This is a genomic window from Tissierella carlieri (assembly GCF_018917285.1).
GTDB classification, from domain to species: Bacteria; Bacillota; Clostridia; order Tissierellales; family Tissierellaceae; genus Tissierella; species Tissierella carlieri.
Genome location: NZ_JAHLOH010000053.1, coordinates 115,344 through 199,268 on the forward strand (window position 1 = coordinate 115,344; position 83,925 = coordinate 199,268).

90 protein-coding genes (1 of these 90 cut by a window edge) are annotated in these 83,925 nt (G+C 29.6%); 72 read left to right on the forward strand and 18 right to left on the reverse strand.

Features of this window, described 5'->3' with window-relative positions; all coding sequences use genetic code 11:
• The 71 genes from fliI to KQI38_RS19930 all read left to right on the forward strand — a co-directional run.
• Positions 1-371 carry the 3' portion of a flagellar protein export ATPase FliI gene (gene fliI, locus KQI38_RS19580; protein ID WP_216562477.1) on the forward strand. The gene continues 967 nt to the left of window position 1, outside the view, so only the last 371 of its 1,338 coding nucleotides appear in the window; the start codon falls outside the window, past its left edge; its stop codon occupies positions 369-371.
• Between the two features lie 25 nt (positions 372-396).
• On the forward strand, positions 397-834 hold the full coding sequence (gene fliJ, locus KQI38_RS19585; RefSeq protein WP_246565943.1) for a flagellar export protein FliJ: 438 nt from the start codon (positions 397-399) through the stop codon (positions 832-834).
• 11 nt (positions 835-845) lie between these two features.
• Entirely contained in the window at positions 846-2,087 is a 1,242-nt protein-coding gene (locus tag KQI38_RS19590; RefSeq protein WP_216562481.1) for a MotE family protein, read from the forward strand.
• A 13-nt stretch (positions 2,088-2,100) separates the two neighbouring features.
• A complete protein-coding gene (locus KQI38_RS22680) occupies positions 2,101-3,420 on the forward strand; it encodes a flagellar hook-length control protein FliK (RefSeq protein WP_216562483.1) in 1,320 nt (439 codons plus the stop codon).
• 14 nt (positions 3,421-3,434) lie between these two features.
• Positions 3,435-3,881 (forward strand): flagellar hook assembly protein FlgD, encoded by a 447-nt coding sequence (locus KQI38_RS19600; RefSeq protein ID WP_216562485.1) that lies wholly within the window; start codon positions 3,435-3,437, stop codon positions 3,879-3,881.
• A 15-nt stretch (positions 3,882-3,896) separates the two neighbouring features.
• Positions 3,897-4,277 carry a TIGR02530 family flagellar biosynthesis protein gene (locus KQI38_RS19605; protein WP_216562487.1) on the forward strand — a complete coding sequence of 127 codons (381 nt, stop codon included), beginning with the start codon at positions 3,897-3,899 and terminating at the stop codon, positions 4,275-4,277.
• A 76-nt stretch (positions 4,278-4,353) separates the two neighbouring features.
• Positions 4,354-5,730, forward strand: coding sequence for a flagellar hook protein FlgE (locus KQI38_RS19610; protein ID WP_216562488.1), 1,377 nt, complete (start codon positions 4,354-4,356; stop codon positions 5,728-5,730).
• A 5-nt stretch (positions 5,731-5,735) separates the two neighbouring features.
• Positions 5,736-5,999, forward strand: a complete 264-nt coding sequence (locus KQI38_RS19615; RefSeq protein ID WP_246565933.1) for a flagellar FlbD family protein — start codon at positions 5,736-5,738, stop codon at positions 5,997-5,999.
• 3 nt (positions 6,000-6,002) lie between these two features.
• A complete protein-coding gene (locus tag KQI38_RS19620) occupies positions 6,003-6,791 on the forward strand; it encodes a motility protein A (RefSeq protein ID WP_216562490.1) in 789 nt (262 codons plus the stop codon).
• Positions 6,791-7,507 carry an OmpA/MotB family protein gene (locus KQI38_RS19625; RefSeq protein ID WP_216562492.1) on the forward strand — a complete coding sequence of 239 codons (717 nt, stop codon included), beginning with the start codon at positions 6,791-6,793 and terminating at the stop codon, positions 7,505-7,507. The genes KQI38_RS19620 and KQI38_RS19625 overlap by 1 nt, the downstream gene beginning before the upstream one ends.
• A gap of 22 nt (positions 7,508-7,529) precedes the next feature.
• Positions 7,530-7,946 carry a flagellar basal body-associated FliL family protein gene (locus KQI38_RS19630; protein WP_216562494.1) on the forward strand — a complete coding sequence of 139 codons (417 nt, stop codon included), beginning with the start codon at positions 7,530-7,532 and terminating at the stop codon, positions 7,944-7,946.
• A 13-nt stretch (positions 7,947-7,959) separates the two neighbouring features.
• Positions 7,960-8,958: a flagellar motor switch protein FliM gene (gene fliM, locus KQI38_RS19635; RefSeq protein ID WP_246565934.1), complete on the forward strand. Its 999-nt coding sequence runs from the start codon at positions 7,960-7,962 to the stop codon at positions 8,956-8,958.
• Entirely contained in the window at positions 8,948-10,138 is a 1,191-nt protein-coding gene (fliY, locus tag KQI38_RS19640; RefSeq protein ID WP_216562496.1) for a flagellar motor switch phosphatase FliY, read from the forward strand. The genes fliM and fliY overlap by 11 nt, the downstream gene beginning before the upstream one ends.
• A gap of 24 nt (positions 10,139-10,162) precedes the next feature.
• Positions 10,163-10,525, forward strand: a complete 363-nt coding sequence (locus KQI38_RS19645) for a response regulator (RefSeq protein ID WP_094900090.1) — start codon at positions 10,163-10,165, stop codon at positions 10,523-10,525.
• Between the two features lie 3 nt (positions 10,526-10,528).
• The gene (locus KQI38_RS19650; RefSeq protein WP_216562498.1) at positions 10,529-11,035 is read left to right on the forward strand and encodes a flagellar biosynthetic protein FliO; all 507 of its coding nucleotides are present in this window, start codon (positions 10,529-10,531) and stop codon (positions 11,033-11,035) included.
• On the forward strand, positions 11,019-11,777 hold the full coding sequence (gene fliP, locus KQI38_RS19655; protein ID WP_216562500.1) for a flagellar type III secretion system pore protein FliP: 759 nt from the start codon (positions 11,019-11,021) through the stop codon (positions 11,775-11,777). The genes KQI38_RS19650 and fliP overlap by 17 nt, the downstream gene beginning before the upstream one ends.
• Positions 11,778-11,787: 10 nt before the next feature.
• Positions 11,788-12,057 (forward strand): flagellar biosynthesis protein FliQ, encoded by a 270-nt coding sequence (fliQ, locus tag KQI38_RS19660; protein ID WP_094900092.1) that lies wholly within the window; start codon positions 11,788-11,790, stop codon positions 12,055-12,057.
• An 11-nt stretch (positions 12,058-12,068) separates the two neighbouring features.
• A complete protein-coding gene (gene fliR, locus KQI38_RS19665) occupies positions 12,069-12,836 on the forward strand; it encodes a flagellar biosynthetic protein FliR (protein ID WP_216562502.1) in 768 nt (255 codons plus the stop codon).
• Positions 12,837-12,851: 15 nt separating this feature from the next.
• Positions 12,852-13,934 (forward strand): flagellar biosynthesis protein FlhB, encoded by a 1,083-nt coding sequence (flhB, locus tag KQI38_RS19670; RefSeq protein ID WP_216562505.1) that lies wholly within the window; start codon positions 12,852-12,854, stop codon positions 13,932-13,934.
• 11 nt (positions 13,935-13,945) lie between these two features.
• Positions 13,946-15,973, forward strand: coding sequence for a flagellar biosynthesis protein FlhA (gene flhA, locus KQI38_RS19675; RefSeq protein WP_216562507.1), 2,028 nt, complete (start codon positions 13,946-13,948; stop codon positions 15,971-15,973).
• On the forward strand, positions 15,973-17,058 hold the full coding sequence (locus tag KQI38_RS19680) for a flagellar biosynthesis protein FlhF (RefSeq protein ID WP_246565935.1): 1,086 nt from the start codon (positions 15,973-15,975) through the stop codon (positions 17,056-17,058). The genes flhA and KQI38_RS19680 overlap by 1 nt, the downstream gene beginning before the upstream one ends.
• Positions 17,051-17,944, forward strand: coding sequence for a MinD/ParA family protein (locus tag KQI38_RS19685; RefSeq protein ID WP_216562509.1), 894 nt, complete (start codon positions 17,051-17,053; stop codon positions 17,942-17,944). The genes KQI38_RS19680 and KQI38_RS19685 overlap by 8 nt, the downstream gene beginning before the upstream one ends.
• Positions 17,945-18,610 (forward strand): flagellar brake protein, encoded by a 666-nt coding sequence (locus KQI38_RS19690; protein WP_216562511.1) that lies wholly within the window; start codon positions 17,945-17,947, stop codon positions 18,608-18,610.
• Positions 18,611-19,651 carry a protein-glutamate methylesterase/protein-glutamine glutaminase gene (locus KQI38_RS19695; RefSeq protein ID WP_216562513.1) on the forward strand — a complete coding sequence of 347 codons (1,041 nt, stop codon included), beginning with the start codon at positions 18,611-18,613 and terminating at the stop codon, positions 19,649-19,651.
• Positions 19,652-19,653: 2 nt separating this feature from the next.
• Entirely contained in the window at positions 19,654-21,651 is a 1,998-nt protein-coding gene (locus KQI38_RS19700; protein ID WP_216562515.1) for a chemotaxis protein CheA, read from the forward strand.
• Positions 21,652-21,663: 12 nt separating this feature from the next.
• Positions 21,664-22,095 carry a chemotaxis protein CheW gene (locus KQI38_RS19705; protein ID WP_216562517.1) on the forward strand — a complete coding sequence of 144 codons (432 nt, stop codon included), beginning with the start codon at positions 21,664-21,666 and terminating at the stop codon, positions 22,093-22,095.
• A gap of 12 nt (positions 22,096-22,107) precedes the next feature.
• The gene (locus KQI38_RS19710; protein WP_216562519.1) at positions 22,108-22,722 is read left to right on the forward strand and encodes a chemotaxis protein CheC; all 615 of its coding nucleotides are present in this window, start codon (positions 22,108-22,110) and stop codon (positions 22,720-22,722) included.
• A gap of 1 nt (position 22,723) precedes the next feature.
• A complete protein-coding gene (locus KQI38_RS19715) occupies positions 22,724-23,212 on the forward strand; it encodes a chemotaxis protein CheD (RefSeq protein WP_216562520.1) in 489 nt (162 codons plus the stop codon).
• Between the two features lie 20 nt (positions 23,213-23,232).
• Positions 23,233-23,982, forward strand: coding sequence for a sigma-70 family RNA polymerase sigma factor (locus KQI38_RS19720; protein WP_216562522.1), 750 nt, complete (start codon positions 23,233-23,235; stop codon positions 23,980-23,982).
• A 10-nt stretch (positions 23,983-23,992) separates the two neighbouring features.
• A complete protein-coding gene (locus KQI38_RS19725; RefSeq protein ID WP_216562525.1) occupies positions 23,993-25,378 on the forward strand; it encodes a DUF342 domain-containing protein in 1,386 nt (461 codons plus the stop codon).
• 11 nt (positions 25,379-25,389) lie between these two features.
• The gene (locus tag KQI38_RS19730; RefSeq protein ID WP_216562527.1) at positions 25,390-25,701 is read left to right on the forward strand and encodes a hypothetical protein; all 312 of its coding nucleotides are present in this window, start codon (positions 25,390-25,392) and stop codon (positions 25,699-25,701) included.
• Between the two features lie 12 nt (positions 25,702-25,713).
• The gene (locus KQI38_RS19735) at positions 25,714-26,157 is read left to right on the forward strand and encodes a DUF6115 domain-containing protein (RefSeq protein WP_216562529.1); all 444 of its coding nucleotides are present in this window, start codon (positions 25,714-25,716) and stop codon (positions 26,155-26,157) included.
• Between the two features lie 221 nt (positions 26,158-26,378).
• Entirely contained in the window at positions 26,379-27,086 is a 708-nt protein-coding gene (gene rpsB, locus KQI38_RS19740) for a 30S ribosomal protein S2 (RefSeq protein WP_094900107.1), read from the forward strand.
• A gap of 72 nt (positions 27,087-27,158) precedes the next feature.
• Entirely contained in the window at positions 27,159-27,806 is a 648-nt protein-coding gene (tsf, locus tag KQI38_RS19745) for a translation elongation factor Ts (RefSeq protein ID WP_216562531.1), read from the forward strand.
• Between the two features lie 67 nt (positions 27,807-27,873).
• On the forward strand, positions 27,874-28,587 hold the full coding sequence (gene pyrH, locus KQI38_RS19750; protein ID WP_216562533.1) for a UMP kinase: 714 nt from the start codon (positions 27,874-27,876) through the stop codon (positions 28,585-28,587).
• Between the two features lie 2 nt (positions 28,588-28,589).
• Positions 28,590-29,147: a ribosome recycling factor gene (frr, locus tag KQI38_RS19755; RefSeq protein ID WP_094900110.1), complete on the forward strand. Its 558-nt coding sequence runs from the start codon at positions 28,590-28,592 to the stop codon at positions 29,145-29,147.
• 51 nt (positions 29,148-29,198) lie between these two features.
• Complete coding sequence (locus KQI38_RS19760; RefSeq protein WP_256310224.1) at positions 29,199-29,948, forward strand: isoprenyl transferase; 750 nt, start codon at positions 29,199-29,201, stop codon at positions 29,946-29,948.
• On the forward strand, positions 29,949-30,725 hold the full coding sequence (locus KQI38_RS19765; protein ID WP_216562535.1) for a phosphatidate cytidylyltransferase: 777 nt from the start codon (positions 29,949-29,951) through the stop codon (positions 30,723-30,725).
• Between the two features lie 18 nt (positions 30,726-30,743).
• Positions 30,744-31,751 (forward strand): RIP metalloprotease RseP, encoded by a 1,008-nt coding sequence (gene rseP / locus KQI38_RS19770; protein WP_216562537.1) that lies wholly within the window; start codon positions 30,744-30,746, stop codon positions 31,749-31,751.
• A gap of 12 nt (positions 31,752-31,763) precedes the next feature.
• Complete coding sequence (gene ispG / locus KQI38_RS19775; protein WP_216562539.1) at positions 31,764-32,813, forward strand: flavodoxin-dependent (E)-4-hydroxy-3-methylbut-2-enyl-diphosphate synthase; 1,050 nt, start codon at positions 31,764-31,766, stop codon at positions 32,811-32,813.
• Positions 32,814-32,853: 40 nt separating this feature from the next.
• Positions 32,854-37,128 carry a PolC-type DNA polymerase III gene (locus KQI38_RS19780; protein WP_216562541.1) on the forward strand — a complete coding sequence of 1,425 codons (4,275 nt, stop codon included), beginning with the start codon at positions 32,854-32,856 and terminating at the stop codon, positions 37,126-37,128.
• Positions 37,129-37,264: 136 nt separating this feature from the next.
• The gene (gene rimP, locus KQI38_RS19785) at positions 37,265-37,729 is read left to right on the forward strand and encodes a ribosome maturation factor RimP (protein WP_216562543.1); all 465 of its coding nucleotides are present in this window, start codon (positions 37,265-37,267) and stop codon (positions 37,727-37,729) included.
• A gap of 13 nt (positions 37,730-37,742) precedes the next feature.
• Positions 37,743-38,789, forward strand: coding sequence for a transcription termination factor NusA (gene nusA / locus KQI38_RS19790; RefSeq protein ID WP_216562545.1), 1,047 nt, complete (start codon positions 37,743-37,745; stop codon positions 38,787-38,789).
• An 11-nt stretch (positions 38,790-38,800) separates the two neighbouring features.
• Entirely contained in the window at positions 38,801-39,076 is a 276-nt protein-coding gene (gene rnpM, locus KQI38_RS19795; RefSeq protein WP_094900117.1) for an RNase P modulator RnpM, read from the forward strand.
• Positions 39,077-39,114: 38 nt separating this feature from the next.
• Positions 39,115-41,262 carry a translation initiation factor IF-2 gene (infB, locus tag KQI38_RS19800; protein WP_216562547.1) on the forward strand — a complete coding sequence of 716 codons (2,148 nt, stop codon included), beginning with the start codon at positions 39,115-39,117 and terminating at the stop codon, positions 41,260-41,262.
• A gap of 10 nt (positions 41,263-41,272) precedes the next feature.
• Positions 41,273-41,653, forward strand: coding sequence for a 30S ribosome-binding factor RbfA (rbfA, locus tag KQI38_RS19805; RefSeq protein ID WP_216562549.1), 381 nt, complete (start codon positions 41,273-41,275; stop codon positions 41,651-41,653).
• Complete coding sequence (locus KQI38_RS19810) at positions 41,646-42,614, forward strand: DHH family phosphoesterase (protein ID WP_246565936.1); 969 nt, start codon at positions 41,646-41,648, stop codon at positions 42,612-42,614. Before rbfA ends, KQI38_RS19810 begins: the two co-directional genes overlap by 8 nt.
• A gap of 8 nt (positions 42,615-42,622) precedes the next feature.
• Positions 42,623-43,513, forward strand: a complete 891-nt coding sequence (gene truB, locus KQI38_RS19815; RefSeq protein ID WP_216562553.1) for a tRNA pseudouridine(55) synthase TruB — start codon at positions 42,623-42,625, stop codon at positions 43,511-43,513.
• A gap of 10 nt (positions 43,514-43,523) precedes the next feature.
• Positions 43,524-44,438 (forward strand): bifunctional riboflavin kinase/FAD synthetase, encoded by a 915-nt coding sequence (locus KQI38_RS19820; protein WP_216562555.1) that lies wholly within the window; start codon positions 43,524-43,526, stop codon positions 44,436-44,438.
• Between the two features lie 124 nt (positions 44,439-44,562).
• The gene (rpsO, locus tag KQI38_RS19825; protein ID WP_072972299.1) at positions 44,563-44,829 is read left to right on the forward strand and encodes a 30S ribosomal protein S15; all 267 of its coding nucleotides are present in this window, start codon (positions 44,563-44,565) and stop codon (positions 44,827-44,829) included.
• 244 nt (positions 44,830-45,073) lie between these two features.
• On the forward strand, positions 45,074-47,170 hold the full coding sequence (locus tag KQI38_RS19830; protein ID WP_216562557.1) for a polyribonucleotide nucleotidyltransferase: 2,097 nt from the start codon (positions 45,074-45,076) through the stop codon (positions 47,168-47,170).
• Positions 47,171-47,273: 103 nt separating this feature from the next.
• A complete protein-coding gene (locus KQI38_RS19835; protein WP_216562559.1) occupies positions 47,274-47,990 on the forward strand; it encodes a polysaccharide deacetylase family protein in 717 nt (238 codons plus the stop codon).
• Positions 47,991-48,128: 138 nt separating this feature from the next.
• On the forward strand, positions 48,129-49,400 hold the full coding sequence (locus KQI38_RS19840) for a M16 family metallopeptidase (protein ID WP_216562561.1): 1,272 nt from the start codon (positions 48,129-48,131) through the stop codon (positions 49,398-49,400).
• A 15-nt stretch (positions 49,401-49,415) separates the two neighbouring features.
• A complete protein-coding gene (gene dut / locus KQI38_RS19845) occupies positions 49,416-49,847 on the forward strand; it encodes a dUTP diphosphatase (protein ID WP_216562563.1) in 432 nt (143 codons plus the stop codon).
• A gap of 87 nt (positions 49,848-49,934) precedes the next feature.
• Positions 49,935-50,174 carry a YlmC/YmxH family sporulation protein gene (locus KQI38_RS19850; protein WP_216562565.1) on the forward strand — a complete coding sequence of 80 codons (240 nt, stop codon included), beginning with the start codon at positions 49,935-49,937 and terminating at the stop codon, positions 50,172-50,174.
• 421 nt (positions 50,175-50,595) lie between these two features.
• Positions 50,596-51,288 carry a ClpP family protease gene (locus KQI38_RS19855; protein WP_216562567.1) on the forward strand — a complete coding sequence of 231 codons (693 nt, stop codon included), beginning with the start codon at positions 50,596-50,598 and terminating at the stop codon, positions 51,286-51,288.
• A gap of 216 nt (positions 51,289-51,504) precedes the next feature.
• A complete protein-coding gene (locus KQI38_RS19860) occupies positions 51,505-53,637 on the forward strand; it encodes a DNA translocase FtsK (protein ID WP_216562648.1) in 2,133 nt (710 codons plus the stop codon).
• 11 nt (positions 53,638-53,648) lie between these two features.
• Entirely contained in the window at positions 53,649-54,974 is a 1,326-nt protein-coding gene (rimO, locus tag KQI38_RS19865) for a 30S ribosomal protein S12 methylthiotransferase RimO (RefSeq protein WP_216562569.1), read from the forward strand.
• The gene (pgsA, locus tag KQI38_RS19870) at positions 54,974-55,519 is read left to right on the forward strand and encodes a CDP-diacylglycerol--glycerol-3-phosphate 3-phosphatidyltransferase (protein WP_216562571.1); all 546 of its coding nucleotides are present in this window, start codon (positions 54,974-54,976) and stop codon (positions 55,517-55,519) included. The genes rimO and pgsA overlap by 1 nt, the downstream gene beginning before the upstream one ends.
• Before the next feature lie 14 nt (positions 55,520-55,533).
• The gene (locus KQI38_RS19875; RefSeq protein ID WP_216562573.1) at positions 55,534-56,763 is read left to right on the forward strand and encodes a competence/damage-inducible protein A; all 1,230 of its coding nucleotides are present in this window, start codon (positions 55,534-55,536) and stop codon (positions 56,761-56,763) included.
• An 88-nt stretch (positions 56,764-56,851) separates the two neighbouring features.
• Positions 56,852-57,895, forward strand: a complete 1,044-nt coding sequence (gene recA, locus KQI38_RS19880; protein WP_216562575.1) for a recombinase RecA — start codon at positions 56,852-56,854, stop codon at positions 57,893-57,895.
• A gap of 40 nt (positions 57,896-57,935) precedes the next feature.
• Positions 57,936-58,934 carry a metallophosphoesterase family protein gene (locus KQI38_RS19885; protein WP_338114491.1) on the forward strand — a complete coding sequence of 333 codons (999 nt, stop codon included), beginning with the start codon at positions 57,936-57,938 and terminating at the stop codon, positions 58,932-58,934.
• Position 58,935: 1 nt separating this feature from the next.
• Complete coding sequence (locus KQI38_RS19890) at positions 58,936-60,378, forward strand: AAA family ATPase (RefSeq protein ID WP_216562577.1); 1,443 nt, start codon at positions 58,936-58,938, stop codon at positions 60,376-60,378.
• An 11-nt stretch (positions 60,379-60,389) separates the two neighbouring features.
• The gene (locus KQI38_RS19895) at positions 60,390-60,638 is read left to right on the forward strand and encodes a hypothetical protein (RefSeq protein ID WP_216562579.1); all 249 of its coding nucleotides are present in this window, start codon (positions 60,390-60,392) and stop codon (positions 60,636-60,638) included.
• A 4-nt stretch (positions 60,639-60,642) separates the two neighbouring features.
• On the forward strand, positions 60,643-61,296 hold the full coding sequence (locus tag KQI38_RS19900) for a DNA repair protein RecN (protein WP_216562581.1): 654 nt from the start codon (positions 60,643-60,645) through the stop codon (positions 61,294-61,296).
• Positions 61,297-61,389: 93 nt separating this feature from the next.
• A complete protein-coding gene (gene rny / locus KQI38_RS19905) occupies positions 61,390-62,991 on the forward strand; it encodes a ribonuclease Y (protein ID WP_216562583.1) in 1,602 nt (533 codons plus the stop codon).
• Between the two features lie 76 nt (positions 62,992-63,067).
• Positions 63,068-63,328: a stage V sporulation protein S gene (locus tag KQI38_RS19910; protein ID WP_094900137.1), complete on the forward strand. Its 261-nt coding sequence runs from the start codon at positions 63,068-63,070 to the stop codon at positions 63,326-63,328.
• Between the two features lie 148 nt (positions 63,329-63,476).
• Positions 63,477-64,292, forward strand: a complete 816-nt coding sequence (locus KQI38_RS19915; RefSeq protein WP_216562585.1) for a PHP domain-containing protein — start codon at positions 63,477-63,479, stop codon at positions 64,290-64,292.
• A complete protein-coding gene (locus tag KQI38_RS19920; RefSeq protein ID WP_216562587.1) occupies positions 64,293-64,676 on the forward strand; it encodes a PadR family transcriptional regulator in 384 nt (127 codons plus the stop codon).
• A gap of 40 nt (positions 64,677-64,716) precedes the next feature.
• A complete protein-coding gene (locus KQI38_RS19925; protein ID WP_216562589.1) occupies positions 64,717-65,910 on the forward strand; it encodes a pyridoxal phosphate-dependent aminotransferase in 1,194 nt (397 codons plus the stop codon).
• A gap of 611 nt (positions 65,911-66,521) precedes the next feature.
• Positions 66,522-67,496 carry a tyrosine recombinase XerC gene (locus tag KQI38_RS19930; protein ID WP_216562591.1) on the forward strand — a complete coding sequence of 325 codons (975 nt, stop codon included), beginning with the start codon at positions 66,522-66,524 and terminating at the stop codon, positions 67,494-67,496.
• A 76-nt stretch (positions 67,497-67,572) separates the two neighbouring features.
• Here the strand turns inward: KQI38_RS19930 and yneA are convergent, their stop codons facing one another.
• Positions 67,573-67,881 carry a cell division suppressor protein YneA gene (yneA, locus tag KQI38_RS19935; RefSeq protein ID WP_216562593.1) on the reverse strand — a complete coding sequence of 103 codons (309 nt, stop codon included), beginning with the start codon at positions 67,879-67,881 and terminating at the stop codon, positions 67,573-67,575.
• Positions 67,882-68,062: 181 nt separating this feature from the next.
• Between yneA and lexA the strand changes: the two genes are divergently transcribed.
• Positions 68,063-68,680 carry a transcriptional repressor LexA gene (lexA, locus tag KQI38_RS19940; protein ID WP_094900143.1) on the forward strand — a complete coding sequence of 206 codons (618 nt, stop codon included), beginning with the start codon at positions 68,063-68,065 and terminating at the stop codon, positions 68,678-68,680.
• Positions 68,681-68,819: 139 nt separating this feature from the next.
• Here lexA and KQI38_RS19945 read toward each other — a convergent pair whose 3' ends face one another.
• The 17 genes from KQI38_RS19945 to KQI38_RS20025 form a co-directional block, all read right to left on the reverse strand.
• Positions 68,820-70,121, reverse strand: coding sequence for a methionine gamma-lyase family protein (locus tag KQI38_RS19945; RefSeq protein WP_216562595.1), 1,302 nt, complete (start codon positions 70,119-70,121; stop codon positions 68,820-68,822).
• Positions 70,122-70,330: 209 nt separating this feature from the next.
• Complete coding sequence (gene hfq, locus KQI38_RS19950; RefSeq protein WP_216562597.1) at positions 70,331-70,552, reverse strand: RNA chaperone Hfq; 222 nt, start codon at positions 70,550-70,552, stop codon at positions 70,331-70,333.
• A 13-nt stretch (positions 70,553-70,565) separates the two neighbouring features.
• Positions 70,566-71,519: a tRNA (adenosine(37)-N6)-dimethylallyltransferase MiaA gene (gene miaA, locus KQI38_RS19955; protein ID WP_216562599.1), complete on the reverse strand. Its 954-nt coding sequence runs from the start codon at positions 71,517-71,519 to the stop codon at positions 70,566-70,568.
• A gap of 12 nt (positions 71,520-71,531) precedes the next feature.
• Positions 71,532-73,376, reverse strand: coding sequence for a DNA mismatch repair endonuclease MutL (mutL, locus tag KQI38_RS19960; protein ID WP_216562601.1), 1,845 nt, complete (start codon positions 73,374-73,376; stop codon positions 71,532-71,534).
• On the reverse strand, positions 73,369-75,990 hold the full coding sequence (gene mutS / locus KQI38_RS19965) for a DNA mismatch repair protein MutS (RefSeq protein WP_216562603.1): 2,622 nt from the start codon (positions 75,988-75,990) through the stop codon (positions 73,369-73,371). The genes mutL and mutS overlap by 8 nt, the downstream gene beginning before the upstream one ends.
• Positions 75,991-76,020: 30 nt before the next feature.
• On the reverse strand, positions 76,021-77,355 hold the full coding sequence (gene miaB, locus KQI38_RS19970) for a tRNA (N6-isopentenyl adenosine(37)-C2)-methylthiotransferase MiaB (RefSeq protein WP_216562605.1): 1,335 nt from the start codon (positions 77,353-77,355) through the stop codon (positions 76,021-76,023).
• Between the two features lie 90 nt (positions 77,356-77,445).
• Positions 77,446-77,814, reverse strand: a complete 369-nt coding sequence (locus KQI38_RS19975) for a hypothetical protein (RefSeq protein ID WP_216562607.1) — start codon at positions 77,812-77,814, stop codon at positions 77,446-77,448.
• A 145-nt stretch (positions 77,815-77,959) separates the two neighbouring features.
• Positions 77,960-78,253, reverse strand: a complete 294-nt coding sequence (locus KQI38_RS19980) for a hypothetical protein (protein WP_216562609.1) — start codon at positions 78,251-78,253, stop codon at positions 77,960-77,962.
• A gap of 90 nt (positions 78,254-78,343) precedes the next feature.
• Entirely contained in the window at positions 78,344-78,586 is a 243-nt protein-coding gene (locus KQI38_RS19985) for a PepSY domain-containing protein (protein ID WP_216562611.1), read from the reverse strand.
• A gap of 532 nt (positions 78,587-79,118) precedes the next feature.
• Entirely contained in the window at positions 79,119-79,319 is a 201-nt protein-coding gene (locus KQI38_RS19990; protein ID WP_216562613.1) for a helix-turn-helix transcriptional regulator, read from the reverse strand.
• 1 nt (position 79,320) lies between these two features.
• Positions 79,321-79,671 carry a DUF3796 domain-containing protein gene (locus KQI38_RS19995; RefSeq protein WP_216562615.1) on the reverse strand — a complete coding sequence of 117 codons (351 nt, stop codon included), beginning with the start codon at positions 79,669-79,671 and terminating at the stop codon, positions 79,321-79,323.
• Positions 79,672-79,874: 203 nt separating this feature from the next.
• On the reverse strand, positions 79,875-80,387 hold the full coding sequence (locus tag KQI38_RS20000) for an NUDIX domain-containing protein (protein WP_216562617.1): 513 nt from the start codon (positions 80,385-80,387) through the stop codon (positions 79,875-79,877).
• A 691-nt stretch (positions 80,388-81,078) separates the two neighbouring features.
• Positions 81,079-81,234 carry a hypothetical protein gene (locus KQI38_RS20005; RefSeq protein ID WP_216562619.1) on the reverse strand — a complete coding sequence of 52 codons (156 nt, stop codon included), beginning with the start codon at positions 81,232-81,234 and terminating at the stop codon, positions 81,079-81,081.
• 104 nt (positions 81,235-81,338) lie between these two features.
• Positions 81,339-81,998 carry a hypothetical protein gene (locus tag KQI38_RS20010; RefSeq protein ID WP_216562620.1) on the reverse strand — a complete coding sequence of 220 codons (660 nt, stop codon included), beginning with the start codon at positions 81,996-81,998 and terminating at the stop codon, positions 81,339-81,341.
• 515 nt (positions 81,999-82,513) lie between these two features.
• A complete protein-coding gene (locus KQI38_RS20015) occupies positions 82,514-82,786 on the reverse strand; it encodes a hypothetical protein (protein WP_216562622.1) in 273 nt (90 codons plus the stop codon).
• Positions 82,779-83,225: a hypothetical protein gene (locus tag KQI38_RS20020; RefSeq protein ID WP_216562624.1), complete on the reverse strand. Its 447-nt coding sequence runs from the start codon at positions 83,223-83,225 to the stop codon at positions 82,779-82,781. The genes KQI38_RS20015 and KQI38_RS20020 overlap by 8 nt, the downstream gene beginning before the upstream one ends.
• A gap of 54 nt (positions 83,226-83,279) precedes the next feature.
• Positions 83,280-83,465, reverse strand: a complete 186-nt coding sequence (locus KQI38_RS20025) for a hypothetical protein (RefSeq protein ID WP_216562626.1) — start codon at positions 83,463-83,465, stop codon at positions 83,280-83,282.
• Positions 83,466-83,925: the final 460 nt, after the last annotated feature.

Genomic DNA, 83,925 nt, shown 5'->3' on the forward strand with positions numbered 1-83,925 from the left:
TAACTGAGCCTGTAACTGACACTGCAAGGGGAATCTTAGATGGACATATTGTTTTGTCTAGAAAGCTTGCAAATGCTACTCATTATCCTGCCATAGATGTTCTTGCTAGTATCAGTAGGGTAATGCCGAATATATCAAGTAGAGAACATATTAAAATAGCCAATTCTATAAAGGATATTATGGCGGTATATCAAGAAGCTGAAGATTTAATAAATATTGGAGCATATAAAAGAGGGTCAAATAAAAAAATCGACACAGCAATTGACTTGATGGAGGATATAGAAAATTTCTTAAAACAGGAAACTTATAAAACTTCAACTTTTCAGGAGACATTAGAGGCGATGGAGAATATTATCAATAAAATGAACTAGATAGCAATGGGGGTAAATTCAATTGATGGGTTATAGTTTTAGATTAGAAAAGGTTCTGGGCTATAAAGAAAACATAGAGAACCTGAAGAAAGCTCAGTATGGAGATGTTAATAGAAGGCTTAATGATGAAGAAGAGAAACTACTGAATTACAATATTCATAAAGAAAATTTGCTGACTAAAAAAAATGAATCCACTAAAAATACTAGTGTTGGTAATTTAAAACTATATAATAATTATTTACAAGATATATCTTCTAATATAAAGAAACAAGAGAGTGTAATTGCTGATATAAAAGAAGAACTTGAGAAAACAAAAGAAGAATTACTAGTTGCAGTGAAGGAAAAAAAGGTATTTGAGAAATTAAAGGAAAATGACTATAATGAATTTCTTTCAGAAATTAAAAAGAATGAAGAAAAAATTGTTGATGGAATAGTTACATTTAATAGTACTACCCAAAAATAGGGGGCAGATCTATGGAAATAGCCAATACAGAAAAAAATAAAAAGGACAATAAATTATCTAAGATAGTAATTATATTACTTATTAGTCTAATAGCTATTCCTTTAGCTATTGTTGGCCTTATTTATAATACTAATAAAAACTTTAAAAATGATGTAAACAATCTACTATCAAAAATGCCTGGAAGTGTGGGTGAGCATTTTAGAAATTATCCAACAGAAGTAGAAAAAAGTGAGAAGGTAGATTATTTATCTAGTTATTTTATAAATCTAGACCCAAATACAGCTGCTGATAAAATGTATATAATAAAAAAAGATGATGAAAAGCTTTATATTGATATTCTTAGAGGGATGAATTCTATTTCGATACCTAAAACAGAAGAAATAGTACTTAAGATACGAAATATGGAGCTAAGAAAAGATTTATTATTTTCACTTTATGATGATGCACAAAAAGAAGAAAAAGAAAGATTTTTATCAGAAGTATCTAGATTTGAGAAGCAAGACATTATGACTTCGCTATTGGAGACAGAAAAAAGATTTTCAGACAGAGAATTTTTAAAGATTTTAGCTGAAATCAAAACAGATAAATTAGGTGAGGTACTTTACTATATAGACTCTGATATAAGAAATTATATATTAGATACCTTTAAAGAAGACAAGAAGATGTTAGTGGAAGCTATTATTTATGAAAAGACAAACGAGGTAAATACTTTAATAGATATAGCTAAAGTATATGAAACAAAACCAACAGATGTTGCGATAGATGCAATAGGTAATACCAATAACTATTCATTATATAAGCTTGGAATTATTTATAAAAATTTGTCAGTGCTAAAGTCAGCTGAACTATTATCTAATATAAAAGATGAAAAATTCATAGAAGACCTGTTTGCATCAATAATGCGTGAAGAAAAATTGACAAATTCAGATACTAATATTACAGGTGATATAAGTAAAGCTATGGAGTTTTTAAATGAATATGGTAATAAAGTAAAAGATCTAGTCGCTATTTATGAAAAAATGTCACCTGATAAAGTAGCTAAGATTGTGGAACAGATGATTAAAAATAATGATACTATAACATCTTTTGAATTGAGTTCTGAAGAGGTTTATGAATTGTCTGATAGTATTATTATTATTGATGTATTGTCACAAATGAAAAATCAAACCTTATCAAAGGTTTTAGATTTTATGGAGCCAGATAAGGCTTCACAAATTACAAGGCTTTTAGCTAAGCCGAAAAATAACAATTGAAGGAGGTGAATAAGTGGAAACTATAGTTGTTGATTTTAAAAGACCTATTAAATTAAACGCTGAATTGAGCAGCAAAAGTGATTTGCTGAAAAGCAAAGATTTTTCATCTACATTTGAATCTCTAAATAAAAAGATTAATGGTAAAGATTCTTCTCAAAATACTTTAAAATCCAATGAAGATAATAAAAATACCATATCTAAAAAGGATGAGGTTCTGAATGAAAATAAGGATATTGATTCGGAGCCAATAGAAGATAATGATGAGAAAAATGATTATTCCTTAGTATATGGAAATATGATGTATTTTTTTAATAATATATCTGATGTAAAAGATGATTCTAAAGGTAGTGAAGAAGTGGAGTTAGATGCTACTGATAGCTCTGAAACTCTAATCCTAGAGCAAAATTTAGGATATATTCTAGAAACAGAGGATGAAACAGAGGAAATCCTTTTAGAAGGCGAAAATATTGATTCAACGATAAAAAAAGATGAAAGCAATAAAGAGATTAATATTAAGGAATCTAATTTAGCTTATGTAACTAAAGATATAAATGAAAATGTAGGAGAAAGCAAATTAGATAATAAAGAATTTAATTTAAATTCTAAAGTTTTACAGAACAAAACTGATGAAGAAAAAAATGATAAAATATCTGTAACTAATGAAAAAAATTCATCTTATATTGAATCTTTGGATAAGAAAATGGAGTTTAGCTCAGAACAAAAGAATAATTCCAAAACATCTTTGTTTGAACATAATTTAGATACTAATGAAGTGGAAAAGACAGATACAGATATAGAAGTTAATGATGAATTTTTTATTTCCATGGATAAAAATGGTATTAAGTTTATAAAAGATAACACTGTGGAATTAGATAAGCCTGATACAATAAATCACAAAGAAGTAATAGAACAAATAGTTGAAAAGGTTAAAATTGATTTATCTAATACTAAAAATGAAATAAGGGTTAGATTGAAACCAGAAGTGCTGGGTGAAATGACTATGAATATTGAAGTGGTTAAAGGTGCAGTTACAGCTAAGATTATGGTTGACAATCAAAGAACTAAGGAAATTATTGAAGGAAACTTAATGCAGCTTAAAGAAGGAATAAAAGATACAGGATTGGAGATTAAGACAGTTGAAGTTTTTGTAGGAAACAATAGCGATTTTGACAAACATAACTCTGGACAATTTAGTTTTAAACAAAATAACAAAAAAATAAAGATTAAATCTCAAGAAAATAAGACTATAAAGCTATATGGTGAACAGCCTATAGAGAATGGAATTAATACTAATGAAGCATATTTAGAGAACAACTTAAATTTATTCGCTTAGAGAGGAGGAAAAAAATGGAGGTAAATAAGAATTATACAGAGTATATTTATAAATTTAAAGATCAAGAAAATAAAAAAATAGAAGATAAACGAAATAATGACTTAGATAAAGATGCTTTTTTAAGATTATTGACTACACAGTTAGCTAATCAGGACCCTCTTAATCCAATGGAGGATAGAGAATTTATTGCACAGCTAGCACAATTCAGTTCATTAGAACAGATGCAGAATTTAAATAAGACTTTTAGTGATAATTTTAAAGAAACGCATGAAATGTTAAAATTAATGAATAAGAATCAAGTAGAGGCAGATATTGCGATATTAAAGGAAATTCTAAATATAAAAAAAGCAATGGAAGCTTATATGGGTAAAGAGCCAGAAATAAAGGATCCAGAGGAAAAAGATCCAGTAGATGACGGTGATGGAAAGAATCCAGAAGGAGATAACACAATAGAAGATTAATATGGAGTTGTTTTTATGAGTAAAATAGATATTAGGCAACTTGAAAACCGGTTGATTAATTCATCAAAATCAATTGAAAAAAAACAATTTAACTCAAATAAAGACTTTGGGCAAATATTAGAAAAAATTCAAAACAAAGATGAAGAAATTAAGTTTTCAAAACACGCAACTGAAAGATTAAACAGTAGGGATGTAAGTTTAAGTTTAGATGAAATGAATAGATTAAAATCAGCATTTCATAAAGCTGAAAATAGAGGAGTAAAAGATGCTTTAATCTTAATGGATGATAAGGCTTTTATAGCTAATGTCCAGAATAAAATAATAATTACGACAGTTAACAAAGAACAATTAAAAGATAATATATTTACGAATATTGACGGAGCAGTAATAATATAGCTGGACCTTATAGGAAGCTACATAGACCGGACTGACAGATGGTCTATAACTGCTCGATAAAATGGAGGAATGAAATATGATGAGGTCAATGTACTCAGCCGTATCAGGCTTGAGAATACATCAAGGTAAGATGGATACAATTGGTAATAACATAGCAAATGTTAATACCGTAGGATTTAAAAAGGGACAAGTTACATTTCAAGAAGTGTTTAGTCAAGTTGTAAGAGGCGCTAGTGCTCCAACTGGTGGCAAGGGTGGTACAAATCCTCAACAAATAGGTATGGGTGCAGCGCTAGGTTCGATTAGTACTATTCATACCAAGGGACCAGGTCAAAGAACAGATAATCCCACCGATCTAATGATAGATGGGGAAGGTTTCTTTGTAGTATCTGATGATGTAAACTTCAACAATAGATATTATACAAGAGCGGGAAACTTTACTTTGGATAGAGATGGTAACTTGGTAACAGCAGATGGATTCAAGGTATTAGGATATGGTGCAGATTCAGATGGAAATATATTAACAGATGTAACTAATATTAGGATTAATAGATCTGCAACGAAAGCGCCTACTGCAACAGAGTTGATTTGCTTTGAAGGTAATTTAAATTCTAATACTGAATTAATTGACCCAGCTGATCCAAATAAAAAGGGACATCTTATAGACACTGAGATAAAAGATTCACTTGGAAATTCCTATAAAATAACCTTTGAATTAAAAAAAGTAACAGAAAGTCAGGCAGATGGTAATGGATGGGAAATGGTAGTTAAGAGAATAACAGATCAAGGTACAAAGAATTATGTGGAATATCCAGATAATGTACTTGATGCTCTTTCTTTGAAATTTAATAGTGATGGAAAGTTGACTACAGTTGGTGATGCTGATGGTGAGATAGCAAACGTGAAGCTGGATTTAAGTGGTATTGCTTTTACACATAATAAAGATGATGTTGAACTTCCTACAGCAGTTACTCCCTCTGGTACATTTAAAGAAATAAAATTATTCGATCCAGATAATGATAGCACTTTTAAGGACTTGACTCAATATGCAAATGAAATGGATGTTAAACCTAAAGCAAAAAATGGTAATACATCTGGTACTCTAGAAGGATTCTTTATAGATGATAAAGGAATAATTACGGGTACATTTACTAATGGTGAAAGAAAAGCATTAGGTCAAATTATGCTTGCTAAGTTTGACAATCCTATGGGACTTCAAAAGTTAGGAAGTAACTTCTTTGGAGATACAAGAAACTCTGGTGAACCACAATTCGGTGGTGCAGGTGTTAGTGGCTTTGGAGCAATAAGCCCAGGAAATCTTGAGATGTCTAATGTAGATATATCTCTTGAGTTTACTGAAATGATAACTACACAAAGGGGATTCCAAGCAAATTCAAGAATTATAACAACTTCAGATGAAATGCTGCAAGAACTAGTTAACATGAAGAGATAATCTAATTGAATAGGGTAGATTTTTTCTACCCTATTCAAAAAAAAGGTGGGATAATTATGATAAAAGTAAAACGATTAAATGACAAAGAATTTGTAGTAAATAGTGAACTTATACTTTACATAGAAGCCACTCCAGACACTGTTATTACACTTACAAATGGTCATAAGATTGTAGTTTCTGACTCTGTTGATGAAATAGTAGATAAAGTAATTAAATATAAGGCAAGGATACATGCATTCGAAAGAAGACATGATGGAAACGAGGTGTAGGGATTGGATATTGCAACAATAGTAGGTTTGCTTTTAGGGATTGGATTTACAGTTTGGGGAATTTTAGAGTCAGGAAGTTTGTGGGATTATTATGATTTTGCTTCAATTGTAATTACACTGGGTGGTACTGTAGCCGCTACTTTTCTGGCATATCCATTGAAAGATATAGTTAAAATAGGAAAAGTTTTTCAAAAAGCATTTTTATATAAAGCTACATCAGCAAATGAGATAATTGAAGATATAATTAAGCTGGCTAATATTGCTAGGAAAGAAGGCTTACTTTCTCTAGAAGAATATGGTTCTAAACTAGATGATGAGTTTTTAAAAAAAGGAATTATGTTGATTGTAGATGGAACTGATCCAGATCTTGTTAGAAATATACTTGAAACTGAGCTTATGTTTTTGGAAGAAAGACATGGACAAGGACAAGGAACTTTAGAGGCTATGGGTTCATTCGCTCCTGCGTTTGGTATGCTAGGTACTCTAATAGGATTGATAAACATGCTTCAAAAGATGGATGATCCAAAAGCAATAGGGCCAAATATGTCTGTAGCATTGATAACTACTTTTTATGGTTCCTTTTTAGCAAATGTTATATTTTTGCCACTAGCTAAAAAACTAAATGTGAGAAGTAAGTCAGAAGTATTAATTAAGGAATTGATGATAGAGGGATTACTATCAATTCAAGCAGGAGAAAATCCTAGAATAATTGAAGAAAAGCTAAAGACTTTTATTCCACCTGAAATGAGAAGTTCTATTAAAAAGGAACAACTTGGGAAGGAGGAAGCATAGTGGCTAGACGAAGGAGACAAGAGGAATCAAGTGGAGGAGCACCTGAATGGCTAACTACTTATAGTGATTTGGTTACATTATTATTGTGTTTCTTTATTCTTCTATATTCTTTTTCTAACGTAGATGCCGAAAAATTTCGAAGTATAATGGCAAGCTTTCAAGGTGGTTCAGGTGTTTTAGATGGAGGAACTACATTAGAGTTCCCAATAGAATCTTTTGAAGATGATTTAGATGAAGAACTTCTTAGCCTTTTGAAAGATCTGGAAGAATATACGGAAACATTAGGATTAGAAGAAAAAATTATTATCAAGCCAGAAGAAAGAGGTTTGGTTGTTAGATTTTTGGAAAATATACTTTTTGATTCTGGAAGTGCAGATATAAAGCAGGAATCTATAGAAATTTTAAAATCTGTTGCGGAAATATTGAATAGAGATGAATTTTCAAAGAGACAAATTAAAGTTGAGGGACATACCGACTCAGACCCAATTCTGAGATCATCTAAGTTTCCCACGAATTGGGAATTGTCATCTGCTAGAGCAACAAATGTATTGAGGTACTTAGTTGAAGTTGAAAATATAGAGGGAAATAGAGTATCTTCTTCTGGGTATAGTTACTATAGATCAATTGCACCAAATGATACACCTGAAAATAAAGCTAAAAATAGAAGAGTAGATATTGTTATATTAAGGGATTCTTATGAAGAATTAGAACCATAGTAAAATAAAATGGGGTGATAATATGTCTAAAAATACAATTTTAATAGTAATTATTGTTTTGTTGTTGTCATTAATCGCTGGTATAGCTGTAGGCATATTTTTCTTTTCAAATAACTCTGGAGAAAAAAAGGTAAAAAAAGTTGAGACTTATTCCATAACATTAGAAGATCTTTATTGTAATATTAAAGATAGTAAGAGAATTTTAAAAATAAAAATTACTTTGGAAACTATTAATGAAGACACTCTTACGACTCTAACTGAAAAACAATTTCTTATTAGGGATGATGTCAATAAAATAATAACTAATCTAACAGAGGAAGAATTGCGAGGAAAAGAAGGACAAATTAACTTACAAAATCAAATAAAAACTAATATGGTAGAATTATTTAACGATGAAAGTATAATTAATGTGTATTTTAATGATTTTATAATTCAGTAGAGGAGGGATTCTATTGTCTGAAGTAATGTCACAATCTGAAATTGATGCCCTTCTCAATGCACTTAGCTCCGGTGAGGTGGATGTTGAGGAAATTCAAGAAGTTGATAACTCTAAGAAAACGAGGAAGTATGATTTTAGAAATCCTCAAAAAATTTCTAAAGATCAATTAAGAACATTAGAAGTTATTCATGAAAATTTTGCAAGACATATGCAAACCTTCTTAACTGGTTATCTTAGAGCACCAGTTAAGATAAATATATTAACTGTAGATCAATTTGCATATAGTGAGTTTAGCAATGCTTTATCTAATCCAGCATTCTTAACTATTATAGATTTCAAACCTCTAGATGGGCAAATATTAATAGATATTTCTACTAATATTATTTATACAGTAATTGATAGACTCTTAGGAGGAGATGGCATTGGAAAGCAGGAAATGAGAAGTTTCACAGAAATTGAGCTATCTCTTTTAAGAACCATGATGCATAAGATAGTGGGTGATATCAAAGAAGCCTGGAGCAACGTCATAGAATTAAAGCCGATATTAGAGAAAATTGAAACTAATCCACAATTTGCCCAAATAGTTCCACCTAATGAAACTATTGCATTAGTAACTATGAGCATAGAAGTTGGATCTATAGAAGGAATGATGAACGTCTGTATTCCATATATATTATTGGAGCCTGTACTGGATAAATTGAATACAAAATTTTGGTTTACGACTTCTACAAAAGAACATTCTAAAGAAGAATTAAAGGCAATTAGAGATAGGATATTGCAAACTAGAATTCCAATGGTTGCAGAATTAGGAACTACCAAAATTGCAGTAAGAGATATATTAAACTTACTTCCTGGTGATGTTATTAAACTAGAAAATAATGAAGATAATAAAATTCCAATTAAAATTGGATCTAATGTGAAATTTAAGGGCGAAATAGGTGTAATTAATAGAAAAATGGCTATAAAGATAGTTGAAGTTCTAAAGGAAGGTGAAATGATAAATGGCAAGTGATATGTTATCTCAAGAAGAAATAGATGCTCTATTGAGAGGTGGAGCAGATGATGAGAATATGGTTGAATTTTATGAGGATGATCATGAAGAATTGTTATCAGATATAGAAATAGATGCTTTAGGGGAAATCGGAAATATTAGTATGGGGACAGCAGCAACAACTTTATCTACCTTATTAAACAGAAAGGTAAACATAACTACTCCTAAAGTAACTATAACGACTGCTGATGAATTAGCAGATGATTATAAATTACCTTTTGTGGCCATAGATGTTAGTTATAAAGCTGGTTTAGAGGGTTCAAATATTTTAATACTTAATACTGATGATACTAAAATAATTACAGATCTTATGATGGGTAAAGATAGTTTTGATACAGGGAGAGAATTAACAGAGCTTGATTTAAGTGCTGTTAGTGAAGCTATGAATCAAATGATGGGGTCTGCTTCAACTTCACTGTCTGAAATGTTTATGAGAAAAATAGATATAGAACCACCTAAATCTATAGAAATAACTTTTGCTGAAGGAAAAAATACAATTGACTTATTAAATTCATCTTTACCTATTATTAAGATATCATTTAAAATGGTCATAGGTGACTTAATTGATAGTAATATAATGCAGCTAATTCCAATCGAATTTGGGAAGTCTATGGTTGAAAAATTAATGGGGTCTTCTCACAATACTAACGAGTTGACAATGGAGGAACAAACCCCTGCTCAGTCAATGAATTATGCTGAAGATCATATCGAAGTTCCAACAAAATCAATAAGTCAAGAGTCATATAATGTTTCTCAAACTCCAGCAAGGGATGTTGCGAGAACTGAGAATATCAATTATAATAATGTTAGCAAGATTAATGAAGAAAAAGTTATAGTTAAAAAACCTGAATTCCAAAGTTTTGATACCTCTTTCAACTTATCTCATAATAATGAGTCTATTGATTTAGTAGGAGATATTCCTGTTGAAATAACAGTAGAACTAGGTAGGACACACAAGAAAATTAGCGAAATATTAGAATTTGGACAGGGAACTGTTGTAGAACTGGACAAGCTGGTTGGAGAATCCTTGAATATTTACGCTAATGGTAAGTATATTGCTAAGGGAGAAGTTGTAGTTATTGATGATAATTTTGGAGTTAGGGTAACAGAGATTGAAAATTCAAATAGAAAAATCATTTAATAGTCAAAACAGGAGGTTTTTTAAATGTCAAATGGAATTTTAGTAGTAGATGATGCATCTTTCATGAGAATGATGATAAAAGATATTTTATCAAAAAATGGTTTCACGATATTAGGAGAAGCTGAAAATGGAGTAAAGGCTATAGAAAAATATAAAGAGTTAAATCCAGACCTAGTTATAATGGATATTACTATGCCTGAAATGGATGGAATTCAAGCAGTAAAGGAGATTAAAAAAATAAATGGTAATGCAAAAATTGTAATGTGTTCTGCGATGGGTCAGCAAGCTATGGTAATAGAAGCAATACAAGCAGGGGCAAAAGACTTTATTGTTAAACCATTCCAAGCTGATAGGGTTGTAGAAGCTGTAAAAAAGGTTTTGAGCTAAAATATGAACAAAATAAAAAGAATCAATTTGTTATTTATATTTATCTTCGTAACTTTATACGGGTTACCGGCTTATGCTGTGGGATATGAGGAAATTAGTCCAACTAAGATAATTTTTCAGTTGATCTTTTATATTGTGATATTTATATTAGTTATATTTCTTACTTTATACGGAACGAAACTTATTGCAAAAAATTTCAAAGGAATTACATCTAGTAAATATATCTCTTTATTAGATGTAATAAATATTCCAGGTGGTGCTAAAATTATCATAGCTAAAATTAATGATAAAATATATATTTTATCGGTAGCTGATAACAACACAAATGTTATTGATACAATTGAAGCGGATAATTTTCCCACTCATGAAGAAAATTTTGATAATTATTTAAGTAAGTATCTAAAGGGAAACAATAATGATCATAAAATAAATAAGAAATTAGAAAACTTATTTGATAAGTTTAATATCAAAAAGGATAAGGAAGACAGAAATGATGAAAAAAAATATTAAAATAATTATTCTTTCTATTGTTTTAGTAATTATATTTACAAACATTGCTTCCGCTGAACCATCTATATCCTTATTTGGAAAAAGTGTTAGTTTAGAAGATAATAATAATCCGCAAAATTATGTATTTTCTCTTCAACTGCTTTTTCTTCTAACAATTCTTACTTTAGCACCATCTTTATTAATAATGATGACTGGTTTTACTAGAATACTTATTGTTTTATCCTTTATAAGGAACGCATTAGGTCTTCAGCAAACTCCTCCTAATCAGGTAATTATTGGATTAGCTTTGTTTTTAACATTTTTCATTATGACACCTATTGCTACAGAAATAAACAATGAAGCTATTCAACCATTTGTTAGAGAGGAAATCACTCAAGACGTAGCAATTGAAAGAGCTATGAAACCAGTTCGTGACTTTATGTTTAAACAGACGAGAGATAAGGATTTGGGACTATTTATGAGTATGAAGGGAACAGATAACGTAAGTAACTTAGATGAAATACCTACTCACGTAATAATTCCTGCTTTTATAATATCTGAATTAAAAACTGCATTTCAAATAGGTTTTATTATATACATTCCTTTTTTAGTTATAGATATGGTAGTTGCGAGTACTTTAATGGCAATGGGAATGATGATGTTACCGCCAGTAATAATATCCTTACCTTTTAAGATATTATTATTTATACTTGTTGATGGATGGAACTTGATTGTAAAATCATTAGTACTTGGATTTAAATAGGGGTGATATTATGAATAATGTAGATATGCTAAAACTTGCTCAAGATGCTATACGAACAGTGCTTTTTGTCTCAGCCCCTATGTTGATAATTAGTTTAGTTGTTGGATTGATTGTTAGTGTAATTCAGGCTGTTACGCAAATACAGGAGGCTACTCTTGCATTTGTACCTAAAATTGTTGCAGTATTCTTATCATTACTTTTATTTGGCCCTTGGATAATAAAACTGGTAACTCAATTTACATCAGAATTACTTACAAATATTAATATGTATATTTATTAAGGGTGGCTACTATGGATGCAGTTATGGAATTAATTTTTAGTAAGTATCAATTATTTTTATTAGTCATGGTAAGAACATCAGGAATTTTTATTTTTTCACCTTTTTTTAGCTCTCAGAACATACCAAATATAATGAAAATAGGATTATCTTTTTCAGTATCTTTATTAATAACATCAACTTTATCAATTTCTCCTGATTTTAGTAATGAGATATTGATATTACTTATATTAAAGGAGTTGATGGTAGGAGTAATTATTGGATTTATATCCTATGCTTTCTTTTCAGCTTTTTATGTAATGGGACAAATTGTTGATATGAAAATTGGATTTGGGATGGCCAATGTAATAGATCCCCAAAACAGAATACAAGTTCCATTGATGGGAAACTTTTATTATATTCTATCATTTCTTTTATTAATGAGCTTTAATGGTCATCATTTAATTATATCGGCTTTGGTAGATAGCTATAAATTTTTACCTATTGGTGGTTTTAAATATACAGGAGATACAATGAATCTCCTTATAAATTCTTTATCTAAATCTTTTGAAATTGGATTTAAGCTAAGTACGCCAATAGTAGCAATAATATTTCTTACTGACGTAGTTTTAGGCATTATATCAAAGACCATTCCTCAAATGAATGTTTTTGTCGTTGGAATGCCTCTCAAGGTACTAATTGGATTATTAATTATTTTAATCAGTATGCCTATTTTTTTTACTGTCATAAATGGTATTTTTGATCTAATAGTTAATGATATATACAAATTTATTAAGACTTAATATAAGGTTGATATTATGATAATAAAAATTAATTTGCAACTATTCTCTGAAAAAACTGAAAAGCCTACCCCTAAGAAAAGAAGAGATGCTCGGGAAGAAGGACAAATACTCCAAAGTAAAGAAGTTAACACAGTTGTAATTCTCTTTAGCTGTTTTTTAGGGTTAAAGTTATTTGGGGGATTTATGAGTGAGCAATTAAAAAAATTTATGGTTGATATTTTTACTGAAATCAGTAATGTAGAAGTTTTTTTAAATCCCAATAACTTAATGATTAATTTTCTAAATATCTCAACGATTTTTATAATAATAAGCTCACCTATTCTAATAGTTGCTTTTTTATCTTCTTTGATTATCAACTATTTTCAAGTAGGTTTTTTATTTACTACTAAGACGTTAAAAATAAAATTTAATAGGCTAAATCCTATTGAAGGTTTTAAAAAGATATTTTCAAAACGTGCTTTAGTAGAACTTGTAAAATCTATTTTGAAGGTTACTCTAGTTGGGTATATTGCTGTAAAATATGCAAATAGTCAAGTGACTAGAGTGATTAAATATTCTAGTATGGAACCTTTTGAGTCATTTATAAACTTTTCCAATTTGATGTATGGTTTTGTTATAAGAATTTTAGGAATTTTATTAGCCTTAGCAATTATGGATTATTTTTTTCAGTGGAGAGAACATGAAAAGAACCTTATGATGAGCAAACAGGAAATAAAAGAAGAATATAAACAAACTGAAGGAGATCCATTCATTAAAGGAAAAATAAAAGAAAAGCAAAGAAAAATAGCCATGAGTAGGATGATGCAAGATATACCAAAAGCAGATGTCATAATCACTAACCCTACTCATTATGCAGTTGCTATAAAATATGATAAAGATAAATTTGATGCTCCTTATATTATTGGGAAAGGAGTAGATATAATAGCTGAAAATATAAAAAAAGTAGCCAAGGAAAATATGATTCCAATAATAGAAAATAAGCCATTGGCTAGAGCTATATATGATTCAATTGAAATTGGTGATATTATCACAGAAGATTTATATGAAGCAGTTGCTGAAGTATTGGCATATGTTTATAGTTTAAAAGACGAATTCTAGGAGGATAGAAAATGAAGTTAGGAGATATATTGGTAGCTTTAGCTGTAATTGGAATAATACTTATAATAATAATACCCATAAATACAGGTGTCTTAGATTTTTTACTAAGTTTAAATATTTCTCTATCCTTATTAATTCTATTATTATCTATGTACGCCGAAGATGCTTTACAGATAACTATTTTTCCATCTTTATTATTACTTACTACATTATTTAGACTTGCCCTTAATATTTCAACTACAAGGGGTATTCTTTTAGAGGCAGATGCTGGTAAGGTTATAGAAGCTTTTGGAAACTTTGTAATTGGGGGAAATTATGTTGTTGGATTTATAATATTCTTCATTATTGTTATTATAAATTTCCTAGTAATCACTAAAGGTGCTGAGCGTGTTTCAGAAGTAGCTGCTAGATTTACTTTAGATGCAATGCCTGGTAAACAAATGGCTATAGATGCTGATTTAAACTCTGGTCTAATTACTGAAGAAGAGGCGAAGAAAAGAAGGAAAGATGTGCAAAAATATGCTGATTTTTACGGCGCTATGGATGGAGCCAGTAAGTTTGTAAAAGGAGATGCTATTGCAGGTATTATTATTACAATTATAAACATTGGTGCAGGCTTTCTTATTGGGATTATTGGAAAAGGTATGCCTTTGAGTCAAGCACTTCAGAGATATACATTATTAACAGTTGGAGATGGATTAGTAGGGCAAATTCCTGCATTACTTATTTCAACTGCTACAGGTTTAGTAGTTACTAGGGCAGCTTCTGAATCTAATCTTGGACAAGATTTAATTAAACAGTTATTCTCTAATAATCCAATTATTTTATATATAATTGGTGGAGTTATGATTATACTTGGAGTATTTACTCCTTTGCCGAACTTCGCCAATATCTTGTTGGGAATTATATTTATTATTGCTGGATTAAAAACAAAGAGTGCTGTTAAGGAAGAAATAAGTGAGCATATAGATGAAATTACAGAGGCAGATGAATTAAGGAAACCAGAAAATGTATTAAACTTATTGAAAGTTGATGATATTGAACTTGAATTTGGATATGGTCTTATACCATTAGCAGATATTGATCAAGGCGGAGACTTATTAGATAGGATTATAATGATTAGACGCCAAATTGCTATGGAATTGGGATTAGTAGTTCCAATAGTTAGATTAAGGGATAATATTCAATTGAATCCAAATGAGTATATAATCAAGATAAAAGGAGTTAAAGTTTCAAAGGGAGAAGTTTATTTTGATCACTATTTAGCAATGGATCCAGGAATTGGAGAAGGTAATATAGAAGGTATAGACACTATAGAGCCTGCTTTTGGTTTGCCTGCTAAATGGATTACAGAAAAGGAAAGAGAAAAGGCAGAGATATTTGGATATACTGTAGTCGATCCGCCGTCTGTAATAGCTACTCATTTGACAGAAGTAATAAAAGAAAAGGCTTATGAACTAATTGGGAGACAGGATGTAAAAACTTTAATTGAGAATGTAAGGGAAGAATTTCCTGCTGTTGTTGAGGAAGTTGTACCTAAAGTGTTATCTCTTGGTGAAGTACAAAAAGTTTTATCTAATTTACTTAGAGAGCAAATTAGTATAAGAGATATGGTTACTATACTAGAAACATTAGCGGATTATGGAAACATTACTAGCGATACTGATTTACTTACAGAGTATGTTAGGCAAAAAATGTCTGGGTATATTACTAATAAATATGTTGAAAATAATAATCTAAGTGTAGTAACATTGGATAATCAGGTAGAGGAGCTTATTATGAACTCAATTAATAAAACAGAAACTGGTTCATATCTATCAATAGAACCTAATAAGGCACAGACAATTTTAAATAATACTTTTAAAACTATACAAAAACTTACTTCTATTGGTGAACAACCCATAGTGCTTACAGCACCAATTGTTAGACTGTATTTTAAGAAATTAACTGAGCAAATGACTCGAGACGTGGTAGTCATATCATATAATGAACTAGAATCCTCCGTAGAAGTTCAATCAGTTGGGGTGGTAGGTATATAATGAAAATTAAGAAATATGTTGGTCAAACAGCCCATGAGGCTATGTTAAAATTAAAAATGGAATTAGGGCCTGATGCAGTTGTATTAAACACAAAAACTATTAGGCCTAAGGGCTTATTTAAATATTTTAAGAAACCTTTAGTTGAGATTACGGCAGCATTTGAAGATAAAGATCTATTAAATAAAAATACTATTAGTAAATATGAAAACAAACTAAATAGTATCAATGAAGAGCTAGTTGAGTTGAGAAATCTTGTAATGAATATTTCTGTAAATAAGAATGAAGATGAATTTTTTTCACCTATCTTAAAAAAGTTTTATAACACAATAGTAAATAATGGTGTAGATCCTGAGATCGCAATTGAATTATTTAAAAAAATGAATAGTAAGATAAACTTAGAAGAAAAAGACAATGATACTATCGAGAGAATAGTAAGATTTAATTTAGCTGAAGGCTTAGGAAGTCCTGGATCTATTATAGTAAATGAAGATCAAAAAGTTGTTTTCTTTATTGGACCAACAGGTGTAGGTAAAACAACTACTCTAGCTAAAATAGCTGCAAATTTTGTTCTAAAGAACAAATATGACATTGGTTTAATTACCTCAGATACATATAGGATTGCTGCAGTAGAGCAATTAAAAATTTATAGTGATATTTTGCAATTGCCATTAGAAATAGCTTATAATAAAGAAGAGATGATTAAGGCAATTGATCATTTTCGAAATAAAGATATTATTTTAGTAGATACTGCTGGAAGAAATCATAACGACTTAGGACAAGTAGAAGAGTTAAAAGATATGCTGAATACGGTTAAAAAAAAGGAAGTATTTTTATTAGTTAGTGCAACTACTGACTATAAGGTATTGGAATCAGTAATAGATAAATATAATTTTTTAGATGACTACAAATTAATTATTACTAAAATTGATGAAGCTGAAAACTACGGGAATATTTTAAATATTAAACATATTGCGAATAAAGAGCTTTCATATTTTACGACAGGTCAGAATGTTCCAGACGACATTCAAATCATTGATGTTGAAAATATTGTTAAAAAACTCATTGAGGAGAATAACAATGATTGATCAGGCAGAAAAACTAAGAAAAATTATGCAATCAAGAGATATAAGAAACGAAAGAGAATCACTAATTGAAAATAAAGCAAAGGTTATTGCTATATCTAGTGGTAAAGGTGGGGTGGGTAAGACCAATTTCGCTATAAATTTTTCTATATCTCTTAGAAGATTAGGTTATGAGGTCGTAGTGATTGATGCTGACATTGGATTAAGTAATATTGAAATACTAGCTGGTCTCAATGTTAACAATACCATATCAGATATAATATTTTCAGATAAAAATATATTTGAAATAATGACTGATGGTCCAGAAGGTATTAAGATTATTTCTGGCGGTTCTGGATTGAAAGAGCTGAAATTACTTAAAGATGATAATTTTCCAAAGTTAATTCAAGAAATAGAAAAGTTACAAACGGCTACAGATTATATTATAATTGATACAGGAGCTGGAATTTCTAATTCTGTGACTGATTTTATTATGACTTCTAATGAGCTAATTGTTATTTGCACTCCAGATCCAACTTCACTTATGGACTCTTATACACTGATAAAATCAATAATTTATTCTGGATTTACAGGCAAAATAAATGTTGTTTGTAATTTAGTTAATAATAGAAATGAGGGCAAGGAAATTTTTAGTAAATTAAGTAATGCAGCAAATAACTTTCTAAGAGTTCAAATTAATTATTTAGGGTATATAGAAAAAAATGACCTAGTCAATTTTGCCGTAAGAAATCAAATACCGTTTATAATTTCACATCCAAATAGTCCCATTTCTAAGAGAATAAATATAATGGCTATGGGGTTTTTAGGTAATGAATCTTTAAAAACTGAAAGCGATAAGACAAGCTTTGCCAAAAGAATATTAGATGTTTTTTTCAAGAGAGGTGATTAAGTGAGTTTCACATTTGATTCTTTAAATATAGGTGCGAAGATTGAAATTATAAAAATAAATGATAAAGAAGAAATCTCATATCCATCACAGGTTTTAGATATAATTAAACCTAAAGAATTAATAATTAGCGGTCCAATTAAGCAAAATAATTTAGTTTTTATACACAAGGATGAGCATATAAGAGTTTCATATAATGTTGAAAATAAAGGAAATTATTATTTTACTGCTAAGGTTTTATCTAGAAATTATTCTTCTATATATACTTTACACATAAAAAAAATATCTGAAATTAATAAAATTCAATTAAGAAACCATTATAGGCTTTTAACTACGTTAAGTGTATATAAAGAATATTTAACAGTTGAAGGCGATAATATTGAAACACTAATTGAAACCTGTGATACTAAAGATATTTCAGGCGGCGGAATGAAACTTTATTGTAATTACGAAAATAAAGTAGGAGACGAGATAATTTGTTCATTTAAAATAGGTGATCATTTAATAAAATCTAAAGCCTTAGTTGTAAGAACAGAAGAAATCAATAGTTTTAATTATAAATTTAGTATTGGGGTTTCATTTTTAGAGATGAGAGAAGAGGATAGAGAAGTAATCATAAAATATATTTTTGAAAAACAAAGAATCTTAAGATTAAAAGGGCTGATATAGATGATAAAAGTTTTAATAGTAGATGATTCTGCTTTAATTAGAAAAATATTAACAGACATACTTAGCTCAGATACTGAGATATCTGTTGTAGGTACTGCTAGAAATGGACAAGAGGCCTTAGATAAGATAGAAATTTTAAAACCCGATATAGTAACTTTAGATATTGAGATGCCTTTAATGGATGGCTTAACAACTTTAAGACATATTGTATCTAAGTATAAACTACCTGTTATAATGATTAGTTCTCTAACTTCTGAAGGGGCAGAGCTTACATTAAAAGCATTGGATGAAGGTGCAGTTGATTTTTTACCTAAACCTACAAATATTTTTAGTTTAAGCCAAGCAGATATAAAAAGAGAAATTGTAGAAAAAATCAAAGCTGGCGCAAAGTCAAAATTTTATATTAAGGAAACTGTTAAAAAAACAAATACAGTAAAAGTGGATAGGTTAAATATAACTTATGCAGGGTTTCAAAATATTATAGCTATCGGGACTTCAACAGGTGGGCCAAGAGCTTTACAATCTTTGATTTCAGAGTTACCTAGTGATATTAATGCTTCTATCCTCATAGTACAACATATGCCACCTAAATTTACTAAGTCTTTAGCTGATAGATTAAATTCCATTTCTAATATTAAAATTAAAGAAGCTGAAGATGGAGATGTATTATCAAGAGGATGTGGTTATATCGCACCAGGAGATTATCACATGACAGTGGTTAAAGAGTCTAATGACCTTGTAATAAGATTAAATCAAGATCCGCAGGTTATGGGGTTAAGACCAACTGTTGATAAGATGATGGAATCAGTGGCTAAAATCAGTGGATACTCAAAAATAGGTGTTATTTTGACAGGTATGGGATCTGATGGAACAAACGGGATAATAAAAATGAGACAATCTGGTAGCTATACTATAGCCCAAGATGAAGCAACCTCAGTTGTATATGGTATGCCTAAGTCGGCTATCGCTACAAATTGTATAGATATAATATTGCCTCTAGACAAAATTGCAAATAAAATAATAAATAAAGTGGGGGTGTAGTCATGGATTTAGATATTAGTCAATATATAAATATATTTGTTGAAGAAGCAAAAGAACACTTACAAAATATGAATGATGTTTTATTAGAATTAGAAAAGAATCCTTCTCACTTGGGACATATAAATGAGATTTTTAGGGTAGCTCATACAATTAAAGGTATGTCTGGGACTATGGGATTTCATAATATGGCTAATTTAACTCATGAGATGGAAAATGTTTTGCAAGCTGCAAGAAATAATGATATAGAGCTTTCAGAAAATATAATTGATATTTTATTTGAATGCTTTGATGCGTTAGATTCTTCAGTAAGTCATATTATAGATTTCGGAACAGAAGAAGATGACAATAACCAGATAATAATAAATAAATTAACAAATCTATTAAATGAAGAAAAAAATGGAAAACATGAAAATATCCCTGTTGATGACTTGAAGATTGATAATTTTGTTTTAGAAGCCATAAATAAAGCGAAAAAAGAAGGTTTGAATATATACAGAATAGATTTTGTTTTAAGTGAATCATGTATGTTAAAATCTGCAAGAGCTTTTATTATATTTAATACTTTAGAAACCTTTGGAGAAATTATTTATTCTAATCCGTCTGTTGAAGATATTGAAGATGAGAAATTTGATTTGAAGTTTTCTGTTCTTTTAGTAAGCGATAATGATAAATCAATTATATTAAGTGAATTAAATCAGATATCGGAAATAGAAAACATTACTTTAACAGATTCTGAGGATAATAATTCTAATAAGATAATTGAGTCAAAAGAATCTGAAGTACCTACTGATTCAAATATTGTAATGGATGAAGTTAATGTTAAAAGTGAGAAGACAACTCAAACTCACTCTGGTAAAGTTGGAAAGACTGTTAGAGTTGATATCGACCGATTAGATAATCTAATGAACCTAGTCAGTGAACTAATAATAATCAAGACTAGGATGGATGATTTAAGTGAAAAGACAACTGGCGAAAATATGACAGAAGCTATTGAATATTTAGAACGAATAACCACTAATTTACACGATGCGGTTATGAAAGTTAGAATGGTGCCGATAGAAAGAGTTTTTAATAGATTCCCAAGGTTAGTGAGAGATTTATCTAAAGAACTAGGAAAAGAAATAGATTTACAAATGAGTGGAGAAGAAACTGAAGTAGATAGAACAGTTATTGATGAAATTGGCGATCCTTTAATTCATATGATTAGAAATTCAATAGATCATGGGATTGAGTTACCAGCAGATAGAATTAAGATTGGGAAGCCTGAAGTGGGAACCGTTGTACTTAAGTCCTATCCAGATGGAAACAATGTAGTAATCGAGGTAGAAGACGATGGAAGAGGCATGGATCATAATTTAATTAAGAAAAAAGCAGTTGAAAAAGGAATATTAGATGAAAGAGAAGCTGAAAATTTATCAATAGAGGATAGTATTAATTTACTATTTGAACCTGGATTTAGTACAGCCGAGACCATCTCAGATGTTTCAGGCAGAGGAGTTGGACTTGATGTTGTTAAATCTAAAATCGAATCAATAAATGGAAATATAGAAATTGAGAGTGTAAAGGATAAGGGTACTAAGTTTATAATTAGAATTCCATTGACATTGGCTATAATTCAGGCATTACTAATAAAATTAAATGATGAAATATACGCGATTCCTTTGAGTTCTATTACGGAAATTATTAATATTTCTAATGATCAAATAAGAGATGTGCAAGGACAAGAGATTGTATTATATAGAGGTATGACTTTACCAATTATAAGATTAAAAGACATACTAGGCATAGATGATAATAGAGAGAGTGAAGATTTAGTAGTTGTCGTAGTAAAAAAGGGAGATAAACAGGCAGGTTTAATTGTAGATAACCTAATAGGTCAGCAAGAAATTGTTATTAAAGGATTAGGAAAATATTTAGGAGGAGTAAAATATTTATCTGGTGCTACAATCCTTGGTAATGGTAATATTTCATTAATTCTAGACATTAATTCACTAATATAAGGGGGAATCAACATGTCTGAGGTAATAGACAATAAATATGTAGTATTTAAACTAGACAAAGAATATTATGGAATTCCTATTAACAAAGTGATTTCTATAGAGAAAATGCAAGAAACAACAAGAATACCTAATGGTCCTATACATGTTAAAGGAGTTATTAATTTAAGGGGTGAGGTTATTTGTCTAATTGATTTAAGGTTAAAACTTGATATGGAACCTAAAGAAATAGATAATAACTCTCGGATAATAATTGTTTCAAATGATGAGATAGTAGCAGGTTTAATTGTAGATTCATCTTCTGAGGTAATGGAAATAGCCAGAGAAAACATTGATAATCCACCTACTTCTTCTGAAAATGAAAATTTATCTTATATACAAGGAATCGGTAAGGTTAAGGATAGATTGATAATATTACTTGAATTATCAAAAGTCCTTGAGTATTAGAGGTGCAATGATATGACAATCAATGTTGATAATTTAAATAATTTTATGATAGATGTACTTAAAGAATTAGGAAATATTGGTGCTGGGAATGCAGCTACTGCTCTAGCAAATATGATATCTAAGAAAATCGATATGAAGGTTCCTAATGTTCGTATAATGGAATTTAGAGACGTAGCTGAGATATTAGGAGGAGAAGAAAACCTAGTAATTGGAATTTACTTTGAATTAATGGAAGATATCGTTGGTAATATGATGTTTGCCTTAGATATAAATTCTGCTATAAATTTGACTAATATGTTATATAATCGTGAAAAAGAAGATAAGGAACTTGATGAAATGGATATATCTGCATTATCTGAGGTAGGAAATATTATCGCTTCTTCATATGCAAATTCACTATCCTCACTTACTGGATTAAAAATGTATATATCTGTTCCATCAATTTCAATTGATATGGCAGGTGCTATCCTTAGTGTGCCAGCTATACAATATGGACATGTATCAGATCATGCTTTGATGATAGAAACAATTTTCGAAGAAGAACAGAATCTTGTTGCTGGAAATTTATTTTTCCTTCCAGACTTATCTTCTTTCGATAAAATATTATTAGCGTTAGGGGTAAAATAGGATGAATGTTAAAACTATAAAAGTTGGAATGGCCGATCTCAACGCAACAAAATCACCTAACTTTTTAACTACTTTAGGCTTAGGATCTTGTGTAGGGATCACATTATATGATAGAGTCAATAAAATTGCTGGCTTAGCTCATATTATGTTACCTTCTAGTAAAGAAATAAAAAACAATGAAAATAAAGCAAAGTTTGCAGATACTGGAATTGAAGAGTTAGTAGAAGTCATGATAAAGATAGGTGGAGATAGAAATAATTTTGTGGCTAAAATAGCCGGAGGCTCCCAAATGTTTAACTTTAATTCTAGCAATGATATTTTAAAAATTGGTGAAAGAAATGTAATTGCTACTAAAACAAAGCTTAAGGAGTTAAATATAAAAATTATTTCTGAAGATACTGGAGGAAATTTCGGTAGAACAATAATATTAAATGCTAATGATGGTTTATTACAAGTCAGGACTATTGGCCATGGAGAAAAAACAATATAATTTCCATGGGGGGAAATCAAATGAATATTGAGAACTTATGGATAAAATATACTGATACTAAAGATAAAGAATTAAAAAAAGAATTAATAGAATATTATATAGGTTTAGTTAAAATTGTTGCAGGAAGAATGTATAATTTTTATGGAAGCAAAATTGAATATGATGATTTATTAGGGTATGGTGTACTAGGTTTAATAGACAGTATTGATAAATTTGACATAACCAAAAATATTAAATTTGAAACTTATGCTCAAATAAGAATAAAAGGAGCTATAATTGATAATATTAGAAAATTAGATTGGATACCTAGGTCATTGCGAAAAAAGTCGAAGGATGTTCAAAACTCCATATCTTTTCTCGAAAACAAACTTGGAAGAAGCCCCAAAAATGAAGAAATTGCAAAACACTTAAAAATTTCACTAAGTGAGTTAGAAATATTATTATCTGATATATCAACTTTTAATATTTCTTCATTAGAAGAAGTCCTGTTAACAAAAGGGGATTATTCTTCTGAAATTCAACAAGATATAGGAACACCAGAAGATATTTATGAAGGAAAAGAAATAAAGGAGATTTTATCAACTTCAATTGATGCCTTAAATAAAAATGAAAGACTAGTAATTTCCTTATATTATTATGAAGAATTAACTTATAAAGAAATAGGACATGTTATGGAACTATCAGAATCCAGAATTTCACAAATACATAGCAAAGCTATTTTAAAAATTAAAATTTTTTTGGAAAAAGAAGGAATAGTTAAAGGATCTTAGGGGGTGGAGTATGTATAATATCGGTAATGACATAGTACTTGAAATTAGTAGAGATGGGTTATATGGCTATATTACTATATTAAAATATGAAAGTGAAGATCAAGATTATATTCAGATTGATAATAAGGATTTATTAAATGAGATAAAAAAACATATAAAATATGGCTTAAAAGAAAGTCTATTACAGAATCTTTTAGATAATAGAATCACTGGAGAGAAGTTTTGCATAGCTGAAGGGAAAGTACCAATACCAGGAAAGGATGGAAGTATCAAATATCATTTTGATATGGAAAAACCTTTATTACCTAAATTAAATGATGATGGAACAGTGGACTATAGAGAACTAGATTCTATTAATACAGTTAATAAAGAAGATGTCTTAGCTGAGATTATACCTCCAACCGATGGAGAAGAAGGAAAAAAAGTTAATGGAGATACAATACCATATGCTAAAGGCAGAGTGCCAAAATTTAAATATGGAAAAAATGTTAAAGTATCGTTAGATGGTATATTTTTGATTTCAGAACGTAACGGATTAGTTGAATTAAAGAATGGTAAGGTAAGTGTTTCTGAAGTACTGTCAGTGGAAAATATTGATAATAGTACAGGTAATATAAATTTTGATGGAAATGTAATTGTGAATAAAGACATTCTCAATGGTTTTACCTTAAGGACAGGAGGTTCTGTTGAAGTAAAGGGTGCAGTAGAGGGAGGACTAATTGAGTCTAATGGAGATGTTTTAATACGACAAGGAATTCAAGGATACAATAGATTAACAATTAATACTACGGGAAACTTGTCTACTAAGTTTATTGAAAATTCTGTTGTCAATGCCGGATCTAATATAACAGCAGAAGCTATTATGCATAGTAATGTGTCTTCTAAGTCTAACATTCTTGTTCTTGGAAAAAAAGGATTAATTGTTGGTGGTGTTTGTAAAGCTAAGTATGAAATCAGAGCTAGAATCATTGGTTCTACAATGGCAACGACAACAGTATTGGAAGTAGGTATTGATCCAGATGTCAAGCAAAGACATGATGAATTAGACGAAAAATTTAAAACATCTAAAGAGAATCTTGAAAAAATAGATCAGTCTTTAAAAGTATTGGAGGTATTAAAGAGATCAAATAAACTTGATATAAGGAAAGAAGAGTTATACAATGAACTCAGCAAGGCCCAATTAACATTAAGTTTAGAAATTAGTAAAGTAGAAAGAGAATTAATTGAAGTAAAAAATCAAATGAATACTTTATCTAGGGGACAGATAAAAGTTGCTGATACTATTTATCCCGGTGTTAAAATTATTATAGGAAATAGTTTTTTGTATATAAGAGATGAAATGAAAAGATGCACATTCTATAAAGAAGATGGAGATATAAGGATTGGACCATATTAAGAGGTGATAATATGTCTATTAAACCTATTGATTATAATGTTATGCTTCCCAAAACTCAAGAAGTATCAAGTACAAAGTATATAGAAAATATTAAAAACAAAAATATTGTAGAAAGTGGATTTATTCAACAGGAAAAAATCATAAACAAAAACAAGAAAAAAGTCATGGATACAGATAAGGGTAACAAATCGAGAATTGTTGATGATAATAGATCAAATAAACAAGGATATTCACGGAAAAAGGACAATAAAAAATCTGAAAAATCTACTAATAAGAAAATAAATACTAAAAATATAGGAAATAATATCGATATACGTATATAATAGAGGTGTAAGATGATAACTATCATTTTAAATATAATTGGATTAATTTTAATTATTTATTCAATTTATATTATAAGAAAGGATTTGACAAATCATAATACTGCAGTTAATGATTTAAATCAAATTGAAGAAAGAGTAAAGGAATATTATAATCTTACTGAGGAAATAATTGAAGAATTTGATGAAATAATTGATTCTAAATTAGAAATGATAAATAAAAAAAATGAGAAAATACATAATGAACAATTAAATTCTATCATTAGTAGTGATAATAATCTTTTAAGTAATAACAGTTCAAATATGGTTAGCATAAACTCAAGCTCCATCCATAAAAATGTCGTTGAGTTAAAAAAAATTGGATTAACAAACGAAGAGATTGCAAAAAAATTGAATAAAGGTATTAGGGAAGTCGAAATCATACTAAAAATGTACGAAAATATAAAAAGCTTACATTGAATCATTAACACGTGAAGAAATTTTTTATAAAATCAAATTAGGTCAAATTTATATTAGGATTATAAAAAATAGACAATTTTATGTAAAAATCATTGCTTTAAGAATTATGGTATGTTATACTACTATAGTGATTACACACATTCCTTGATATTTGAGGCAGTGCCTGATGGTTCCTCTAATATATGAAAGGGATGGAGGAAAAAAACTTGGAGGTGAATAGTATGTCAGTAATTACAATGAAAGGTTTATTAGAAGCAGGAGTTCATTTTGGACATCAGACTAGAAGATGGAATCCAAAAATGGCACAGTACATTTTTACTGAAAGAAATGGAATCTACATTATTGACTTACAAAAAACAGTTAAGAAGGTAGAAGAGGCTTATGATTTTATTAAGGAAGCTATTGCAGATGGAGGCGAAGTTTTATTTGTAGGTACAAAGAAACAAGCTCAAGAAGCTATTGAGAGCGAAGCCAAAAGATGTAATATGCATTTTGTAAATCAAAGATGGCTTGGTGGTATGTTAACAAACTATAAAACTATCAGAAATAGGGTTGACAGACTTCATGAATTAGCTAAAATGGAAGAAGAAGGTATTTTTGAACTTTTACCTAAAAAAGAAGTTATCAAATTAAGACATGAAGCAGAAAGACTAGAAAAATTCCTTGGTGGAATTAAAAATATGAATAGAATACCAGATGTTCTATTTGTTGTAGATCCAAGAAAAGAAAGAATTGCAGTAAAAGAAGCTCAAATTCTTGGAATTCCTGTTGTTGCTATAGTGGATACTAACTGTGATCCAGACGAAGTTAATTATGTTATCCCTGGTAACGATGATGCTATAAGAGCTGTTAAGCTACTAACTGAAACTATGGCTAATGCAGTTTTAGAAGGAAAGCAAGGGGAACAAATAGAAAATATAGAAGAGTAAATAAAAGGGTAAGGGTTTAAAAGGGATGGTCCCTTCTACTCTTACCATTTTTAACAATATAGGAGGGATAGAATGAATATAAGTGCTTCAACAGTAAAAGATTTGAGAGAGAGAACAGGCGCTGGAATGATGGATTGTAAAAATGCTTTAGTAGAAACAAATGGAGATATAGAAAAAGCTATCGACCTATTAAGAGAAAAAGGATTATCAAAAGCTGCAAAAAAATCAGGAAGAATCGCAGCTGAAGGCCTAGTAGAGGCATATATCCATAGTGGTAGAATAGGTGTTTTAGTAGAAGTTAACTCTGAAACAGATTTCGTTGCTAAGACTGAGGAATTTAAACAATTTGTTAAGGATATAGCTATGCAAATTGCTGCTTCAAATCCTAAATATGTATCAAGAGAAGAAGTGTCTGAAGAAGAAATAGCTAGAGAAAGAGAAGTACTTACTCAACAAGCGATTAATGAAGGTAAACCAGAGCATGTAGCTGCTAAAATGGTTGAAGGTAGATTAGAAAAATTCTTTGAGCAAATATGTTTACTAGACCAAAACTTCATAAAGGATCCAGATGTTAAGATTAGAGATTTGCTAAATGAGAAAATCGCTAAAATAGGTGAGAATCTAAAGATTAGAAGATTTGCAAGATTTGAAGTAGGCGAAGGAATTGAAAAGAAAGAAGAAAACTTTGCTGATGAGGTTGCAAAGCAAATTAATATGTAATTAAATGGAGAACATATATTTGTTCTCCATTTAAATAACACTATACTTGACATTAGGAGTGAATTAGATGGACCCAATATTTAAGAGAGTCGTCTTAAAGATAAGTGGTGAAGCCCTCTCCGGTCCTAAGGGTGCTGGAATTGATATAGATACTATTAATCAAATATCTATGGAAGTCAAAGAATTACACAACTTGGGTGTACAAGTATCTATTGTAGTAGGTGGAGGAAATTTTTGGCGTGGAAGATCCACTAAAGAAATGGATAGAACCACATCTGACTATATAGGAATGCTTGGAACAGTAATGAATGCACTTGCATTACAAGACTCCCTAGAACAATTAGGTGTAGACACAAGAGTACAATCTGCAATAGAGATGAGGCAGATAGCTGAGCCTTACATAAGAAGAAAAGCTGTTAGACATTTAGAAAAGGGGAGAGTAGTAATATTCGCTGCGGGAACAGGTAACCCCTATTTTTCAACTGATACTACGGCTGCTCTTAGGGCTGCTGAAATAGAAGCAGATGTAATATTGCTAGCTAAAAAAGGTGTAGATGGAGTTTATGACTCAGATCCAAATGTGAATTGCAATGCAAAGAAGTTTGATACATTGAAATATATTGATATTTTAAACTTAGGGCTTGGTATAATGGATTCAACTGCAACTTCATTATGTATGGATAATAAGATTCCCCTAATTGTATTTGGCATTGATGAACCAAATAATATTATTAATGTTGTTTTAGGTAAAAAAATTGGAACACATGTAAAGGAGGATTAATTATGTATACTGGACTTTACAAAGAAGCAGAAGAAAAGATGAAAAAGACTATTTCGGTTTACAAAGAAGAGTTACAAAGCATTAGAGCGGGGAGAGCAAACCCGTCATTACTTGACAAAATCACAGTAGATTACTATGGACAGATAACACCTTTAAAACAGGTAGGAAGCGTTTCGGCTCCAGAACCAAGAATGTTAGTTATTCAACCTTGGGATGTAAAATTGATACCGGTAATCGAAAAAGAAATATTAAAATCTGATTTAGGTCTAAATCCATCAAATGATGGTAAAGTAATCAGATTGCTGATTCCTGCCCTAACTGAGGAAAGAAGAAAAGAATTAACAAAAGTAGTTAAGAAAAACGGAGAAAATGCTAAAGTTGCTATTAGAAATATAAGAAGAGACCTAAATGAACAATTAAAAAAGATGGAAAAAAACAAAGAAATTAGTGAAGATGATAAAAAATTAGCAGAAGCTGAAATCCAAAAAATAACTGATAAGTTTATTGAAGAATTAGATGCAGTAACAAAGAAAAAAGAAGACGAATTAATGGAAATATAATAAAAAACCCCTTCTTCATAGGAAGGGGTTTTTAGTGATGAGGTGATATATGTGGCAGATATTAATCAAACAATAGAACAACTTAAATCTCAAATTGATATGATAAATCTTCCAAAACATGTTGCAATAATTATGGATGGAAATGGTAGATGGGCAAAAAAAAGATTTTTACCAAGAAATTTCGGTCATCAAGAAGGAATGGAAAGAGTAATTGAAATTGTTGGAGCTGCATCTAATTTGGGGATAAAACATTTATCACTTTATGCTTTTTCAACAGAAAATTGGAAGAGGCCTCTGGAGGAAGTGCAAGGCTTGATGAAAATTTTAGTTCAATATATAATGCGAGAATTAGATAAATTACATAAGAATAATGTCAAAGTACAAATTATGGGAGATATTGAAAAATTACCAAAGTATGCTAAAGATGAAGTAATAAAAACCATGAGAACTACCTCCCAAAATACTGGAATGATATTAAATATTGGATTAAACTATGGTGGAAGAGATGAAATAATATTTGGAATTAAAAACCTTTTAATTGATATAGAAATGGGTAAAATTAATATAGATGATTTAAATGAAACTAACTTTTCCAATTATCTATATACAAAAGGGCAACCTGATCCTGATTTGCTTATTAGACCAAGTGGAGAACTTAGACTTAGTAATTTTATGTTATATCAAATAGCTTATACAGAATTTTGCTTTTATGATATACTATGGCCAGACTTTACAGAAAAACATTTATTATTATCCATTATTGATTATCAAAAAAGAAATAGAAGATTTGGAGGAATATAAGTGAAAGATTTAAGCAAGAGATTCTTTAGTGGCTTAGTTGGTTTAATCCTATTAATTTTCATTGTCTCAAAGGGAGGATATTTGTTATCTTTTGCTGTTTATATAGTTTCGATAATTGGTTTAAGAGAATTTTATAAGGCTATAGAGAAAGTTAATATTAAGCCTATTTATCTAGTTGGATATTTAGGAGTAACTGGATTATTCATAAATATTATGTTAGAAAATAAATATTTAGGACTTATTATTACTTTACTTATTATTACTTTACTTATTTTATTTATTACTAATAAAAATATATCTATAGAGGATATATCAATAACTCTTTTGGGAATAGCATATATTCCGTTTTTGCTTTCTCATATTATATATTTAGATAATAGTAAGTATATTTGGCTAGTTTTTATTATAGCATTTGGTACAGATACATTTGCGTATATAGCAGGGAATTTATTTGGAAAAAGAAAATTATGCCCTAAAATCAGCCCTAAGAAAACAATAGAAGGATCTATAGGAGGTATATTAGGTAGTACTATTTTACTTATCATATATTCAATATACTTTAATTTAAATCCTATGTGGAAAATTATTCTGCTTTCTATTATTTGCTCAGTAATAGCTCAATTAGGAGATTTAGCGGCTTCAAAAATAAAGAGACTTTGTGGAATAAAGGATTATGGATCTATAATGCCTGGACATGGTGGTGTATTAGATAGATTTGATAGTATAATTTTTACTGTTCCAGTAATATACTACTATATTAGTATCTTTTTAATTTAAAATATAGGTGGTGTTTAAATGTTAACAGCGGTATCAGCAATATTTGTTTTTTTGATGGTAATATTAGTACATGAATTTGGTCACTTTGCCGTAGCCAAAATTGTAGGAATTAAAGTTAATGAATTTTCTATAGGCATGGGGCCTAAATTATTTCAAAAGAAAAAAGGAGAAACTGAATATACTTTAAGAGCATTACCAATTGGTGGATATGTAAAAATGGAAGGTGAAGATGAAGTTTCTGATGATCCTAGAGGTTTTAATAAGGTATCTGCATTATCCAGAATAGCAGTTGTAGCAGCAGGAGCAATTATGAATTTCATCTTAGCAATTGTTATACTAGCCATTGTTTCTTATGGAATAGGTATGCCGACAAACATAGTTGATAAGGCATTACCAGGTTCACCTGCAGAGAAAAGTGGATTGATATCAAATGATATTATAATTAGCATAAATAGTATAGAAATAAATAACTGGGAATCTATAGCTAACTCCATAAATAACTCTGACCCTAATAAAGAGATGGAAATACAAGTTAAAAGAGATGGTCAAGTAAAAAAACTTATGGTTAAACCTACAGTTGATGAAGAAGGAAGAACTATAATTGGTATAGCGCCTAAATATGAAAAATCTATATCCTTAGCTATAAAAGGTGGATTTGAAAAAACCTTAATGTTTCTAGGATTAATGTTTGACTTTGTAGGAATGATATTCAAAGGTAAAGTTGGGATTAAGCATTTATCAGGTCCCGTTGGTGTAATTCATGAAGTAGGAGCAGCCGCAAAACTTGGAGTATATAATCTACTCTATATCTTAGGTTTTATTAGCATTAACTTAGGCTTCTTCAATTTACTTCCTATACCAGCATTAGATGGAAGTAGAATAGTGTTTTTGTTAATAGAATTAGTCAGAGGAAAACCAATAGCTCCAGAAAAAGAGGGGTTCATACATTTTGTTGGCTTCGTTCTATTGATATCACTAATGTTATTAGTAACTTATAGAGATATACTCAAATTTAATATTTTTTAGTAGGTGATAAAATTGATTAGAAAAAAAACTAAGGTAATCAAAGTTGGTAATGTACTAATTGGTGGAGACAACCCTATTTCAATTCAATCTATGACTAATACATTGACAAAAGATATTGTTTCTACTATTAATCAAATAAAAAAATTAGAGGATGCAGGTTGTGACATCATTAGGTCTGCTATTACGGATTTGGAAGATGCAAAGGCTATAAAAGAGATAAAAAGACAAATTAATATTCCAATAATTGCTGATATTCAGTATGACTATAGACTAGCCTTAGAATCTATTAAGTATGGAACCGATGGACTAAGGTTAAATCCAGGAAATATAGGTTCTTTAGACAAAGTTAAAGAAGTTGTAAAAGCCTGTAAAGAAAATAATATTTCTATTAGGGTTGGAGTAAATGCTGGTTCTCTAAAGAAGGAGTTTTTAGAAAAATATAATGGTGTAAATGAGGATTCTATGGTTTATAGCGCTTTAGAACAAATCAGATTATTGGAAGATATGGATTTCTATGATATAAAAATTTCTTTAAAAGCAAGTAACGTACCTCTTACTATTAAAGCATATGAAAAGATGTCTAATATGGTAGATTATCCGTTACATTTAGGAATCACTGAAGCTGGACCAATCTGGAGAGGAACTGTTAAATCCTCTGTTGGAATAGGTGCCTTGTTGTCAATGGGTATAGGAGATACAGTAAGAATATCTTTGACAGGCGACCCTGTAGAAGAAGTAAAAGTAGGTAGAGAAATTCTTAAGTCCCTCAACCTTTTGAATGAAGGTATAGAAATAATATCGTGTCCTACTTGTGGAAGAACAAATATTGATTTAATTAATATAGTAGAAGAGGCTGAAAAAAGACTTGAAGGAATTAATAAACATATAAAAGTTGCTATAATGGGATGTGCAGTAAATGGTCCTGGAGAAGCTAGGGAAGCAGATATAGGAATAGCTGGAGGAAAAGGTGAAGGACTTATTTTTAGAAAAGGTGAAATAATAAAAAAGGTTAGAGAAGAAAATTTACTTGATGAATTGTTAAAAGAAATAGAAAAGTTATAATATTTTCATATCCCAGGAGGAGAAGGGGGATAAATTATACATGAAGAATAATCAACTATATCTTTCAGAATTTATTACAAAAGAAGGACTAGAGGATATTAGGAATTTGAAAATTATCATTAATAAAATTCAAATATTTAAAAAAACAATGACCTTAATAGTACACCTTGAATCCCCTACCTTAATTAATAATATAATATCTAATAAAATAAATAGAGTTTTCAAAGATAAGTTTACTCAATTTAAAGTGCAGATAAGATTTAGATATAATGTCATAGGAAGCACTGAAGACAAGATAAAGTTCTATGAAGACAATATTTTAGAAATTATTAAATTAGAAATTCAGTCTAGTAATTCTTGGATTGAAGGTTTAAAATGGGAGATCATTAATGACTCCCTTGTAATTTTTCCACCGAATAAGGTGGCATATTACTCATTAGAAGAAAATGGAATTATAAAAAAAATTAAAAATGCAATCTTAGAAGAAATAGATTTAAATATAGACATCAAAATTTCGGAGCATCAATTTATAGATGAGGAAGGCTTTCTTGATCAAAAAGGTGTTGAAGAAAAAGAGATTGCAAAGGATATTATTATCAATATAGCTGAAGGTTCTAAAGCCAATTCCTCTAATAATAACTTGAATAGGCCTAATAAATATTATATCTATGGAAAAGAAATAAAAGAATCACCTATTAAGGTAAGAGATATTAATATGCAAACTGGCTCTTGTGTAATAGAAGGTATAGTTTTTCAACTTGCAACTAGAGAAGTTAGAGATAATAAGACCCTTGTCATATTCTATGTCTCAGATTTTACAGACTCTATTACTGTGAAAGTATTTTTATCTGAAGAACAAACATCTGAATTTCTTGCAAATGTAGCAAATGATTCTCATGTAAAAGTTGAAGGAGATGTAATATTTGATAACTACTCTAAGAGTACAGTAATAATGCTGAAATCACTTAGTAAAATTGATAAGTTCGAAAAAAAAGATAATGCGGAGGAAAAAAGAGTGGAACTACATCTTCATACACAAATGAGTTCGATGGATGGAGTTACACCACTAAAAAAAATCGCAACTAGAGCTAAAGAATGGGGACATAAAGCATTAGCTATAACTGATCATGGTATTGTTCAAAGCTTTCCAGAAGCCATGGATCTGAGTAAATCATTAGGTATAAAAATGATATATGGTATGGAAGGCTATTTAATAAATGATAAGAAAGAAATAGTAAACAATTTTGATGAAAATAAAGATTATTCAACTTATATAGTTTTTGATATAGAGACTACTGGATTATCTGCTATAAATGATATGATAACGGAGATTGGTGCTGTTAAAATTAGAGATGGAGAAATTATAGATACTTATAGTCAGTTAATAAATCCTGAAAGACCAATACCAGAATTAATTACCAACATTACAGGTATTACAGATAATATGGTAAAAGACAAGCCAATTATTAAAGATGTAATTTTAGATTTCGTAAAATTTATTGGAGACGATGTTTTAGTTGCACATAACGCTTCTTTTGATATTGGATTCATTAGAGAAAAGATGAAGCTGATCAATATAGAACTAAACAATCCAGTACTAGATACATTAGAGTTATCTAGAGCAGTGTTTCCATCTTTGAAGAGCCATAAATTGAATCTTGTGGCTAAACACCTGAATGTAGATTTAGTTAATCATCATAGGGCTGTAGATGATGCTACTGCTACAGCTAAAATATTTCTTAAGATATTAGATATTCTAAAAGAAAGAAATATAATAAGCTTTAGACAGATAAATACTTTAAATTCCAGCAAAGATTTTTCAAAGGATGAAAGCTTTCATATAATTATACTAGCTAAAAATCTAATTGGTCTTAAAAATTTATATAAATTAGTATCAGAGTCACATATAAACTATTTCCATAGAAGACCCAGAATTCCAAAATCTCTTATAGAAGCAAATAGAGAAGGTCTAATAATTGGTAGTGCATGTGAAGCAGGAGAATTATATAAAGCAATAATAAAAAATAGAAGCCTAAATGAAATAAGAAATATTGTAAAGTTTTATGATTATTTAGAAATTCAACCAATTGAAAATAATATGTATTTAGTTAGGGAAGGAACAGTAAAAGATGAGAATCAGTTGAGAGAAATAAATAAAAAAATATATAAATTAGGAAAAGAGAATAAAAAGCCTGTTGTAGCAACCGGAGATGTACATTTTTTAGATCCAGAAGATGAAATATATAGGAGAATACTAATGTCAGGTCAAAAATTTCAGGATGCAGATATTCAGCCTCCTTTATATTTTAGAACCACCGAAGAGATGCTAGAAGAATTTTCATACTTGGGTAAAGAAATTGCAGAAGAAGTAGTTATAAAAAACACTAATTTGATAAATGATATGATAGAGGAAATATTACCAATTCCAGAAGGAACTTTTCCACCAGTCATTGAAGGTGCTGAGGAAGAGTTAAGAAGGATAACATATGATAAAACTGTAGAAGTATATGGAAATCCTTTGCCAGAAATTGTGGAAAAACGTTTGGAAAGGGAACTTAGTTCTATAATAAAAAATGGTTATGCTGTTATGTATATAATTGCACAGAAGCTTGTTTGGAAATCTTTAGAAGATGGATATTTAGTAGGTTCCAGAGGCTCAGTAGGCTCATCTTTTGTAGCTACAATGAGTGGCATTACAGAAGTAAATCCATTGGTTCCACATTATGTCTGTCCTAATTGTAAATATAGTGAATTCTTTGATGATAGCTCTATAGCTTCTGGTGCAGATCTTCCAGATAAAATCTGTCCTAAATGCCAAGCTAAATTGAACAAAGATGGTCATGATATTCCATTTGAAGTCTTTTTAGGATTTGAAGGTGATAAAGAGCCAGATATTGACTTAAATTTTGCAGGAGAATATCAGTCTGTAGCGCATAAGTACACTGAAGAACTTTTCGGAGAAGGTTATGTTTTCAGAGCAGGAACTATAGGAACAATTGCTGAAAAAACTGCATATGGCTTTGTCAAAAAATATCTTGAAGAAAGAGATATAAGTGTCAATGTGGCTGAAATTAATAGGCTGGTCCAAGGATGTACTGGAATCAAAAGGACTTCAGGTCAACATCCTGGTGGAGTTATGATTGTTCCAAAATATAAGGATATTTTGGATTTCACTCCCATTCAATATCCTGCAGATGATAAAAATTCAGGTGTAATAACAACTCATTTTGACTATAATGCTATTAGTGGGAGAATATTAAAGTTAGATATTCTTGGGCACGATGTGCCTACTATAATCAGAATGCTTGGTGACCTAACGGGAGTTGATCCTACTAAAATCCCTCTGGATGAGCCAAAAACTATGAAGCTGTTTACTAGTACTGAATCTTTAGGAATAACTAAAGATGATATAAACTGTGAAGTAGGAACTTTAGGAATACCTGAATTCGGCACAAAATTTGTAAGACAAATGCTTATTGATACAAAACCTAGTACTTTTTCCGAATTAGTAAGAATTAGTGGATTATCTCATGGTACAGATGTATGGATAAATAATGCTCAAAGCCTTGTTAAAGAAAATATTGCACCATTAAGCAAGGTAATTTCTACCAGAGAAGATATAATGTTAAACTTAATTAACTCAGGGATGAATAAGAAGAAAGCCTTTAAAATCATGGAAAAGGTTCGAAAGGGGAAAGGCTTATCTAAGGAAGAGGAAGAGGAAATGAGAAGTTTAAATGTGCCGGAATGGTACATAGAATCTTGTAATAAAATTAAATATATGTTCCCCAAAGCTCATGCTGCTGCTTATGTTATGATGTCTTTTAGAATAGCCTATTTTAAAGTATATTTTCCTGAGACATTTTATGCCACTTACTTTACTATTAAGGCCAATGATTTCGATGCAGATTTAGTTATTAAAGGTAAAGAAACTGTCAAAAACAAGATTCAGGAATTAGAAAAACTAGGAAATGATATGACTGCAAAGGAAAAGAATTTACTAACAGTTCTAGAAGTTGTTTTAGAGATGTATGCAAGGGGTTATAAGATTCAAAATGTAGATATTTACAAATCAGATAGTGATAGATTTATAATTGATGAAAATGGGATTCTACCACCACTTAAAAGCCTAGAAGGTCTTGGTGAAAATGTAGCCAGAAAAATTGTCGAAGAAAGAAATATCTCTAGATTTATATCTATAGAAGACTTAGTTAATCGTGGCAAAGTAAGTAAACCTGTATTAGAAGTATTAACTAATCATGGTTGTTTAGGTGATTTGCCATTAAGTAATCAAATAAGCCTTTTTAATATTTGATTTTTCCTTAATTTATGATATAATTAATTTGACAAAAATGAATTTTTTCTGGGAAAGAGTGGGTTAACCCACTCTTGATTTTTTATTGATATTGTTCTTGCATAATATTAAGTAAAAATTTATGGAGGTGAGTTGATTGAATAGAAAAGGCATAATAAGTATTGTCAAAGAAATATGTGAGCAGTTAGCAGATGAGTTAGGATATGAGTTAGTAGATGTAGAATTTTTAAAAGAGGGTTCAAATTATTTTCTAAGAGTATATCTTGATAAGCCAGGTGGAATAAATTTAGATGATTGTCAAAAGGTAAGTCAATTATTAAGTGATAAACTAGATGACAAAGATCCTATCACTACGCCATATTATTTAGAGGTTTCATCTCCAGGATTAGATAGACCTCTAAAGAATGATAAGGATTTGAAAAGAAATCTAGGAAAAGAAATTGAAATAAAATTATATGAGCCACTGAAGGGTAAAAAGATAATAGAAGGTATTCTAGAGGATTATGAAGAAAAAACAATTGTAATAAGAACAGAGATTAATGAAATTGTTACAATACCTAAGGAAGGCATTGCTTTAATTAAATTGGCAGTTAAATTTTAAGGAGGTTTAATGAATGAATGGAGATTTTATTGATGCCCTTCGTGAAATTGAGAAAGAGAAGGGCATTTCTAAAGATGTAATATTTGATGCTCTTGAGTCGGCACTTATCTCTAGCTATAAGAAAAACTTCAATGCATCTCAAAATGTTGAAGTTGAAATGGATAGAGAAACTGGGAAGGTAAAAGTGTTGGCATTAAAAGAAGTAGTGGATATAGTAGAAAACGAATACCTTGAAATAAGCTTAGAAGATGCAAAAGAAATTGATGATAGATTTCAGGCTGGAGATATTTTAAAAGTAGAAATCACCCCAAAGGATTTCGGTAGGATAGCGGCTCAAACTGCTAAACAAGTAGTTATTCAAAGAATAAGAGATGCAGAAAGAGATGTAATTTATGATGAGTTTATAAATAGAGAGAATGAGATAATTACTGGGTTAGTTCAGCGAATTAGTAAAAACAATGTATATATAGATTTAGGAAAGACTGAGGGCATATTGCCACCTTCTGAACAGATGGAAGGTGAAGAGTATAATCAGGGAGATAGGTTAAAATTACTTATATCAGAGGTTAAAAAGACAACGAAAGGACCTCAGATAATATTGTCTAGATCACATCCTAATCTTGTGAAGAGACTATTTGAGTTAGAGGTTCCAGAAATCAATGATGGAATAGTTGAAATATATTCTATATCTAGAGAAGCTGGCTCTAGAACAAAGATTTCAGTTTTCTCTAAAGATTCTAATGTAGATCCTCTTGGCTCATGTGTAGGTTTTAAAGGAAGTAGAGTAAAAGTAATAGTAGATGAATTAAAAGGTGAAAAAATAGATATTGTAATTTGGAGTAAAGATATAGGAGAATTTATTGCAAATAGTTTAAGTCCTTCTAAAGTATTAAATGTTATAACTAATGAAAAAGAAAAGTCCGCTGTTGTAGTAGTACCAGATTATCAACTTTCCTTAGCTATAGGTAAGGAAGGTCAAAATGCAAGATTAGCAGCAAAATTAACAAATTGGAAAATAGATATAAAATCTGAATCACAATATAATCAAGAAAATCAATAAGAGGTGATTATTTGAAAAAGAAAAAGATTCCTCTAAGAAAATGTATTGCTTGTGGTGAAGGCAAACCAAAGAAAGAATTAATAAGAGTTGTAAGAAATAATGAAAAAGAAGTAAGTATTGATATAACTGGTAAAATGAATGGACGTGGAGCATATATATGCTCCAATCTTGAATGTTTAGAACTTGCACAGAAAGGTAAAAAACTATCTAGAACTTTAGAAGTTGAAGTACCAAATGATGTATATGAAAGTTTAAAAGATATAATTCAATCAAAATTGGGAAAATAAGAAATATCACCTTTAAATATGATAGGGGGGTATATAATATGAAAAAAATTAGAGTATATGAATTGGCTAGGGAATTAGGAATTAGTAGCAAAGATTTAATTGAAAAAATTGTTAGTTTAGACATAACTGTAAGCAATCATATGAGTGCTTTAGAAGATGAAGATGCAAGGATAATAAAATCATTATTGTCAGAAGAAGAAGAGGAAAACATAGTTGGTGAAAAGTTTGATGATATTGATGAAAATATAAAAGATAGTAACAAGATTATCAGTAAAAGAGATGTCGAAGAAGATGAAAAAATTGTTAAAGAAATAGAAAATAGGGATAATACAAAACAAAGGAATAAGAAACAAAGAAATAAAAACAAAGTGAAGAATAATAGTATGAGTAAAGAAAATACTATAATTAGTAAAGAAGGGAATGAGGTTGTTATAGAAATCGAAGATAATATCATTGTAAAAGATTTAGCCGATAAAATAGGTGTAAGTCCATCACAAATAATTTCTAAATTAATAGGGTTAGGAGTAATGGTAAACCAAAATCAATCAATAGATTCTGATATAGCGATTATAGTTGCTGAAGAATTTGGTATTGAGTTAACGATAAAAGAAGCTTCTAAAGAAAGTCAAGAATCAATAGAAGATGAATTTAATTTAGACTACGAAGATAATCCAGAAGATTTAAAATCTAGAGCTCCTATAGTAACAGTAATGGGACACGTAGACCATGGTAAAACCTCTTTGCTAGATGCTATTAAAGAAACTAGTGTTACAAAATCTGAAGCTGGAGGAATTACTCAGCATATAGGTGCTTATGCTGTGAATATTAATAACAGAAAAATATGCTTCTTAGATACACCAGGTCACGAAGCTTTTACGTCTATGCGTGCTAGAGGTGCACAAGTGACAGATATTGCCATATTAGTCGTAGCAGCTGATGATGGAGTTATGCCTCAGACCATAGAAGCAATAAATCATGCTAAGGCTGCTAAGGTTCCAATAATCGTAGCAATTAATAAAATGGATAAACCTACAGCCAATGTAGATAGAATCAAACAAGAATTAGTAGAGAATGCTTTAGTTCCAGAGGATTGGGGCGGGGATACTATAACAGTGCCAGTATCAGCCAAAAATCGTCAAGGAATAGAAGAGTTACTTGAAATGATATTACTTGTTGCAGAAATACAAGAGTTAAAAGCTAATCCAAATAGGAATGCAGTGGGTACAATTGTAGAAGCTCAACTTGATAAAGGGAAGGGACCATTAGCTACTGTATTAGTTCAAAAAGGAACTTTGGAAGTTGGAGATATGGTTATTTCTGGTTCCGCTTTTGGTAGAGTAAGAGCTATGCTTGACGATAAAGGTAAAAGAGTTAAAAAAGCTGGTCCTTCAACACCAGTTGTAATACTTGGATTGTCTGAGGTACCTAATGCTGGAGATTTATTATATGAAGTAGATGATGAAAAAACAGCTAGATCCTTGGCGGAAAAGAGCAAAGAAGCAACTAGAGCAGAACAAATGAAAGCGGATCAAAAAGTATCTTTAGATGATTTATTTGAAAGAATAAAATTAGGTGAAATTAAAGATTTAAATATTATTATAAAAGCTGATGTTAGGGGTTCAATGGAAGCATTAAAACAATCCCTAGAAAAACTTGATACAGATGAAGTTAAGACAAATATTATACATGGTGGTGTAGGAGGTATTACAGAATCTGATATTATACTTGCTTCTGCATCTAATGCTATTGTTGTTGGTTTTAATGTTAGACCTAATTTAAATGCTATAGAAGTAGCTAAAAGAGAAAAAGTAGATGTTAGAACATATAGAGTAATTTATGAGGCAATCGAAGATATTCAAGCTGCAATTAAAGGTATGCATGCACCAAAAATTGTTGAAGAAGTAATAGGGAGAGCTGAGGTTAGGGCTACATTTAGATTACCTAATGGAAGCACTATAGCTGGTATTTATGTATTAGATGGAAAAATAGCTAGAAATGGGAAGATAAGACTTCTTAGAAATGATATTGTTATATTTGAAGGTGGGGTATCATCCTTAAAAAGATTTAAAGATGATGCAAGAGAAGTATTATCAGGATATGAAGCAGGATTAGGATTAGAAAATTATAATGATATAAAAGAAGGAGACTTATTAGAAGCTTACGTCCTAAAAGAAGTTGAGAAATAGAGGTGAAAAAATGAACAATAAAAGACTCAATCGAATTTCCGAAGAAGTAAAAAGGGTGGTTTCAGAACTGATTTATAATGGACTTAAAGATCCAAGAGTTAATTCCATGACAACTATAACAAAGGTGGAAGTAACTAGAGATTTAAGATACGCAAAGATTTATGTCTCAGTATTTGGAAATAAAGAAGAAAAGGAAAACACTCTATTGGGACTAGAAAGTGCAAAAGGATTTATTAGAAAAGAAATAAGTAGTAGAATTGATTTAAGATATGCTCCTGAGCCAATCTTTGTTTTAGATGAGTCTATAGAGCAAGGCATTTATATGTCTAAGTTAATTGAAGAAGTAAATAAGAACTCTAATGTATATGAGGAAGAGAAATATGATGAATAGTATTAAAAATTTATTTGATTTAGCAATCAAACAAATTCAAGAAAGTGAAAATATTTATATTGTTTCACATGTTCAGCCAGATGGTGATAATATAGGTTCAATACTTGCCTTATGGATGGCACTCAAAAATATAAAAGAAAGAGTTTTTATACTTAAAACTGATGAAATTCCCTCTGATTTTTTATTTCTTCCAAATATAAATATAATTAATGAATATAACCATGATGATAATATAGATCTTTTGATTACTCTAGATACTAGTGATGAAAGTAGATTAGGAAAAAATAAAGATTTATTGAATCAAGCTAAAACAGTTATTAATATTGATCACCATATTAGCAATAATAATTTTGGACATATAAATATTGTAGATAGCAATGCAGCTGCAACTGGTGAATTAGTATATAAACTAATAAATAGATTAAAAGTTCCTATTGATAAAGATATAGCTTCTTGTATTTATACTGCAATAAGCTCAGATACTGGTAGTTTTATGTATGATAATACTAGTGCAGAAACTCATGAAATTGCTGCAGAATTAATAAGAACAGGAATTGACAAAGGTAATATAAATATAAATTTATACCAGAGCAGAAGTATAGAGAGAACTATGTTATTTATAAAAGCCCTTGAAACCTTAAAACTATATTTTGAAAATAAGGTTGCTATAGTAAAGATAACTCGCAGTATGGTTGAAGAAGCTAATGCTAAAATGGAAGATACAGAAGGCATAGTTTCATTTATTAGGGAAATTGCTTCTGTAGAAGTCGCAACTATACTCAAAGAATTTAATGAAGAAGAAATAAAAGTTAGTATGAGAAGTAAAAGGTATGTAGATGTATCTTCCCTTTGTGCTAATTTGGGTGGTGGGGGACATATAAGAGCAGCAGGATGTACTATTAATTCTCCTATAGATATTGCCGAAAAATTGATTTTAAATGAACTAGAGAAAGTATTTTAGGTGATTATATGAATGGTATAATAAACTTTTTTAAGCCAAAGGGAATGACTTCACATGATGCTGTAGGTCTTTTAAGAAAAACATTAAAAACAAAAAAAATTGGACACACTGGAACTTTAGATCCAAATGCATCAGGAGTATTACCACTATGTATAGGAAAGGGAACTAGGATCGCAGAATATCTTCTTGATAGTGACAAGGAATATATTGGAGAATTAACACTAGGATATAGGACAGATACTCAAGATATAGATGGTAAGATAATATCTTCTTCTAACAAAATCGTTAGTGAAGAAGATATTATCAATGCCATGTCAAGATATATAGGTGATGTATCTCAACTGCCACCTATGTATTCTGCTTTAAAACATAAAGGTAAGAAGCTTTATGAATTGGCACGTGAAGGGAAGACTATTGAACGTACTCCTAGAAATATTAGAATATATGAACAAAAAGTATTGAATATAGAAGATTGCAGAAAAATTATTTTTTATACAAAATGTTCTAGAGGTACTTATATAAGAACATTATGTGATGATATTGGTATGGATTTGGGTACATATGGTTATATGTCATATTTACTGAGAGTAGGTGCAGGAAGTTTTAAAATTGAAAATGCTTATAGTATTGAGCATATTAGAACATTGAATTTAGAAGAAATTTCAAAAATCATAGTTCCTATGGATAAGGCTTTAGATCATTTAGAGGAATTTATTGTCCCAGAGGAATTATATTCTAAATTAATCAATGGTGTTATGTTACAATTTAATCTTATAGATGAAATTAAGGTTAATAAATTGCTTAGAGTTTATTGTAAAAATATATTTATCGGAATAGGAAAGATTAGCAGAATTGACTCTCAATTTTATTTGAAAATGGACAAAGTTTTAATAATATAAGGTGGTATACATGGAAATTATCGATTTATTAAACTATAATGAAACAAGATTTAATACAGCTATTGCTTTAGGAAATTTCGATGGCATTCACATAGGTCATCAGCAATTAATAAAAGCTATGATATCTAAATCTAAGGAGTTAGGCATAAAGTCATCACTTCTATTATTTAAAAGCCATACAAAAACTATAGTAGATAATAATAGACCAAGTATGATAACTAATAATAAACAAAAATTTAAAATTGCTGAAGACTTAGGAATAGATATTATCTATCTATTAGATTTCGATGATAAGATAATGAAATTATCTGGAGAAGAGTTTGTCAAAGATATCATTATAAATAAAATGAATGGAAAATTACTTGTAGTTGGATTTGATTATAGATTTGGGTATAAAGCTTCTGGAGATTCTAATTACTTAATGGAGCTTGGTAAAAAACATGGTATAGACGCAATTGTATTAGACCCTGTTTATGAAAATAATGAGATTATCAGTAGTTCTGGCATAAGAGAGTTAATAGCTAATGGAAATATTACTGATGTTTTAAATATATTAGGTAGACCATATTCCATTATGGGAAAAGTTATCCCAGGAAAAAATAGAGGAAATAAATTAGGATTTCCAACAGCTAATATAGAACCTATTGATAACTATGTAATACCTAAAAATGGAGTATATATGACTAATACCATAATAGATAACAAAAGATATATATCTGCTACAAATATTGGTTATAATCCTACCTTTAATGAAGATGTATTGAAGATAGAGACTTATATATTAAATTTTGAAGGAAATATATATGGTAAGACTTTGGAAATTGAATTTTTAGACTTTTTAAGAGATGATATTAAATTTGAAACAAAAGAAGATTTGATAAAGCAAATGAAAATAGATATAGAGATGATTAAATTAAGACATTAATATTTACATTTATTATTTATTATGATACTATTATATTGTTACATTACCTATGGCTATGTTTAACGTATCCTCGGCGTCTTACACAGCTATGGGAGTATATTAAAATTTTGGAGGTGTATTATTTATGTTAACAAAAGAAGTAAAGGAACAAATTATTAATGATTACAAATTACACGAAGGTGATACAGGTTCACCAGAAGTACAAATTGCAATCTTAACACACAGAATCAATTCTGTAAACGAGCATTTAAAAGCTCATAAAAAAGATCACCATTCAAGAAGAGGATTACTTAAAATGGTAGGTCAAAGAAGAGGCCTTTTAAAATATCTACAAAATAATGATATTGAAAGATATCGTTCTTTAATTGAAAAATTAGGCATCAGAGGTTAATAAGAGCGGGGGTATCCCGCTCTATTGATTTATAACGAAGAGGAAAGTTTTTAATACTATATATTAAAAACTACTTGTCCTAAATTAGCTTTAAGCAGATTGTTGAAATCTTTGATTTCGTACAAATCGCTTATGCAGTGGCCAAGAAAAGCTACATCGATATTTTGTTAGAAGCTTTTCTTATTTTAGATATTTTTATTAAATAAGGATATAATAAATATATTAAAGATTAAGGAGGTATTGCATGGAAAGAAAATTCCAGTATAAATTAGCTGGTAGAGACCTCACTGTAACCATAGGCAAAGTAGCAGAACAGGCTAGTGGTGCTTGCATGGTACAATATGGAGATACAGTGGTTCTAGCGACTACTACAGCTTCTAAGGAACCAAGAGAAGGGATAGACTTTTTTCCCCTTAGTGTTGATTACGAAGAAAAACTATATTCAGTAGGGAAAATACCTGGAGGGTTTATTAAGAGAGAAGGTAGACCAAGTGAAAAAGCAATTTTAACTTCAAGGCTTATAGATAGACCCCTTAGACCATTATTTCCGGATGGATATAGAAATGATGTACAAGTTATAGCTACGGTCTTATCTGTTGATCAGGATCATTCACCAGAAATAGTTGCGATGATAGGCTCTTCTATAGCTTTATCTATATCAGATATTCCTTTCAATGGTCCTACAGGATCAGCTCTTATAGGGCTAATAGATGGAAAATTTATCATTAACCCAACTAGCGAAGAAAGAGACAAATCTGAAATTCATCTTGTAGTGGCAGGAACAAAAGATGCTATAATGATGGTAGAAGCAGGTGCAAATGAAGTTACAGAGGAAGTTATGCTAGAAGGTATTTTAACGGCACATAAAGAGATTATAGAGTTATGTAATTTTATCGAGAATATTGCAAAAGAAGTAGGAAAACCTAAAAAAGAGTATAATCTATTTAAACCAAATGAAGAAATTAAAGAAAAAATCATTGACTTTAGTAGAGAGAAATTAATTGATGCTATAAGTACTTTTGAAAAACAAGAAAGATTAGATAATATTGATAAAGTAAATAAAGAAATTAAAGATGTATTTTTAGAAGAATACCCTGAATCAGAGCAGGATATCAATGAAATAATAGAAGATATGCTAAAAGAGGAAGTTAGAAGGCTAATTCTTGAAGAAGGATTGAGACCTGATAATAGAAAAGTAGATGAGATACGTCCTATTACTACTGATGTAGGTTTACTTCCAAGGACTCATGGATCTGGATTATTCACAAGAGGTCAGACTCAAGTTCTAACAATTGCTACTTTAGGTGCTATTAGTGATGCCCAAGTTATTGATGGATTAGGAGAGGAAGAATCTAAAAGATATATGCATCATTATAATTTCCCACCATATTCAGTTGGTGATGCTAGACCTTTAAGAGGCCCAGGAAGAAGAGAAATAGGGCATGGTGCATTAGCTGAAAGAGCGCTTGAACCAGTTATACCATCAGAAGATGTTTTCCCTTATACTATTAGACTTGTATCTGAAGTTCTTAGCTCAAATGGATCTTCATCACAAGCTAGTGTTTGTGGAAGCACTCTAGCCTTATTAGATGCAGGTGTACCTATAAAATCTCCTGTAGCTGGAATAGCCATGGGATTGATAAAAGAAGATAGTAAGGTAGCTATTCTTTCCGATATACAAGGTATGGAAGATCATTTAGGAGATATGGACTTTAAAGTAGCTGGAACTAAAGATGGAATTACAGCTATACAAATGGATATAAAAATAGCAGGAATAGATAAACCAATTTTAGAGGAAGCTCTAGAGAAAGCTAGAAAGGGAAGACTTTATATTCTAGATAAAATGGCTGAAACGATTTCAATTCCAAGAGAAAATTTATCACCTTATGCACCAAAAATGTATACAATGCAAGTAAATCCAGATAAAATAAGAGATATAATCGGGCCTGGCGGTAAAATGATTAATAAGATAATCGATGAAACAGGTGTAAAAATTGATATTGACGATGATGGTAAGGTATTCATTGCTTCAGTAACTCAAGAAGACGGAGAAAAAGCAATGGATATGATAAATAAAATAGTTAAAGAAGTTGAAGTAGGAGATATTTACTTAGGTAAGGTAACACGTATAACTAATTTTGGTGCTTTTGTAGATGTTCTAAATGGTAAAGAAGGCTTACTTCATATATCTAATATAGCTAGAGAAAGAGTAAATAAAGTAGAGGATGTATTAGCTATAGGAGATGAAATATTAGTTAAAGTCATGGAAATAGACAATCAAGGTAGAGTAAATCTATCTAGAAAAGTACTATTGCCTGAAGAAACTAAAACTGAAGAGTAATATACTAATGCATGAACCAAAATAAGGTTCATGTTTTTGTTTTTAGGATATTTTCTCAATCCCTTGAATATATATAGATATAAAAGACATTGGAGGGATATATATGAGATTAGTCGTCATAAATAAAAAGACTTTATTAACTATTTTAATTGTGTTAATATTAGCTATAATAGCCTTAGGTATTTCAGTAGTTTATAACAAATCAGAAGAGACCTTTAATTCTGATGTATATTATCAAGGAAATATTGATGACAAGATAATAGCATTTGCTTGTAATGTTGATTGGGGAAATGAGCACATTCCAAACATGTTACAAATTTTCAAGGATAATGATATTAAAATTACATATTTTGTAACAGGTCAATGGGCTGAAAAAAATAAAGATATACTAAAGACTATATACGATAATAAACATGAAATTGGGAACCATGGTTATAGCCACAAGGACTATGATAAGTTATCTTATGATAGAAACAAAGAAGAAATACTGAAGGCTCATAATATAATTAAAGAAACTCTAAATATTGATTCAAAGTATTTTGCTCCCCCATCAGGTGCTTATAATGATAATACGATAAAAGCGGCAAAGGATTTAGGGTATGAACTTATAATGTGGAGTATAGATACCATAGACTGGAGAAAGGATAGTACAAAAAATGTTATTATTGAAAGAGTTACTTCAAAAGCACATAACTCTGCAATTGTTTTAATGCATCCAACAGAGGAGACCGTTAAAGCATTGCCAGAAATAATAAAATATCTATACCAAAATGGCTATAAAATTGGTACAATAAGTGATGTAATAAGAAAAGCACCATAACTAGTTGAAGATGGCTTTTTTTGCCACTGCATAAACAACTTACATGAAATCAAAGTTGCCGGCAATCTGCTTAAAACTCAATTAGTTCAAGTTCCTAATAAAGAAATAAAAAATGACTAGTAGCATTGGAGGAGAATAATGTATTTAATAGACAAACTAGATAATGGTATAAGAGTTGTCATGGAGAAGATTCCCTATGTCAACTCTGTTTCTATTGGAATTATAATCAATAATGGATCTATAAAAGAGGACAAGCATAATAATGGGATATCACATTTTATTGAACATATGTTATTTAAAGGTACAAAGAAACGAACTGCTAAAGATATAGCCGAAGCAATAGATAACATAGGTGGTCAATTAAATGCTTTCACCAGTAAGGAAAGTACCTGCTATTATGCTAAGGTATTATATAATCATATAGATATTGCCATAGACGTATTAGGAGATATGTTGACTAATTCAATATTTTCAGAATCAGATATAGAAAAGGAAAAAGCAGTGATAATAGAAGAAATAAATATGTATTTAGACTCTCCAGAAGATATGGTTAATGATCTACTAAATGAGATAATGTTTGAAAACACATCCCTTGGTCGTCCAATCCTTGGTACAGAAGAAACAATTAAAAACTTAAGTAGAGAAAAAATTATTGATTATTTTATTAATAATTATCGGCCTGAAAATATAGTAATATCTTTAGCTGGTAATATTAATACTAAGGAAGTTTTTAAAATGTTAAATTATCATTTTGGCAACTTTAATAACTCAAATAAAAAGATTTATGAGATTAATAGTATTTATAATTTTACTAATAAAATAAAAGGAATTAATAAAAATACAGAGCAATTAAATTTTTGCATTGGCATGGAAGGAGTGCCAGTTACTTCTGAATATGTAGAAGGTCTATTGGTATTAAATAATATCTTTGGCGGCAGTATGAGTTCAAGATTATTTCAAAAAATTAGAGAAGATTTAGGATTAGCTTATGCAGTGGAATCATATCCATCATCATATAAGGATATAGGTATATTAACTATATATGCTGGATTGCATCCATCTCAATTATTAAAGACAGTAAAACATATAGAAAATGAAATGAATGATATTAGAAATAATATAATTTCAAAAGATGAGTTAGATAAATCTAAAGAACAGCTAAAAGGTAGTTATGTTCTTGGCATGGAAGGAACTTTTAGTCGAATGTATGAAATAGGAAAGTCTCTTTCTATTTTTAATATGGTTCAATCTCCTGATGAGGTATTAAATAAAATAGATAAAGTGAGTGTAAATAATATAAAAGAAATAATTAGTATTATATTTAATAGAGAAAAAATCAATATTGCATATGTTGGAGATATTGAAAATCAAAATATTATTGAAGATAAAATAAAAAATATATTATTTTAATGGAGTGTGATTAATTTGAAAGTAAATGTAATAAATAAATCTCAGTTTGAATTACCAAAATATGAAACGGAAGGATCAGCTGGAATAGATTTACAGGCTAATATTGATGGTCCTATAGAGTTGAAACCATTTGATAGGACATTGATACCCACTGGTTTGTTTATCTCAATACCAAAGGGCTTCGAAGCTCAAATTAGAGGAAGATCAGGTTTAGCTTTAAATCATGGAATAACATTAGCAAATGGTATAGGAACAATAGATAGTGACTATAGAGGTGAAATTAAAGTTATTCTCATTAACCTTGGAAAAGAGTCTTATACAATCAATATAGGTGATAGGATTGCACAGATGGTATTTATTAAATATGAAAAGGCTGATTTAATAGTAACTGATGAATTAGATAAAACTGCTAGAGGAAAAGGGGGGTTTGGGCATTCAGGATATTAGTATCTAATAAGATGTTATCATAAATGATAATGCATAAAATCAAATCTCTGGAATATTATTTAATATATATAATTAGGAGGAGATCTTATGCGTTTACTCGAATTAGGTCAAAAAGAAATAGTAAATTTAAATAATGGAGGAAGACTTGGCTTAATAGCTGATAGTGATTTTTTAATTGATGAAGAAACTGGCAAAATTATATCCTTATTAGTTCCTGAAAAAAGATTAGGTTTCAGGATTCTAGGATTAGAAAGCAATGGTACAGAAATACCTTGGAATGCAATTAGAAAAATAGGCTATGATATGATTATAATAGAATTAGACTGATAAATTTAGATAGCTATTATATATTTTATTACATATATTCTTAATTAAGAATATATGTAATTTTCTTTATATCCCATAGGAAAGTTCCCATTTACCTAGCAATGAAAGAATCTGATTTAAATCTAAAATACTATTATTTTAAATAATAAACATCAATATATCTAAATCTTTACATTAAAAATTTAAAATCTTTTAGATAGATAAGGACCATTGAGGTCCTATTTATTTTTCCCTTAAAACTTTATTTGCTTTTTATATAAAATCTTATAATTATTAAATTCATATAATATAGATATTTAAACACATTGTGAAGTGTTTTACGATTTTTACGGATTGACTCAGACGATAATTTATTTCTGAATAGAATATTATTATTTTTTTAAGCAAATGATATAGATATCAATTATTTTAGGAGGAAATTATGACCAAAAAAGATAACGACAAAGACTGCATGGAAAAAGAAAAATTAGAGAACATTAAAGAACTTGGAGTTGCAAATATTCCAGAGACAAAAAATAACATTCAATTTATATCTATTATTGGAGAAATAGAAGGACATACAATCTCGCCCAATGATAAAAAAGCTACAAAGTATGAACATATTATTCCCTTGTTAATAGCTGCACAGCAAGATCCTAAAATTGAGGGAATTTTCATTATTTTAAATACTGTAGGAGGAGATGTAGAGGCTGGATTAGCTCTTGCTGAATTAATAAACTCAGTTGATAAACCAAAGGTATCTTTAGTTTTAGGCGGAGGACATAGCATTGGAGTACCACTAGCTACTTCGACTGATTATTCCTTTATTGTTCCCACTGCAACTATGACCATACATCCAATTAGAACTACTGGTCTAGTTATTGGAGTACCTCAGACATTTAGGTATTTTCAAAAAATGCAGCAAAGAATAATAAACTTTATTCTAAGAACTTCAGAAATAGGTAATAAAACATTAACTGAGTTAATGTATTCAACAGATGAAATAGCCAATGATGTAGGAACAATATTAGTAGGAGAAGAAGCTGTTAAATATAAACTAATCAATGAAGTAGGCGGATTTTCCACAGCTTTAAAAAAACTTAATGATATCATAGAAAGTAAAAAAAATCTCTAATGAAGCATTATAAGATATAATTTTGAGACTCATATAAAAAAGGTTCCATTAAAATCGAGAACTTTACTATGAGTTATAAAAATAAATAGAATAGAATTCCAAATTATGCTATAATAACTACAGTATGTACTTTAAAGGGGGTATCTTAGGTACTACATAGTTAAAGAATTTGAGGTGACTTAATTGAATAAAAGTAGAAAGAAAACTACAAAGAAAATGGAAGACAAGAATAAATATAATAAGGATATTATGGGAGTCATTATTGTTGCAATAGGTATACTATCTATGATAAGTCTATTTAGTTTTAAAATGGGAATAATAGGCTCTATAATTAGAGGTACCACTTTTTCATTTATGGGCTTTGGATCTTACTTTTTCCCTTTAATTATAGTGGGGTCAGGCATGGTTTTTATTTTAGATAAATTTAATCATCAAGAAGGAAAAATAATTTTATCTATGGGGTTTATACTTTTAAGTATATTAATTATACTTGACGGAATAAATCCTTTTGATTATACATTTTATGATAGAATTAGTAATTCTATTGCTTTAAGTAAAATTGGAAAAGGCGGAGGAATTATAGGTAGCTTTTTTGGATTCTTCTTCTACAAATTATTTGGCTCCATAGGCTCTTATTTGATTTTAGGACTTATTATATTAATAAATATACTCCTAATAACAAATATTAGAGTAAAGGATATTGTCTCCATATTTAAAAAGGAGTCGAAACCGGAAATTAATAAATCAGTTAAACCTAAGGTGATAAATAACGTAGCTAATGATATAAAGCAAGAAGTAAATAAAGAGGATATTAAGATATTAGACTATACGAAAAATTCTCTTGCTAAGGATTCTCCAAAGGAGATAAAGATTAAAGAAGAAATAAATAGTATAGATACTGAAATTAAAATTAAACAAAGTAAAAACCATGTTTCTACATATAGTATTCCTTCATTATCATTACTAAAGTCACCAGCACCTAATCAAGATATAAACGATAAGAAGGAAATACTAAACAATGCTAAAATAATTGAAGAAACCATGAAAAACTTTGGAATAGATGCTATAATTACTCAAATTAATAAAGGTCCTACTATTACTTGCTATGAACTTCAACCTTCTCCAGGTATTAAACTAAGTCGAATAGTATCTTTGTCAGATAATATAGCTTTAAGTTTAGCCTCCTCTGATATTAGAATTGAAGCTCCTATACCTGGAAAGGCTGCTGTAGGAATTGAAGTTCCAAATAAAGTAAAGAGTAGTGTATTATTTAAGGAGCTAATTACTTCTGAAGAATATAATAATATTAATTCATCCGTACCTCTAGCTTTGGGAAAAGATGTATCGGGTAATGTAATTGTATCTACTATAGATAAAATGCCACATTTACTTATAGCAGGAGCTACCGGCTCAGGAAAATCTGTTTGTATTAATACCATTATCATGAGCATTTTATATAAATCATCACCTGAGGATGTTAAGCTCCTATTAATAGATCCTAAAATGGTAGAATTAAGTATATATAATGGTATTCCACATTTATTAATTCCAGTTGTTACTGATGCAAAAAAAGCTGCTTTTGCACTTAATTGGGCTGTCGATGAAATGGAAAAAAGGTATAAGCTCTTTGCTCAAAACAATGTTAGAGATATGAATTCTTATAATAGCAAGGTCAAAGCTAGTAATGGAGAAGAACTTCCTACGATAGTTATAATTATCGATGAATTAGCTGATTTAATGATGGTTTCAGCTCAAGAAATAGAAGATTATATTTGTAGACTTGCTCAGATGGCCAGAGCAGCAGGAATGTATCTTATCGTAGCCACTCAAAGACCTTCTGTAGATGTTATAACTGGTACCATAAAAGCTAATATACCTTCGAGAATATCCTTTGCTGTATCTTCCCAGGTAGATTCCAGAACTATTTTAGATATGGCGGGAGCTGAGAAGCTTCTAGGAAAGGGAGATATGCTATTCTATCCTTCTTTCTATTCAAAACCCTCTAGATTACAAGGTGCTTTTATATCCGATGAAGAGGTAGAGGCTGTTGTTAACTCTCTAAAGGCTCAGGATATAACTGATTATAATGAAGATATTATTGAAATAGTTGAAAGCCCAAGAGAAATACAGTTCAATGATAGTGACGATCTCCTACCCACTGCTATAGAGCTAGTGGTTGGGGAAGGACAGGCTTCAATATCACTATTACAAAGAAGATTGAAAATTGGTTATGCAAGGGCAGCAAGAATAATAGATGAAATGGAAGAGAGAGGTGTAATAGGAGGATATGAGGGGAGCAAACCCAGAAAAGTCCTATTATCACCTGAAGATTTAGATTCAATACTTTAAGGAGAGATAAGATGAAGTTAAGAAAAATTTATATTGTTACTTTAGGATGTTCAAAAAATGAAATAGATTCGGAACTAATGATAAGTATAATGAAGGACAATAATTATGAGGTAGCTGATACATTAGATGAGGCTGATATCATTATTGTCAATACCTGTGGCTTTATAGAGAAAGCAAAGGAAGAATCCATAGAAACAATTTGGGAAATGACTAGATATAAAAATGAAGGTAATTGTAAATACTTAATATTAGCTGGCTGTTTAGCACAAAGATATTCCCAAGAACTAATGGATGAAATTCCTGATATTGATGCAATAATAGGCACAGGAAATATTAGAGATATATCTTCTGTAGTCAAAGAACTAGATTTGAAATCTGAGAAAATTAAAAAGATAGATAATATTGATACAGATTATTTAGAAGATATTAAAAGAATTAATTTTAATACTACTGAATATGTAAGGATATCTGAGGGCTGCGATAATTTTTGCACCTATTGCATTATTCCTAAGTTAAGAGGAAAACATAGGAGTAGGCAAATGGAGGATATAATAAAAGAAGTAAAATATTTAGCTGCAAACGGTGTAAAAGAAATTATCTTAATTGGACAAAATACTTCTGATTATGGAATTGATTTATATGGTGAATATTCTTTATATAAATTATTAGATGAATTGAATTCTATAGATAGTATTTCTTGGATTAGGATACTATATTTATATCCTGACAATTTTGATAATAATCTAATTAACTCAATAAAAAATAATCAAAAGGTAGTTAAATATGTAGATATTCCTTTACAACATATAAGTGATAATGTTTTAAAGAAGATGAACAGAAGAACAAGTAAAGAGGATATTACATCTTTAATCAATAAATTAAGAAAAGAAATACCTGAAATAGTCATTAGAACAACCTTTATTGTTGGATTTCCTGGAGAAACTGATGATGATTTTAATGAACTCTTAAGTTTTATTAAGGATACAAGATTTGAAAGATTAGGAGTCTTTACTTATTCTAAGGAAGAAGATACACCTGCTTATAGCCTTCCTAATCAAGTTCCAGAAGAAATAAAAGAATACAGAAGAGATAAAATTATGGAGGCTCAGAAGGATATATCAGAGGATATAATGATGAGTAAAGTTGGTAAAATATTTGATGTTTTAGTAGAAGAATATAGTGAAGGCGATACCTACATTGGCAGGGCATACATGGATAGTCCCGAAATAGACGGTGTGGTTTACATTAATTCTATGGAAGAAATAGAATTAGGTAGCTTTGCTGAAGTTAAAATCACAGATTATTTGGAGTATGACTTAATAGGGGAGGTAATCTAATGAATCTAGCTAACAAAATAACTATTTTTAGAGTATTTCTAGTACCAATATTCATGATTGTATTATATTCCAATATACCATATAGTACTTATGTAGCAGCAGCAATTTTTATTATTGCATCCTTGACTGATACTTTAGATGGATACATTGCTAGAAGTAGAAATATGGTCACTAACTTTGGAAAGTTCGTAGACCCTTTAGCTGATAAAGTCTTAGTATCAGCTGCTTTGATCTCCCTTGTTGAGTTAGGTAAAATTCCAGGTTGGGTTGTAGTAGTGATTATTGCAAGAGAGTTTACTATTACTGGATTTAGGGTGATTGCAGCATCTGAAGGTGTAACTATAGCAGCAAGTCCATTAGGTAAAATAAAGACTATTACGCAGCTGATAGCTATAATTGCATTATTACTTAATAATTTTCCTTTTAACCTAATTAATTTACCTTTTGCAACTATTATGTTATATATTTCCTTGTTTTTTACAATAATATCTGGAGTAGACTATATATATAAAAATAAATCTGCCCTTAAAATGGGGATTAAATAAAAGGTGATTATACTATGATAGCAGAAATTATTACAATAGGATCTGAAATTACTACAGGTAGTATTTTAAATACTCATAGTAAGTACATTTCAAGTAAATTGTTAGAACTAGGTATAGAAACTTATTATCATACATCAGTTGATGATAATAAAAAAAGAGTAAGTGATATCATAAACATAGCATTACAGAGAGCTGATATTATTATTACCACTGGAGGATTAGGTCCTACTGATGATGACTTAACAAAGGAAGTTATATCTGAAACTTTAGGCTTAGAATTAATAAGTGATAAAGATATTGAAGATAATATTAGAAATATATTTTCTAAATTAGATAAAACAATGCCCACCAATAATTTAAAACAAGCATTTAAACCAGAAGGAAGCCAATTCTTAAAAAATTCTATTGGTACGGCTCCTGGCATATTTTTATCTAAAGATAATAAAAAAATAATCATGCTTCCAGGCCCTTCTAAAGAAATGGAGCTAATGTTTAACAATGAAGTAATACCTCTTATTCATGAGGATTATAATATCATAATTAAATCTGTTAATATAATTGGTATAGGCGAGTCTCAATTAGAGATGAAAATAAAAGACCTAATAAATAAATATTCAGATATTATAATTGCTACTTTTGCAAAAGAAGGAGAAGTTGAAGTCAAAATAATTGGTAAAGGAAAAAATAAAGATATTATTGAAAATAAAATCAATAATGTAATTAAAATACTCGAACAGAGATTTCATGAATATATATATGGATTTGATAATATTCCAATAGAAATCATTGTATTTAATTTATTAAAGGAAATAAATTATAAAATTGGATTTTGTGAATCCTGCACAGGCGGATTAATAAGTAGTCGCTTCAGTCGTATACCTGGTGTATCTCAAGTATTTGATAGAAGTATTGTTACCTATAGCAACAATGCAAAAATGGAGGAACTTGGGGTGAATTCTAATACATTAGAAAAATATGGTGCAGTAAGTGAGGAAACTGCCATAGAAATGGCTAATGGATTACTTAATAGAGATAACTTAGATTTATCGTTATCTGTAACAGGAATTGCTGGACCTGATGGAGGAACTGAAGAAAAACCCATTGGTTTAGTATATCTATGTATTTCTACTAAAGATAAATCTATGCCTATTAAGTGTAATTTTAATGGAAATAGAGAGTCTATACAAAATAAGACAGCTACAAGAGCATTTTTTGAGTTGAGAAAATTTTTATTAAATAAATGATTGACTTAATTTAAAATATATTGTAATATAGAATTAGAACTAACGTTCGTAAATTGAAAGGGGTGACTCCAGTTCAACTGGGATACTTATGATCGATAACATTGAGAAGAAAAAGGCTTTGGATTTAACCTTAAGTCAAATTGAAAAACAGTTTGGAAAAGGTTCTATTATGCGACTAGGTGAAGATGCAAAATTAAATATCGACGTAATACCAACTGGCTCCTTAGATCTTGATATTGCTTTAGGAATTGGTGGAGTACCACGTGGTAGGATAATTGAAATATTTGGTCCAGAATCTTCAGGTAAGACTACTGTATCTCTTCATATAATTGCAGAAGCTCAAAGATTAGGAGGTATTGCAGCTTTTATAGATGCAGAGCATGCTCTAGATCCTGCTTATGCAAAAAAATTAGGTGTAGATATTGAAAATTTAGTAATATCTCAACCAGATACAGGAGAACAAGCTTTAGAAATAGCTGAAGCTTTAGTACGAAGCGGTGCAATAGATATAGTTGTAGTTGACTCTGTAGCTGCCTTAGTACCTAAAGCAGAAATAGAAGGTGAGATGGGTGATAGTCATATTGGACTTCAAGCTAGACTTATGTCTCAAGCCCTCAGAAAACTAGCAGGTACAATTAATAAGTCAAATTCAACTGTGGTATTTATCAATCAGCTTAGAGAAAAAGTTGGAGTTATGTTTGGTAGTCCTGAAACAACAACAGGTGGTAGGGCATTGAAATTCTATGCTAGTATTAGATTAGATGTTAGAAGAATTGACTCAATAAAACAAGGTGATGAAATTATTGGAAATAGGACTAGAATTAAAGTTGTAAAAAATAAATTAGCACCACCTTTTAAACAAGCAGAATTTGATATTATGTATGGTACAGGTATATCTAAAGAAGGTAATATCTTAGACTCTGGTGTAGCTGCTAATATTGTCAACAAATCTGGTTCTTGGTATAGCTATAATGAACATAAGCTTGGTCAAGGTAGAGAAAATGCCAAAGATTTTCTAAAAGAAAATCCTGATGTATCATTAGAAATTGAAAATAAAGTTCGTGCGCAATTTGGTTTAATTGAAGACAATACTAACTCCATGGATATAACTAAAGATTCTGAGGAGAAATAATAATAAGAAATATAGACCTCCTTTAATAGGAGGTCTATTTGTGAGGTGTTATATTTTGAGGATATTATTTTTTACTGATACTCATATTAGAGGAACTACTCCTAAGAATAGAAAGGATGTGTTTATAGATACCCTTGAACAAAAATTTATAGAAATTGTTAATATAGTTAAAGAAAACAATATAGACTTTGTTCTTCATGGAGGAGATTTATTTGATAGACCGGATGTATCAATAACTGTCGCCAGTAAATTTGCTATGATTTTAGACCAGATACCTGTTCCATTATATTTAATAAGTGGAAATCATGATATCTATGGCCATAATCCTGATACTATAAATAGAACTATGCTTGGATTACTAGATGTATTAGGAGTTATAAAATTAATTAAAAGTGGAGAAAAAGTAATTCTTGAGAAGAATAATATTAAAGTGCAATTAACAGGGCAGCCCTATGTATATGATATTGATACTCCAAATCATTTAGATTACTATTTGTTAAAAGAAAGAGATAACAATGTAAATTACTATATACATATAGTTCATGGTATGTTATTGGATAGACCTTTTATAAAAGGAATTCCTTATACCTTAATTGAAGACATAAAAGATACTTTAGCAGATATTACTCTTTCAGGTCATTATCATGGAGGGTTTAAACTTACTAAAATTGATGAAAAATATTTTATCAACCCAGGTAGCTTAGTAAGAATAACAAATAGTTTGAAAGAGATTGAAAGAACACCTCAAGTAATATTGATCGAGTTAGATGATAATATTAAAATAAAACAACTTCCACTAAAGACGGCATTGCCTGGAGAAGAAGTATTAGATAGAAAAGAAATTGAAAACAATCTATTTAAGAGTGAGAGAATATTTGAATTTAAGCAAACTATAGATGCTGCTTTAGATTTTGAAAAAATGGATATAAATGAAGTATTAATGGAAGTATCTACTGCAGAAAATGTAAATGACGAAGTTAAAAGAGAAGCTTTAAGGAGAATCGCTCTTATTCAAATGAAAGGCTTAACTGGTGATTAATATGAAGTATATTGAAAAAGTAATTTTAGAAAATTTTCAATCTCATAAAAGTTCTATTATAGAATTCGATGATCAATTAAATGTTATTGTTGGTCCATCAGACAGTGGAAAAACTGCAATACTTAGAGGAATTAGATGGGCTCTCTATAATGAGCCTTCAGGAGATTATTTCATCAGAGAAGGTACTGGTGAATGTAGTGTAACGGTTATATTTAATGATGGTACAAAAATAAAAAGATATCGAAATAAAAGTAAAAATACTTACTTTCTTTATGATTCTAATAATAATGAAACTAAATTTGAAGGTTTTGGTACCTCTGTTCCCCAAGAAATCATAGATGAAACTGGAATAAAAAAAATACTATTAGATAGTGATCTCTCAAATGCAATTAATTTAAGCGATCAGTTAGAAGGAGCTTTTTTACTATCAGAAAGAGCTTCAACTAGAGCAAGTTCCATTGGAAGACTTGTAGGAGTTAATATTATTGATGATGCATTACGAGAATCATTAAAAGATAGCCGTAACTTATCTAATAGTAAAAAAAATATGGAAGACAATATATTTCAACTAGAGAAAGAATTGTGCGAATATAACTACCTAGACGAACTAGCCAATAGGATTAACCATATTGAAAAAATTAAAGATGAAATACAAGAAAAAAATAAAACCATATGCAAATATAAAGATTTGTTAAACAAGTTTTTAACTATTTTACAAGAAAAAAAAGAATTAAGCTTTTATATGAAAAAACTCGAAAGTATAAATCTAGTAGATAATGTTTTAAACCTTATTTCTTCAGATATTAATAAGTTTAATTATCTAAATAAGCAGTTTAATTCAATGAATAAATTGGCTTTAAATAAAAATGAAAATGCTAAAATTATTACTTCACTAAAAAGTATTGATAAAGTTGAAAACAACATCGCTAAGATGATTTCATCATATGATTTGAGAATCAAGCTTATAAACTGTAAATCAAAGCTAGGAAATATACAATATGAAATAGATGAACTTAAAATTATATGTAGTAAATTAAGTAATCTTAATATTTTGCAAAACAATATAAGTATGATTTCTAACAGTATTATTGAACTTAAAAAATTAGCTGATATAAAAGATAAAGAGCTCTCACTAAGAAAAAGCTTAGCTATTGGAATACGCTATGTCGAAAAGTTACAGGAAATAGATTGTATGTCTAAAATTCATATAGATTTACAGGAAAAGATTCTTCTCTTAAATAAATTAAAGAATTTATATGTTTCCTATGATTCCAATAAAGATGAAATTAAAAAAGTGAATATATTACTACAAAAGTATAAAGATGAAGTGGATAAGCAGCTATCATATTATAAAGAACTGTTATTGAAACAAGAAATTTGTCCTTTATGCTTTAGTATAATTGACAATGATAAAATTAATCATATTATAAGCCATTATAATTAGGAGGTATATTTATGGACTATGAGAAGGAACTTAATAGCTTAAAAGAAAATCTAGAAAAAGCTAAAAATTTAAAGTATAAAGCTGAGGCAAGATTAGAACAATTAAATCAGCAAGAGGAAGAAATAATTAAAGAATTAACAAGTCTTGGCATAAAGCCTGATGAGTTAGAAAGTGAAATCAATAAGTTAACATTAGATATAGATAGATTGTTTAAAGAAGCTAATGAATTATTACCTAAAGATCTATTAGAAAAGAAGTGATAAGATGATAACAGAACTACAAGAGTTAGATGATTATCTAATTAAATCAAAGGAGTATCTTGCAAGAGAATTAGGAAAGCGAGATAAAATTAAAGAACAATTGAAAGTGCAAAAAGATGCTCTTCAAAATATTGAATATGAACTTGGCTTGCTATCTAAAGTAAATATATTGTTTCAAAAAACTTCTGAATTTGCAAGAGAACAAGCTAAAAGTCAAATCGAATCTTTAGTTACTAAATGTTTACAATTTATATTTGAATCGGATATTGAATTTCTAATTGAGATTGAAGAACAAAGAGGGAAATCAAATGCCGAATTCTATGTAATTAATAAGATTGAAGATATATTGGTTAAGACTAAACCTGAGTTATCTAGAGGTGGAGGTGTAGTCGATATAGTTTCTTTGGCTTTGAGAATTGCATTTTTGCAAATTCATAAGCCAAAAATCCAAGGTCCCCTAATTCTAGATGAGCCCGCAAAGCATGTTAGTGATGAATTTATCTTTAATGTTGCCGATTTTCTTAAGCAAACCTCTGAATTGTTTAACAGACAAATAATAATGGTAACTCACAATCATCATTTAGCTGCTATAGGTAGTAATGCTTATAGGGTGGATATAAAGGGGTCTGAAAGTACTGTAACAAGGATTACGTCCTAATTACATCTTGACATTATCTAGTAAAAGTAATAGAATTGAATTATATGTATATTCTATACAGTTTATTATTTCAATTTTTTAAGCTTGTATCATATGCTTATATTTAATGAAAATGAAAATGCAGTATGGAACTTGAAAATTTTATACAATTGGAGGTGTTTAGTTATTGAAGCTTTAATTGCAATTCTAGGAGCAATTATTGGAATTCTCATTGGTTATTTTATAAGAAAGACTATTGGAGAAGGTAAGATAAATAATGCTGAAGAGTTAGCTAAAAAAATCATTGAAGATGCTGAAAAAGATGGAGAAGCTCGCAAAAAAGAGCTTTTATTAGAAGTAAAAGAAGAGATCCATAAACTTAGAAATGAAGCAGAAAGAGAGAATCGTGAACGAAGAAACGAACTTCAAAAACTTGAAAGACGAATTCTCAATAAAGAAGAGAGTATTGATAGAAAAAGCGATGCAATCGAAAGAAAAGAAGAACTATTAGCTAAAAAACTTAAAGAAGTTGAAGATAAGGAAGCTCTGATAGATGATATTTATAAAAATCAAGTATTAGAGTTAGAAAGACTTTCTGGTTTAACATCCGAAGAAGCAAAGGAATTATTATTAGATGAAATTAGAAAAGAAATAGTTCATGAATCTGCTATTATGATTAAGGAAATGGAAAATAGAGCTAAAGAAGAAGCTGATAAAAAAGCTAGAGAAATAATATCTACAGCAATACAAAAATGTGCAGCTGATCACGTAGCTGAAACTACAGTTACAGTTGTGGCTCTTCCAAACGATGAAATGAAGGGTAGAATTATTGGAAGAGAGGGAAGAAATATTAGAACTCTCGAAACCTTAACTGGAATAGATTTAATTATTGATGATACTCCTGAAGCAGTAGTTCTGTCAGGATTTGATCCTGTAAGAAGAGAGGTTGCTAGAATTGCCTTAGAAAAACTTATAGTAGATGGCAGAATACATCCTGCTCGAATCGAAGAAATGGTAGAGAAATCGAAAAAAGAAGTAGACAATATTATTCGTGAAGAAGGTGAACAAGCTGCTTTTGATGCAGGTGTTCATGGAATTCATCCAGAATTAATTAAGCTTCTAGGTAGATTAAAGTATAGAACAAGCTACGGACAAAATGTATTAAAGCATTCTGTTGAAGTAGCACATCTTGCAGGTATAATGGCTGCAGAGCTAGGAGCTGATGTAAAAATAGCAAAAAGAGCAGGTTTACTACACGACTTAGGAAAAGCTGTGGATCATGAAGTAGAAGGTCCTCATGTTGATATTGGAGTAGACTTAGCTAGAAGATATAAAGAATCTAAAGAAGTATTACATGGTATTGCTGCTCATCATGGTGATTGTGAACCACAAACTGTCGAAGCTGTTTTAGTACAAGCAGCTGATGCTATATCTGCTGCAAGACCAGGTGCTAGAAGAGAAACACTTGAAGCTTATATAAAGAGATTACAAAAACTTGAGGAGATAGCAAATTCTTTTGATGGAGTAGAAAGATCTTATGCAATTCAAGCAGGGCGTGAAATTAGAATCTTAGTAAAACCTGATGAAATTTCAGAAAATCATATAATCCATACAGCTAGAGATATTGTAAAAAGAATTGAAGCTGAGTTGGATTATCCAGGTCAGATAAAGGTAAATGTAATCCGAGAAACTAGGGCTATTGAATACGCCAAATAATAATTTTTTAAATAAACGGTAATTAAATAATATAAAAAGATATATTTAAAAAATTTAGTTAGAGGGGGCTATTTTAATGGATGTATTAAAAGTATCAGCAAAATCAAGTCCAAATTCTGTTGCAGGGGCATTAGCAGGAGTCTTAAGGGAAAAAGGTGCTGCTGAAATTCAAGCAATAGGAGCAGGTGCTTTAAATCAAGCCGTAAAAGCAGTAGCAATCGCAAGAGGATTTGTTGCTCCAAGTGGAATCGATCTTATTTGTATACCAGCCTTCACAGATATAATAATAGATGGTGAAGAAAGGACAGCTATAAAGCTAATTATTGAACCAAGATAATATTATAAAAAACCTGCCGTGCTGGCAGGTTTTTTATAATCTATTTTTATAATTTATAGTAAAGTTCTCACTTTATTATTTTGTTAATTTGTATAATCTTATTTAGGTGTTGCAAATACTAATACATTATATTGTAAGGAGGGATTCAATGATCTTTGATTTACATGTGCATACAAATAATTCAGATGGACTGTTTTCTCCAGAGAAAGTAATTGATTTAGCGGTTAAACAAGGTCTAAATGGAATAGCAATCACTGATCATGATACTATAACTGGAATCGAAGCAGCTATTGACTACAGTAATAACTATGATAATTTTAGAATTATACCAGGTATTGAATTTGGTTGCGTATTCAACAATGAGGAAGTACATATACTAGGATATTTCATAGATTACAAAGCTCCAAATCTTATTAAAATAACTAATGAATTAAGGCAATCAAGATTAACTAGAGGAATAGAAATGGTGGGAAAACTTAATCAACTAGGATTAGATCTTTCGATAGAAGAAGTTAAAAAGTTTTCAGGAGAAAAATATATTGGTAGGCCTCATATAGCAAGGGCACTAATTAAAAAAGGTTATATAGCTGATATTCCAGAAGCATTTTCTAAATACTTAGATAGGGGTAAACCAGCATATGTTGAAAGGTATAAAATAACTATTGGCGAAACTATATCTTTGATAAAAGCTATTGGTGGAATTGCAATTTTAGCTCATCCCGGTATTTTAAAGGATAAAAGTATTATTGATTATTGTATTTCATTAGGTATAGATGGGTTAGAATGCATACATTCAAAGCACACAAATGATGATACTAATTCTTTGATTAGTAAAGCAAAGTCAAATAATTTGATAGTTACAGGTGGCTCAGATTTTCATGGAGACTTAATAGATAAAGACTTACTATTAGGTAAATATTTTGTTGATATCGATACTATTCCAGAGTTTAAGGAGAGGATATAAATGACTATTTATAAAGGAGAAAGGCAGAGACAATTTCCTACAAAAATAAGTACAACTTCTTTTGTAAAACTTTATATATTACATCTACTAAACGAGAAATCTTATTATGGTAATAAAATAAAAGATGAAATAAAGAGTAGGCTGAGTAATAGATGGGAACCAAGCCCTGGAATGATATATCCTCTTCTTAGAGAATTAGAATCGGAAGGATATATTGAAGGATGGTGGGATGAACCCGAGAAAAGATCAATAAGAAGGTATAGAATAACTGACGAGGGAATAAGACATTACAAAATATTATTGTTACAAAATAAAACTTCCTTCGAAGATTCTTTACTTATTGTTAAAAATGTGTTAAAAGATATATATGGAGAAAAAATATAATTATATAAAACAAAATACTATTGTGGAGGTATGATTATTTATGAACTTTAATTTATCAGCAAAAGGGTTAAGGATTGCCCCTTCAATTACATTGGAGATTACGGCAAAAGCAAAGGCTATGAAGGATTCTGGAATAGATGTTATTAGTTTTGGGGCTGGCGAACCAGATTTTAACACACCAGAAAATATTCAACAAGAAGGTATTAGAGCAATAAAAGAAGGTCTAACTAGATATACTCCAGCTTCTGGAATAGTCGAATTAAAAAAAGCTGTATGTGAAAAATTTAAAATAGATAATGGTCTAGAATATAAACCAAGTAATATTATAATATCTAGTGGTGCAAAGCATTCTATACATAATGCTTTAATGGCAATATTAAATCCAGGGGATGAAGTTATATTTGCTGTTCCATATTGGGTAAGTTATCCAGAACTAGTGAGTCTAGCTGATGGAGTTCCTGTTTGTATAGAAACAAAGGAAGAAAATGATTTTAAATTCAATGTAGAGGATTTAAATAAAGTTTTAACTGATAAAACTAAAGCAATTATATTAAATAGTCCTAGTAATCCAACAGGCTCCATTTATTCTGAAGAAGAGTTAAGAGCTATAGCTGAATGGGCTGTTAAAAATAATATTTTCGTTATCTCTGATGAAATATATGAAAAATTAATTTATGATGATAATAAACATGTTTGCATTGCTTCCTTCAATGAAGAAATAAAGAGATTAACAATAGTTATTAATGGTATGTCAAAATCCCATGCCATGACCGGATGGAGAATTGGGTATGCAGCTGCTCATGAAGAAATAATTAAAGTAATGAGCAATATTCAAAGTCATGCAACATCTAATCCATGTTCTATATCTCAATACGCAAGTGTTGAAGGTCTTTCAGGAGATCAAGGCAGTGTAGAAGAAATGAAAAAGCATTTCGTGGAAAGAAGAAATTATATGGCTGAAACAATAAATTCAATTAAAGGATTAAGTTGTAGAAAGCCTCAGGGTGCTTTTTATATAATGGTTAACTTTACACAATTATTAGGAAAAACTGTGAAGGGTAAAGTAATAAATTCATCTTTAGATTTTGCTAACCTATTACTTGATGAAGGTAAGGTAGCGGTAGTTCCAGGAATTGCCTTTGGAGACGATAAATATGTAAGATTATCTTATGCAACATCTATGGAAAACATAAAAAATGGATTAGAAAGAATTAAGCAGATAGTAGAGGAATAAAAATAAATTCAATAGCAGGTAAAGGTTAACATAATGTATTTATGTTAACCTTTTTTTATTTTCTCTTCGTCTTATCGAATTAAGTATACATAATTTAATTATGTATACTTAATTCGATTCATCAATCCAACAAACTGATCAGCGTAATATACTCACAGTCAATCAAAATAATTTTAGCAGGATAATGAATATCAAGCTCAAATTTATATATTTAAATTAATTTTTTATACAGCTTAAATTTTTGACCTTGTAGGATCGTTTCTAAGCTCTTTGAAAAGCATAACCAATGTATTTGTGTGAACTTTAATTAAAATCAGTTATACGACCTCATCAGTGATCTTCAGCTTCAAATTGTATGTTTTACTGTTCCTAATTTGATTAAATAGCTTATTTTTAGATAAAATGCGGATTAATATATAATTTGTTTTATATTTATATATTCGAGAACGGAAATATATAAAATATTTGTTTCAAAATCATATTATATGTAGAAAAATAATTATATTATTTAAAAAGTTATTTAAATTGATTTTTGGATAATTTTGGTGTAAAATATTATTAGTCACAAAATAACTATTTTGTGACTAATATAGTGTGAAAAGAGGGACATAATGAAAGATATACCGTTAATCCTAGAAGATTACTTAAATTATATGGAAACCATTAAAGGAGCTTCCCCCAATACTGTAAAAGAATATTTTTTTGACTTGAGAACATTTTTTAGATTTATCAAATTGAGATATAAACTTGTTGATCATGATCAGCCATTTGACGAAATTAACATCTCAGATGTCGAGCTAGATTTAATTAAAAAACTAAGCATTCAAGATCTACACGCCTATATCTCATACGCAGATAAAAAACGAGATAATAAGAACTTTACCAAATCTAGAAAGGTTGCATCCCTTAGATCTTTCTTTGATTATCTCTATTCCATAATAAACGTAATAGAGAAAAATCCTGCTGAAGCTTTAGAGTTTCCAAAAAGAGATAATAGACATCCTTCTTATCTTACTTTGGAACAATCGGAGCTACTATTAAATATAGTGTTAGAAAACAATAATGAGGAATATCGAAAAAGAGATTATGCAATAATTATGCTATTTTTAAATTGTGGCCTACGACTATCAGAATTATCTAGCATGGATATTGATAAAATTAAAGATAGTGATACTTTATCTATTATCGGAAAAGGAAACAAGGAAAGAACCATTTTCTTAAATGATGCTTGCATATCGGCCATAGAAGAATATTTAAAGGTTAGGCCTAAAAATCCAATAGATGAAAAAGCTATGTTTATAAGTAAGAGAAAAAATAGAATGAGCAATCGAGCTATACAGCACATGATTGATAAATATTTGGAAAAAGCCGGATTAGATACTTCTATATATTCTACCCATAAACTAAGACATACAGCAGCTACATTGATGTATAAATATGGCAATGTAGATATTAGAGCCTTACAAGAGATTTTAGGACATGAATCAGTATCCACAACCCAAATATATACTCATATCGATAATGAAAGACTAAGAGATGCAGTAAAAAGTAATCCATTATCTACTAGGACCAATAAAAAGAATTGAGAATATATTCTCAATTCTTTTTTCTATCAAGTCATTTATTTTAAGTAAGTTAACATATTATTTTTATGTCAACTTATTATTTATTTGTAATTGGAATTTTTATCATATCTCCAGGATATATGTATGAATTATCCATTCCATTAAATTCTTTAATATCATATATCATCTTCCTTATATCTGTTTTTTCTGGAAGATAGTTTGAAGCAATATTCCATAGCGTGTCCCCTTCCACTACCTCAATTTCCCTATAGTTAACTCTATATACCGAACTATGAGCTTTATTATTTAATAGTAAAGTAAATAATAGGATTGATATAACTGCAAATACAGATGTAATAAAAAAGTAAAATCTTCTTTTGTTAACTATCTTATATCTCTTCTTCATAACAGCACCTCGCACATTAGTTCTGAACAACCGTTCTAAATACATTCTACACAAACATAGGTTCCTTGTCAACAGTTTTTTCCAAAAAAATCGAACCTTTGTTTGAAATATTTTTACTTATATGATATAATAAATAAAAAATCAGTATTATTATTAATTATATGAATGAGGGGTGTATTTTATGTACGAAGACTTAACTCAGAAACAAATTGAAATTTTATTATATATAAAATCAGAGGTTCAAAGGCAAGGTTACCCACCAGCTGTTAGGGATATTTGTAAAGGTGTTAATCTAAAGTCTACTTCAACAGTTCATAGTCATTTAGAAAAACTTGAAGCCAAAGGTTATATTAGAAAAGATCCTACGAAGCCAAGAGCTATCGAAATACTTGATAAAAATGATGATTTTTTATTGACTTCTAAAAAAACTGTCGATATACCTATTTTAGGAAAAGTAACTGCTGGCACTCCAATCTTAGCCGTAGAAAATATCGAAGATACTTATCCTGTACCATTAGAATTGGTAGAAGGTCATGATGTATTTATGCTTAAAATTCAAGGTGAAAGTATGATTGATGCAGGAATCCTAGATGGAGATCTAGTTTTAGTAAGAGAGCAGAAAGCTGCATTAAACGGCGACATTGTAGTAGCTTTACTAGAAGACGAAGCTACAGTTAAGAGATTTTTCAAAGAAAAGGATAAAATAAGATTACAGCCTGAAAATCAATTTATGGAACCCATATATACTAAAGATGTATCTATTCTAGGAAAGGTCATCGGATTATTTAGAAAGATTTAAAATATAAATACCTTAATTAAAAAAGAAGGAATATATTATTAATAATATATTCCTTCTTTTTTAATTAAATTATTAGCACAAATATCTCATTATTATCCCCTTAGCAAATAAAGCTTTACGGTTAATAATTGCTCTAATGTTATAGCATCCTACTTATATCAATTAAATTTTCTCTATATAAATTATTTAAAGATTTCATGGCGCCTAGCTTGCAGTGTTCATATGTTAGACCGCCTTGATAGTATGCAAAATAAGGCTCTCTTATTGGTCCATCAGCACTAAGTTCAATAGATGATCCTTCTATAAAACCACCAGCTGCCATAATAACTTTATCTTCATATCCAGGCATATCCCAAGCCTCAGGAATAACATATGAATCTACCACAGAAGCAGCTTGAATCCCTCTACAGAACTCAATGACCCTCTCAGGGGTATTTAGCTGTACCCCTTGAATTATGTCAGACCTTAAATCATTAACATCAGGAACCACATTAAATCCTAATTCCTTATATACAACCGCCACCAACAACGCGCCTTTAACTGCCTCTGATACTATATGAGGAGCCAAAAAAAGACCTTGCAATGTAGATCTTGTAGTACCGAATGTAAGTCCACACTCTTTTCCAAGTCCTGGGGCTGTTAGTCTATTAGCCACTTGTTCTACTAAACTAGATTTACCTACAATATATCCTCCTGATAAAGCAATTCCACCCCCTGGATTCTTTATCAAAGAGCCTGCCATAATATCAGCTCCTACCTCCGTTGGTTCTCTAAATTCAAGAAATTCTCCATAACAGTTATCAACCATAATAATCACATTTTTGTTATACTCTCTAATATTTTTAATTGCAATTTCAATTTCTTCAATTGTTAATGCTCTTCTATCACTATATCCAGTAGATCTTTGGATCATAAGTATTTTTGTATCTTGAGATATGTTTTTTATCACTTCTTCAATGTCTATAGTATTCCCTTTTAGAGGAATTTCTTTATATTTAACTCCATATTCCATTAAAGTACCAGACATATCACCTTTAACTCCTATTACCTTTTGAAGAGTATCATAAGGAGCCCCTGTTATGGCTATAAGCTCATCACCAGGCCTTAAAAGTCCAGAGAGTGTTAAGGTAAGAGCATGGGTCCCTGAAGCGATAGCAGGCCTAACTAGAGCATCCTCTGCACTAAACACATTGGCATATATTTGCTCTACTTTATCTCTTCCAATATCTCCATATCCATATCCAGTTGTCCAGTTAAAGTCTGTAGATGACAATCTGCATTCTTGCATTGCATTTATAACCTTATATTGATTATATTCCTTAATCTCATCAATTTTACTAAACTTATTTAAAATTAATTTTTCTTTTTCATTAATAAATTCAATAATTTCTTTATCTAAATCAAATTGTTTACATAATCTATTTATAGTTAACTCATTCATCTTATTTCACCTTTCTATTTTATAAAATACAAAAGCCCCTGATAAATTCAGAGACATTTGCAAAACTAAAAATATTTAAATTAAAGAGGCCTTATATGGGACCTTAATATATCTAATATATTAAGGAAGCCTTTTTTGAAATCCATATACGAAAAAATTCTAATTAAAAAACTTGTAAAAAAGAGAACTTTCCTATGGATTATAAAAAATTAGTTATCTAAGTCTATCTGCTTCATAGGTATTATTGTTGAAATAGCGTGTTTATATATTAATTGTTGTTTCTCTTCGCTTTCCAAAATTATAGTATAATTATCAAATCCTTTTACTTGACCTTTTATTTGATAACCATTGACTAAGAATATTGTTATTCCTATTCCATCTCTACGAGCTTTGTTTAAAAATACATCTTGTAAGTTTATATTTTGCTTCACCTATATCCCTCCCTTATTTATTAATTATAATCTTATCTTTAGAATAGTCAATTATATATTGGGTTAAATTATCAAGACTAAAAAATTCATCTACATTCACCCATTTAATTCTATTATCTCTTCTAAACCATGTCAATTGTCTTTTAGCATAATTCCTTGTACCCTGTTTAATCATTTCTATGGATTTATCCAAAGAAATACTATCTTCTAAGTACATGATAATTTCTTTATATCCAATGCCTTGCATAGATACAAGTTCCTTACTATAACCCATCGATAAAAGTTTTTTTACTTCCTCCATAAGCCCTTCTTCAATCATTATATCTACTCTAAGATTTATTCTATTATATAATTCCTTCCTATCCATATTTAACCCAATCATTACTAAATTATAATCTTCTACTGGCCTTCTAAAATTCTCATTATACTCAGACATTGGCTTACCTGTCATTTCAAATATTTCTATTGCCCTGATTATTCTTTTTCTATCATTAACGCTTATTTTCTCAGCGCTTTTCACATCTATTCTCTGTAGTTCTTGATGTAAATATTCATTTCCATATTTATCTCCTAGAGATTCAAGTTTATTCCTAATCTCATCATTTGGTGCTACTTGAGTGAAATTTAGATTATATACTAGTGAATTAATATATAATCCTGTTCCTCCTACGACAATAGGAATCTTATTTTTACTATTTATATCCCTAATCAACTTAATTGCACTATCTTTAAAGTTTGCTACGGTAAAATCTTCATTGGGCAATACTATATCTATTAAATGATGAGGAATATCATCCATTTCTTTTTTAGTAATTTTAGCTGATCCTATATCCATATATTTATATATTTGCATAGAATCAGCTGAGATGATTTCCCCATTCATTTTTTTTGCTAATTCAATAGATAAAGCAGTCTTTCCAATAGCTGTTGGTCCTATTAAAATAAACAAATTATCTTTATTCTTCATTCTATCATCCTTTTACATAATCCTTAAAAAGGCCTTTTCTATATCTGTCTTACTCATTTCTAAAACTGTTGGTCTACCATGAGGGCAGCTATGAGGATTATTACACTTTTTCAGCTGCTCAAATAAACTAAACATCTCAATTTCACTCATATGATCTCCACTTTTAACAGCCTTGGTACAGGCTATTTTCATGATCTTCTCCAATTTAGTATCATAATTGCTTTTAATATTATTAATATTATCAAGTAAATCATAAAATAATTCTCTAATATTTGGCACTCCAAAGATTAAAGGAACAGATCGTATAACTACACTATTGTTTCCAAACTCTTCAATATCAAATCCCAGCTTTCTAAAAATCGATACATTTTCTAGAAAATCATTCATTTCTGAATTTGTTAATTCTGCAATCTCTGGAACTAAAAGTTGTTGTGCAATTATATTTTCATTGCTATATTCTCCTAAATATTTTTCATACATAACCCTTTCATGAGCTGCATGCTGATCAATAAAATATAATTTTTCATCAACTTTATCCTCAGCAAGTATATAGGTGTTAAAGATTACTCCTATTGGTTCTATGTCTGAAAGAATATTTTTAATATCAGCAGGACTGTCATCAACAATATTTTCCTTAGAGGGGATTGCCTCCCTGCCAATATCTTCTCTAATTAACAATTCATTTTCTAATCTCATACTAGATTCATGAGGTTCATTTAGCTTTTTTTCTTCAAATATTGTTTTATGAGTAAAGTCCTTAACTATAATATCATCTTGTATATTAGCATTAGTATTCATAAACAATAGTGGAGGTTTTTCTTCCTTAATTTTTTCCTTAGTCTCCTTAAAACCTACTTTGGGTACAGATAATGAAGGATATAATGTGTCCTTTACTGCTTTATCTATTACTGAAAATATCTCGGATTGATTAACAAATTTAATCTCTTGTTTAGTGGGATGTATATTTACGTCTATAGTACTAGGGTCCAGTTCTATAAAAAGAATAAAACAAGGAAATCTATTTAGTGGAATGAGAGATTTATAGTGATTTTCTATAGTATTCGATATATTAATATTATTTATATATCTTCCATTAATATAAATATACTGATGATTTCTATTACTTCTATATAGATTATTATTAGATATATATCCATGAAGATGAATCCCATATTCTTCAAAATCAATTTGGGTTAAATTACTAGAAAACTCCTTCCCTAATATGCTATATATATGTGTTTTCATATCATTATTTTTCGAAGTCTTTAAAACTACTTTATCATCTCGTATAAATTTAAATGAAGTATTTAAATTTCCAAGAGCTACCTTATATACTATATCAGAGATTTGATTAGATTCAACCAAATCTGATTTTAAAAATTCTTTTCTAACGGGCAGGTTATAAAATAAATCTTTTACGATAAGTGTAGTACCTTTGGGACATCCTATAACTTCTTTAGATTTAATTTCCCCTTCTTCAACTATAGCATGAATACCTCCTATTGCATTACTAGTTTTAGTCATAACTTCCACCTTTGAAACATGAGATATACTTGCTAAAGCTTCCCCTCTAAATCCTAGAGATCTTATTCTATATAAATCTTCGATAGTAGATAGCTTTGATGTTGAATGTCTTTTAAAAGCTAAGTTCAAATCCTCATCCTCAATACCATCTCCATCATCTGTAACTCGAATATAAGATTTTCCACCATTCTTAATTTCAATTGTTATATTTTCTGAATTAGCATCTAGAGAATTCTCTATTAATTCTTTAACTATAGATAATGGCCTTTCAATAACTTCTCCTGCAGCGATCTTCTGTATAGTTATATTATCTAATAGTCTAATCTTACCCATTATTATCTCCCCTTAGTTTTTTTGCATCCTCTTTTAAATTGTAAAGGATGTTTAAGGCATCCCTAGGCGTGATACTATCTATATCTAAGTTTAAAACCTTATCAAGATAATAATCTTTCTTATAATCTATTAAATTTAATTGTTTAGGTTCTTCTTTAGGTACATTATTAATATTAATTTGATGATTACCTTCAATCAATGACAATATCTCATTAGCTCTATCAATAACATCTCTATTTATCCCAGCTAATTTAGCAACTTCTATTCCATAAGATCTATTAGTACTACCTTCAACTATTTTTCTTAAAAATACAATTTGATCTCCTTTTTCTTCTGCAGCTATTGTTAAATTCTTTATACCTTTATTTTTTGCTTGAAGCTGAGTTAATTCATGATAATGAGTTGCAAATAGGGTTTTTGCTTTTATAACATTGGTAATATGCTCTACTATAGCCCATGCTATACTTAAACCGTCATAGGTACTTGTACCTCTTCCTACTTCATCTAAAATAATTAAACTATTCTTAGTAGCAGATCTTATTATATTAGACACCTCATTCATTTCAACCATAAATGTACTCTCACCTTGAGAAAGGTTATCTGCTGCCCCAATTCTAGTAAATATTCTATCTACTATGGATATATCTGCACTACTTGCTGGTACAAATGCACCTATATGAGCTAAAAGAGTAATAATAGCAACTTGTCTCATATAAGTAGATTTACCAGCCATATTTGGACCAGTAATTATCTGCACCATATTATTTTTTGTATCTAAGTAGGTATCATTAGGTATAAATAAATTACTTTCAATATTGTTTTCTACTACGGGATGTCTTCCATCTATAATATGAATTATTCCCTTTTTATTGAAATTAGGTTTAACAAAATTCAATTTATATGCCACTTGAGCAAAAGCATTTAATACGTCAACTTGAGAAATTATCCTACTTGCATTTTGGATTCGTTCAATATTTTTCTTGACTTCATTTCTAATATCACTAAAAATTTGGTATTCTAAATCTAAAGATTTAACTTCAGCACCTAATATCTTATCTTCCATATTTTTTAATTCTTCAGTATAATATCGTTCAGAATTAGTTAAGGTCTGTTTTCTAATAAAATAATCAGGAACCGAAGGAATATTAGATTTAGTAACCTCAAAATAGTATCCGTAGATTTTATTAAATCCTATTTTTAAATTTTTAATACCAGTCTTTTCTCTTTCCTTAGATTCTAAAGTTGCAAGCCATTCCTTTCCGCTTAAGCAAGCTTCTCTAATTTCATCTAATTCAGAATCATAACCTTCCTTTATTAGTCCACCATCTTTTAGAGATATAGGAGGATTTTCATTAATTCCCTTCTCTAATAATAAGTAAATATCCTCTAATGTATCAAGACTAATCCCCATATTGCCTAATTCTATGTTATCACAGTTTTTTAATATTCCCCTAAAATCTGGTAAAACAGAAATTGAAGATTTTAAAGATATTAAATCTCTTGCATTACAATTTCCATTAGATATTTTACTAGCCAGTCTTTCAATATCGTATATTTGACTTAAAATTGATTTAATATCATCCATAATTACAATATTATTAAAAAAGTATTCTACAATACTATTACGCCTTTCTATCTCGGCTATATTTACTAAAGGCTGCTCTAACCATTTCTTCAAAAGTCTTCCACCCATAGATGTAGATGTTTTATCTAATAATCCAATTAAAGCACCCTTCCTATCCTTTTTTATGATTGTTTCATGAATTTCAAGATTTGCTCTAGTGCTTATGTCTAGTATCATATAGTTATTTGGCTTATAATAAGATATGCTGTTAATATGCTCCAGAGAAGACTTTTGAGTTTTATATAGATAATCTATTAATTTACCTGTAGCGATAATAGAATATAATCTATTATTTAATTCTATTTGCTCTAAGGTTTCAACATCAAAATGAATCAAAACTATAGACTTCCAATCTTTATTTGCTATCTCATCTTCTTTATAAATATTAATATATGGATTAATAGTATTTTTCAAAATCTTTAAAATCTTAGTATTTCTGCTAAATACATCATTACATATAATTTCAGATGGGAGTATTTTACCCAGTTCATCTATAAGAAAAGAGTTAATTTCATCTCCTTCTCCTATAAGCTCAGTAGTATACATTTCCCCAGTTGAGTTATCAACATAGGAAATTCCTAGTCCTAGATTATCCAAATAGATAGATACTAAATAATTATTAGATTTTTCATCTAGGATGGCTTGATCTGTTATGGTACCAGGAGTAACAACCTTAACTACATCTCTTTGCACAATCCCCTTGGCTAATGCTGGATCTTCTATCTGTTCACATATAGCTACTTTATATCCTTTTTCAACTAATCTAGATACATATGAATCCGATACATGATGAGGTACTCCACACATAGGAGCCTTTTCACTCATGCCACAGTCCCTTTGAGTTAAGGTTATTTCTAATTCTCTTGAAGCAGTCAAAGCATCATCAAAGAACATTTCATAAAAATCGCCTAATCTAAAGAAGAGTATACAATCTTCATATTGTTTTTTTATACTCATATATTGTTGCATCATTGGTGTTAAATTTTCCAAAAATTTTCCTCCTTTTTAAAGAGAACTATATTAAACTAAACTGCCTTCAAGTGTAAAAGTTTTAACATTTTCAATTTTTACACTTACTATAGAACCTATGAGGTCCTCATTTCCTTTAAAATGCACAAGCTTATTGTTCCTTGATCTCCCTGTTAAGACTTCAGTATTATTTTTACTTACTTCTTCTACTAGCACTTCTAATGTTTTGCCAACTAGTTTTTGATTTAACTCTAAAGCAATTTCGTTCAATGTATCTGTTAATCTTTGAAACCTACTATGTTTCACTTTGTCATCTATTTGATTTTCCATCTTTGCAGCTTTGGTACCTTCTCTAATGGAGTATAGGAAAGTAAAAGCTGAGTCAAATCTTACTTCTTTTACTAATTCTAATGTATCATTAAAATCTTCTTCAGTTTCTCCTGGGAATCCAATAATAATATCTGTTGTAATCGAGATATTTGGAACTAATTTTTTTAGATTGTTGATAATCTTTAAATAGTCTTCTTTAGTGTAATTCCTATTCATTTCTTTTAAAACCTTATTGCTGCCCGATTGAACAGGAAGATGTAAATGTCCGCATAGTCTGTCTAAAGTAGCATAACAATTAATCAATTCATCCGATAAATCTTTAGGATGAGATGTCATAAATCTAATTCTTTCAATACCATCTATTTTATTGATATCCTTTAAGAGATCAGTAAAACTATAGTCAGTTTTTAAAGTTTTGCCATATGAATTCACATTCTGTCCTAATAAAGTAACCTCTTTACATCCATTTTTAGCTAATTCTTCTATCTCCTTAATTATATTTTCTGGATCTCTACTGTTCTCTCTTCCTCTAGTATAAGGTACTATACAATATGTGCAGAAATTGTTACAGCCGTACATAATATTGACAAAGGCCTTATAGGAATATTTTCGATTGGAGTTGATATTTTCGATTATTTCTCTACCGTCTTCAAATATATCAACAATAGTTTCGCCTGTTTGTAAATGATTATTAATCAGTTGTGGTAGTTTATGGATATTATGGGTTCCAAATATTATGTCTACATGTCTATGCTTGGATAATATAACATTCCTAGCCTCTTCTCTTTGCATCATACATCCACAAACTGCAATCATCAAATCAGCTTTCTGCCTTTTTAATTGCTTTAAAGAACCTAAATTTCCGTACACTTTAACTTCTGCATTTTCTCTAACTAAGCAAGTATTATATATTATAAAATCGGCCTCTTCGATATTCTGAGTTTCAATATAGTTCATATTTTCTAATATCCATGAAATTTTTTCCGAATCATGCTCATTCATTTGACAACCGTATGTTTTAATAAAGTAGGTTTTTTGTCCTTTGTTTTCCTTCATTTTTACACCTCATTAATTTTTTTATAATAAGTATATTATATCATAATTATAATCATTATTAAAACCATAAAACAAATAGAGTAGACTAGGTTATCTTTTGTGAATAATGCTGTAGCCACTGTTCCTATTAAAGCTCCTGCCATAATAACTAATCTTATGATTCTCCATGAGTTTTAAAACTCCTTCTTTTCTTTTATCGAAAAGCAATAATATATAAATTCGTAAAAATACTTTAAATTGCAAAAGAAATAGGACCGTTAAGGTCCTAAAACTATCGAAAAAAGGTATTATTTCTATAGATACTTCCTCGCCACGACCAAAGGATCTATTCCCTACAGTACCAACTGAGATTCTACTATTATTACCTACAAAATAATATTCTTTTCTATTACCCTGCTTAGGCTTATTACTACCATCATTGAGTTCTAATTTCTTTTCCTCAGGTAGATTCTCATACATTAATGGTATAACTTTTTTATCTTTGGTTTTAATATATAAGTGTTTCTCTATATTCTCTTTAGAAGATAATTTGATTTCATTATTTTTTGTATTGCTTAATTTCTAATTTACTTCTTCTAAAATATTAAATAACATATTACATCACTTATCTACCTCGTATCCTTCTTTGTTCTTCTGCTAACCATTTTATTCTAAGATTATTTGATATTTCTTTTAATGCTTTTTCGGTTATTGCTGAATCATACTTTTCAAATTCAGAAATAAATATAGATATAAACCCTTGGACTAATTGAAAATCATATATCTTCTCTTTTAATTCTGATAGAAACTTATTATTTTCTCTTACTTCTCTTGTAAGCATAGTATAATCTTTGATATTTCTTGATATACTTTTTTCTATGTTGTAAGCAAAATCTTCAGCAGTTACTTTTGCTCCCATGTTTTACATTAGCCTTACGTTGGAATTATTAATCCAAATTCTTTTAACATCTCAATCATAAAATATCCTCCTCTATACATATATTCGACTTTAATCAAATTCTCTTTCAATTTCAAGTACTTCTCCTGTATTAGCATTTATTTTTACTTCATATACTTCACCAGCAGAAGCTCTTATGGTAATTTCATAAATCAATATACCATTCTCAGTATCTAGTTCAACTTTTAATACTTCTCCTGGAATATATCTTAAGGCAATTTGGATAGCTTCTGTCCCGTTAATTTGATTAATTCTCCCATAATTGTCCCATGAATTACAGTAATTATCTAACATTATATGTCTCTCCTCTTTTAACTTTTATATAATTACTATATTCAATTACTTAAAAATTTGTGTTTTATAATATAAATAAGGTTTATTCCATAATAATTTTAACTGCTATGATTTTATTTGCTTCATCTTTCCTTTATCCCTCTTATAATTTCTCTCCCGCATGCATTCTTTAATGCCATCATAAGCTCCTGTCACTACTATATTTTTATGGCCACGATAAGGGCATGTAATATAATTACCTTGCTTTTCATTAAATCTTACTTCTTCAGATAATAATATAGAGGAATTTATCTCAGGTGGGATTTTAAATCCTCGCTCTATTCAGTTTTTTATGAGACACTTCTCATAGTATATATTTAATATCTCCTTTCCTTTTTTATCGCATCGTACTTCATTTATGATGCTATATAAAAAATACCGCCTATCCATTTCTGAATAATACGGTATCTTTACTAAATATTTAATTTTAATAATTATGACGTTTAATATAAAAAATGTGACATGAAAATTAATAAAGTATAATAATATTAATCTAATCAAATATAAATATTTCTTCAATAGGAGTATTTACTGCTTTCGAAATATCTATAGCAAGTTTTAATGAAGGATTATATTTCCCAGCTTCAAGTCTCATTATTGTCTCTCTTCTTACGCCAACAATATCTGCAAGTTGTTCTTGTGTTAGTTCTTTTAATTGTCTATATCTTTTTAGTTTGCAAATGAATTTAACCATATTATTTTTCCTCTAATATATATAATTTTATACCATATACATTTAACAAAATTGCAGATAACAAGAAAATTAATACCCTAATCAATTCAATATCCCTTACAAGGATGGTAGAACTCCATATAATAGCCACTGCAAGAATAGCTAATGGAGCAATAAAAGCCAATGCTGTTTTCCTATTTTCAATATATCGTTCATCCTCTTTACTTCCACTAATTTTTCCAGTAAAAAAGTTTGCAAAGAAACCAAAAAATCCAATATACGCTAAATCTGATAAATTTCCTGTATAAAAATATAGCAAACTCTTAAATCCCATTAAACCGAAAAACCCAAAATAAAACTGTTTTTTTATCATAATGAAAACCCCCTTTATGATATATATATGTATCATAATGATATATATGCATCACATTGGGTTTCCTTTGTTAATATTATAAAGTGATATATTTCTCACTACTATATTAATAAAAAGATACTAACTAGTTGTTTTATCAATCATTTTCATTACGCTTAATTCTACAACTGTGTCAACTATCTAGTCATTCTTCTCTTTTTCTATTAATCAAATGATACCTTTAAAAGTTCATCTGAATCTGTTATATCAATTGGATGATTTTGATTTGTTAAAGCTGCATCAATGTGCATTTTTAACGATAGGGGTAATACAACATCCTTAGTTTGTTTGAGCTCATTTATAGACCACCATTTATATTTATTAATGACTTCAATTTCATTTTTAGTTAAGTTGTCAATATTTATTTCAACATCGTCAGTCTCAACAACATAATATCTTTCATAATATAAGTTCTGCTCAATGCTCCTCAATTCTGCGTGTATTATTCTGCTAAAAACGCAATTTTTTACATTAACATTTGTTATACCCGTCTCTTCATAAATCTCCCTTTTTACTGCTTCTTCGAAAGTTTCATGTTTTTTGACACCACCTCCCGGGAGCACCCAAAAACCATCAGTAAACTCCTTAGTTGATTTTGAATGGTTATCCAAATATTTAATAAGCAAAACGCTACCCGTATTTCTATTAATAAGTATTCCTCTTGCCGTAAGTCTCAACATTACCCCTCCTCTCCAAAAACAAAAGCGTTCTTATAAACTAATTCACAAATACATACTACTGTTCATTTTACGGCAAAAAATCATTATAAATTACAATATACTTGTGGAAATATCTAGCTGCTTTCAATACCGGGCTTTAAGATTCTTCATCGCAAAGCTCCTCTGGATGACAAAGTCAGATTCCTGAACAAGCTCGGAATGACAACCCTTACGACATCTTTTTCTACTATTATTAGTTACTCATATGGATATTATATGCTAAATATTTTTATTTTCAATACCGTATTATTCAGTTTTCAAGGTTCAGTCTTCATATCTTTATTTCCAATAGTTATTTAAAAGATAAGACAAAAATACCGCATAATTCTTTTCTCAATAATACGGTATTTTTACTAAATATTTGATTTTAATAATTATGACGTTTAATATAAATAAAGGCAACATGGCAACTTCCTAATCTCCTTTTATATCAAATCCTATCTATCTTCCATCAATATCTTCAACCACTAACTCCAATTATGTCTTCTTGAAAAAAGATATAATGCTGCAATACTAACAACAGAACTATCTCTTGAGGATAAATAGATATAATACCATAAATTTAAAAACTCCTTCTTTTTATCCAAGACAATAAAATATGAATTTATAAAGATATTTTTTGTTATAAAAGAAATAGGACCCTAAGATATTATTCTATCATTATGCCTTTCTCCAACTCAATTGACAAAACAGCCATAACTCTTTCTATTACATAAGCTATATAATCCTTTTCATCTTCTATAAATTTCATAATATCTAAAGGACACAATAAGTCTCTAGCTATAAATAATAGGCTTTCTACCATTTATTCTATATCTATAAAACTAATGCTAGTTCTTATTACTGCCATTTTATCGCCTACTTTCTGATATAGAAATAGCATCCTAAATTAAGAATGCTATGCCAATATTATCTTATAGTATATTTATAATTCTGGTTATATATGGTAACAATGGCAATTACAGATTCATCTCCACTTTCCACTTCTCCTGGAACCTCAGCCAAGAAATGTAATATTCCTCTCTTAAGAGGCTCTATTGATGTTATGTTTGTATAAGTAAAGTCACTTCCATTATCTTCTTCTATAGTCGAAAATGTAGAATACTCATATTTATCATTATAGACAATCTTAACAGTAGCAAATTCATCTGCTATCTTTCCAGTTGTTAAAAGACTTTTAATATCTATGACAACATCAAGATAAGTGGTTTTAGGTTCCTTAGCCTCATAGTAGCTATAAAAGCTATCAGGCCTTGGAGGCATAATTTTTTTAGAAAAAGTAGTGCTAGTAATGACGAATTCACAGTAATCATCAATTACAACATTTTGTCCCGTTTCAATAAAAATGGAATCTTCATTCTCTTCTTTATCTCTTTCACTCATTCTTTCTGACTCGGCCTGCTCTCTCCCTTGAACTCCAAGTGCTTCCAACTCTTTCTCAAGGTCTTTGATCTTTAACTCCTGCTCTTTGATTGTATTTTTTAGCAAACTTACATCTTCATTACTGACATTAGTGCATCCAGTTAGTAATAACATAATAATTAAAAAAACTATTAATACTCTTTTCATGATATACACCTCCATATAATATACACCCCATTCATATTACCAGATAACGGAAAACATTTCCAGTTACTTCTTTAACTTGGTTGCTTTCCTTTTTTCATTCTCTACATGATTTTATTATATTTAAACTTACACCTTATTTCTTTGCTATACTTCGGTTTTTTTCCATAAAAAAACACCTCCGAGCAGATAGTCTATTTTAAGTTAATTAGACTGTCTACTTTGGAAGTATCATATTTCAATAGTCATAATGTTACCTCTTTTAATAATATCCTCTAACCATATTATAACATAATTGGAAGTCATTATCTTAGTTATAGATTATGAATTCATTTAAATTAAAAGATTACCATTTATGAGTATATTTGTTTAGACTATAAAAAAACCCCACTAGGCAACTGGTAAAATTTAATGTAAACCCTTATTTAATTTTGACACGTAATACGATATCTAAAAGTTTTTTATACATTTAACTATATTTACATATTTTATTACTATAATTTTATAATAATCTACCTCTATGCCTGTAATTTTTTCATAGTTATAATATTACTAATAATAGTTGTTGTTCCAGCAATTAAAGTACCTAACGGCCATATTTGTTTTTTCATTAATAGTCCAATAATTCCACCTACTATAAGTATAGTTCCAAAACCTAATCCCACTAAACAACCCTTATATTGAATTTTAGAGGATATCTTAGGTATTTCTCCTGTTCTTTCCATTGCTTTTTCTGTTTTAGTTAGTGCTTTTTTTGTTATTTGCAAAAGCTTTTCATTAATATTATTCATTTTTATCCTCCATGATATATGAATGTCTTTTTAAGATTTGTTTAATGAGTTTATCACTTACAATATCAACTCCAAGTTGTTTCATTAACATTTGTAAGAACTTTAATCTACTTAATGTTTCAGAAATATTACGATTAAATAAAACTGGATTTATCCAAATATTAACAAGTAACATGAATATCTCAGCACATTCATTTGGAAACTCTGTATTAATAGAACCATCCTCTATTCCTTCTTGTATTATTTCACTTAAAATGGGCGCATCACTATTAATGCCTGTTTTGATGCCCAAAACTACAAATTGTGGATTTTTTATTTGGCTCATTAGTACATTATCTAAAGAATGCGCCTCTTCATCAGACATAGTAGCTTCTAGTATACGCACAAGTTTTTCTCTACCATTATTCGCTTTTGTATCCTTTATTAATTTTTTTAACATCTGGCCACAACCTATGTGCTTTTAATTGTTCAAAAGCAATTTCTTTAACTAATTTCAATGTTTCTCTTCCAAACCTTTACCTTTATTCGATATTACAATTCTCTTAAATTTAATATTTTGGCTTGGAGCGGTTTTCTCTTCAACTATTACAGATTCTCTTTCAGAATCTACTATAAAATCCAAATCAAATTCTTGAATATCCCTTAGAATCACTAAATCAAATTCTTCCATATTTCTCATAATTATCCCACTTAGAGTTAGTTCATACTACTTGTTAATTTATATTACTTATTAATTTGCCAATACGACTATAAAAAACCATGGCATGTTTGCTTGAGTAATTTTAATTTACATAGGTAACATTTTTCCAGCTGATTTTTCTTTCTTTTATAAAATCTTCTCCTAGAAATATATTCTATAAATATTTGTTGAATCCTTCTCCATATAAATAAATATAATGAGTCGATAAAAATATGTAATTATATTTTTATGTTTGTCTCACATAATTTAATTAAATTAATATAATGGTATTAAGCGTTAGACATGCTTTGCTAACAGCTTATCCTTTTCACTCCAATAGAAATCGAGTAGGAGGTAAATAATTATTTTATTTACCGTCCTCTCACACCACCAAGCATACCGTTCGGTACTCGGCGGTTCATTAAGACAGTCTAAATTTATCATACTGTGAAGATACACT

Coding starts and splice junctions, on each gene's coding strand:
- mutL (WP_216562601.1), bottom strand. CDS start 73,376: ATGGGTAAGATTAGACTATTAGATAATATAACTATACAGAAGATCGCT.
- KQI38_RS19735 (WP_216562529.1), top strand. CDS start 25,714: ATGATAACTATCATTTTAAATATAATTGGATTAATTTTAATTATTTAT.
- KQI38_RS19710 (WP_216562519.1), top strand. CDS start 22,108: ATGACAATCAATGTTGATAATTTAAATAATTTTATGATAGATGTACTT.
- KQI38_RS19975 (WP_216562607.1), bottom strand. CDS start 77,814: ATGTATGAGAATCTACCTGAGGAAAAGAAATTAGAACTCAATGATGGT.
- KQI38_RS19820 (WP_216562555.1), top strand. CDS start 43,524: ATGGAAATTATCGATTTATTAAACTATAATGAAACAAGATTTAATACA.
- KQI38_RS19980 (WP_216562609.1), bottom strand. CDS start 78,253: ATGGGAGCAAAAGTAACTGCTGAAGATTTTGCTTACAACATAGAAAAA.
- KQI38_RS19715 (WP_216562520.1), top strand. CDS start 22,724: ATGAATGTTAAAACTATAAAAGTTGGAATGGCCGATCTCAACGCAACA.
- KQI38_RS20020 (WP_216562624.1), bottom strand. CDS start 83,225: ATGTTAAAAAAATTAATAAAGGATACAAAAGCGAATAATGGTAGAGAA.
- KQI38_RS19835 (WP_216562559.1), top strand. CDS start 47,274: ATGAGATTAGTCGTCATAAATAAAAAGACTTTATTAACTATTTTAATT.
- KQI38_RS19945 (WP_216562595.1), bottom strand. CDS start 70,121: ATGAATGAGTTAACTATAAATAGATTATGTAAACAATTTGATTTAGAT.
- KQI38_RS19840 (WP_216562561.1), top strand. CDS start 48,129: ATGTATTTAATAGACAAACTAGATAATGGTATAAGAGTTGTCATGGAG.
- truB (WP_216562553.1), top strand. CDS start 42,623: ATGAATGGTATAATAAACTTTTTTAAGCCAAAGGGAATGACTTCACAT.
- KQI38_RS19705 (WP_216562517.1), top strand. CDS start 21,664: ATGTCTGAGGTAATAGACAATAAATATGTAGTATTTAAACTAGACAAA.
- KQI38_RS19860 (WP_216562648.1), top strand. CDS start 51,505: ATGGAAGACAAGAATAAATATAATAAGGATATTATGGGAGTCATTATT.
- tsf (WP_216562531.1), top strand. CDS start 27,159: ATGAATATAAGTGCTTCAACAGTAAAAGATTTGAGAGAGAGAACAGGC.
- KQI38_RS19985 (WP_216562611.1), bottom strand. CDS start 78,586: ATGTTAGATAATTACTGTAATTCATGGGACAATTATGGGAGAATTAAT.
- KQI38_RS20015 (WP_216562622.1), bottom strand. CDS start 82,786: ATGAATAATATTAATGAAAAGCTTTTGCAAATAACAAAAAAAGCACTA.
- KQI38_RS19695 (WP_216562513.1), top strand. CDS start 18,611: ATGATAAAAGTTTTAATAGTAGATGATTCTGCTTTAATTAGAAAAATA.
- KQI38_RS19590 (WP_216562481.1), top strand. CDS start 846: ATGGAAATAGCCAATACAGAAAAAAATAAAAAGGACAATAAATTATCT.
- nusA (WP_216562545.1), top strand. CDS start 37,743: ATGAATGGAGATTTTATTGATGCCCTTCGTGAAATTGAGAAAGAGAAG.
- lexA (WP_094900143.1), top strand. CDS start 68,063: ATGTACGAAGACTTAACTCAGAAACAAATTGAAATTTTATTATATATA.
- frr (WP_094900110.1), top strand. CDS start 28,590: ATGTATACTGGACTTTACAAAGAAGCAGAAGAAAAGATGAAAAAGACT.
- KQI38_RS19720 (WP_216562522.1), top strand. CDS start 23,233: ATGAATATTGAGAACTTATGGATAAAATATACTGATACTAAAGATAAA.
- rpsB (WP_094900107.1), top strand. CDS start 26,379: ATGTCAGTAATTACAATGAAAGGTTTATTAGAAGCAGGAGTTCATTTT.
- KQI38_RS19850 (WP_216562565.1), top strand. CDS start 49,935: ATGCGTTTACTCGAATTAGGTCAAAAAGAAATAGTAAATTTAAATAAT.
- rimO (WP_216562569.1), top strand. CDS start 53,649: ATGAAGTTAAGAAAAATTTATATTGTTACTTTAGGATGTTCAAAAAAT.
- KQI38_RS19780 (WP_216562541.1), top strand. CDS start 32,854: ATGAAGAATAATCAACTATATCTTTCAGAATTTATTACAAAAGAAGGA.
- KQI38_RS19895 (WP_216562579.1), top strand. CDS start 60,390: ATGGACTATGAGAAGGAACTTAATAGCTTAAAAGAAAATCTAGAAAAA.
- fliJ (WP_246565943.1), top strand. CDS start 397: ATGGGTTATAGTTTTAGATTAGAAAAGGTTCTGGGCTATAAAGAAAAC.
- KQI38_RS19725 (WP_216562525.1), top strand. CDS start 23,993: ATGTATAATATCGGTAATGACATAGTACTTGAAATTAGTAGAGATGGG.
- rseP (WP_216562537.1), top strand. CDS start 30,744: ATGTTAACAGCGGTATCAGCAATATTTGTTTTTTTGATGGTAATATTA.
- KQI38_RS19605 (WP_216562487.1), top strand. CDS start 3,897: ATGAGTAAAATAGATATTAGGCAACTTGAAAACCGGTTGATTAATTCA.
- KQI38_RS19810 (WP_246565936.1), top strand. CDS start 41,646: ATGAATAGTATTAAAAATTTATTTGATTTAGCAATCAAACAAATTCAA.
- KQI38_RS20010 (WP_216562620.1), bottom strand. CDS start 81,998: ATGAAAAGAGTATTAATAGTTTTTTTAATTATTATGTTATTACTAACT.
- KQI38_RS19890 (WP_216562577.1), top strand. CDS start 58,936: ATGAAGTATATTGAAAAAGTAATTTTAGAAAATTTTCAATCTCATAAA.
- KQI38_RS19915 (WP_216562585.1), top strand. CDS start 63,477: ATGATCTTTGATTTACATGTGCATACAAATAATTCAGATGGACTGTTT.
- KQI38_RS19610 (WP_216562488.1), top strand. CDS start 4,354: ATGATGAGGTCAATGTACTCAGCCGTATCAGGCTTGAGAATACATCAA.
- yneA (WP_216562593.1), bottom strand. CDS start 67,881: ATGAAGAAGAGATATAAGATAGTTAACAAAAGAAGATTTTACTTTTTT.
- KQI38_RS20005 (WP_216562619.1), bottom strand. CDS start 81,234: ATGGTAGAAAGCCTATTATTTATAGCTAGAGACTTATTGTGTCCTTTA.
- KQI38_RS19645 (WP_094900090.1), top strand. CDS start 10,163: ATGTCAAATGGAATTTTAGTAGTAGATGATGCATCTTTCATGAGAATG.
- KQI38_RS19680 (WP_246565935.1), top strand. CDS start 15,973: ATGAAAATTAAGAAATATGTTGGTCAAACAGCCCATGAGGCTATGTTA.
- rpsO (WP_072972299.1), top strand. CDS start 44,563: ATGTTAACAAAAGAAGTAAAGGAACAAATTATTAATGATTACAAATTA.
- KQI38_RS19600 (WP_216562485.1), top strand. CDS start 3,435: ATGGAGGTAAATAAGAATTATACAGAGTATATTTATAAATTTAAAGAT.
- miaB (WP_216562605.1), bottom strand. CDS start 77,355: ATGAAGGAAAACAAAGGACAAAAAACCTACTTTATTAAAACATACGGT.
- KQI38_RS19990 (WP_216562613.1), bottom strand. CDS start 79,319: ATGGTTAAATTCATTTGCAAACTAAAAAGATATAGACAATTAAAAGAA.
- KQI38_RS19920 (WP_216562587.1), top strand. CDS start 64,293: ATGACTATTTATAAAGGAGAAAGGCAGAGACAATTTCCTACAAAAATA.
- KQI38_RS19925 (WP_216562589.1), top strand. CDS start 64,717: ATGAACTTTAATTTATCAGCAAAAGGGTTAAGGATTGCCCCTTCAATT.
- KQI38_RS19855 (WP_216562567.1), top strand. CDS start 50,596: ATGACCAAAAAAGATAACGACAAAGACTGCATGGAAAAAGAAAAATTA.
- KQI38_RS19930 (WP_216562591.1), top strand. CDS start 66,522: ATGAAAGATATACCGTTAATCCTAGAAGATTACTTAAATTATATGGAA.
- fliQ (WP_094900092.1), top strand. CDS start 11,788: ATGAATAATGTAGATATGCTAAAACTTGCTCAAGATGCTATACGAACA.
- fliP (WP_216562500.1), top strand. CDS start 11,019: ATGAAAAAAAATATTAAAATAATTATTCTTTCTATTGTTTTAGTAATT.
- KQI38_RS19700 (WP_216562515.1), top strand. CDS start 19,654: ATGGATTTAGATATTAGTCAATATATAAATATATTTGTTGAAGAAGCA.
- KQI38_RS20025 (WP_216562626.1), bottom strand. CDS start 83,465: ATGAGAAATATGGAAGAATTTGATTTAGTGATTCTAAGGGATATTCAA.
- KQI38_RS19685 (WP_216562509.1), top strand. CDS start 17,051: ATGATTGATCAGGCAGAAAAACTAAGAAAAATTATGCAATCAAGAGAT.
- rbfA (WP_216562549.1), top strand. CDS start 41,273: ATGAACAATAAAAGACTCAATCGAATTTCCGAAGAAGTAAAAAGGGTG.
- KQI38_RS19995 (WP_216562615.1), bottom strand. CDS start 79,671: ATGATAAAAAAACAGTTTTATTTTGGGTTTTTCGGTTTAATGGGATTT.
- flhA (WP_216562507.1), top strand. CDS start 13,946: ATGAAGTTAGGAGATATATTGGTAGCTTTAGCTGTAATTGGAATAATA.
- KQI38_RS19650 (WP_216562498.1), top strand. CDS start 10,529: ATGAACAAAATAAAAAGAATCAATTTGTTATTTATATTTATCTTCGTA.
- fliR (WP_216562502.1), top strand. CDS start 12,069: ATGGATGCAGTTATGGAATTAATTTTTAGTAAGTATCAATTATTTTTA.
- infB (WP_216562547.1), top strand. CDS start 39,115: ATGAAAAAAATTAGAGTATATGAATTGGCTAGGGAATTAGGAATTAGT.
- KQI38_RS19830 (WP_216562557.1), top strand. CDS start 45,074: ATGGAAAGAAAATTCCAGTATAAATTAGCTGGTAGAGACCTCACTGTA.
- KQI38_RS19910 (WP_094900137.1), top strand. CDS start 63,068: ATGGATGTATTAAAAGTATCAGCAAAATCAAGTCCAAATTCTGTTGCA.
- KQI38_RS19875 (WP_216562573.1), top strand. CDS start 55,534: ATGATAGCAGAAATTATTACAATAGGATCTGAAATTACTACAGGTAGT.
- pyrH (WP_216562533.1), top strand. CDS start 27,874: ATGGACCCAATATTTAAGAGAGTCGTCTTAAAGATAAGTGGTGAAGCC.
- KQI38_RS19630 (WP_216562494.1), top strand. CDS start 7,530: ATGTCTAAAAATACAATTTTAATAGTAATTATTGTTTTGTTGTTGTCA.
- flhB (WP_216562505.1), top strand. CDS start 12,852: ATGATAATAAAAATTAATTTGCAACTATTCTCTGAAAAAACTGAAAAG.
- KQI38_RS19900 (WP_216562581.1), top strand. CDS start 60,643: ATGATAACAGAACTACAAGAGTTAGATGATTATCTAATTAAATCAAAG.
- pgsA (WP_216562571.1), top strand. CDS start 54,974: ATGAATCTAGCTAACAAAATAACTATTTTTAGAGTATTTCTAGTACCA.
- recA (WP_216562575.1), top strand. CDS start 56,852: ATGATCGATAACATTGAGAAGAAAAAGGCTTTGGATTTAACCTTAAGT.
- miaA (WP_216562599.1), bottom strand. CDS start 71,519: ATGAAGAATAAAGATAATTTGTTTATTTTAATAGGACCAACAGCTATT.
- fliY (WP_216562496.1), top strand. CDS start 8,948: ATGGCAAGTGATATGTTATCTCAAGAAGAAATAGATGCTCTATTGAGA.
- KQI38_RS19730 (WP_216562527.1), top strand. CDS start 25,390: ATGTCTATTAAACCTATTGATTATAATGTTATGCTTCCCAAAACTCAA.
- rny (WP_216562583.1), top strand. CDS start 61,390: ATGCTTATATTTAATGAAAATGAAAATGCAGTATGGAACTTGAAAATT.